Origin of the sequence: Xanthomonas arboricola, assembly GCF_002940665.1 — a bacterium.
Taxonomy (GTDB): domain Bacteria; phylum Pseudomonadota; class Gammaproteobacteria; order Xanthomonadales; family Xanthomonadaceae; genus Xanthomonas; species Xanthomonas arboricola_B.
On record NZ_MIGY01000002.1, the window covers coordinates 113,546 to 228,888 of the forward strand.

At 66.2% G+C, this 115,343-nt stretch carries 86 protein-coding genes, 2 tRNA genes and 1 pseudogene (1 of these 89 cut by a window edge); 67 read left to right on the forward strand and 22 right to left on the reverse strand.

All coding sequences use genetic code 11. The features are described from left to right. Both XarjCFBP7645_RS07405 and XarjCFBP7645_RS07410 read right to left on the reverse strand, forming a co-directional pair. Positions 1 to 1,999, reverse strand: the 5' portion of a protein-coding gene (locus XarjCFBP7645_RS07405; protein ID WP_181126244.1) for a TonB-dependent receptor. It extends 761 nt beyond the left edge of the window; only the first 1,999 of its 2,760 coding nucleotides appear in the window; the start codon lies at positions 1,997 to 1,999; the stop codon falls past the left edge of the window. Positions 2,000 to 2,311: 312 nt separating this feature from the next. After that, positions 2,312 to 4,390, reverse strand: a complete 2,079-nt coding sequence (locus tag XarjCFBP7645_RS07410) for a glycoside hydrolase family 97 protein (protein WP_047124267.1) — start codon at positions 4,388 to 4,390, stop codon at positions 2,312 to 2,314. A 242-nt stretch (positions 4,391 to 4,632) separates the two neighbouring features. Here XarjCFBP7645_RS07410 and XarjCFBP7645_RS07415 point away from each other — a divergent pair. The 3 genes and pseudogenes from XarjCFBP7645_RS07415 (at position 4,633) to XarjCFBP7645_RS07425 (ending at position 9,966) form a co-directional block, all read left to right on the forward strand. Then, positions 4,633 to 6,818, forward strand: a pseudogene (locus XarjCFBP7645_RS07415) (Six-hairpin glycosidase-like protein). Beyond that, positions 6,815 to 8,293 (forward strand): MFS transporter, encoded by a 1,479-nt coding sequence (locus tag XarjCFBP7645_RS07420; RefSeq protein WP_104536906.1) that lies wholly within the window; start codon positions 6,815 to 6,817, stop codon positions 8,291 to 8,293. Before XarjCFBP7645_RS07415 ends, XarjCFBP7645_RS07420 begins: the two are co-directional and overlap by 4 nt. Before the next feature lie 11 nt (positions 8,294 to 8,304). Then, positions 8,305 to 9,966, forward strand: a complete 1,662-nt coding sequence (locus tag XarjCFBP7645_RS07425; protein ID WP_181126325.1) for an alpha-amylase family glycosyl hydrolase — start codon at positions 8,305 to 8,307, stop codon at positions 9,964 to 9,966. Between the two features lie 120 nt (positions 9,967 to 10,086). On the opposite strand, the gene XarjCFBP7645_RS07430 is transcribed toward XarjCFBP7645_RS07425, so the two are convergent. Further along, the gene (locus XarjCFBP7645_RS07430; protein WP_104536908.1) at positions 10,087 to 11,208 is read right to left on the reverse strand and encodes a LacI family DNA-binding transcriptional regulator; all 1,122 of its coding nucleotides are present in this window, start codon (positions 11,206 to 11,208) and stop codon (positions 10,087 to 10,089) included. A 325-nt stretch (positions 11,209 to 11,533) separates the two neighbouring features. Between XarjCFBP7645_RS07430 and thrS the strand changes: the two genes are divergently transcribed. The 29 genes from thrS to XarjCFBP7645_RS07575 all read left to right on the forward strand — a co-directional run bounded on the left by thrS (position 11,534) and on the right by XarjCFBP7645_RS07575 (position 41,500). Further along, on the forward strand, positions 11,534 to 13,438 hold the full coding sequence (gene thrS / locus XarjCFBP7645_RS07435) for a threonine--tRNA ligase (RefSeq protein WP_104536910.1): 1,905 nt from the start codon (positions 11,534 to 11,536) through the stop codon (positions 13,436 to 13,438). A 48-nt stretch (positions 13,439 to 13,486) separates the two neighbouring features. Next, a complete protein-coding gene (infC, locus tag XarjCFBP7645_RS07440) occupies positions 13,487 to 14,029 on the forward strand; it encodes a translation initiation factor IF-3 (protein ID WP_080591364.1) in 543 nt (180 codons plus the stop codon). Between the two features lie 240 nt (positions 14,030 to 14,269). Continuing rightward, complete coding sequence (rpmI, locus tag XarjCFBP7645_RS07445) at positions 14,270 to 14,467, forward strand: 50S ribosomal protein L35 (protein ID WP_002811096.1); 198 nt, start codon at positions 14,270 to 14,272, stop codon at positions 14,465 to 14,467. Positions 14,468 to 14,477: 10 nt separating this feature from the next. Then, the gene (gene rplT, locus XarjCFBP7645_RS07450; RefSeq protein ID WP_003484828.1) at positions 14,478 to 14,837 is read left to right on the forward strand and encodes a 50S ribosomal protein L20; all 360 of its coding nucleotides are present in this window, start codon (positions 14,478 to 14,480) and stop codon (positions 14,835 to 14,837) included. Positions 14,838 to 15,098: 261 nt separating this feature from the next. Next, on the forward strand, positions 15,099 to 16,094 hold the full coding sequence (pheS, locus tag XarjCFBP7645_RS07455) for a phenylalanine--tRNA ligase subunit alpha (RefSeq protein WP_053045192.1): 996 nt from the start codon (positions 15,099 to 15,101) through the stop codon (positions 16,092 to 16,094). A gap of 126 nt (positions 16,095 to 16,220) precedes the next feature. Continuing rightward, positions 16,221 to 18,599, forward strand: a complete 2,379-nt coding sequence (pheT, locus tag XarjCFBP7645_RS07460) for a phenylalanine--tRNA ligase subunit beta (RefSeq protein ID WP_104536912.1) — start codon at positions 16,221 to 16,223, stop codon at positions 18,597 to 18,599. 21 nt (positions 18,600 to 18,620) lie between these two features. Continuing rightward, entirely contained in the window at positions 18,621 to 18,920 is a 300-nt protein-coding gene (locus tag XarjCFBP7645_RS07465; protein ID WP_002811076.1) for an integration host factor subunit alpha, read from the forward strand. Continuing rightward, positions 18,901 to 19,257, forward strand: a complete 357-nt coding sequence (locus tag XarjCFBP7645_RS07470; protein ID WP_005995911.1) for a MerR family transcriptional regulator — start codon at positions 18,901 to 18,903, stop codon at positions 19,255 to 19,257. The genes XarjCFBP7645_RS07465 and XarjCFBP7645_RS07470 overlap by 20 nt, the downstream gene beginning before the upstream one ends. Before the next feature lie 60 nt (positions 19,258 to 19,317). After that, positions 19,318 to 19,394: transfer RNA gene (locus XarjCFBP7645_RS07475), tRNA-Pro, on the forward strand. 473 nt (positions 19,395 to 19,867) lie between these two features. After that, the gene (locus tag XarjCFBP7645_RS07480; RefSeq protein WP_016903310.1) at positions 19,868 to 20,566 is read left to right on the forward strand and encodes a polysaccharide biosynthesis/export family protein; all 699 of its coding nucleotides are present in this window, start codon (positions 19,868 to 19,870) and stop codon (positions 20,564 to 20,566) included. After that, entirely contained in the window at positions 20,548 to 21,987 is a 1,440-nt protein-coding gene (locus tag XarjCFBP7645_RS07485; protein ID WP_181126245.1) for a GumC family protein, read from the forward strand. Before XarjCFBP7645_RS07480 ends, XarjCFBP7645_RS07485 begins: the two co-directional genes overlap by 19 nt. A 243-nt stretch (positions 21,988 to 22,230) precedes the next feature. Next, entirely contained in the window at positions 22,231 to 23,685 is a 1,455-nt protein-coding gene (locus tag XarjCFBP7645_RS07490; protein ID WP_104536916.1) for an undecaprenyl-phosphate glucose phosphotransferase, read from the forward strand. A 94-nt stretch (positions 23,686 to 23,779) separates the two neighbouring features. After that, positions 23,780 to 25,063 carry a polysaccharide biosynthesis protein GumE gene (locus XarjCFBP7645_RS07495; protein WP_181126246.1) on the forward strand — a complete coding sequence of 428 codons (1,284 nt, stop codon included), beginning with the start codon at positions 23,780 to 23,782 and terminating at the stop codon, positions 25,061 to 25,063. Beyond that, positions 25,063 to 26,154, forward strand: a complete 1,092-nt coding sequence (locus XarjCFBP7645_RS07500) for an acyltransferase family protein (protein ID WP_053045189.1) — start codon at positions 25,063 to 25,065, stop codon at positions 26,152 to 26,154. The genes XarjCFBP7645_RS07495 and XarjCFBP7645_RS07500 overlap by 1 nt, the downstream gene beginning before the upstream one ends. Positions 26,155 to 26,167: 13 nt before the next feature. Next, positions 26,168 to 27,256 carry an acyltransferase family protein gene (locus tag XarjCFBP7645_RS07505; RefSeq protein ID WP_104536920.1) on the forward strand — a complete coding sequence of 363 codons (1,089 nt, stop codon included), beginning with the start codon at positions 26,168 to 26,170 and terminating at the stop codon, positions 27,254 to 27,256. A gap of 67 nt (positions 27,257 to 27,323) precedes the next feature. Beyond that, positions 27,324 to 28,466, forward strand: coding sequence for a glycosyltransferase family 4 protein (locus XarjCFBP7645_RS07510; RefSeq protein ID WP_104536922.1), 1,143 nt, complete (start codon positions 27,324 to 27,326; stop codon positions 28,464 to 28,466). Further along, a complete protein-coding gene (locus tag XarjCFBP7645_RS07515; RefSeq protein WP_104536924.1) occupies positions 28,463 to 29,512 on the forward strand; it encodes a glycosyltransferase in 1,050 nt (349 codons plus the stop codon). Before XarjCFBP7645_RS07510 ends, XarjCFBP7645_RS07515 begins: the two co-directional genes overlap by 4 nt. Positions 29,513 to 29,529: 17 nt before the next feature. After that, positions 29,530 to 31,014, forward strand: a complete 1,485-nt coding sequence (locus XarjCFBP7645_RS07520) for a lipopolysaccharide biosynthesis protein (protein ID WP_104536926.1) — start codon at positions 29,530 to 29,532, stop codon at positions 31,012 to 31,014. A 64-nt stretch (positions 31,015 to 31,078) separates the two neighbouring features. Further along, a complete protein-coding gene (locus XarjCFBP7645_RS07525) occupies positions 31,079 to 32,278 on the forward strand; it encodes a glycosyltransferase (protein WP_104536928.1) in 1,200 nt (399 codons plus the stop codon). A 33-nt stretch (positions 32,279 to 32,311) separates the two neighbouring features. Further along, the gene (locus XarjCFBP7645_RS07530; protein ID WP_039522111.1) at positions 32,312 to 33,106 is read left to right on the forward strand and encodes a polysaccharide pyruvyl transferase family protein; all 795 of its coding nucleotides are present in this window, start codon (positions 32,312 to 32,314) and stop codon (positions 33,104 to 33,106) included. 4 nt (positions 33,107 to 33,110) lie between these two features. Then, a complete protein-coding gene (locus XarjCFBP7645_RS07535; RefSeq protein ID WP_104536930.1) occupies positions 33,111 to 33,905 on the forward strand; it encodes a WecB/TagA/CpsF family glycosyltransferase in 795 nt (264 codons plus the stop codon). 35 nt (positions 33,906 to 33,940) lie between these two features. Continuing rightward, on the forward strand, positions 33,941 to 34,402 hold the full coding sequence (locus XarjCFBP7645_RS07540; RefSeq protein WP_053045188.1) for a cupin domain-containing protein: 462 nt from the start codon (positions 33,941 to 33,943) through the stop codon (positions 34,400 to 34,402). 89 nt (positions 34,403 to 34,491) lie between these two features. Continuing rightward, a complete protein-coding gene (locus tag XarjCFBP7645_RS07545) occupies positions 34,492 to 35,511 on the forward strand; it encodes a TraB/GumN family protein (RefSeq protein WP_053045187.1) in 1,020 nt (339 codons plus the stop codon). A 137-nt stretch (positions 35,512 to 35,648) separates the two neighbouring features. Further along, a complete protein-coding gene (locus XarjCFBP7645_RS07550) occupies positions 35,649 to 36,680 on the forward strand; it encodes a 3-oxoacyl-[acyl-carrier-protein] synthase III C-terminal domain-containing protein (protein WP_039815129.1) in 1,032 nt (343 codons plus the stop codon). 35 nt (positions 36,681 to 36,715) lie between these two features. After that, positions 36,716 to 37,564 carry an MBL fold metallo-hydrolase gene (locus tag XarjCFBP7645_RS07555; RefSeq protein ID WP_039815200.1) on the forward strand — a complete coding sequence of 283 codons (849 nt, stop codon included), beginning with the start codon at positions 36,716 to 36,718 and terminating at the stop codon, positions 37,562 to 37,564. Further along, positions 37,561 to 38,520, forward strand: a complete 960-nt coding sequence (locus XarjCFBP7645_RS07560; RefSeq protein WP_039815128.1) for an NAD-dependent epimerase/dehydratase family protein — start codon at positions 37,561 to 37,563, stop codon at positions 38,518 to 38,520. Before XarjCFBP7645_RS07555 ends, XarjCFBP7645_RS07560 begins: the two co-directional genes overlap by 4 nt. Next, positions 38,511 to 39,665: a glycosyltransferase gene (locus tag XarjCFBP7645_RS07565; protein WP_039815199.1), complete on the forward strand. Its 1,155-nt coding sequence runs from the start codon at positions 38,511 to 38,513 to the stop codon at positions 39,663 to 39,665. The genes XarjCFBP7645_RS07560 and XarjCFBP7645_RS07565 overlap by 10 nt, the downstream gene beginning before the upstream one ends. Further along, the gene (locus tag XarjCFBP7645_RS07570) at positions 39,643 to 40,254 is read left to right on the forward strand and encodes a hypothetical protein (RefSeq protein ID WP_039815126.1); all 612 of its coding nucleotides are present in this window, start codon (positions 39,643 to 39,645) and stop codon (positions 40,252 to 40,254) included. The genes XarjCFBP7645_RS07565 and XarjCFBP7645_RS07570 overlap by 23 nt, the downstream gene beginning before the upstream one ends. Further along, entirely contained in the window at positions 40,244 to 41,500 is a 1,257-nt protein-coding gene (locus XarjCFBP7645_RS07575) for a glycosyltransferase (RefSeq protein ID WP_047124272.1), read from the forward strand. Before XarjCFBP7645_RS07570 ends, XarjCFBP7645_RS07575 begins: the two co-directional genes overlap by 11 nt. A 136-nt stretch (positions 41,501 to 41,636) precedes the next feature. Here XarjCFBP7645_RS07575 and dxs read toward each other — a convergent pair whose 3' ends face one another. The 5 genes from dxs to XarjCFBP7645_RS07600 all read right to left on the reverse strand — a co-directional run bounded on the left by dxs (position 41,637) and on the right by XarjCFBP7645_RS07600 (position 48,108). Beyond that, a complete protein-coding gene (dxs, locus tag XarjCFBP7645_RS07580) occupies positions 41,637 to 43,553 on the reverse strand; it encodes a 1-deoxy-D-xylulose-5-phosphate synthase (protein WP_039815198.1) in 1,917 nt (638 codons plus the stop codon). 375 nt (positions 43,554 to 43,928) lie between these two features. Continuing rightward, positions 43,929 to 44,585 (reverse strand): HNH endonuclease, encoded by a 657-nt coding sequence (locus XarjCFBP7645_RS07585; protein WP_053045183.1) that lies wholly within the window; start codon positions 44,583 to 44,585, stop codon positions 43,929 to 43,931. Positions 44,586 to 45,127: 542 nt separating this feature from the next. Continuing rightward, positions 45,128 to 46,921, reverse strand: coding sequence for an acyl-CoA dehydrogenase C-terminal domain-containing protein (locus tag XarjCFBP7645_RS07590; protein WP_104536932.1), 1,794 nt, complete (start codon positions 46,919 to 46,921; stop codon positions 45,128 to 45,130). Between the two features lie 37 nt (positions 46,922 to 46,958). After that, positions 46,959 to 47,435, reverse strand: a complete 477-nt coding sequence (locus XarjCFBP7645_RS07595; protein WP_104536934.1) for an LEA type 2 family protein — start codon at positions 47,433 to 47,435, stop codon at positions 46,959 to 46,961. Between the two features lie 136 nt (positions 47,436 to 47,571). Next, positions 47,572 to 48,108: a lipocalin family protein gene (locus XarjCFBP7645_RS07600; protein WP_104536936.1), complete on the reverse strand. Its 537-nt coding sequence runs from the start codon at positions 48,106 to 48,108 to the stop codon at positions 47,572 to 47,574. Positions 48,109 to 48,287: 179 nt separating this feature from the next. Here XarjCFBP7645_RS07600 and XarjCFBP7645_RS07605 point away from each other — a divergent pair. Together XarjCFBP7645_RS07605 and XarjCFBP7645_RS07610 are read left to right on the forward strand one after the other, a co-directional pair. Then, a tRNA-Phe gene (locus XarjCFBP7645_RS07605) sits at positions 48,288 to 48,363 on the forward strand. Positions 48,364 to 48,767: 404 nt separating this feature from the next. Then, complete coding sequence (locus tag XarjCFBP7645_RS07610; RefSeq protein WP_104536938.1) at positions 48,768 to 49,025, forward strand: hypothetical protein; 258 nt, start codon at positions 48,768 to 48,770, stop codon at positions 49,023 to 49,025. A gap of 132 nt (positions 49,026 to 49,157) precedes the next feature. Here the strand turns inward: XarjCFBP7645_RS07610 and XarjCFBP7645_RS07615 are convergent, their stop codons facing one another. Further along, the gene (locus tag XarjCFBP7645_RS07615) at positions 49,158 to 49,832 is read right to left on the reverse strand and encodes a class I SAM-dependent methyltransferase (RefSeq protein WP_104536940.1); all 675 of its coding nucleotides are present in this window, start codon (positions 49,830 to 49,832) and stop codon (positions 49,158 to 49,160) included. 337 nt (positions 49,833 to 50,169) lie between these two features. On the opposite strand from XarjCFBP7645_RS07615, the gene XarjCFBP7645_RS07620 reads away from it, so the two are divergent. Beyond that, positions 50,170 to 51,792: a hybrid sensor histidine kinase/response regulator gene (locus XarjCFBP7645_RS07620; protein WP_104537854.1), complete on the forward strand. Its 1,623-nt coding sequence runs from the start codon at positions 50,170 to 50,172 to the stop codon at positions 51,790 to 51,792. Between the two features lie 282 nt (positions 51,793 to 52,074). Here XarjCFBP7645_RS07620 and XarjCFBP7645_RS07625 read toward each other — a convergent pair whose 3' ends face one another. The 5 genes from XarjCFBP7645_RS07625 to XarjCFBP7645_RS07645 all read right to left on the reverse strand — a co-directional run bounded on the left by XarjCFBP7645_RS07625 (position 52,075) and on the right by XarjCFBP7645_RS07645 (position 56,353). Next, positions 52,075 to 52,353: an oxidative damage protection protein gene (locus XarjCFBP7645_RS07625; RefSeq protein ID WP_104536941.1), complete on the reverse strand. Its 279-nt coding sequence runs from the start codon at positions 52,351 to 52,353 to the stop codon at positions 52,075 to 52,077. A 22-nt stretch (positions 52,354 to 52,375) separates the two neighbouring features. Further along, the gene (mutY, locus tag XarjCFBP7645_RS07630) at positions 52,376 to 53,449 is read right to left on the reverse strand and encodes an A/G-specific adenine glycosylase (RefSeq protein WP_104536943.1); all 1,074 of its coding nucleotides are present in this window, start codon (positions 53,447 to 53,449) and stop codon (positions 52,376 to 52,378) included. 62 nt (positions 53,450 to 53,511) lie between these two features. Beyond that, a complete protein-coding gene (locus XarjCFBP7645_RS07635; protein WP_104536945.1) occupies positions 53,512 to 53,775 on the reverse strand; it encodes a hypothetical protein in 264 nt (87 codons plus the stop codon). Next, positions 53,776 to 55,431, reverse strand: coding sequence for a signal recognition particle-docking protein FtsY (gene ftsY, locus XarjCFBP7645_RS07640; protein WP_104536947.1), 1,656 nt, complete (start codon positions 55,429 to 55,431; stop codon positions 53,776 to 53,778). Between the two features lie 205 nt (positions 55,432 to 55,636). Then, positions 55,637 to 56,353, reverse strand: coding sequence for an AraC family transcriptional regulator (locus XarjCFBP7645_RS07645; RefSeq protein WP_104536948.1), 717 nt, complete (start codon positions 56,351 to 56,353; stop codon positions 55,637 to 55,639). Positions 56,354 to 56,513: 160 nt separating this feature from the next. Here XarjCFBP7645_RS07645 and XarjCFBP7645_RS07650 point away from each other — a divergent pair, with 160 nt between their 5' ends. The 13 genes from XarjCFBP7645_RS07650 (at position 56,514) to XarjCFBP7645_RS07710 (ending at position 74,043) form a co-directional block, all read left to right on the forward strand. After that, a complete protein-coding gene (locus tag XarjCFBP7645_RS07650) occupies positions 56,514 to 57,452 on the forward strand; it encodes a proline racemase family protein (protein WP_104536950.1) in 939 nt (312 codons plus the stop codon). Beyond that, complete coding sequence (locus XarjCFBP7645_RS07655) at positions 57,452 to 58,642, forward strand: NAD(P)/FAD-dependent oxidoreductase (RefSeq protein WP_104536952.1); 1,191 nt, start codon at positions 57,452 to 57,454, stop codon at positions 58,640 to 58,642. Before XarjCFBP7645_RS07650 ends, XarjCFBP7645_RS07655 begins: the two co-directional genes overlap by 1 nt. Continuing rightward, the gene (locus tag XarjCFBP7645_RS07660) at positions 58,639 to 58,884 is read left to right on the forward strand and encodes a 2Fe-2S iron-sulfur cluster-binding protein (RefSeq protein WP_104536954.1); all 246 of its coding nucleotides are present in this window, start codon (positions 58,639 to 58,641) and stop codon (positions 58,882 to 58,884) included. Before XarjCFBP7645_RS07655 ends, XarjCFBP7645_RS07660 begins: the two co-directional genes overlap by 4 nt. Then, a complete protein-coding gene (locus XarjCFBP7645_RS07665; RefSeq protein WP_104536956.1) occupies positions 58,877 to 60,190 on the forward strand; it encodes an NAD(P)/FAD-dependent oxidoreductase in 1,314 nt (437 codons plus the stop codon). The genes XarjCFBP7645_RS07660 and XarjCFBP7645_RS07665 overlap by 8 nt, the downstream gene beginning before the upstream one ends. Beyond that, positions 60,187 to 61,095, forward strand: a complete 909-nt coding sequence (locus XarjCFBP7645_RS07670; protein ID WP_104536958.1) for a dihydrodipicolinate synthase family protein — start codon at positions 60,187 to 60,189, stop codon at positions 61,093 to 61,095. The genes XarjCFBP7645_RS07665 and XarjCFBP7645_RS07670 overlap by 4 nt, the downstream gene beginning before the upstream one ends. A 186-nt stretch (positions 61,096 to 61,281) precedes the next feature. Then, complete coding sequence (locus XarjCFBP7645_RS07675; RefSeq protein ID WP_104536960.1) at positions 61,282 to 62,898, forward strand: aldehyde dehydrogenase family protein; 1,617 nt, start codon at positions 61,282 to 61,284, stop codon at positions 62,896 to 62,898. Beyond that, on the forward strand, positions 62,895 to 64,094 hold the full coding sequence (locus XarjCFBP7645_RS07680) for a M24 family metallopeptidase (RefSeq protein ID WP_104536962.1): 1,200 nt from the start codon (positions 62,895 to 62,897) through the stop codon (positions 64,092 to 64,094). Before XarjCFBP7645_RS07675 ends, XarjCFBP7645_RS07680 begins: the two co-directional genes overlap by 4 nt. A 115-nt stretch (positions 64,095 to 64,209) precedes the next feature. Beyond that, the gene (locus tag XarjCFBP7645_RS07685; protein WP_104536964.1) at positions 64,210 to 66,027 is read left to right on the forward strand and encodes a DUF885 domain-containing protein; all 1,818 of its coding nucleotides are present in this window, start codon (positions 64,210 to 64,212) and stop codon (positions 66,025 to 66,027) included. Continuing rightward, complete coding sequence (locus XarjCFBP7645_RS07690; RefSeq protein WP_104537855.1) at positions 66,024 to 67,889, forward strand: DUF885 domain-containing protein; 1,866 nt, start codon at positions 66,024 to 66,026, stop codon at positions 67,887 to 67,889. The genes XarjCFBP7645_RS07685 and XarjCFBP7645_RS07690 overlap by 4 nt, the downstream gene beginning before the upstream one ends. Positions 67,890 to 67,954: 65 nt before the next feature. After that, complete coding sequence (locus XarjCFBP7645_RS07695; RefSeq protein ID WP_104536966.1) at positions 67,955 to 69,541, forward strand: APC family permease; 1,587 nt, start codon at positions 67,955 to 67,957, stop codon at positions 69,539 to 69,541. Then, entirely contained in the window at positions 69,531 to 71,879 is a 2,349-nt protein-coding gene (locus XarjCFBP7645_RS07700) for a S9 family peptidase (protein WP_104536968.1), read from the forward strand. The genes XarjCFBP7645_RS07695 and XarjCFBP7645_RS07700 overlap by 11 nt, the downstream gene beginning before the upstream one ends. Beyond that, on the forward strand, positions 71,876 to 73,516 hold the full coding sequence (locus XarjCFBP7645_RS07705; RefSeq protein WP_104536970.1) for a DUF5597 domain-containing protein: 1,641 nt from the start codon (positions 71,876 to 71,878) through the stop codon (positions 73,514 to 73,516). The genes XarjCFBP7645_RS07700 and XarjCFBP7645_RS07705 overlap by 4 nt, the downstream gene beginning before the upstream one ends. Positions 73,517 to 73,746: 230 nt before the next feature. Next, positions 73,747 to 74,043 carry a hypothetical protein gene (locus tag XarjCFBP7645_RS07710; protein ID WP_104536972.1) on the forward strand — a complete coding sequence of 99 codons (297 nt, stop codon included), beginning with the start codon at positions 73,747 to 73,749 and terminating at the stop codon, positions 74,041 to 74,043. A gap of 567 nt (positions 74,044 to 74,610) precedes the next feature. Here XarjCFBP7645_RS07710 and XarjCFBP7645_RS07715 read toward each other — a convergent pair. After that, the gene (locus XarjCFBP7645_RS07715) at positions 74,611 to 75,777 is read right to left on the reverse strand and encodes a DUF5694 domain-containing protein (RefSeq protein ID WP_258079523.1); all 1,167 of its coding nucleotides are present in this window, start codon (positions 75,775 to 75,777) and stop codon (positions 74,611 to 74,613) included. Positions 75,778 to 76,057: 280 nt separating this feature from the next. Between XarjCFBP7645_RS07715 and XarjCFBP7645_RS07720 the strand changes: the two genes are divergently transcribed. The 3 genes from XarjCFBP7645_RS07720 to XarjCFBP7645_RS07735 all read left to right on the forward strand — a co-directional run bounded on the left by XarjCFBP7645_RS07720 (position 76,058) and on the right by XarjCFBP7645_RS07735 (position 84,430). Further along, positions 76,058 to 78,415 (forward strand): Tat pathway signal protein, encoded by a 2,358-nt coding sequence (locus XarjCFBP7645_RS07720; protein WP_104536974.1) that lies wholly within the window; start codon positions 76,058 to 76,060, stop codon positions 78,413 to 78,415. Between the two features lie 593 nt (positions 78,416 to 79,008). After that, complete coding sequence (locus XarjCFBP7645_RS07730) at positions 79,009 to 81,906, forward strand: TonB-dependent receptor plug domain-containing protein (protein ID WP_104536978.1); 2,898 nt, start codon at positions 79,009 to 79,011, stop codon at positions 81,904 to 81,906. A gap of 148 nt (positions 81,907 to 82,054) precedes the next feature. After that, the gene (locus tag XarjCFBP7645_RS07735; RefSeq protein WP_104536980.1) at positions 82,055 to 84,430 is read left to right on the forward strand and encodes a glycoside hydrolase family 127 protein; all 2,376 of its coding nucleotides are present in this window, start codon (positions 82,055 to 82,057) and stop codon (positions 84,428 to 84,430) included. Between the two features lie 151 nt (positions 84,431 to 84,581). On the opposite strand, the gene htpG is transcribed toward XarjCFBP7645_RS07735, so the two are convergent. Beyond that, entirely contained in the window at positions 84,582 to 86,486 is a 1,905-nt protein-coding gene (gene htpG, locus XarjCFBP7645_RS07740) for a molecular chaperone HtpG (RefSeq protein WP_104536982.1), read from the reverse strand. A 173-nt stretch (positions 86,487 to 86,659) separates the two neighbouring features. On the opposite strand from htpG, the gene rsmD reads away from it, so the two are divergent. The 6 genes from rsmD to XarjCFBP7645_RS07780 all read left to right on the forward strand — a co-directional run bounded on the left by rsmD (position 86,660) and on the right by XarjCFBP7645_RS07780 (position 92,684). Continuing rightward, the gene (rsmD, locus tag XarjCFBP7645_RS07750; protein WP_181126247.1) at positions 86,660 to 87,349 is read left to right on the forward strand and encodes a 16S rRNA (guanine(966)-N(2))-methyltransferase RsmD; all 690 of its coding nucleotides are present in this window, start codon (positions 86,660 to 86,662) and stop codon (positions 87,347 to 87,349) included. After that, a complete protein-coding gene (coaD, locus tag XarjCFBP7645_RS07755) occupies positions 87,346 to 87,852 on the forward strand; it encodes a pantetheine-phosphate adenylyltransferase (RefSeq protein WP_006448932.1) in 507 nt (168 codons plus the stop codon). The genes rsmD and coaD overlap by 4 nt, the downstream gene beginning before the upstream one ends. Positions 87,853 to 87,899: 47 nt before the next feature. After that, positions 87,900 to 88,397 carry a hypothetical protein gene (locus XarjCFBP7645_RS07760; protein ID WP_181126248.1) on the forward strand — a complete coding sequence of 166 codons (498 nt, stop codon included), beginning with the start codon at positions 87,900 to 87,902 and terminating at the stop codon, positions 88,395 to 88,397. Between the two features lie 231 nt (positions 88,398 to 88,628). After that, a complete protein-coding gene (locus tag XarjCFBP7645_RS07770; protein ID WP_003489796.1) occupies positions 88,629 to 88,913 on the forward strand; it encodes a YfhL family 4Fe-4S dicluster ferredoxin in 285 nt (94 codons plus the stop codon). Further along, complete coding sequence (gene ggt / locus XarjCFBP7645_RS07775; RefSeq protein WP_104536992.1) at positions 88,910 to 90,688, forward strand: gamma-glutamyltransferase; 1,779 nt, start codon at positions 88,910 to 88,912, stop codon at positions 90,686 to 90,688. The genes XarjCFBP7645_RS07770 and ggt overlap by 4 nt, the downstream gene beginning before the upstream one ends. A 241-nt stretch (positions 90,689 to 90,929) precedes the next feature. Next, on the forward strand, positions 90,930 to 92,684 hold the full coding sequence (locus tag XarjCFBP7645_RS07780; RefSeq protein ID WP_104537857.1) for a glycoside hydrolase family 9 protein: 1,755 nt from the start codon (positions 90,930 to 90,932) through the stop codon (positions 92,682 to 92,684). Positions 92,685 to 92,977: 293 nt separating this feature from the next. Here XarjCFBP7645_RS07780 and upp read toward each other — a convergent pair whose 3' ends face one another. Next, positions 92,978 to 93,610, reverse strand: coding sequence for a uracil phosphoribosyltransferase (upp, locus tag XarjCFBP7645_RS07785; protein ID WP_024940024.1), 633 nt, complete (start codon positions 93,608 to 93,610; stop codon positions 92,978 to 92,980). 151 nt (positions 93,611 to 93,761) lie between these two features. Between upp and XarjCFBP7645_RS07790 the strand changes: the two genes are divergently transcribed. The 4 genes from XarjCFBP7645_RS07790 (at position 93,762) to XarjCFBP7645_RS07805 (ending at position 99,783) form a co-directional block, all read left to right on the forward strand. Further along, the gene (locus XarjCFBP7645_RS07790; protein WP_181126249.1) at positions 93,762 to 96,323 is read left to right on the forward strand and encodes a TonB-dependent receptor; all 2,562 of its coding nucleotides are present in this window, start codon (positions 93,762 to 93,764) and stop codon (positions 96,321 to 96,323) included. Next, complete coding sequence (locus XarjCFBP7645_RS07795) at positions 96,320 to 97,456, forward strand: phytase (protein WP_104536994.1); 1,137 nt, start codon at positions 96,320 to 96,322, stop codon at positions 97,454 to 97,456. The genes XarjCFBP7645_RS07790 and XarjCFBP7645_RS07795 overlap by 4 nt, the downstream gene beginning before the upstream one ends. Beyond that, entirely contained in the window at positions 97,453 to 98,832 is a 1,380-nt protein-coding gene (locus XarjCFBP7645_RS07800) for a purple acid phosphatase family protein (RefSeq protein ID WP_104536996.1), read from the forward strand. Before XarjCFBP7645_RS07795 ends, XarjCFBP7645_RS07800 begins: the two co-directional genes overlap by 4 nt. 243 nt (positions 98,833 to 99,075) lie before the next feature. Beyond that, positions 99,076 to 99,783 (forward strand): glycosyltransferase family 32 protein, encoded by a 708-nt coding sequence (locus XarjCFBP7645_RS07805; RefSeq protein ID WP_104536998.1) that lies wholly within the window; start codon positions 99,076 to 99,078, stop codon positions 99,781 to 99,783. Between the two features lie 252 nt (positions 99,784 to 100,035). On the opposite strand, the gene XarjCFBP7645_RS07815 is transcribed toward XarjCFBP7645_RS07805, so the two are convergent. Then, on the reverse strand, positions 100,036 to 101,532 hold the full coding sequence (locus XarjCFBP7645_RS07815) for an aminotransferase class III-fold pyridoxal phosphate-dependent enzyme (RefSeq protein WP_104537000.1): 1,497 nt from the start codon (positions 101,530 to 101,532) through the stop codon (positions 100,036 to 100,038). A 121-nt stretch (positions 101,533 to 101,653) separates the two neighbouring features. Here XarjCFBP7645_RS07815 and XarjCFBP7645_RS07820 point away from each other — a divergent pair, with 121 nt between their 5' ends. The 6 genes from XarjCFBP7645_RS07820 to secF all read left to right on the forward strand — a co-directional run bounded on the left by XarjCFBP7645_RS07820 (position 101,654) and on the right by secF (position 108,125). Further along, on the forward strand, positions 101,654 to 102,085 hold the full coding sequence (locus XarjCFBP7645_RS07820; RefSeq protein ID WP_016903291.1) for an Lrp/AsnC family transcriptional regulator: 432 nt from the start codon (positions 101,654 to 101,656) through the stop codon (positions 102,083 to 102,085). Between the two features lie 145 nt (positions 102,086 to 102,230). Further along, complete coding sequence (gene queA, locus XarjCFBP7645_RS07825; RefSeq protein WP_104537002.1) at positions 102,231 to 103,301, forward strand: tRNA preQ1(34) S-adenosylmethionine ribosyltransferase-isomerase QueA; 1,071 nt, start codon at positions 102,231 to 102,233, stop codon at positions 103,299 to 103,301. Between the two features lie 81 nt (positions 103,302 to 103,382). Beyond that, the gene (gene tgt, locus XarjCFBP7645_RS07830) at positions 103,383 to 104,528 is read left to right on the forward strand and encodes a tRNA guanosine(34) transglycosylase Tgt (RefSeq protein ID WP_104537004.1); all 1,146 of its coding nucleotides are present in this window, start codon (positions 103,383 to 103,385) and stop codon (positions 104,526 to 104,528) included. A 131-nt stretch (positions 104,529 to 104,659) separates the two neighbouring features. After that, positions 104,660 to 105,013: a preprotein translocase subunit YajC gene (gene yajC / locus XarjCFBP7645_RS07835; protein WP_104537006.1), complete on the forward strand. Its 354-nt coding sequence runs from the start codon at positions 104,660 to 104,662 to the stop codon at positions 105,011 to 105,013. A gap of 186 nt (positions 105,014 to 105,199) precedes the next feature. Beyond that, positions 105,200 to 107,044 carry a protein translocase subunit SecD gene (secD, locus tag XarjCFBP7645_RS07840; RefSeq protein WP_181126250.1) on the forward strand — a complete coding sequence of 615 codons (1,845 nt, stop codon included), beginning with the start codon at positions 105,200 to 105,202 and terminating at the stop codon, positions 107,042 to 107,044. A 112-nt stretch (positions 107,045 to 107,156) separates the two neighbouring features. Then, on the forward strand, positions 107,157 to 108,125 hold the full coding sequence (gene secF / locus XarjCFBP7645_RS07845; RefSeq protein ID WP_104537010.1) for a protein translocase subunit SecF: 969 nt from the start codon (positions 107,157 to 107,159) through the stop codon (positions 108,123 to 108,125). 331 nt (positions 108,126 to 108,456) lie between these two features. Here secF and XarjCFBP7645_RS07850 read toward each other — a convergent pair whose 3' ends face one another. From XarjCFBP7645_RS07850 to ptsP, 4 genes are all read right to left on the reverse strand, one after another. After that, entirely contained in the window at positions 108,457 to 109,734 is a 1,278-nt protein-coding gene (locus XarjCFBP7645_RS07850; protein WP_166774591.1) for a carbohydrate porin, read from the reverse strand. A 185-nt stretch (positions 109,735 to 109,919) separates the two neighbouring features. Beyond that, positions 109,920 to 111,656: a PTS fructose transporter subunit IIC gene (locus XarjCFBP7645_RS07855; RefSeq protein WP_104537012.1), complete on the reverse strand. Its 1,737-nt coding sequence runs from the start codon at positions 111,654 to 111,656 to the stop codon at positions 109,920 to 109,922. Positions 111,657 to 111,769: 113 nt separating this feature from the next. After that, on the reverse strand, positions 111,770 to 112,726 hold the full coding sequence (gene pfkB, locus XarjCFBP7645_RS07860; protein WP_104537014.1) for a 1-phosphofructokinase: 957 nt from the start codon (positions 112,724 to 112,726) through the stop codon (positions 111,770 to 111,772). Then, complete coding sequence (ptsP, locus tag XarjCFBP7645_RS07865) at positions 112,723 to 115,239, reverse strand: phosphoenolpyruvate--protein phosphotransferase (protein ID WP_104537016.1); 2,517 nt, start codon at positions 115,237 to 115,239, stop codon at positions 112,723 to 112,725. Before ptsP ends, pfkB begins: the two co-directional genes overlap by 4 nt. Positions 115,240 to 115,343 lie beyond the last annotated feature (104 nt).

Consider the following 115,343-nt stretch of genomic DNA (forward strand, 5'->3'; position numbering starts at 1 on the left):
GGCCGGTGGAGGTGTCGACACCGAATTCCAGCGAGGCACGCAGCTGATCCACGCGTGGGCGTGCGACCTGCTTTGCCATCGCAAAGCGCAGGGTCTGCTCGTACGGGAACTGGAAGGCCAGATTCAGGCTGGGCAGCCAGTCGCGATAGGTCTTGCCGTCGTCGATCGGGCGCACTTCGCTACCTGCCGGCTGCGACGCGTCCCAATAGTTTGCGCGCGAGGATTGGTCGGCGCTCTGCAGCTGCACGCCGATATTGCCGCGCACGCCGACATCGCCCCATTCGGTATCGAGATTGGCGCGCAGCCAGGCGGTGGTGATCTTCTCTTCGACGGTCCAGGCCTTGGACACCAGGAACGAGGCATCGTCGCTGGGATTGAACAGCATGTAACGCGAGACCACCGCCGGGACGTTCCAGGCGGGCAGGGTGCCGATGCCGGCAAAGCCCAGGTTGACCGGCGCGTATTGCAGGTCCGGTGCGATGGTGGATTCGCCCTGCGCGCCAAGGGTGATGTTGCCTTCCGGCTGGGTTTTCTGTTTTTCGCGATTGGCGTAGTTGACGCCCACATCCAGATCCGAGAACCAGCTCAGCGCTTCGGGCATCGGGAAGCTGGCCTGCAGGCGTGCGCCCTTGAGCACATCTTCCACGCTCGGCACCTTGCCGTAGCCGGAGCCGTAGATGGTGTTGGTGAGAAACAGCTGATCGGGATTGGAGTAATCCATTCCGGGCGCAAGCTGGGAGAAGCCGTTGCCGACAACCGTTACGCCGACGGTATCCAGCTGCGGCATGGGCGCACGTTGAAGATTGTTTTCCAGGTTCAGTTCGTCGCGCGTGGCCTTGGAGTAATTGAGATCGGCAGTGATCTTGACCGCACCGGCAGTGATTTCGTTATTCCAGCCGAACGCATCGATGGTGTCTTCGCGCTTGTTGTACATACCGCGCACCAGCGGGTAGACGCCACTGGCGTCGCCGCCGGTGAAGCTGTTGCTGTCGTTGACGCGCACGTTGCTGATGTTCAGACCCGGCGTGTAGCCACCGTTGTAGTTGCTCAGATTGAGCTCGAACTGGTTGGCGGTGTCGATCTGCTCGGCCTTGGTATGGAAGGCGTCGAACGTGCTGGTCCAGGCGTTGGACGGCCGGTATTGCAAGGTGGCCATGACGCCGTCGCGCTTCTGGTTGCCGGTGCGGCGCAATGCCTTGATGCCGTCGGAAAAATACACGCCGTCGGCCACGCCGGGGCGCGGGCGCTGTGCGTTGACTGGCTGCCATGGTTCGTACAAGCCGACCTGATTTTCCTGGATCGGCATGTCGGTGTGCGCATAGCCGATGGTCAGGCCGATGGTGCGGTCGACGAACTGGTCGATGTAGCTGACATTGAAGCGGTTGCCGTACGGATCGACGTTGGCGGCCTTGCCCAGCGAATTGCGTTGGTAACGACCACCGACGGCGATCACCCGCTCGTTGTAGCTGAGCGGGCGTGCGGTCTGCATGTCGACTGTGCCGGACAGGCCCTGGCCGACCAGGCCGGCGTCGGGCGTCTTGTAGACGGTGACGCCGCTGACCAGTTCGGACGGGTACTGGTCGAATTCCACGCTGCGGTTATCGCCGGTGCTGACCACTTCGCGGCCGTTGAGCAGCGTGGTGGAGAAGTCCGGCGACAGCCCGCGCACGCTGATGACCTGTGCACGACCGGCCACACGTTGCGCCGCCAGGCCAGGCAGGCGCGCGAGCGATTCGGCGATGCTGACGTCCGGCAGCCGGCCGATATCTTCGGCCGAAATGGCTTCCACGATCGAAGTCGAATCCCGCTTGACCGAGATGGCACCTTCGATCGCGCGGCGCAGGCCGGTGACCTGGACCTTGTCCAAGTCGGTCACCGCGCCGGCGGTTTGTTCGGTGTCGGTAGCTTGCGCCGGTGTCGCCGATTGCGCGGCGGCCAACGTCGGTGCCATGGCAACGGCCAGGGCGATACTCAGCGCAGAGCGCTTGTGCTTCAACATTTTCCCCTCCCAGGTACATGTTGTTCTTTGATTTTTCGATCCGGCAAACGCCTGGATGCATTGCATCGCGCGCCACTACGGACGTTACGACTGCGACGTATGGTAGACACGGCACCTGGGTGCAAACGGGCACTGCATACGTATTCAACCCGGCTGATTGCGCTGGAATCGATTCCACGCAGGCTTCGCTGCAGCGCGGAAGACCCCTGGCCTGTCGTAAGGCAACGCTAAGGCGCAATCTGCAGCGGCTGCCGCGCCGCTGCGTGATGCACTCGATCGCGTTGAAGATCTCTTCAGCCCGTTGTGACCAGGTCAGCGCCTGCCATCCATCGGCACGAAGCGAATCGCCTGCCCACCACCTGGCGCAAGACGCAGTTCCAGCGTGTCGGCGCTGCTGACCTGGCGTTGTTCGCTGACAAAGGCGAACGGGTTGCTGACATAGTCCGCACCGTCGCAGTCGCGATAGATCTGCGCGGTGTAGCGCACGCCGGGTTCAAGGAATCCCAGCGGCACCTGCAGCAGCCGGCCATGCTCGTCGGTGATGCTGCCCAGGAACCAGTCGCGGCTATGCCGGTCCTTGCGCGCGATGGTGACGTAGTCGCCGACTTCGCCATTCAAGGCGCGGGTCTGATCCCAATCCACCGCCACGTCTTCGATGAAGCGGAAGGCGTCGCGGTGCTGCAGATAATGCTCGGGCAGATCGGCGACCATCTGGATCGGGCTGTAAAGCGTCACGTACAGCGCCAGCTGGCGCGCAAGCGTGCTGGGAATCGCCTGGCCGTTGCGGCCTTTCAGGCTGAGGATGCCGGGCGTGTAATCCATCGGCCCGGCGAGCAGGCGGGTGAACACAAGGTTGACCTCGTGCTCGGGCGGATTCGGTGGCTGGCCCCAGGCGTTGTATTCCATGCCACGCGCGCCCTCGCGCGAGATCCAGTTGGGATAGGTGCGGCGCAGGCCAGTGTCCTTGATCGGTTCGTGCGCATTGACTGCGAGGTGGCGCGCGGCAGCTTCCTGCACCACGCGCAGATGATGGCGTGCCATCCATTGGCCGTCGTGCCATTCGCGCAGCGGTGTGCCGCCTGCCGGGTTACGACGTTCCACCTGGCCGTCGTCGCAGACATAGCCGGTCTTGACCGAGTCCACGCCGAACCGGGCGTACAGGTCCATCGCTTCGGCAATCTGGTCTTCGTAATGATCCACTGCGCACCCCGTTTCATGATGGCCGATCAGATGCACGCCCTTGCCGGCGGCGTATTTGCTCAGCGCGGGCAGGTCGAAATCCGGTGTCGGCCGGGTGAAATCGAAACTACCGCCGTTGCCGAACCATTCGCCGTCCCAGCCCGGATTCCAGCCTTCCACCAACACGCCACGGAAGCCGTGCGCCGCAGCGAAATCGATATAGCGCTTGGTGTTGGCAGTGGTGGCGCCGTGTGTCGGCCCGGTCGCCCAGGTTTGCTGGTTGAGATGCATGGACCACCACACCCCGACGTATTTGGACGGCTTGACCCAGCTCACATCGCCCAAGGCGTTGGGCGCATTGAGGTTGAGGATCAGGTTGGACTCCACCAGCCCGGTGGCCTGGTCGGCGATCTGCAGCGTGCGCCACGGCGTATCGAACGGCAGCTTGCGCCGCACCTTCCAGCCTTCGGCAGCGGGCGACAGCTGCGCGCGCAGGCGCCGGCCTTCGGTGCGGCGCAGCCACATGCCGGCGTAATCGACCAGCGCCGCTTCATGCAGCGCGACATGCAGCCCGCTCTCGGTACGCAAGGTGAGCGGCGTATGTGCCAGCGCGACCTGGTTCAACGGCGTGCGCTGATACAGGTATTCGTAGTGGATCGGCTCGCCTGCCGGAATCCACCATGCCTCGGACGGTTGCGCGATGGCGAATTCGGTGACTTCCTCGTCGATGATGGCTTCGCGCAATCCCGCTTGCTCGGGAAAGTGATAGCGCAGGCCGATGCCATCGTCGTACACGCGCAAGATCACATCGAAGCGGCGTTGCGCGCCGCTGCGCTCGCCCAGGCTGACGCTTAGTTCGTTGTAGTGGTTGCGCACCAGGCGCGTCTCGCCCCAGGGTTGTTCCCAGGTATCGTCATGGGCTTGGCGTGCTTGCGAGAGGACGACCAGGCCGCGGTCCAGCCGGCCGTCGCGCAACTGGAAACCCAGGCGCGAGCGTTCCAGCACTGGCTGGCCCAGGCGTTGCACGCGGTAGTAGGGCGTGCCGCCGTCCACTTCCAGTGTGACCTGCAGGACGTTGCCGGGCGAATCGGCACTGATGGCGATGCGCTCGGCCTGCGCGATGCCTGCAAGACTGCCAAGCAACAGGACAAGCAGTGGCGCACTGCGTGCGGCGCGCGCTATCGAACGCACGCGATGTGAAACCAGCGGCATATCCCCTCCCAAGGCGGCCGTTGCGTCAGCGGCGACTATGCAGCGCTGTGGCGTGGATGGACCATGCTGCACTGCAGCCATTGCCATGAATACGTATGCATTGATGCGGAACCCCGGAGCGCGCGTCTACCATGGCGTCACGGCACCTGGGAGGGTCCGCGCCCGTGGCACGCCAGTGCCGCGCACTACAACGCGTGCAACGAGGGAGGGAGGCCGACGGTGCAAGCCGTCTGGCCGCTTCGATGCTGAAGATGATCTGCATGGCTGCAACGCTCGGCGTTGCGGCAAGCTCGCCGGTGTTGGCCGATGAGCTGGAATTCCAGGGCCGCCGTGCGCAAGCGCAGGCGCTAGAAGACGGCGGTTTCGTGCTGCGCTGGCCGCAGGGCGAGCGCCGCATCGGGCCGCAGCCGATGCGTACCCATACCGCCAGTCCGTTGTTCGACGCCCTGTTCGCCATGGCGCAGCAGGAAATGGCCGACGACCGTGTCGAGGCGATCCGCGATCCGGCCTTCAACGACGGCAAGCCGGTGCCGTGCGCGTGTTTCGAAACCGGTGAGCGCTGGCCTTACGTATGGACGCGCGATGTCAGCTTCGCCGCCGATCTGGCGTTGGCGCGGCTGGAGCCGGAGCGCACGCGCAATGCGCTGCGCTTCAAGCTGTCGGCGGCGCGCGACGGGCGGACGCCAGGGGTGTTTGTTGCGCAGGACACCGGCTCCGGTGGCAGCTGGCCGATCAGCAGCGACCGCGTGGTGTGGTTTCTTGCCGCGCGCGGCCTGCTGGATGACAAGGCGTTCGCTGAAGACGTTTGGGAGGCGTTGCAGGCCACTCTCGCGCAGGATCGTGACGCGGTCTTCGATGCGCAGATCGGCCTCTACCGCGGCGAAACCTCGTTTCTGGATTGGCGCGAGCAGACCTATCCGGAGTGGACGCGCCAGGATGTGCGCTTCATCGCCGAGTCCTTCGCCCTTTCCACCAACGTGTTGCACTACCATGCCCTGCGCCTGGCCGAGCAACTGGCGCGCCAGCATGGCGATGCGCGCGCGTCCAGGTACGCCCAGTGGGCCGATGCGCTGCGTCAGGCCATCGCCACGCGCTTCTGGGATGCGCGCAGCAATCAGTACGTGAGCTATCTGGGCAATGCGGCGCATCCGGTGCGCTATGCCAAGGTCGATCTGCTCGGCGTGTCGCTCGGCGTGCTGGCCGAGGTGTTTCCGAAGGAGCGTGCGCGTGCCGCGCTGCGCAGGTATCCGCTGGTTGCCGGCGGCAGCCCGGTGGTGTGGCCGCAGGAAGCCGAACAGCCGATTTATCACAATCGCGCCGTCTGGCCTTTCGTCAGTGCGTATGCGCTACGCGCCGCACGCCAGCTGGACGACGCGCCGCGCATTGCGCTGGAGTTGCAGTCGTTGATGCGCGGCAGCGCGCTGGCCGGCTCCAACATGGAAAACTACGAGATGCAGAGCCTGGCGGTGCATGTGGAGGAGGGCACACGTAGCGGCCCGGTAGTGAATTCGCCACGCCAGTTGTGGTCGGTTGCCGGCTATCTCTCCGCGGTGCTGGAAGGCGTGTTCGGCATTGGCGCCGATGGCAGCGTGACGCCGAAATTGCCGCGTACGTTGGTGCCGTTGTTGTTTGGCGATCGCCAGCAGATCGTGCTTGAACAGGGCGCCCGACGCTATGTGCTGCAGCGGCCGACGGCGAGTGCGGGTGAGTTGCTGGTGGCGGGGAAGGTCGAGCAACAAGGCCAGACCACGTTGGTGCATCTGATCGGTCGCAAGGCCGATACCACCGCACCGCCGCAGCCAGGCCAGGTGTTCGCACCCAGCACGCCGGAGGCGCCCGTCGCGCAACGGCAGGGCGATGGCTATCGCGTTGTGATTCCGGCTGGGGCGACGCTGTACATGGATGGGCATGCGTTGGACGCCACGCGGCACTTAGACCTGCGCGAGGACGGCCGGCTGCACGTGCTCAGCCTGACCCGCCGCGCCGATGGCCTGGAGTCGCTGCACAGTCCCGCGTTGACGCTCGGTCCGTTGCAGGAAGTCCCGGGCAGCGAGGCCTGGGTTTGGGCTGCCACGCGCGCGGGCCAGCATCGCGTATCGCTGCGTTATCGCAACCCCAACGGGCCGATCAATACCGGCGTCACTGCGGCGGTCAAGCGGCTGCTGCTGGAATGCCCGGGGCAGGCCACGCAGTCGCAGGTCGTGGTGATGCCGCATAGCGTGGGCGAGCAGCTGTCCACGCAGGTCAGCTTCACTGTGGTGGCCGGGCAGCAGTGCAGGTTCCGGCTGGAAGATGGCTTCAACATGAGCGCGCTCGCCATTTTGCGCAGTACAACGGCGGCCGCGGCGGTCGCGATGGCGTGGTCAACACCGCGCAGGTGAGCGCGCTGCTGGTCGGCCCCGCAGCGAGCACGGAGGCTGCGCAATGACCGCCAAGCCACGCCTGAGTTTCTGGCAGATCTGGAACATGTGCTTCGGCTTTCTCGGTATCCAGTTCGGCTTCGCGTTGCAGAACGCCAACGCCAGCCGCATCTTCCAGACCCTGGGGGCGCAGGTCGACGACGTGCCCGGTCTGTGGATCGCCGCACCGCTCACCGGTCTGATCGTGCAGCCCATCATCGGCTACCTGTCCGACCGCACCTGGACCCGATGGGGGCGCCGGCGCCCGTATTTCATGGTCGGCGCAGTCTTCACCACACTGGCCTTGCTGGCGATGCCCAACGCACCGATGCTGTGGATTGCCGCCGGCACATTGTGGGTGCTGGATGCATCGATCAACATCTCGATGGAGCCATTCCGCGCCCTGGTCGGCGATCAACTGCCACCGGCGCAGCGGCCTGCCGGCTATGCGATGCAGAGCTTCTTCATCGGGGTCGGCGCGATCGTGGCGAGTTTCCTGCCGTGGTTGCTGACGCACTGGGGCGTGGCCAATACCGCGCCGCCAGGGCAGTTGCCCGACAGCGTGCGCTATGCCTTCTACCTCGGTGCCGCGGTGCTGTTGCTGTCGATCAGCTGGACGGTGTTGCGTACGCGCGAATACAGCCCGCAGCAGCTGGCCGGTTTCGACGATGCGCATCCGCCTGTAGCGGCTGCAGCGATCGCCGGCACCTTGCCGCCGCAACGTGCGAGTGTGCTCTGGTGCGGCATCGGTGTGCTGCTCGTCGCTGCGATCGCCTGGCAGCACGGCGACCGCATGCTCTACGTGCTGGCCGGCTTGTGCATCGCCTACGGTGCGCTGCTTGGGTTGGCGCACGTGCTGCCGTCCACCAGCATGGTGGTGGCGATCGTGCAGGACGTGCGCAGCATGCCGCTGACGATGCGGCGTCTGGCCTGGGTGCAGTTCTTCTCTTGGTTTGCGCTGTTTGCGATGTGGATCTACACCACCGCCGCGGTCACCCAGGTGCACTTCGGCGCCGAGGACACCGCATCGGCGGCCTACAACGAGGGCGCGAACTGGGTGGGCGTGTTGTTCGGTGCCTACAACGGCTTTGCGGCGTTGGCGGCATTGGTCATTCCACTGCTGGTGCGTGCGATCGGCCTGCGCTGGAGCCATCTGTGCAATTTGTGGCTGGGTGCGGCCGGGCTGTTGTCGATGCTGGCGATCCGCGACCCGCAATGGCTGCTGCTGTCGATGCTGGGTGTCGGCTTTGCCTGGGCTTCGATCCTGTCGCTGCCTTACGCCTTGCTGTCCGACAGCGTGCCTGCCGCCAAGATGGGCGTGTACATGGGCATCTTCAATTTCTTCATCGTGATTCCGCAGCTGGTCGCGGCCAGCGCACTGGGCTTCGTGCTGCACGTCTGGCTGGGCGGTCAACCGATCTACGCGCTGGCCATCGGCGGCGCCAGTTTGCTCCTTGCCGGTGTGTGCGTGGTGCGGGTTCCAGTGGCTTCGGGAGGGCGGTGATGCGTCATGTGATGATGGCTGGACTGATCGTGTGTGCAGGAGCGGCGAACGCAGCGACTGCACATGGCGATTACTACGGCACGCTGGAACCGTTCGCTGCCGACGCGGTGTATTTCGTGGTGACCGACCGTTTCGTCAATGGCGACCCCGGCAACGATCAGCGCGACCAGGGCGGTGCGCATCGCACGTTCGATGTGCCGACGCCTTGCGCGGATGCGGTCGGCGACAACATCGGTTACCTGGGGGGCGACTTCAAGGGCATCGTCGAGCATGCCGATTACATCCGCGAGCTGGGGTTCGGCGCGTTATGGATCACGCCGATCGTCGACAATCCGGATGAGGCCTTCACCGGCGGCAAGCCGATCAGCTGCGGCAGTACGCTCAGCGACCACGGCAAGACCGGCTATCACGGCTATTGGGGCGTGAACTTCTACAAGCTCGACGAGCATTTGCCCAGCCCAGGGCTGGACTTTGCCGGCTTCACCCGCGCCATGCATGCCAACCACTTGAAGGTCGTGCTGGATATCGTGGGCAATCACGGCTCGCCGGCCTACAGCATGCCGGCGGCGCAGCCGGGCTTCGGCAAGCTGTACGACGCCGATGGCCGCCTGGTCGCCGATCACCAGAATCTGCCGCCTGCCCAGCTGGATCCGCAGCACATTCCGCTGCACGCGTTCTACAACACCGGCGGCGGCCTGGCCGAGTTGTCCGATCTCAACGAAAACAATCCCGCCGTGCTCGATTATCTGGCCGGCGCGTATCTGCACTGGATGGAGCAGGGCGCCGACGCGTTTCGTATCGACACCATCGGCTGGATGCCCGACCGTTTCTGGCATGCCTTCGTTGCGCGCATCCGCGAAAAACGTCCGGGGTTCTTCATGTTCGGCGAAGCCTTCGATTACGACGCCAACAAGATTGCCGGGCATACCTGGGCGCGCAATGCCGGCGTCAGCGTGCTGGATTTCCCGTTGAAGCAGCAGCTGTCCGCTGTCTTCGGGCATAAGCAGGCCGGGTTCGAGAAGCTTGCCGCGCCGCTGTTTCTGCGCCAGGGACCGTATGCCAATCCGTACGAGTTGATGAGTTTCTACGACAACCACGACATGGCGCGCCTGGATGCCAGCGACACCGGCTTCATCGACGCGCACAACTGGCTGTTTACCGCGCGCGGCATCCCGGTGATCTATTACGGCTCGGAGACCGGCTTCATGCGCGGGCGTGCCGAACATGCCGGCAACCGCAATTACTTCGGTGCCGAGCGCATCCGCACTGCACCGCAAAGCCCGATCTTCGGCCCGTTGCAGCAGATCGCGCGGTTGCGTCGGGATACCCCAGCATTGCAGCGCGGCTTGCAGGTGGATGTGCTGCTACGTGGGGATCAAGCGGCGTTCTTCCGTGTCTATCAGCATGCGGGCACCAGCCAGACGGCGCTGGTGCTGATCAACAAGGGCGATGTGGCGGCGAACATCGAGGTGACGCATTTTCTGCAGCCAGGCACCTGGCGCGACGCGCTGAGTGGCGAGCGGGTGCCGGTGCAGCGTCGGCTGCTGACGCCGGTGCCCGCACACGGGGTGCGAGTGCTGCTCTCGGACGCGCCGATCACCGACCCGGCCTTGCGCAGGCAGCTCGACGCGCAGATGGCCGAGCAAGCCGCGCGCGATGCCCGCAACAGGTAGGAGCGCACCCGGGCGCGACGGGCATTACCGGGAACGCCTAATCGCGCCCGGGTGCGCTCCTACGAGGCATCAATGGTCTCGCAGCCTGTCGCGCACGATTCCCAATTCCCAATTCCCGAATCAACGCCTGACAGCTCCATCAGCGGCCCGACCAGCCACCGGGTCGCCGGTCTCCGGGCCGGCCGGCCCCCAGCCCAGCGGTGGTTGCAGGCCGCTGCTACGCGAGGAGTCGCGCACTGCCAGCTTTACCGGAATGGTGCGGCTCTGCGCCGCTTCGCCGCGGATCAGCGCCACCAGGCTCTCCACCAGGAGCGTGCCGGCCTGCTTGGTGTCCTGTTGCACCGTCGACAGTGCAGGTGCCACCGACGCCGCCAATGCGATATCGTCGAAGCCGCTTACTGCCACATCCTGCGGCACCCGCAGGCCACGCTCGCGCAAGGCGCGCATTGCGCCGATCGCAATGAGGTCGCTGGCCGCACACACCGCATCGAACGCCTTGCCGCTGTCGAGCAGCTCCAGGCACGCGGCATGGCCGGACGACTCGGTGGTGATCGCATCGAACTGCAGCGCGCGATCTGCCACCAAGGCCTGCTGTTTCAGCGCGGCGACGTAGCCGCGGTAGCGCTCTTCGAACTCGGGGTAATGATTGGACGCGTGGCCGAGAAAGGCGATGCGTCGGCAGCCCTGCGCGAGCAGATGCTCGGTGATGTCCAGCCCGCCCTGATAATTGTCGCTGCCGATCGAAATGCCCGGCTGCCCCGGCAGCGCCGCGCCCCAGCGTACGAAGTGGGTGCCTTGTTCGACCAGCAACTGCAACCGCTGGCGCGACTGCTGATAATCGCCGTAGCCGAGCAGAATGATGCCGTCGGCCTTGTTGCTGTCTTCGTAATCGGCCTGCCAGTCCTTGGACAGCTGCTGGAAGGATACCAGCAGGTCGTAGCCCTGCAGCGCGCAGGCGCGAGTAATCGAGCCCAGCATCGAATGGAAGAACGGGTTGATCAGCGAATCGTCGGCGGTGGGGTCTTCGAAGAACAGCAGCGCCAGCGTGCCGGCATTGCGCAGCCGCAGCGACGAGGCGTTCTTGTCGACCTTGTAGTTCAATTCGTTGGCGATGCGCAGGATGCGCTTGCGGGTTTCTTCGTTGACCATCGGGCTGCCGCGCAGTGCGCGCGACACGGTCGGTTGCGACACGCCGGCCAGGTAGGCGATATCCAGCGAGGTGGCTTTACCCTTGATGGTCATGGTCGGTACTGGCAGCACAGGTGGCCGGCATCATGCCACGCGCATGCCGGCCCCGTGCCGGCATGCGCAACAGCGGGCTGATTGGTTTACCATTCGCTTCCAAGACCCCTTGCGAGAAGGTGGCCCGCGCCCCGCGCCGGCCCAGCGTGCGACATGAGCACTACCACCGCCCACCGCTGATTCCGGCCGCGCCAGTCCGCAGGGCGCGCGTACGGCGTTCGTTCCGCCCCACTTCTCGCCATACCTCTATCCGAGCCTGCGCCGCAACGGGCAGATCTCCCTTGCAGTCGTCGCGCTGCAGCCAGCACAGACCTCATCCTTGCCCATGATCAACATCACGCTCCCCGACGGCAGCCGCCGCGAATTCGAATCCCCTGTCTCGGTGATGCAGGTCGCCCAGTCGATCGGCGCCGGCCTGGCCAAGGCCACCATCGCCGGCCAGGTCGATGGCCAGCTGGTCGATGCCAGCGACGTCATCGACCACGATGCCAGTTTGCGCATCATCACCGCCAAGGATGCCGAAGGGGTGGAGATCATCCGCCACTCCTGCGCGCATCTGGTCGGGCATGCGGTCAAGCAGCTGTACCCGGAGGTCAAGATGGTGATCGGCCCGGTCATCGCCGAAGGCTTCTACTACGACATCTACAGCGAACGCCCGTTCACGCCGGACGACATGGCCGCGATCGAGCAGCGCATGCAGGAGTTGATCGCGCAGGACTACGAGGTGATCAAGAAGGTCACCCCGCGCGCCGAGGTGATCGAGGTATTCGCCCAGCGCGGCGAGGAGTACAAGCTGCGCCTGATCGAGGACATGCCCGACGACATCACCGCGATGGGCCTGTACTACCACCAGGAATACGTGGACATGTGCCGCGGCCCGCACGTGCCCAACACGCGCTTCCTCAAGGCCTTCAAGCTGACCCGCATTTCCGGCGCCTACTGGCGCGGCGATGCCAAGAACGAGCAGCTGCAGCGCATCTACGGCACCGCCTGGGCCGACAAGAAACAGCTGGACGCCTACATCCTGCGCATGGAAGAAGCCGACAAGCGCGACCATCGCCGCATCGGCAAGCAGCAGGACCTGTTCCACCTGCAGGAAGAGGCGCCCGGCCTGGTGTTCTGGCATCCCAAGGGCTGGTCGCTGTGGCAGGTGGTCGAGCAGTACATGCGCAAGGTCTATCGCGACAGCGGCTACGGCGAAGTGCGTTGCCCGCAGATCCTGGACGTGTCGCTGTGGCAGAAATCCGGCCACTGGGACAACTACCAGGACGCGATGTTCTTCACCGAGTCGGAGAAGCGCACCTACGCGGTCAAGCCGATGAACTGCCCCGGCCACGTGCAGGTGTTCAACCAGGGCCTGCACAGCTACCGCGACCTGCCGATCCGCTATGGCGAGTTCGGCGCCTGCCACCGCAACGAGCCCTCCGGCGCGCTGCACGGCATCCTGCGCGTGCGCGGCTTCACCCAGGACGACGGGCACGTGTTCTGCCTGGAATCGCAGATCGAAGCCGAAGTCACCGCGTTCCATCAGCAGGCACTGGCGGTCTACACCGCGTTCGGCTTTGACGACATCGAGATCAAGATCGCGCTGCGCCCGGAAAAGCGCCTGGGCGACGACGTCACCTGGGACAAGGCCGAAGCCGCGCTGCGCAGCGCGCTGGGCGTGTGCGGGGTGGAATGGCAGGAGCTGCCGGGCGAGGGCGCCTTCTACGGTCCCAAGATCGAGTACCACCTCAAGGACGCCATCGGCCGCACCTGGCAGCTGGGCACCATGCAGGTCGATTTCATGATGCCGGGTCGCCTCGGCGCCGAGTACGTTGACGAGCACAGCCAGAAGAAGCATCCGGTCATGCTGCACCGGGCGATCGTTGGTTCGATGGAACGTTTCATCGGCATCTTGATCGAACACCACGCCGGCGCCTTCCCGGCCTGGCTCGCCCCGGTCCAGGTCGTTGTCGCAAATATCACCGATGCCCAGGCAGACTATGTCGACTCGGTTCGGAAAACCCTTGCAAATCAAGGCTTCCGTGTGAACGCCGATTTGCGTAACGAGAAGATCGGATATAAGATTCGCGAGCATACGCTGCAACGCGTCCCTTATCTCCTCGTCGTCGGTGACCGCGAGAAGGAAAACGGCGCCGTCGCCGTGCGGACACGTTCGGGAGAGGACCTCGGGACCATGACGGTTTCGGCCTTCATCGAACGTCTGCAGGCAGAGCAGGCAGCGTGAGCCAACCCCGGCCGGTCTGGATGATCCGGATGCGCCGGTTCGATTCCCCTGGGAGATTGCAATATCAGTACCCCTGACAACAAACAGAACCGCAAGAACCAAGAAATCCGTGTGCCGCGCGTCCGCGTGATCGGCAGTGACGGTGAGATGGTCGGCGTGTTGTCGCGCGACGAAGCGCTCGCCAAGGCCGAGGAAGAAGGCCTGGACCTGGTCGAAATCCAGCCGCAGGCCGATCCGCCGGTCTGCAAGATCATGGATTTCGGCAAGTTCAAGTTCGAGCAGCAGAAAAAGGCCAACGAGGCCAAGAAGAAGACCAAGCAGGTCGAGATCAAGGAACTCAAGTTCCGTCCGGTCACGGACGAGGGCGACTATCAGATCAAGCTGCGCAACATGCGCCGCTTCCTGGAGGAGGGCGACAAGGTCAAGGTCAATATCCGCTTCCGTGGCCGTGAAATGAGCCACCAGGAACTTGGGCGCGAGATGGCGTCCCGGATCGAGGCCGACTTGGGCGACGACATCGTCATCGAGTCGCGTCCGCGCCTGGAAGGGCGCCAGATGGTCATGATGATCGCGCCGAAGAAGAAGATCTGATTCCCGCGCCAGGACGGGCCCTCATGGGTCCGCCAGGCCGGCGACAGCAGCCATTTGCAAGAATTCCCGTTAACGGGCATACTGCGCGGCCCGGTTTTGCCGGGGCGCCGCGCAAGCGGTACAGGACCTGTCCGGATCGTGTTCGATCAAGGACTTACAAGCAGGCAAGGGCAAGGATGGAAAGCGTGGTCGCAAGACTGCCGCCCGGGTCAGTGACAAAACACCATCAAGGACATTGCAATGCCCAAGATCAAGACCAACCGGGCGGCGGCCAAGCGTTTCCGCAAGACCGCCTCCGGCAAGTACAAGTGCGGCCACGCAAACCGTAGCCATATCCTCACGAAGAAAGCGACCAAGCGGAAGCGCAACCTGCGGCAGACGAACCACGTCCGTGCCGAAGATGCTGGCCGTCTCGATCGTATGCTTCCCTATCTCTGAGGACTGACCCATGGCACGAGTAAAGCGTGGCGTACAGGCGCGTCGCCGCCACAAGAAAATTCTGACCCTGGCGAAGGGCTACTACAACGCTCGCCGCAAGGTCTTCCGCGTTGCCAAGCAGGCAGTCATCAAGGCGCAGCAATACGCCTACATTGGCCGCAAGCAGAAGAAGCGTAATTTCCGTTCGTTGTGGATCACCCGCATCAATGCGGCTGCCCGCATCAACGGCTTGAGCTACAGCCGTTTCATGAATGGCCTGCTCAAGGCTGGCATCACCCTGGACCGTAAGGTGCTGGCTGATATCGCCGTGCACGACGCCGCCGGCTTTGCCGCGCTGGCTGAGAAGGCCAAGGGCGCGCTGGCGGCGTAAATGCAGGTCCCGTGCAAGAGCCCGCACATCATGTGCGGACTTTTCAAGGGGTAGTTTCTCGAGGGGGCTTGCACCGTTGGTGTACAGGCCTTCGGCGAGGGCAAGCAGATATGCGGGGGGAAGGGCGCGAGTCCTTCCCCTTTTGCGTTTTGGATGGCCGGCATCGCTGGTTGGATGCCTGGCAAGATGAAATTTGAGTGGCAATGCGTTCCGGTGCACCCGGAAACACCGTTCGGTTGACGCAGTTGAGGCGCGAGTGCAATGAGTGAGATTCAATCCCTGACCGAGCGTGCGCTGGCCGATGTCGCCGCCGCGCAGACGCCGGACCAACTGGAAGCCTTGCGCGTCGCACTGCTGGGCAAGAGTGGCAGCATCACCGCCCAGCTCAAGCAGCTCGGCACGCTGCCGGCCGATCAGCGAAAGGCCGCTGGCGAAGCGATCAACCTGTCGCGCGATGCGCTGACCGCTGCGTTGTCCGAGCGCAAGCACATGCTGGAAAACGCCGCACTGGATGCACGTCTGGCCGGCGAGCGGATCGATGTCACCTTGCCGGGTCGTCGCGGCGAACGTGGCGGATTGCATCCGGTCACGCGCACGCTCGAGCGCATCGTCGAGATCTTTGCGCGCCTGGGCTATGAGTTGTCCGATGGTCCGGAGATCGAGGACGACTGGCACAACTTCGAAGCCCTGAACTTTCCGCCGCACCATCCGGCGCGCGCGATGCACGATACGTTCTACTTCGGCGATGGCCGCCTGCTGCGCACCCATACTTCCGGCGTGCAGGTCCGCTACATGGATGCGCACAAGCCGCCGCTGCGCATGATCGCGGCCGGTAAGGTGTATCGCTCCGACTCGGATCAGACCCATTCGCCGATGTTCCATCAGGTCGAAGGCCTGCTGGTGGACGAGCATTCCAACTTCGCCGATCTCAAGGGGACCTTGTCCGAGTTCGTGCGGGCGTTCTTCGAGCGTGATTTCGAAATGCGCTTCCGCCCCAGCTATTTCCCGTTCGTGGAACCGGGTGCGGAAGTGGACATCGCCTGGCAGCAGCCCGACGGCAGCACGCGCTGGCTGGAAGTGCTCGGCTGCGGCATGGTGCATCCGAACGTGCTGCGCAGCGTCGGCATCGACCCGGAGCGTTACACCGGCTTCGCGTTCGGCCTGGGCGTGGAGCGCTTCGCGATGCTGCGCTACGGCGTCAACGACCTGCGTGCGTTCTTCGAAAACGATGTGCGTTTCCTCAGGCAGTTCGCCTGACGGCGGGGAATCGGGAATTGGGAATGGGGAATCGTTGGAGCCGCGCGCTCCTTGGATCCCGTCCCCCAGGCCCGACGCCCCCGCTTTTGCGATTCCCCATTCTCCATTTCCGATTCCCGGCCCCTCATGAAATTCTCTGAAAATTGGCTGCGCAGCCACGTTCCCATCCAGGCGAGCCGCGACGAGCTTGCCGCGACGCTGACGGCGATCGGTTTGGAGGTCGAAGAGGTCACGCCGTTGGGCGAGGCGCTGGGGCAGGTGGTGGTGGCGCGTATCGTCGAGGCGGTGCGTCATCCGGAAGCCGATCGTCTGCAGGTCTGCAGCGTCGACGCAGGGCAGGGCGAGTTGCTGCAGATCGTGTGTGGCGCGCCCAACGCGCGTGCCGGTCTGCTGGCGCCGTTGGCGCTGGTCGGTGCGCAGATCGGCGCGCTCACCATCACCGCGGCCAAGCTGCGCGGGGTGGCGTCCAACGGGATGCTGTGCTCGGCCAAGGAGCTGGGGCTGGACAGCGATGCGTCCGGCCTGTTCGAGCTGCCCGACGATGCGCCGGTGGGTCAGGCGCTGGCCGAGTACCTGGGCCTGCCTGATGCCAGCATCGAGATCAAGCTGACGCCCAATCGCGCCGACTGCTTCAGCGTGCGCGGCATCGCTTTCGATGTGGCGGCTGCCTGCGCCAGCGAAGTGGTGGCCTTCGATGCCGGTGCGGTGGCGCCGGTGTCCACGCGCACACTGGCGGTGGAATTGCATGCCGGCAACGCCGCGCCGCGCTATTGCGGACGGGTGATCGAAGGCATCGACCCGGCCGTGAAAACGCCGGTGTGGCTGGCCGAGCGGCTGCGTCGCAGCGGCGTGCGTCCGGTTTCGCTGCTGGTGGACATCACCCAGTACGTGATGCTGGAACTTGGCCAGCCGATGCATGCGTTCGATCTGGATACGCTGCAAGGCCCGATCGGCGTACGCCACTCGCGCGGCGGCGAGCAGCTGGCATTGCTGGATGGCCGGCAGGTCACGCTGGACGACAGCTTCCTGACCATCACCGATGCCGGCCGCCCGATCGCATTGGCCGGTCTGATGGGCGGCCTGGATACCCGCGTCACCGAGACCACGCGCAACGTGTTCCTGGAGTCGGCGTACTTCGATCCGGCCGCGATCATGGGGCGTGGCCGCAAGTTCGGTCTGCATACCGATGCCGGCCATCGCTTCGAGCGTGGTGTGGATCCGGCATTGCCGCCGCAAGCGATCGAAGTGGCGACGCGGCTGGTGCTGGAACTGGCCGGTGGTACGCCCGGCCCGGTCGTGCATGCGCAATTGCCGCAGCATCTGCCGCAGCCGTCGCGCATCCTGTTGCGGCGTGTGCGGATCGCGCGCGTGCTCGGTATCCAGATCGACGATGCTGAGGTCGTGCGCATTCTGGGCGCGCTCGGCATGCAGCTCGAGTCGGTTGCCGAAGGCTGGCAGGTGATGGCGCCGAGCCGTCGCTTCGATATCGCCATCGAAGAGGATCTGATCGAGGAACTGGCGCGTATCCACGGGTACGACCGCGTGCCGACCACGCTGCCGGGCGGCGCAAGCCGGATTGCGATGCCGAGCGAAACCCAGCTCGATGAGCTCAGCGTGCGGCGCCAGCTGGTGGCGCGCGAGCTGCAGGAAACCATCAACTACGCTTTCGTCGACGCTACCTTGCTGCAGCGCTGGCAGCTGAGCGACGGCCTGGTGCCGTTGGCCAATCCGCTCAGCGCCGAGCTTGCGATCATGCGTCCGCGCCTGTTGCCGGGCCTGGTGGCGACGCTAGGCCGCAATGCCGCCCGCCAGGCCGGACGCGTGCGCCTGTTCGAGCTGGGAAAGGTGTTCGCGGCCGCATCCGACGCCGGCGCTGCCCCACAGGAGTCGCAGCATGTCGCCGCGGCCGTGTGTGGCGATGCCCTGGCGCTGCAGTGGGGCGAGCCCGCCCGCAAGGTGGACTTCCACGATCTGAAGGGCGACCTGATGGCGCTGGCCGCGGCCAGTGGCGCGGTGATGGAGTTCCAGCCTTCTGCCCGGCCCTTCGGGCATCCGGGGCGCTCGGCCGACATCCATCGCGACGGCGTCTGCATCGGCTGGATCGGGCAGGTGCATCCGCGCCTGGCCAAGGCGTTGGACATCGACGTGGATGTGATCGCGTTCGAGCTGGAACTGACGGCGTTGGTCAAACGTGCGCTGCCGCGTGCCGGCGAGCTGTCGCGGTTCCCCTCGGTACGTCGCGATCTGGCCTTCCTGGTGCCGGAAGAGGTGAGCTGGGCGGCGCTGTCGAGCAGCGTGCGCACCACCGTCGGGCCGTTGTTGCGCGAGGTGCAGCTGTTCGACCGCTATGTCGGGCAGGGGGTCGAGCCAGGTTTCAAGAGTCTGGCTATGGGCTTGATTTTGCAGGATAACTCGCGCACTCTCACCGACCGGGACGTCGACGCAGTCGTTGCCGATGTGGTGGCCGTGATCGAGCGCGAGCACCGCGCCCGGATCCGGAGTTGAGGCGGTAACCAGGGGATTGGCATGGCATTGACGAAAGCGGAGATGGCCGAACGTCTGTTCGACGAAGTCGGTCTGAACAAGCGCGAGGCAAAGGAATTTGTCGACGCGTTCTTCGATGTGCTGCGCGATGCGCTGGAGCAGGGCCGTCAGGTGAAGCTGTCCGGTTTCGGCAACTTCGATCTGCGGCGCAAGAATCAACGGCCCGGTCGCAATCCCAAGACCGGCGAGGAAATTCCGATCTCGGCGCGCACGGTGGTGACCTTCCGTCCGGGCCAGAAGCTCAAGGAGCGGGTGGAGGCTTATGCTGGATCCGGGCAGTAATCGCGAACTACCGCCAATCCCGGCCAAGCGCTACTTCACCATCGGCGAAGTCAGCGAGCTGTGCGACGTCAAGCCGCATGTGCTGCGCTATTGGGAAACCGAATTTCCGAGCCTGGAACCGGTCAAGCGGCGCGGCAACCGGCGCTACTACCAGCGCCACGACGTGCTGATGGTGCGACAGATTCGTGGCCTGCTGTACGAGCAGGGCTACACCATCGGCGGCGCACGCCTGCGTCTGGAAGGCGATGGCGCCAAGAGCGAGTCGGCACTGAGCAACCAGATCATCAAACAGGTGCGTATGGAACTGGAAGAGGTCCTGCAACTGCTGCGCCGCTAGGAAAACGCTTCACAAAGCCGCTATAATGGCAGGCCGCCATTGCGGCGGATGCAACATCTTCGGGGTATAGCGCAGCCTGGTAGCGCACTAGTCTGGGGGACTAGTGGTCGTCGGTTCGAATCCGGCTACCCCGACCAAATACGGAGCCCATGTCTTCACGGACATGGGCTTTTTTGTTGCGTCGCAACATGCGACTCCGGGCCTGTCAGGTACGTGACACGGTATGTCCATCGGCATACTGCACAGCAGCATGAAAAGACCGGTCGAGCCCGTTTGTGTGCGGTTCTATGCGACATGGACCTGGATCACGGAACGCTGCTAAGTATCCGAAAATGCTCTAAAACATTAGCGTCGGATCAGTACGTGGATCACGTTTTGTTAACGCAGTAACGACGAACTTGAATCAATAGGCCAACGCCGTCAAAAAAATGGCGAGCAGTGTCTTGCGATGCGTTGGTTCTATGCCATAGTGCACTGCAACACGTCACACCCGTCGTGATCCCGAGCATCTTGGGATGAATTTCTCTGTCGTACGTTCTTGCTGGCGCGTTGGCCGGTCGAGTGCTGCGCGAGGTCCTGTCCCACCCAACCGAGGCAGCCAGCCACACGCATGAAAAAACTGATCGGACGATTTTGCCAAGGCCTCAGCCTGGCGTTGATCTGCTCGATGGCACTGGGCGCATGCAGCACTGGTCCGAAGATGGCGGATTCCCTGCCGCTTCCGGATCCGCTGGCGATGTCCGCAGTGCAGCCGGAGTATCGACTCGCCCCAGGCGACTTGCTGTTGTTCAAGGTGTTCCAGGTCGACGATCTGGAGCGGCAGGTCCGCATCGATCAGAACGGCCACATCTCGCTGCCGTTGATCGGCGACGTCAAGGCGGCCGGTCTGGGCGTCGGAGAGCTGGAAAAACTGGTGGCAGAACGCTACGCCGCCGGCTATCTGCAACAGCCGCAGGTGTCTGTGTTCGTGCAGGAATCCAATGGTCGCCGGGTCACGGTGACCGGTGCGGTTGACGAGCCGGGTATCTATCCGGTGATCGGCGCCAACCTGACCCTGCAGCAGGCCATCGCGCAGGCCAAGGGTGTCAGCACGGTGGCCAGCCGCGGCAACGTCATTGTGTTCCGCACCGTCAATGGGCAAAAGATGATCGCCAGATTCGATCTGACCCAGATCGAGAAGGGGGCCAACCCGGACCCTGAGATCTACGGCGGCGACATCGTGGTGGTGTACCGCTCGGACGCACGCGTCTGGCTGCGCACCATGCTGGAACTGACCCCCCTTGTGATGGTGTGGCGCGCTTACCGATGAGCATGAATTCAGACAATCGTTCCTCCCCGTCTCATCGTCATGGGCATCTTGAGGTGGCCGACGTCGGCTTGCTCGACTACTGGCGCGCGCTGGCGTCGCAGCGCTGGCTGATCATTCTGATCACCGCCGCGGCAGTGGCGCTGGCTCTTGGCGTCACCCTGCTGATGCCGGAAAAATACCGCGCCACCAGCACGCTGCAGATCGAGCGCGACTCGCTCAACGTGGTGAATGTCGACAATCTGATGCCGGTGGAATCACCGCAGGATCGCGATTTCTACCAGACCCAGTACCAGCTGCTGCAGAGCCGTTCGTTGGCCCGCGCGGTGATCCGCGAAGCCAAGCTCGATCAGGAGCCGGCGTTCAAGCAGCAGGTCGACGAAGCGCTTGAGAAGGCCGCTGCCAAGAATCCGGAAGCCGGTAAGTCGGTCGACTCGCGTCAGGCGATCGTCGAGCGCAGCCTGACCGATACCCTGCTGGCCGGACTGGTGGTCGAGCCGATCCTCAATTCGCGTCTGGTCTACGTCAATTACGATTCGCCGGATCCGGTGCTGGCTGCCAAGATCGCCAACACCTACACCAAGGTGTTCATTGTCAGTACCCAGGAACGCCGCATCAAGGCATCGTCGTTCGCGACCAAGTTCCTGGCCGAGCGCCTGGAGCAGTTGCGCGACAAGGTGGAGGACTCGGAAAAGGATCTGGTCTCCTATTCCACCGACGAGCAGATCGTGTCGGTAGGCGACGACAAGCCGTCGCTTCCGGCACAGAACCTGAGCGACCTCAATGCGATGTTGGCATCGGCGCAGGACACCCGCATCAAGGCAGAGGCCGCCTGGCGTCAAGTCAGCAGCGGTGACGCGATGTCGCTGCCACAGGTGCTGAGCAACCCGCTGATTCAGAGCCTGCGCGGCGAGCAGATCCGCTTGAACACCGATTATCAGCAGAAGCTGTCGACCTTCAAGCCGGACTATCCGGAAATGCAGCGCCTGAAGGCGCAGATCGAAGAGTCGCGTCGCCAGATCAATGGCGAGGTCATCAATATCCGCCAGTCGCTCAAGGCGACGTACGACGCGTCGGTGCATCAGGAGCAGTTGCTCAACCAGCGCATCGCCGGACTGCGGACCGATGAGCTGGACCTGCAGAGCCGCAGCATCCGCTACAACATGCTCAAGCGCGACGTCGATACCAACCGCCAGCTCTACGATGCGCTCCTGCAGCGCTACAAGGAGATCGGTGTGGCGAGCAACGTCGGATCCAACAACGTGACCATCGTCGATACCGCAGACGTGCCTACGTCGAAGACTTCGCCGAAACTCAAATTGAACCTCGCGTTGGGCTTCATCTTTGGCGTATTCCTGGGCGTGGCTGTGGCTCTTGTGCGCTACTTCCTGCGTGGCACGGCAGCGCAGACGCGGCTGGACTGACATCGTCGTGTTGCACAACGATGGTTAATTGAAGTGACAACTGATTCAGCGTGGAAAAGGGTGGATCCCGTATGTTTCGGGCTCCTTCGTTTGAAAGTTTGTCTCTGTTGAAACAAAGGGCTGTCGTGCGATCTGGGGTCGGTAGGTATTACCGCGGTGATCGTTCGACGGAGATGATTGAAAGCTCGCGTGCGATTCGTATGTTCCCCCGCATGCGCCGTATCGAGTTTGGAGGACATCCCCATGCTTTTGGCAGACTTGAGTAGCGCGACTTACACCACATCCTCGCCGCGATTGTTGTCCAAGTATTCGGCTGCAGCCGACCTGGTCCTGCGCGTCTTCGACCTCACCATGGTCGTGGTCTCCGGGCTGATCGCTTATCGCATCGTCTTCGGCTCCTGGGTGCCTGCGGCACCGTACCGGGTCGCCATCGCCACCACGCTGTTGTATTCGGTGATCTGCTTTGCGCTGTTCCCGCTGTATCGCAGCTGGCGCGGTCGCGGACTGTTGAGCGAGCTGATGGTGCTGGGTGGTGCCTTCGGCGGCGTGTTTGCGCTGTTCGCGGTGCACGCACTGATCGTGCAAGTGGGTGAGCAGGTCTCGCGCGGCTGGATTGGCCTGTGGTTTGTCGGTGGGCTGGCTTCGTTGGTGGCGGCCCGCACGGTGCTGCGCGGCTTCCTGAATCACCTGCGCACCCAGGGGGTGGACGTGCAACGCGTGGTGGTGGTGGGTTTGCGCCATCCGGTGATGAAGATCAATCACTACCTCAGCCGCAATCCCTGGGTCGGCATGAACCTGGTCGGCTACTTCCGCACGCCGTACGACATCGCCGTGACCGAGCAGCGTCAGTCGTTGCCGTGCTTGGGCGATCCGGACGCGCTGATCGAGTATCTGAAAGACAACCAGGTCGAGCAGGTATGGATCTCGCTGCCGCTGGGCGAACGTGACCACATCAAGCAGTTGCTGCAGCGTCTGGATCGCTATCCGATCAACGTGAAGCTGGTTCCGGACCTGTTCGACTTCGGTCTGTTGAACCAGTCCGGCGAGCAGATCGGCAATGTGCCGGTGATCAACCTGCGCCAGGGCGGCGTGGATCGCGACAACTACTTCGTGGTCGCCAAGGCCTTGCAGGACAAGATCCTGGCCGTGATCGCGCTGATGGGGATGTGGCCGCTGATGGCAGCGATCGCCGTCGGTGTGAAGATGAGCTCGCCTGGTCCGGTGTTCTTCCGCCAGCGTCGCCATGGTCTGGGTGGGCGCGAGTTCTACATGTTCAAGTTCCGCTCAATGCGCGTGCATGACGACCATGGCACCACCATTCAGCAGGCGACCAAGAACGATACCCGTATTACCCGTTTCGGTGCGTTCCTGCGCCGCAGCAGCCTGGACGAGTTGCCGCAGATCTTCAACGTGCTCGGTGGCAGCATGTCGATCGTGGGGCCGCGCCCGCATGCCGCGCAGCACAACACCCATTACGAAAAGCTGATCAATCACTACATGCAGCGCCATTATGTCAAGCCGGGCATCACCGGTTGGGCGCAGGTCAATGGATTCCGTGGCGAAACTCCGGAGCTGCGCACGATGAAGAAGCGCATTCAGTACGACCTGGACTACATCCGTCGCTGGTCGTTGTGGCTGGATATCCGCATCATCGTGCTGACCGCAGTACGTGTGCTCGGACAGAAGACCGCGTACTGATGATGGCGGGGAGTGTGCGACCTGGCGCGCTGGGCGCCGCGGGCGGCTGCATCGCAGCCGCCCCCTTCAAGCAGGCGTCTGCATGCTGATCCGAATGAGCGACGAGGCCCGCGTTCGCTGGCACAACCTGCTGATCGAGCTGACGCTGCTGATCGGCGTCGGTTATAACCTGGTGCTGGCGCTGATCAACGCGAATGTGTTCACCGTACGTCCGGTGATCACCTACGCAGTCGAGTTCATCATCTACGCCGCATGTTTCCTGCTCGGGTTGGGTTCGCTGAGCCGCAAGCGCATCGCATTGATCATCAGCGGACTGGGGCTGATCGTTACCTTGATGTTCGTGCGCTTCCTGGTGAACTGGCAGATCGATCCGAAGTTCTTCCGCGACGCGTTGGTGGTGTTTGCGTTCGTGGTGCTTGGTTCGGCTTACACCGGGTCGGTGCCAAAACTGTTCGTGCGGATGACCATCATCGTGTCGCTGGTTGCAGCGTTCGAACTGGCGATGCCGAGCGCCTACGGCGATCTGGTCAATCCGAAGAGCTTCTTCGTCAACGCACGTGGCATGAGCGCGGAAGGGTTCTGGAACGAAGACAGCAACCTGTTCGTCAGCGCCACGCGACCGGGCGAGCGCAACTTCCTGCCGGGCTCCAATCTTCCCCGCGCCTCCTCGATGTTCATCGAGCCGGTGACGATGGGTAACTACATCTGCTTCTTTACCGCGATCGTGTTGGTGTTCTGGCGCTGGATGCGGCCGGCGATGCTGATTCTATCGGTCGGTTTGATCGGTTTCATGATCGTGGCCTCCGATGGCCGACTCGCGGCGGGCACCTGCGTATTGATGGTGCTGTTGTCGCCGCTGTTGAAACGTCTGGATCAACGGCTGGCGTTCCTGGTCTTTCTGATCGTGATCATGACTGCGTGGTTGCTGGTGTGGATCACCGGAATCAGCGCCTATCAGGACACCACGATGGGCCGGGTATTTTTCACAGTCAATTCGATGAATAACCTGTCCTTCAACTCGTGGATGGGTCTGGATTTTGCGCAGGCGTATCGTTACTTCGACAGTGGCATCGCCTACTTCATCGCATCGCAGTCGATCGTCGGCGTGCTCGCATTCCTGCTGTCGTATTCATTCCTGTTGTTGATGCCGAGCAAGGAAGGGCAGCTGTTCAAGAACCTGGCGATCTTTGCGTTCGCACTGAGCCTGCTGGTATCCAACGGCTATTTTTCGATCAAGACGTCGGCATTGTGGTGGTTCGTGTGCGGCTGCCTGTGGCACATGCTGCCGACCTGGTCTGCTGCAACCGCTGCGCGCCTGCCCGGACAGGATCCGGCCGACGACGCGGCGCGATTGCCACTGTCCGCAGGAGGCGCGTGATGAGTGTGGCGGCAACGCAGGCACCGCGGCCGGTCGCACCGGTCGCGGGCGCGTCCGTTGCCACCGGCGGGCGCAGCCGCGACCCACGTATCGACGCCACCAAGGCCCTGGCGATTCTGCTGGTGGTGTTCTGCCACGCCAAGGGCGTGCCGCATGCAATGACGTTGTTTGCCTATAGCTTTCACGTGCCGCTGTTTTTCATGGTGTCCGGTTGGCTGGCGGCGGGCTATGCGTCGCGGACCACCGGCTTGCCGCAGACCGTCGGCAAGCAGGCACGCAGCTTGTTGCTGCCGTATGTGACGTTCTATCTGCTCGGTTACGCGTATTGGTTGCTGACGCGCAATATCGGCGAGAAGGCGGCGCGCTGGGGAAGCCACCCGTGGTGGGAGCCGATCGTGGCGATGTTCACCGGCATCGGCCCCGATCTGTATGTGCAGCCCCCGTTGTGGTTCCTGCCGGTGATGCTGGTGACGGTGCTGAGCTATGTGGTGTTGCGCCGCTGGATGTCGCCGGTGGTGATCGCGGTGGCGTCGTTGATCCTAGCCTGGTGCTGGATGCGCTGGTTTCCGGGCCAGCAAGTGCGACTTTTTTTTGGCCTGGACGTCCTGCCGGTGTCGCTGTGCTTTTATGCGCTGGGCGCCCTGTTGATCCGCGTTTCTGCACGTCTGCCAACCTCCTTGCCGGTGAGCGCGCTGGCGACGGTATTGCTGGCGCTGCCGGTGGCCTGGCTGGCTGATCGTAATGGCCGGATCGACGTCAACATGCTGGAGTTCGGCCGCAACCACGCCGGGTTTGTGGTCAGCGCAGTACTCGGCTCACTGATGGTGATCTGTGCCGCACGGTTGGTGCAGGGCTGGGCCTGGATACAGTGGATCGGCCGCAATACCTTGCTGATCCTGTGCACCCACATGCTGGTGTTCTTCGTGCTCTCCGGTGTCGCGGCGCTGGCCGGCGGATTCGGTGCCTCGCGTCCGGGGCTCGGCTGGGTAGTGTTCGTGACGGTGTTTGCGCTGCTCGCGTGCGTGCCGCTGCGCTGGTTGCTGATGCGTTTTGCGCCGTGGTCCCTGGGTGCCCGCCCGGTGGCGGCATGAGCGGCGCTGCACCATGACCACCGCGCCGTATTCCGACGCGGCCGGGCGCGGCGGCCTGGGTGCCAAGGCCGCACCGGCGCCTGCGTTGACCCGCGATTGGCAGATCGATGCCGCAAAGGCGCTGGCCATCGTCCTGGTGGTGTTGGGGCATGCCAACGGCATGCCGGCCGCCTACAAGTTGTTCGCCTACAGTTTTCATGTGCCGCTGTTTTTCGTGCTGTCTGGCTGGGTGGGCGAGCGCTTCGGCCACCGTGCATTGACGGTGGCGACGATCGCGAAGTTGGCGCGCACGTTGCTGGTTCCCTATGTCGCGTTTTTCCTGGTGGCCTACGCCTGCTGGTTGCTGATGGGAGTGACCAGCCGCGCGCCGCATCCATCGCATGTGCTGCCGTGGTGGGATCCGTTTGTCGGCCTGTTCTGGGCCAAAGGCACACGCCTGTACGTGCTTCCGGCGTTGTGGTTCCTGCCGGCCTTGTTCGTCACCACGCTGGCCTACATCGCCTTGCGCACGCGCCTGACGACGGCGGCCCTGGCTGCAGCCAGTCTGTTGCTCGCCTTGGCATGGGCGGGCTGGTTTCCGTCGGTGCACCTGCGGCTGCCGTTGGCGCTGGATGTATTGCCTGTCGCGCTGTTCTTCATCGCCGTGGGCGGATGGCTGTCGCGCTATGCCGATCCACTGCGGGCGCGTGGTGCCTCTTTCTGGGCGCCTGCACTGCCGGTGCTGGCGGTGGCGTGGTGGTGGCTGGCCGGATGGAACGGGCAGGTGGATGTGAACAATCTGCAGTTCGGGCGTTCCGCTGCGGTGTTCCTGCTGGTCAGCCTGCTGGGTACCGCAATGACATTGTGTGTGGCGTATTTCGTTAGACAGTGGCGTTGGCTGCAGTGGATCGGTGGCAATAGCTTGCTGATCCTGTGCACGCACACATTGGTGTTTCTGGTGCTCACCAGTGTGGTGGCACGAACGGGCGTAACCGCTCGCAGCCTGATCGGCACACCGGCCTGGGCGATGGGCCTGAGCGCGTTTGCTGTCGCTGTCAGTGTGCCGATGCGTGCGGTGCTGGTGCGCGTTGCGCCATGGATGTTGGGATTGAAACGTAAATGACGAGCTTCCAGAATGATAAGCCGAGCATGCAGATGTGTCTGCGTCGCTGGCACAGGAGATTGGCGTAATGAAAGTGGTGCATGTCGTCCGCCAATTCCATCCTTCGATCGGAGGCATGGAGGAAGTCGTTCTCAATGTGGCCCGGCAACACCAGGCCACCAGTGCCGATACGGTGGAGATCGTGACCCTGGATCGGGTGTTTACCGATCCGAGCGCGCAGCTTGCGGAGCAGGAGACACATCAGGGCTTGCCGATCCGACGCATCGGTTATCGCGGCTCGTCGCGTTATCCGTTGGCGCCGTCCGTGCTGAGCGTGATCCGCTCGGCCGATCTGGTGCATCTGCACGGCATCGATTTTTTCTACGACTATCTGGCGCTGACCAAGCCGCTGCATGGCAAGCCGATGGTGGTGTCCACGCACGGCGGCTTCTTCCACACCGCGTACGCCTCGCGGATGAAGCAGCTATGGTTTCAGACGCTCACCCGCACCTCGGCATTGGCGTATGCGCGGGTGATCGCAACCAGCGAGAACGACGGCGAGCTGTTCGCCAAGGTGGTCTCGCCGGCGCGTTTGCGGGTGATCGAAAACGGCGTGGACGTGGAAAAATACGCAGGGCAGGGCGCAGCGAGGCCGGGGCGGACCATGATGTATTTCGGCCGCTGGTCGGTGAACAAGGGCCTGATCGAAACCCTGGAGCTGCTGCAGGCGGTATTGCAACGTGATCCGCAGTGGCGGTTGATCATCGCAGGGCGCGAATACGACTTGAACGAGGCCGACCTGCGCAAGGCGATTGCCGAGCGGGGCTTGCAGGACAAGGTGCAACTCAGCATGTCGCCCTCGCAGGAGCAGCTGCGCAGCCTGATGCAGCAGGCGCAGTTCTTCGTCTGCCTGTCGCGCCATGAAGGCTTCGGCATCGCTGCGGTCGAGGCGATGAGTGCAGGCCTGATTCCGATCCTCAGCGACATCCCGCCATTCGTGCGACTTGCCAGCGAATCGGGCCAGGGCGTGATCGTCAACCGCGACCGGATCGATGCGGCCGCAGACCAGGTGCAGGCGCTTGCGCTGCAGGCGGATGCGGATTTCGATACGCGTCGTGCAGCGTCCATGGCGTACGTGAGCCGCTACGACTGGAAGCATGTGGTCGGACGCTACGTCGACGAGTACCACACTGCGTTGGGCACGCGCGCTACCCGGGAGGCAGTGCGATGAGCGCGCCTGCAGCGGCAACGACTGCGCGGGCGAGCGCGCAGCAACAGGTCACCGTGCTGTTCTCCACCGAGAAGCCCAATGCCAGCACCAATCCATATCTGACCCAGCTTTACGCATCGCTGCCCGCCGCAGTGCAGCCGCGCTTCTTTTCGATGCGCGATGCGCTGCTGTCGCGCTACGACGTGCTGCATCTGCATTGGCCGGAATATCTGTTGCGCCATCCCAGTGCGGTCGGCACCCTGGCAAAACAGGTGTGTGCGACGCTGTTGCTGCTCAAGCTGCAGCTGACCGGCACGCCGGTGGTGCGTACCTTGCACAACCTGGCGCCGCACGAAGATCGTGGCTGGCGCGAACGCGGCCTGTTGCGCTGGATCGATCGGCTGACGCGCCGCTGGATCCGCATCAACGCGACCACGCCGCCGCGGCCGCCCTTCACCGACACCATCCTGCACGGCCATTATCGCGAGTGGTTTGCGAAGATGCCGCAAGGCACGCCGGTTCCTGGGCGGTTGCTGCACTTCGGCCTGATTCGCCCGTACAAGGGTGTGGAAACGCTGCTGGAGGTGATGCGTCAGGTCGACGATCCGCGCCTGAAGCTGCGTATCGTCGGCAACCCGGCCACGCCGCAGATGCGCAGCCTGGTGGAGGAGGCCTGCGCGCAGGATCCGCGGATGAGCGCCTTGCTGGCCTATGTCGAAGAACCGGTGCTGGCACGCGAAGTCAGCGAGGCCGAGTTGGTGGTGCTGCCGTACCGGCAGATGCACAACTCCGGCACCTTGTTGCTGGCGTTGTCGCTGGCGCGCCCGGTGCTGGCACCGTGGAGCGAATCCAACGCGGCGATTGCCAACGAAGTCGGCCCCGGTTGGGTGTTTCTCTACGAGGGCGAATTCGATGCGGCATTGCTGACCGGCATGCTGGACCAAGTGCGCGCCGCGCCGCGCGGCCCGGCGCCGGATCTCTCGCAACGTGACTGGCCACGGATCGGACAGCTGCACTACAGCACCTACCTGGAAGCGCTCGGCAAGGATGGAGACGCCGCGCTGTGACCGCAGAGATCCCGACGATGAATTCCCCCACGCCGCCGCCACAGCGCAGCCTCGGTTCGCGCGCCGCCGGTGGCGCGGCGGTGACCATGATCGGCCAGTCGGCCAAGATGGTCGTGCAATTCGGCGGCATCATCCTGCTGGCGCGCTTGCTGACGCCTTACGACTACGGCCTGATGGCGATGGTCACCGCCATTGTCGGTGCGGCCGAGATCCTGCGCGACTTCGGCCTGTCCGCCGCTGCCGTACAGGCCAAGCATGTCAGCCGCGAGCAGCGCGACAACCTGTTCTGGATCAACAGCGGCATCGGCTTGTCGCTGTCGGTGGCGGTGTACGCCTCTGCCCACGTGATCGCCAATTTCTACAAAGAACCGGCGCTGGTGACGATCTCCCAGGCGTTGGCGGTGACGTTCCTGATCAATGGCATGACCACGCAATACCGCGCGCATCTGAGCCGCGGGCTACGGTTTGGCCAGGTCGCGCTCAGCGATGTGGGATCGCAGGTGCTGGGCCTGGGCGCGGCCGTCGCTGCCGCCTTGCTGGGTTGGGGCTATTGGGCGCTGGTGGTGCAGCAGGTGGTGCAGGCGGTGGTCAATTTCATCATCGCTGCAAGCTGCGCGCGCTGGTTGCCGGGCGGGTATCAACGTTCGGCGCCGATGCGCGACTTCATGAGCTTCGGCTGGAACCTGATGGCCGCGCAGTTGCTGGGCTATGCCAGCCGCAACGTCGGGCAGGTCATCATCGGTTGGCGCACCGGCCCGGACGCACTGGGTCTGTACAACCGTGCGTTTCAGCTACTGATGATGCCGTTGAATCAGATCAACGCGCCCGCCACCAGTGTGGCGTTGCCGGTGTTGTCGCAGTTGCAGGACGACCGCGAACGCTTCAGCGCCTTCCTGCTGCGCGGGCAGACGGTGATGGTGCATCTGATCGTTGCGCTGTTCGCCTTCGCCTGCGCGCTGGCCATGCCGCTGATCGTGCTGGTGCTGGGCGAGCAGTGGCGCGAGGCGGTGCCCCTGTTCCAGGTGCTGACGCTGGGCGGTATTTTCCAGACTGCGTCGTATGCAACCTACTGGGTATTCCTTGCCAGGGGCCTGATGCGTGCGCAGTTGCTGTTCTCGCTGGTCAGCCGCATCGTGCTGATCGGCTGCATCTTCGTCGGCTCGCGCTGGGGCGCGATGGGCGTGGCGATCGGTTATTCGTTCGGCCTGCTGGTGACCTGGCCGTTGTCGCTGGTCTGGGTCGGCAAGATTTCCGACGCACCGGTAGGCGCACTGTTCACCAATGCGGTGCGCGCGATGACGGCGTATGGCGTGGCGGGGGCGTGCGCGTATTACGCATCCATCACCGTCGGTGGCCCGCTGTGGCAGCAGCTGGCCGTTGGTGCGGCCACGATGGCGGCGGTCTGTCTGCTGGCGTTGGCGATCTGGCCCGCGTTCCGCCGCGACGTCATTGCCATCCTCAATATCCGCAAGTTGCTCAAGCAGGCCAAGGCACGCCAATGAGATCGACCTCGTCTTCGCCTGCGTTCTTGCATGCTTTCTCCCACTCATTCATAGGACACGGCCCATGAGCGATACACCCGCCGCCGCTTCCGGCATTCGCCGGCCTTGCTACCTGGTCCTGTCCGCCCACGATTACCGCACGCCACGGCGCGCCAATATCCACTTCATCACCGATCAACTCGCGCTACGCGGCACCACCCGGTTTTTCTCGCTGCGCTACAGCCGGCTGTCGCGCATGAAAGGCGACATGCGGCTGCCGCTGGACGACACCGCAAACACCGTGGTGTCGCACAAGGGCGTGGACTGCTACCTGTGGCGCACGACGGTGCATCCGTTCAACACGCGCCGCGCCTGGCTGCGTTCTGTCGAAGATGCGATGTTCCGCTGGTATGCCGCGCACCCGCCACGCCAGTTGCTGGACTGGATGCGCGAGGCCGACGTGATCGTGTTCGAAAGCGGGATCGCGGTGGCTTTTATCGAGCTGGCCAAGCGCGTCAACCCGGCAGCGAAGCTGGTCTACCGCGCCTCCGATGGCCTGAGCACGATCAATGTCGCGTCCTATATCGAACGCGAGTTCGATCGGGTTGCACCGACGCTGGATGTAATCGCACTGGTGTCGCCGGCAATGGCAGAGGAAGTGGCAAGCCGCGACAACGTGTATCACGTCGGTCACGGGGTGGACCACAACCTGGATCAGCTGGGCGACCCGTCGCCGTATGGCGAAGGCATCCATGCGGTTGCGGTGGGCTCGATGTTGTTCGACCCGGACTTCTTCGTGGTTGCCAGCAAGGCGTTCCCGCAGGTCACGTTCCACGTGATCGGGTCGGGCATGGGCCGGCATCCCGGCTATGGCGACAACGTGATCGTCTATGGCGAGATGAAGCACGCCGAGACCATCGGCTATATCAAGCACGCCCGTTTCGGGATCGCGCCTTACGCATCCGAGCAGGTGCCGGTGTATCTGGCCGATAGCTCGATGAAGTTGTTGCAATACGATTTCTTCGGCCTGCCTGCGGTGTGTCCGAATGCCGTCGTGGGGCCGTATCAATCGCGTTTCGGCTACACTCCCGGCAACGGTGAATCGGTCATTGCGGCCATCAGTCGCGCGCTGGACGCACCGCGCGTGCGTTACCGCCAATGCCTGAATTGGTCCGACACCACCGACCGCGTACTGAATCCCGGTGCGTATCCGGAAACCCGTTTGTACCCGCAGCAGAATGGCGCAGCTGCGCGCGCTTCTTCGGAGGCCGTGCTCTCGCACTGATGCCGCGCACCCAACTTTAGGAGACTGCTCGTTATGGCCAATGCTTTGCTGCAGAAATGGATCGAACATGCGGAGCGCCGTGCCTTGTTCTGGTGGCAGCCGAAGAACGCCGGCGTCAACATGGGCGATCATCTGTCCAAGGTGATTGTGTCCTGCGTGCTCTCCTTGCAGGACAAGACGCTGATCGAGAAGCGCGATCTCAGCAAGAAGCTGATTGCCATCGGGTCGGTGCTGCATTTCGCCAAGGACGGCGACACCGTCTGGGGCAGCGGCATCAACGGCAAGATTCCCGCCGAGCGAAATACCTTCAGCACCCTCGATGTGCGTGCGGTGCGTGGCCCGAAGACGCGTCAATTCCTGCTCGATCGCGGGATCGCGGTGCCGGAGGTCTACGGCGACCCCGGTCTGCTGACCCCGATGTTTTTCCCCGCCGATGCGCTGGGAACGGCGAACAAGCGCCCCTTCGCCATCGTTCCGCATTTCAACGAACCGGTCGAGAAGTACAGCGCCTACGCGGATCATCTGGTGTTTCCCAACGTCAAGCCTGCGACGTTCATGAGCGCGTTGCTGGGCGCCGAGTTGGTGATCAGCAGCTCGCTGCATGGGCTGATTCTTGCCGAGGCGTACGGGATTCCGGCCGTTTACCTGGATTGGGGTAACGGCGAGGATCGCTTCAAGTACGACGACTACTACAACGGCACCGGACGCATGCAGTGGCACTCCGGCAACAGCGTGGAAGAGTGTCTGAAGCTTGGCGGCAACGGTGATTTCGACCTGGAGAAACTGCAGGCCGGGCTGCTGGCCGCGTTCCCTTACGATCTTTGGTGATTCGATGATGCAGGGCCGGCACGTGGATACGGAGACGACAGCAACCGCCAACTTGGCGATACCGCAGGGCGTGGTGATTCCGCTCGGCGGATTTCCGGTGCTCTCCACCACGCAGGAAGCGTTTGCACTGGAGTTGTTTCACGCATTGGCCGCCCGGCAACCACGCCGGGTGTTTTTTGCCAACACCAATTTCATCGTGCAATGCCAGGCACTGCGGCTGCGGATGCGTGAGCCCAGCGTGCGCATCGTCAATGACGGCATCGGCATGGATCTGGCAGCACGCCTGATCCATGGTCGGCGCTTTGCCGGCAACCTCAATGGCACCGACCTGATTCCGTATCTGTGTCGTGAGGCCGCGCAGCCACTCAAGTTCTTCCTGCTCGGCGGTCGTCCGGGCGTGGGCAAGACCGCTGCCGCGACCTTGACCGGAACCCTCGGCCAGCAGGTGGTGGGCATGTGCGACGGCTACGGCGAATTTGCAGCCGCCGGCGAGGGCCTGGCCGAGCGCATCAATCGCTCGGGCGCCGATGTGCTGCTGGTGGCCTTCGGCAATCCGCTGCAGGAGCGCTGGATCCTGGATCACAGCCATGCCCTGAACGTGCCGTTGGTGTTCGGGGTCGGCGCGTTGCTGGATTTCCTGTCCGGCACCGCCAAGCGCGCGCCGGATTGGGTACGGCGCCTGCATATGGAATGGATGTACCGGCTGCTCAACGAGCCGCGTCGCCTGCTCAAGCGCTATAGCTGGGATCTGCTGGTGTTCTTCCGCACCTGCCTGCGTGCGGGCAAGCACCTGCCGTGATGCATGCGCGGCGTTGGCTGGCTTAGCATGTAGGCATGCATCCAACCGCCGCCAGCCTGATCCGTTCGCTCGAACTCGCCCCGCATCCGGAAGGCGGGCATTTCCGTCGCGTGTATGCGTCGGCTCGCCAGGTGACAGACGGCAGTCAGCCGCGCCCGGCGCTGACCGCCATCCGCTTCCTGCTCGCTGCCGGCGAATCCAGCGCCTGGCATCGCGTCGATGCGGAAGAGAGCTGGCATTGGCAGCAGGGCGATGCGCTGGAGCTGTCGATCTACGACGAGGCCAGCGGGCAGCTGCAACGCCTGATCCTGGATGCTGCCGAGCGCGGTGAGCCGATGCACGTGGTGCCGGCAGGGTGCTGGCAGGCGGCGCGGTCGCTTGGCGATTTCACCCTGGTGGGCTGCACGGTCTCGCCGGGATTCGTCTGGGAAGGATTCGCGCTGCTCGACGGCGCCTCGCCGCTGGCCGCACACCTGGCCAGCCTGGATCCACGCTGAGCAATCGGCGGCTGCGGCGAACATTTCCCTAACGCGGCCATGGCCGGCTTGGCGTAGTGTCCGCGTTCTCACACAGGGGGCGAGACGTGATGCGAGGCCAGCGGGCGGGGTGGGGCGTGGGAATGATGCTGGTGTCGTTGCTGGCGTCGGCCAGCGATGGCACGACGCCGCAGCCGGCCGCGCCCTCGCCGCCGGCCGTGGTCGATCTGGAAGCGATGGTGGTGCGCGGCGTGCAACCCGGCCCGGGCCTGTGGAAGGTCAGCAAGGGCGATCATGTGCTGTGGATCCTGGGTACCGTGTCGCCGCTGCCGAAGCGGCTGCAGTGGCAGTCGGCCGAGGTGGAAACGATCATCGGCCAGTCGCAGCAGGTGCTGATGGCCCCGACCGTCCAGATCGATGCGGACATGGGGTTCTTCGGCAAACTGACCCTGCTGCCGGCGGCGATGAAGGCGATGAAGAACGAGGACGGCCGCGAACTGCGCGAGCTGCTGCCGGCCGAGCTGTATGCGCGCTGGTCGGTTGCCAAGGCACGCTATCTCGGCAGCGACCGTGGGGTGGAGCGCAAGCGCCCGATGCTTGCCGCCGGCGAGTTGTATCAGGCGGCGATCAAACGCTCCGGCCTGGCGCGCTCGCCGGTGATCTGGTCGGTGGTGGAACGTGCCGCCAAGCGCGCCGGGATCAAGCCGACGCCCACCGCGCTGGATTACAAGATCGCCGACCCGCGCCAGGCCATCAAGGAGTTCCGCGCCGGTGGCATGGACGACACCGCGTGCTTTCGCAGCATCCTGGTCACCGTCGAGCGCGACCTGCCCACGATGGTCGAGCGCGCCAACGCCTGGTCGGTGGGCGACATCGAGGCACTGCGCCAGTTGCCACGCGAGGATCCGCAGGCTGCCTGCATGAGCGCCATGGCCAGTTCCGGCGCCGCCAGGAAGCGCGGCATCGACGATATGGAACGGCGCATGCGCGAGCACTGGCTGAGCATCGCCACCACCGCGCTGCAACGCAATCGCAGCACCTTCGCGGTGCTGCCGATCAGCCGGCTGACCGCAGCCGATGGCTATCTGGCGCGCTTGCAGGCACTGGGATATGCGGTGGAAGCGCCTTGACACGTCGGCACGACTTTCCGGCGGTTGTGGTCTGGAAAGAGGTGGCGATCGACTGACCGATCGCCGTCCTCGCAGGCAGGCGATGCGCATATTGCGCGCGCCGGCGATCGATCGGCTCGGCCCACGCCAGCCACGGTATGCTGCGCGCCTTGTCCAACGAGACCTCCGTGTTGAACGCATTGCCGCTGCGCATCCTGGGCACCGGGCGCCACGTCCCCGCCACGGAGGTGACCTCGCAACAGCTGGATCAACGCTGGCAGCTGCCGGCAGGCACCACCTTCGCGCGCTCGGGAGTGGCCACGCGCCATTACGTGGGCGAGGGCGAGACGGCTTCGTCGATGGGTGCGGCGGCGGCGACCCAGGCGCTGGCAAGCGCGGGCATCGACCCCGGTCAGATCGATTGCCTGATCTCGGCCTGCAGCGTCATGGAGCAGCCGATTCCCTGCCAGGCGGTGCTGATCCAGCGCGCGCTCGGGCTGGGCGATTCGGGCATTCCGGCCTTCGACGTCAATGCGACCTGCCTGAGCTTTCTGGTGGCGCTGGACCTGGCCGCGAATGCGTTGGCGCTCGGGCGCTACCGGTGCGTGTTGATCGTTTCCAGCGAGGTGGCATCGGGCGGGCTGGATGCATCGACGCCGGCCACCGCCGGCTTGTTTGGCGATGGCGCGGCCGCGGTGGTCGTGGGGCGCAGCGCCGCCGATGACGGCTCGGCACTGCTGTCCAGCCGCCTGTCCAGTTACGGCGACGGCGCGGAGCTGTGCCGCATTCGCGGCGGCGGCACCCGCTATCCACGCGGCGAAGAACAGTCGCCTGATGCCTTGCGCAGCTTCAGCATGGATGGGCGCGGTGCCTACCGGTTCGCGGCGCGCCATCTGCCTGCATTCTGGGAACGGCTGCTGGGCGAGGCCGGCACCACCACGGCAGCGTTGCGCTGCCTGGTCCCGCACCAGGCCTCCGGGGGCGGTCTGGATCATGTGGTGCAGGCGCTGGGGCTGCGCCCCGATCAGGTGATTCGCATCCTGCGGGCCACCGGCAACCAGGTCGCCGCCTCGCTGCCGCATGCCTTGCATCACGCCCGGATCGAACAACGCGTGCAGCGTGGCGATCTGGTTGCGCTGCTCGGCACCGGTGCCGGGCTCGCGATCGGCGGCATGGTGTTGCGGTACTAGGGCGTGTGCGCATGTTCCCACAAGGTCGCGCCCTGATGCCGCCGCGCGTGTCGCTCGAGTTGCTGCGCATCGGCCATTGCCGCCACTGCGAGCGCATGGTGCGTGCGGACGGCCACTGGCATGCGGTGGAATTTCCCGCGTTGAGCGTGCTGATCCGGCATCCGCAGCGCGGCGCGCTGTTGTACGACACCGGGTATGCGGAGCATTTTTTCCGCGCGACTGATCCCTGGCCCGAGCGCCTGTATCGCTGGACCACGCCGGTGCACCTGCCCGCGCACGAAACGCTGGGCGCACAGCTGGCACGCCGTGGCGTGCAGCTGGAGGAGATCGCCTGGTGCCTGATTTCGCACTTCCATGCCGACCATGTCGGTGGCCTGCGCGATCTGCCTAACGCGCGCTTCCTGTGCCTGCGCGCCGACTATCAACAGTTGCGCAGCTGTTCGCGCCTCGGCGGCCTGCGGCGTGCCTTGTTGCCGCAGCTGCTCCCCGAGGATTTCGATCGACGCCTGCAGTTTGCCGAGCAGGCGCCGTTGCGTGCGCTGACCGGCGCCTGGCAAGGCCTGGGCGCGGCCTACGATCTGTTCGAAGACGGCAGCGTGCTGGCCGTGCCGTTGCCCGGGCACGTGCCCGGGCAGATGGGCCTGTGGTTGCGCGATCAACACGACCGCGAGGTGTTGCTGTGCGCCGACGCGGTGTGGTCGTCGGCGACCTGGTCTGCGCTGCAGTGGCCTGCCTGGCCCACACGTTTGTTGATGCACGATTGGCGCGCGTTCCGGCGCACCGTGCAGCAGCTGCACGCGCTGTCGCATGCGTACCCGGAGTTGGCCATCCTGCCGTCGCACTGCCAACCCAGTCTTGACCGTTATCAACCGGAGTGGCGATGAGCCTGCGTATTCTCGTGACCGGTGCATCCGGCTTTGTCGGTGGGTCCTTCCTGCGACGTTTCCAGGGGCAGCCGGGTGTGGAGATCCACGGCATCGGTCGCCGCGCCAGCGAGCTGCCCAACTACCATCGCATCGATCTGAGCCAGCCGTTCTCGTTGCAGTGGCAGCCGGATGTGGTGATCCACGCTGCGGCATTGGCCTCGCCGTGGGGCACGCGCGCGCAGTTCCAGTTGCACAACGTCCAGGCCACCGCCAACGTCATCGACTTCTGCAAGCGCCATGGCTGCCCGCGTCTGCTGTATGTGTCGTCCAGTTCGGTGTTCTATCGCGAGGAGCATCAATACGAGCTCAGCGAGGACAGCCCGATCGGGCCGGCGTTCGTCAACACCTACGCGCAGACCAAATACCTTGGCGAAACGCTGCTGCAGCAGTATCCGGGCGACAAAGCCGTGCTTCGCCCGCGTGCGGTGTTCGGGCCGGGAGACACGGTGCTGTTCCCGCGGGTGATCGCCGCTGCGCGCAAGGGGGCGCTGCCGCACTTCGTCGGCCAGACGCAGCCGGTGATCGGCGACCTGATCTACATCGATACGCTGTGCGATTACCTCTATCGCGCGGCGACCGCGCCGCAGTTGCAGCCGGCCTACAACCTCACCAATGCGCAGCCGGTGGATCTGCAGCAGTTGCTGTTGGACTTGCTCACGCGCCTGCAGCTACCGCTGCCGCAACGGGAAGTGCGCATCGCCACCGCACTGCGTATGGCCAGCGTGGTGGAAGCGGCTTATCGCGTGCTGCGCCTACGCGGCGAGCCGCCGATCACGCGCTTCGGCGTGGGTGCGTTCGCCTATTCCAAGACCTTCGACCCACGACGCACGCTCGCCGATCTCGGGCCGCCCAGCGTCAGTCTGGAGCAAGGCATCGAGGCATTCGTGCGTTGGCAGGCGGCGCAGTGGGCGTAGTCGTTCCGATAGTGGCAGCTGCCTACCTGGCGGTGCTGATGGTCAAGACGGCTGCAGTGCTGTGGGTGCTGCGTGGTGCACGCGCACTGCCATCGGGTGGCGCCACCGCAACCCAGGCCGAGGTGGCGATTCTGCAGCCGGTGCTGGGGGGCGATGCGCATTTGCAGCAGGTGCTTGCGGCCAACCTGCAAGCGCTGCCGGACGCGCAGTTTGTCTGGTTGCTGGATGCAGACGACATCCCGGGAAATAGCGTTGCCGATGCCTTGGTCGCGCTGCATCCGCATGCACGCATCCAGCGCATGCGGGTGCCGGCCGCGCCAGCCGGCATCAACCCCAAGGCCTGGAAGCTCGAGCACGCGCTGGCGCATGTGCGCGCGCCGATCAGCCTGATCCTCGACGACGATGCACAGCTGAGCGCCAGCGCGCTCGCACGCCTGCTGCAGGATCTGACCGACGCCGACATGGTCACCGCGCTGCCGTACTACCAGGACAGCGCCACGCTGCCAGGCCGGCTGTTGTCGCAGTTCGTCAATAACAATGCGGCACTGACCTATCTGGGCTGGTTGCCGTTCGCCGCGCCGCTGACCATCAACGGCATGTGCTATGCCGCGCGTACCGAGCAACTGCGTGCCTGGGGCGGGTTTGCCGCGTTACTGCAGCAGCTCACCGACGATCTGGCCATTGCCACCTTGGTGCGTGAGCGCGGCGGGCGACTCCGCCAATCCGTCGCACCGGTGGCGATGCGCACCGCGATGCCGGATCTGGCCAGCTACGCACGCCAGATGCATCGATGGATGCTGTTCGCGTCGATCCTGCTGCGTCGGCAGACCGTCGGCGTGCGTTCGGCGATCGGCGTGCTGCAGGGGCTGCCGCCGTTGCTGCTGCTGGCCTTGCTGGTCTGTGCCTGCGCGCAGGCGAGCTGGCCGGCGCTGGCCTGGGTGCTGGGCACCGTGCTGCTGCGTGCGCTGCTGCTGTGCCTGGTGCAATGGCGGGTGAGCGGCGCGGTTCGCCACCGTCCATTGCTGTCGGTTGTTGCGGAGTGCCTGCAGCCGCTGCATCTGCTGCATGCCGCGCTGGTGCGCACGATCCGCTGGCGCACCCGGCGTTATCGCGTGTTGCCGGATGGGCGTTTCCGTGCGGACTGACGGCGCCAGCCTGCAGATCGCCTTCCTCACCGGGCAAAGCGATCCGGAGAGTTGCGCATTGAGCATGCAACAGCAGCATTTTCTGCAGCAGCTGCAAGGCCCGGGGCGGCGGCTGATCGACTGCAATTATCCGTATCGCTCCGCTAGTCCAACTTACCGGCACATGCCGCTGTGGCGTGCCAGCGTGTCCAACGCGCGCCAGTATCTGGCCGCGCGCGCCGCACGCGTTGCCGATGCGGATCGCACGCGCGTGGTGGCGCTGCTGGAGCAGGCGCCGACAACGGTGCTGCTGGCCGGCAGCTGTGGCCTGCAGTTGCTGACAGCGTTGCAGCTGCCGCAGGCGCTGCGCACGCGTCTTGCGGTGTTCGCCTATGGCCCGGTATGCAATGCGCCTGCCACGTTCGGGCACTTGCGCGTCGTCCAGGGCAGCGGCGACTGGATCTCGCGTGCGCTGTGCGCCGGTGCGCCAGATCTGATGCCTGCCTGCGGGCATCTGCACTATCTGCGCGATGCGGCAGTGCTGGCCGAGTGCCAGGCCTTTATCGCGCAGGTCGAGCAGCCAGTGCAGGGGAGGGAACATGCGCATTGATCTGATCGCGCCGCCGTATAGCGGGCATCTGCATCCGATCCTGGCGATCGCCCGGCAGCTGGCGCCACATCATGATGTCCAGGTCATCAGCACGCCGGCGGCACTGGCGCGCATCCGTGCATGCGGACTGAGCGCGGTCGGCGTGCTGGATGCGCAAGCCGACCGGCAGTTGCTCGATATCGCCAATCCACCGCATGCGGTAGGCCACAATCCCTTGCGGCTGCGCCGACAGTTGCACAGCGCGCTTGGCCTGATGGCGCGGGTAGGCGATGCGGTACGGCAGCGCGGGCGCGAGCGGAGGCCGGACCTGGTGATCGCCGATTTCACCCTGCCCAGCGCGGGTCTGGCAGCGCAGGCGATGGGGATCGCCTGGTGGACCAGCATGCCGTCGCCATGCGTGATCGAAACCGGCGACGGGCCTCCGGCGTATTTCGGCGGTCTGCTTCCGCCATCCACGGCAGCGCAGCGGATCTGGCAGGCGATGGCGCGGCGGCTGACGCGTGGCTTCAAACGGAGCCTGCACCTGTGTTACCGCCGTCAGATGCGCGCATCCGGATTGCCGGCGATCTATCGCAGCGATCGCAGCGAGGCGGTGTATTCGCCGCACTGCATCCTGGCCCTGGGGCTGCCGTCGTTCGAGTTGGCGCGGCGCTGGCCGGCGGCGGTGCGCTTCGTCGGGCCGCAGCTGTGCACGCCGCCCGCGGCGGTTGCGCCGCCGCAGTTCGTTCCCGGTCGTCGGCATGTGCTGGTGACGCTGGGCACGCATCTGCAATGGGTCAAGCAGCGGATGGACCAGGTGCTGCGCGCCGTCGCAGTGCAGCTTCCGCAGGTGATCTTCCACTTCAGCGATGGCGATACCGCTGCGCCGCCAGCGCAGACGCACGGCAACTACCAGCGCCTGCCGTACGTGGACTACGCGCAGCAGCTGCATCGCTACGACCTGGTGGTCCACCATGGCGGTGCCGGCATCCTGTATGCCTGCCTGGCCGCGGGCTTGCCGTCGATCGTCTACCCGCTGGATTACGATCAGTTCGACCATGCCGCGCGTCTGCACAGCGCAGGTGCGTCGTGGTGGCTGCGCGAGCTGGACGGCCTGCCTGCGCTGTTGCGCGAGGCACTTGCCGCCACCGAGCTGCCGGCGGGCGTGCGCAGATTGCAGGCAGAGCTGCATGACATCGATGCGCAGGCGCGCATCCTGCGGCTGGTGGAGGCGTTTGCACGCACCGGGGCGGTGCCGCAGGTCTGATGCGTTATCGCGCGGGATCGGTCGTGTTGCGGGTCAACGCATCAGCGTCAGCACGCGGCATACGGCATTACCGGCACAGGCAGGCGATTCTGCAACCGCCTGCCGCAACTGCCACCGTGGGTGACCCGCGCAGGCCTCAGCCTGCAGCGGCATTCAACGCGGGCGGCTTGCCTGCCATCAGCTGCGGCCAGCGCTTGAGCACGGCGGCGCGGATGCCGGCCTGGTCGATGCCGGCCTCGGCCAGCAGGTCTTCGCGGCTGGCGTGATGCTGGAAGCTGTCCGGCAGGCCCAGGTGCAGCATCGGCATGGTGACCGCTTCGGCGTTGAGCAGTTCGGCCACGCCGGAGCCGGCGCCGCCGGCAACGACGTTGTCCTCGATGGTGACCAAGCCCTCGTGGCTCTTGGCCAGCTCCAGCAGCATGGCTTTATCGAGCGGTTTGACAAAGCGCATGTTGACCACGGTCAGGCCGAGTTCGCGGCCGACCGCTTCTGCGGCGTCCACGCTGGCGCCGAAACCCAGCAGGGCGATGCGTGTGCCGCTGTGACGCAGCTGCGCCTTGCCGATCGGCAGGCTGGTGAGCGATGCATCGAGTGCGCTGCCCGGGCCGGTGCCGCGCGGGTAACGCACTGCCGCCGGGCCTTCGTAACGCACGCCGGTGGTGAGCATCTGACGGCATTCGGCCTCGTCGGCCGGCGCCATCACCACCATGTGCGGGACGCAGCGCAGGAAGCTCAGGTCCAGGTTGCCGGCATGGGTGGCGCCATCCGGGCCGACCACGCCGCCGCGGTCGATCGCGAACAGCACGTCGAGCTTCTGCACCGCTACATCGTGCACCAGTTGGTCGTAGCCGCGCTGCAGGAAGGTGGAGTAGATCGCCACCACCGGTTTGGCGCCCTGGGTCGCCATGCCGGCGGCCAGCGTCACCGCGTGTTGCTCGGCGATCGCCACGTCGAAATAGCGCTGCGGATATTCCTTGCTGAAACGCACCAGGCCCGAGCCCTCGCGCATCGCCGGGGTGATCACCAGCAGCTTGGGCTCGGCCGCGGCCATGTCGCAGACCCAGTCGCTGAAGACATCGGTATAGGTCGGCTTCTTGACGCCGGCCTTGGCGACCAGGCCCTTGCTCGGATCGAATGGGCCCACGGCGTGGTAACCGATCTGGTCGCCTTCGGCCAGTTCGTAGCCCTTGCCCTTGGTGGTGATCACGTGCAGCAGCTGCGGGCCCTTGAGCGTCTTCAAGGTCTTCAGGGCGCCGACCAGGCCGGGCAGGTCGTGGCCGTCGATCGGGCCGGTGTAGTGGAAGCCCATTTCCTCGAACAGCGTGGACGGCACGAACATGCCCTTCCAGTGTTCTTCCCAACGCCGCACGAAGCGCGCGGTGGGGTTGTTCTTCTTGTCGCCGAGGATCTTCTTGCCGCCCTCGCGGATGGCGTTGAGGGTGCGGCTGCCGCTGGCACGCCCCAGCATCTTGGTCAGCCCGCCGACCGCTTCGGAGATCGACATGCGGTTGTCGTTGAGGATCACCAGCAGGTTCGGCTCCGGGTCCATGCCGCCGGCATGGTTGAGCGCCTCGTAGACCATGCCGGCGGTCATTGCGCCGTCGCCGATTACCGCCACCACCTTGCGCTCGTCGCCACTGCGCTGCGCGGCGATCGCCATGCCCAGCGCGGCCGAGATCGAAGTCGAGGAATGCCCGACGCCGAAGGTGTCGTAGACGCTCTCTTCGCGCTTGGGGAACGGCGCCACGCCGTCCTTTTGCTTGACCGTGTGGATCTGGTCGCGGCGGCCGGTAAGGATCTTGTGCGGATAGGTCTGATGGCCCACATCCCACACCAGCTGATCGACCGGGGTCTGATACAGGTAGTGCAGGGCGACGGTGAGTTCGATCACGCCCAGGCCGGCCGCGAAATGCCCGCCGCTCTTGCCCACCGATTCGATGAGGTAGGCGCGCAGCTCTTCGGCGATCGCGGTCAGATCGGCCTCGTCGAAAGTGCGCAGATCGTCGGGGGTCTGGATGCGGGACAGGCGCGGATAGCGGATGGAGTCGATCATCATCGTGTCAATGTTCTGAAGCCGTATTGTCCTCCCCATGCGAAGGCCCGGCAAGCAAACCGGTTCAGCTGTCAGCGGGAAGTGATGGCCGAGCGCGCTGGCAGCGCAGGTACGCGCCGGGTTCCCGGGGCTGCGGCAATCTGCCGCACCCGGGTCAGGGGCCTGCGGCACGTGCCAGGGATGTTGCCTGGCCTTCGTATTGCTCGCGGGTTGAGCCGGCGCATGGGGGAGAACAGGTGCGAGGCCATGCAAGGCTATGCGTCGTTGTGAAACGACGCGTTCGACACCGTCGACGATGTCTTCTCTCTGTCAGCCGTTGCCAACGCTGGTACTTGGCGCTCAAGCCGGAACATCGCGCCGAGCCGGCATGGCGGACTACAACGACAGTTTCGAGCGCTTGGGTAACTGCGCGCGCAGGAACGCCATCTGGTCGGAGAGGATGTTGCGGTTGGACAGGATCAGATGTTCGATCCAGCTCGGCCGGTACGGCACGGCCAGCAGCGGCATATGCGCCTGCTGTGGCGTCCGGTTGGCCTTGCGCGAGTTGCACTGGAAGCAGGCGGTGACCACGTTCTCCCAGCTGTCGCGGCCACCCTTGGAGACCGGCATGACGTGATCGCGGGTCAGCTGCGGGCGACTGAAGTGCTGGCCGCAATACATGCACAACTGCGAGTCGCGCGCGAACAGGGCGGTGTTGCTGAGGGTCGGCGTCGGGTCCAGCGCGCGCGAACGGGCATGCCCGCGTGCGGCGATGATGGGATGCAATGCCAGCGTGCTGCGCTCGCCGGTGAGCCGCGACATGCCGCCGTGGATCTCCATGCAGGGCTCGCCCAGGGTCCAGGACACCGCACCGCGTGCGTACAGGCAGGCGGCGTCCTGCCAGTTGATCCAGTCCAGTACGCGACCATGCGCATCGAGCGAAAGCAGGCGCAAGGTGGGAAGTTGCTGGATTGCAGCGACAGCGCTGCCCGCGACCGGGGCTGAGGAGCCTCCGGGGACGATCACATCACCTGCGTGCGTGTCTGTCTCCATCGGGAAAACAGCTTATACCCGATCGTTGACAGTTTGTGTATCGCAGCGAACGGCTTTGGCGCGCGTCTTGCAATCAGGGGTCGGCACGTCCCCGCCCAGCCGCCCCGGCAGCGCTGCGTCACCCATCTTCGGACGCGTTGCAGGCCTTGTCCGTAGGAGCGCACCCGGGCGCGACGTCTCGCCGAGCGGTACCGCCTCGTCGCGGCCAGGTCCGCTCCTACGACAGCGGCAGAATCCTGGGGTGTTGCCATAGGAGCACACCCGGGCGCGACGTCTCGCCGATCGGTACTGCCTCGTCGCGGCCAGGTCCGCTCCTACGACAGCGGCGGAATCCTGGGGTGTTGCTATAGGAGCGCACCCGGGCGCGACGTCTCGCCGATCGGTACTGCCTCGTCGCGGCCAGGTCCGCTCCTACGACGGTGGCGGAATCCTGCGGTGTTGCCGTAGGAGCGCACCCGGGCGCGACGTCTCGCCGATCGGTACCGCCTCGTCGCGGCCAGGGCCGCTACGACAGCGGCCCTGGCCGCGATGATGGCGCTTGCTCAGGCTTCGCCGAACAACTCCGCGTCCAGCGTCATCAACGGCGCTGCGCCGCTGCGGATGGTGGCGGCATGGGTCAGCGTGCGCGGCAGCACGCGTGCGAAGTAGAAGCGGGCGGTTTCGCGCTTGGCGCGCTTGAACTCCTCGCTGTGCGCGGAAGCATCGGCAGCGGCCACGCTGCGCGCCCACCAGTACGCAAGCACCACATAGCCGGAATAGAACAGGTAGTCGTAGCTGGCGGCACCGAGTTCGTCCGGGTTGCGGGCGGCGCGATCGAGCACATCGCGGGTCAGCATCGCCCACTCGCTGCACTTGTCGCGCAGCGGCTTGATGAACTCGGCCAGCGCCGCCGCGTCCTGCTGCGCATTGGCGAAGCGTTCGACATCGGCCAGGAACAGCTTCAGTCCTGCCGCCTGGCTGGCAGCGGTCTTGCGGCCGATCAGGTCCAGCGCCTGGATGCCGGTGGTGCCTTCGTAGATGGTGGTGATGCGCGCGTCGCGGGCCAGCTGCTCCATGCCGTATTCGCGGATGTAGCCGTGGCCGCCGAAGCACTGCAGCGCGTGGTAGGTGTTCTCGATCGACCATTCGGTCTGGCAGGCCTTGGAGATCGGAGTGAGGAAGCTCACCAGGGTCTCGGCGTCGGCGCGTTCCTGCTCGGTGGTGCCGCGGTGGGCCACATCGACCAGGCTGGCCGCGTGCAGCGCCAGCAGGCGGCTGCCTTCGGTCAGCGACTTGATGGTCAGCAGCATGCGGCGCACGTCCGGGTGCACGATGATCGGGTCGGCCGGCTTGTCGGGAAACCTGGCGCCGCTGAGCGCGCGCGATTGCAGGCGCTCGCGGGTGTAGCGCAGCGCGTTCTGGTACGCCCGTTCGGACAGGCCGATGCCCTGCAGGCCCACGCTCAGGCGTGCGGTATTCATCATCGTAAACATGGCCTGCAGGCCCTTGTGCGGCTGGCCGACCAGGTAGCCCTGCGCGCCTTCGAAGTTCATCACGCAGGTCACCGAACCCTTGATGCCCATCTTGTGCTCGATCGAGCCACAGTGCAGTGCGTTGCGTTCGCCCACGTTGCCGTCGCGGTCCACCTTGAACTTGGGGGTGACGAACAGCGAGATGCCCTTGGCACCGGGCGGTGCGTCCGGCAACTTGGCCAGCACCAGATGCACGATGTTGTCGGTGAGATCGTGCTCGCCGGCAGTGATGAAGATCTTGGTGCCGGTGATGGCATAGCTGCCGTCGGCGTTGGGCTCGGCGCGGGTCTTGAGCAGGCCCAGGTCGGTGCCGCAATGCGGCTCGGTCAGGCACATGGTGCCGGTCCAGCGGCCGTCGATCAGCGGCTTGAGGAAGACATCCTGCTGCCAGGTTTCGCCGTGCTGGCGCAGCGCTTCCATCGCGCCGTGCGACAGCAGCGGGAAGTTGCCCCAGGCCAGGTTGGCCGCGTTGATCATTTCGCTCAATGGCACACCCAGCGTGTGCGGCATGCCCTGGCCGCCGAACTGCGTCTCGGCGGTGAGGCCGTTCCAGCCGCCTTCCACGAACTGGTCGTAGGCCGCACGGAAGCCGGGCGGGGTGGTCACCGCGTGGGTGCTCTTGTCGAAGGCACAGCCGATTTCGTCGCCGATGCTGTTGAGCGGCGCCAGCACCTGCGCGGTGAAGCGGCCGGCTTCTTCGAGTACGGCGTCGATGATGTCGGTGCTGGCGTCGGCATAACCGAGCCGGGCGAACAAAGCCTCGGCGCCAAGCACGTCGTGCAGGGCGAAGCGGAAATCGGTCAGCGGGGCGGTGTAGCTGCTCATGCGGAATCCTTCAAACAAGTGCGGGAGGGCGTGCGCGTCAGCGCAGCACGCCGTTGAGGCCGGGGGCCGGGCTGAGCGTGTTGCGCGATTCGACGCTGAAATCGCGCTGCTTCTTGTCCTGCGGCGTCGCCCACACCGTGCCCTTGAGCGAGTAAGGCAGCGAGCGGCCGCCGGCGAGCACATCGGCCACGGTGAGACGGCCCAGCGAGGTCGGCTGCACGCTGACGGTCACCACGTCGGCGGTTTCCGGGCCGATCGAGATGCCGACGCTCCGGTCGAGCTTGCCGGCCAGCTGATCGCCGGCGGAAATCTCCAGCGCCACGCGCTCGAACTGCATCGGGATGCTGCTGTAGTTCTGCAGGCGCAGGTCCACCGACCAGGAGCCGTCGGCACGCACGGTCAATTGCTGGATGCTGGCGGCCGGCTCGGACACGCGGCGTACCGCACCGCCGCAAGCGCTCAGCAGCAGGCCACAGGCCAGCGAGACGATCAGGAAACGGTAGGCACGACGCATGTACTGAAGTCCTTGGCGGGATGAGGCGGCGCCAAGAATACTACGCAGTACGGTTGCTGCCTTGCTGCCTTACGGCGTGTCCGGGTGCAGGCGTTGCGGAGTATGCCCGGCGCGGCCCGCGTTCAGGCCGTTGGCGTCAACGCAATGGCGCAGCCACGACCAGCGGCGACAGGTCGTAGCCCATCTGCGTGGCCTGACGCTTGAGTTGCTCGAACTGCGCGCGCTGCATCTGTGGCGAGCGCGACAGGATCCACAGATAGGTGCGGTCCGGTTCGCCGACCACCGCCCATTGGTAGTCCGGGTCGAGTGCGATCACCCAGTAGTCGGCCCACACCAGCGGCAACCAGCTCAGCCACTCCGGCGCAAAGCGCACCTGCAGCTGCCCGGGCCGGCCCTCGACCGGCCGTGCCACTCCCTCGGCCTGGGTCAGCTCGCCATCGGCGGCGCGGCAGCCGTTGCGCACGCCGATCAAGCCATCGTCGCGCAAGGTGTAGCTGGCGGTGATGTCGCTGCGGCACTTCTTCTGGAACGACACCGGAAGATGCGCGATCTCATGCCACTGGCCGGCGTAGCGGGATATGTCCAATTGCGGCACTGCGCGTACCGGCTGTTGGGCCGCGGCCATCAACGGCAGCAGCAAGGCGAACGACAACAGCAGGCGGGGCAGGCGCATGACAATCTCCTCGGGACCCGCGCAGGCTAGGCCATGCCGCCTTCGGTGCGGTGTGAACCGATGCAAGAAAGCACCGTCGCCGCGCCGGCCCGCAACAAAGTTCATCGCAAGGCTTGCTCAAACTGCGCCTGCTCGCTATGATGCGCGTCCTCGCAACGCAGGCAGCATGTTGCGATAGTGGCCGAGTAGCTCAGTTGGTAGAGCAGGGGATTGAAAATCCCCGTGTCGGCGGTTCGATTCCGTCCTCGGCCACCATTTCCAAGCCTTCGTTCGCAAGGCTTCCCGGCAGTCGCCGGATGTGCAAACTCTCTTTCTTCTTTTGTTGACGCTCCTTTGCAGCGATTGCTGCGGATGGAATTCTTGCGTTTGCCGGCAGACCTGTCGCCTGCGGCTAAACGAACTGCTGTGTTGCTCCGCGCTGTAACGCCGACTTCTGGGCGGCGCGTGCGTTGATCAAACTCCAGCTGCTGCGCAGCGCCTGATTGTTCCTTCTCCCCTCGGGAGAATGTGCCCGAAGGGCGGATGCGGGTAAGGCCCGCCCTTGAATGGGCTTGGCAGATTGCGTCCGGTGACCCAAGGGGTTGGAGTCGGCTCGCGCGCTGCCGGATCGCGGTGGTTTTCCACGTGGTCTTCAACTGCGCGTGGCGATACTTCCGCGTATGACGCACAAAACACTTCGACGCACGTTGATTCACGGCTACTGCGGTGAGTTCCGCGTGGAAACGATGGAAAGTCAGGCCCCTGGACAGACCCAGTGGTCGTCGACGGCGTTCGTGTATCACCGCGACCACCCCTTGCCGATCGCCACGATCGAGGGCGCGGGGCAGGGTGAGTACCGCGGCGATGCGCGCGAGCAGGCGCTGCGCGTGGGTTCGTGTCTGGCCGAGTTTCTGGACCCGAAGGAATACCGGCTCTGAGGCTAGGCGCCGGCACCGCGGCGCCAGGCTGCGCTGATACGCATGAGCGGGCACAAGGTGCTCAAAGTCGATCCGCGCAAGCCGATCGCATTGTCTGCCTATACCCTGCACCCGATTGACGCGGCAGAGCGATTAGCGGCCTGCTGGCCACCAGTTGTCCATGTTGCGCCGGTAGACGAACAGGCGCGGTGCCTTGGCCACCTGCGCGGCTGCCTGGCGTTCGCCGGCGATCAGCGAAAACCCGATGTCGGCCAGCATGCGCGAGAGCGCGTTGGCGTTGCCGCGGCCCGGGTCGCTGATGACGATCTCGCACGAAGGCCTGGCCAGCGCGGGAATGAGGCTGGCCAACATGGTGGCGTGGCGGGTCTCGTACAGCACGTCGCTGGCGATGATCATGTCGAACTGGCCCATGTTCAGTGCGCCGGCGTCCCAGTCGAGCCGGCGATACGGCACCGAGTCCAGGGAGTTGAGCGCGGCGTTGTACGCCAGGAACACTTCGGCCAGCGGGTGATGATCGCTGGCGACCACGTCGGCGCCGCGCCGGCGTAAGACCAGGCTGGCCAGCCCCAGGCCGCAGCCGAGTTCGAGAATGCGCCGGCCTTCGATCGGGCGCGTGGCCATTGCCTCGGCCAGTAGCCGACCGGCGGGCCAGACCTGCCCGAACAGGCTCCATTGCGCCGAGGAAATGCCTGCATCGGCCGCACTCTCGTCCGGATCGGCGTATTGCTGTTTGTCGGCAAGTGCGCGGATGACGTAGGTCAGTTGCCCAAAGGTCAACTCGTGAATCTGGGTCTGGTAGCCCGGCATGGTGGCATCGCATGATCGCCAGAGCCTGCGCTGGCTGGAAAGACGCGCGCCACGGCGCCAGAACGGCCGAACGAAGCGCAAGAGCTGCTTGCTGCCCGCGCATGCTACGGCAAAACGACCGATGCACCTGCTTGCCAATGCTGGCCCGCCGTGCGGCCATTAACCTGCTTTCAGCAAGCGCCGGCGCAGGCCATCGCTCACCGGTGCACGCTTGCATGCGCTGCTCATGGCCATCGCTGCTTACCGTGAGCTAGGCATTTCGTTTGGATGTGAGGGATCAGCTCACCGGCCCGGACTAGACTATTGCCACGGGAATGGCCCCGCGGAGAACATGCACTTGAACGATCCCGGCGACGCAGAGCTAAGGGCGCCTCACATCGGCGAATCGCGCAGTCTTCCTGTCGATAAGCACCGCTCGGATATCTTCTTTGCGGCGGTGGAAACCACGCGGATGCCGATGACCGTGACCGATCCGCATCTGCCGGACAATCCGATCGTGTTCGCCAACCGCGCATTCCTGGAAATGACCGGGTATTCGGCGGAGGAGATCATCGGCAACAACTGCCGCTTCCTGCAGGGGCCGGAAACCGACCGCTCCAGCATCGACGATGTCCGCGAATCGATCGACAACCGGCGCGAATTCGCTACCGAAGTGCTGAATTACCGCAAGGACGGTTCGTCGTTCTGGAATGCGTTGTTCGTTTCGCCGGTGTTCGACGACAGCGGCCGCCTGGTGTATTTCTTCGGCTCGCAACTGGATGTGAGCCGTCGTCGCGATGCCGAAGACGCCCTGTGCCAGGCGCAGAAGATGGAAGCCCTGGGTCAGCTGACCGGCGGCATTGCGCACGATTTCAACAATCTGCTGCAGGTGATGTCCGGCCATCTGGAGGTGATCCAGATGATGGCCAACAAGGGCGGCGATAACGCGCAACGCATCGCTTTCAGTGCCGAGCACGCGGCCGCCGCCGCCGCCAAGGCCGCCACGCTGACGCAGCAATTGCTGGCGTTTTCGCGCAATCAGAAGTTGCGCGGACGGGTGGTGAATCTCAATGGTCTGGTGGCGGGCATGAACAACATGGCCGAGCGCGTGCTGGGCGGCGGCATCACCATGCAGCAGTCGCTGGACGAGCGCTTGTGGAATTGCCAGATCGATACCACGCAGGCCGAAGTGGCGCTGCTGAACGTGCTGATCAACGCGCGCGATGCGATGGCGCAGGCCGAGCGCAAGCAGGTCACCGTACAGACGCAGAATGTGGAAATCACCAGCCACGATCTGGCGATGTATCACCAGCTGGCACCGGGCCGTTATGTGAGCCTTGCGGTGAGCGACACCGGCTCGGGGATGCCACCGGACGTCGCCAGCCGGGTCATGGAGCCGTTCTTCACCACCAAGGACGAAGGGCAGGGGACGGGCCTGGGCCTGTCGATGGTGTACGGCTTCGTCAAGCAGTCCGGCGGCACCGTGCGCATCTACAGCGAAGTGGGCGAGGGCACCACGGTGCGTCTGTACTTTCCCGCCTCCAGCGAGTTCGAGAACGAGTTGCAGGCCGTCAAGGGCCGTGCGATCGACAAGGGCGGCAGCGAGACCGTCCTGATCGTGGAAGACAAGCCGGATGTGGCGGTGGTGGCGCAGATGTTCCTGGAAGGTGCCGGTTATCGCATCCTGACCGCATCCAGCGGACGCGAAGCGATCGAGGTGCTGGAGCGGCATCCGGAGGTGGACGCGGTGTTTACCGATCTGATCATGCCCGGCGGTATGAATGGCGTGGTGCTGGCGCGCGAGGCGCGCCGCATGCTGCCGAAGATCAAGATCCTGCTGACCACCGGCTATGCCGATGCCAGCATTCAGCGCACTGACGTGGGTGGTGCGGAATTTGGCGTGGTCAACAAGCCGTATACGCAGAAGGAGTTGCTCAAACGGATCCGCATGCTGCTGGACGGGCCCACCGGTGTCGGCTGAGGCGGACCCATCGGGCAGTGCGATGCCAGGATGTAGCCTGCAGATGGTCGCTGCGATCGTGCAGCGGCGGCCGCGCTGCAGGTCTATCCTGCGCTGCGCTCGTTCTGTCCTGTCTTGTCTGAGAACGGCTAAAGCCGCGACCAGCAGTGCTCGGCCCGAAGGAGATGTTGCCCAGGATCTGGAGAGCATGCGTGATGCACGCCGATCTCGATCACCGACCGCGCCTGTTGGCGGTGAGCGCAGTGGTTTGCGGGCCGCGGGCCGCGCTGAATCCTGACATGCTTACTCTTCGCTCATCGGCGCGACATAGCCATCCGGCTTGTCGGCATTGCGTTCGAACAGGAACTTCTGCAGTTCGGCTTCGAGAAAGACGCGGTGTTTGGGGTCGCGCGGCGACAGCCGGTTTTCGTTGATCAGCATGGTCTGGTGTGCCAACCACGCTTGCCAGGCGGTCTTGCCGATCTGCGCGAAGATGCGCTGGCCGAGCTCGCCGGGATACGGTACGAAATCCAGGCCTTCGGCGTCGCTTTGCTGGTACTGGCAGAACACGGTGCGGGACATGCGGATTCCTTGAAGTGCGTGCTTACAGTGCGTCGAGCAGCTTGCGGATCGGCGCCGGCAGACCCAGCGATGCGAGATCGGCGCGGGCGACCCAGCGCAGGTCGTCATTGTCGCGTACCGCAGGGCGCAGTGCGACCTTGCGTACGCGCAACGGCTGCAGATGCAGGCGGTAGTGGCTGAAGGTGTGCACGATCAACGGCATCTCGTCGGCGCGTTCGTAGTCGCCCTCGATGTGGTTGTCGAACCATGTGCGCATGCCGCTGTCGGTCTCGGCCTGCGGCAGCGTCCACAGCGAGGCCCAGATGCCGGTCGGCGGGCGGCGCTGCAGCAGGATCTGCCTGTCCGCGTTTTCCAGCAGCAGCGCGGTGGCTTCGCGCTCGGGCAACGCCTTGCCGGGCTTGGGCGTGGGCAGTGCTTCCACCAGGCCGTCGCGGCGCGCCACGCAGTCGTCCTGCAGCGGGCACAGCACGCAGGCCGGTTTGGCGCGTGTGCACAGTGTGGCGCCGAAATCCATTTGCGCCTGGGTGTAGTCGGCCAGGCGGCCGGCCGGCACCTGCGCCACATGTGTCGTCGCCATTTGCCACAACTGCTTTTCGATCGCCGGCAAGCCGGGGTAGCCGGCAATGCCGTGGAAGCGCGTCAGCACGCGTTTGACGTTGCCGTCCATGATCGCGAAGCGGTCGTTCCAGGCCTGGCTGAGGATGGCGCCGGCGGTGCTGCGGCCGATGCCGGGCAACGCCAGCAACGCATCGAAATCGCGCGGCAACTCGCCACCGTGCAGGGCGACGCATTGTTTGGCCGCAGCATGCAGATTGCGTGCACGTGCGTAATAGCCCAGCCCGGCCCAGTGCGCCATCACCGTGTCGTTGTCGGCTGCGGCCAGGTCGGCCAGGGTCGGAAAGCGGGCGACGAACTTGTGGAAGTACGGAATGACCACCGCGACCTGGGTCTGCTGCAGCATGATTTCCGACAACCACACCCGGTACGGCGCGCGCGGATGCTGCCAGGGCAGATCGTGGCGGCCATGGCCGTCGAACCAGTGCAGCAACAGGGCGACGAAGGCGTCAGCGGATGAAGCGGCGAGATCTGCGGGCATGAGGTCTGCTGGCGGCGAAGGAGGGCGGTGCTGAGCACAAGCGCGGTGTTGCGGTGGCGATCTCAGCGCAGTGGAAACGCAATGCAGACCAGGCACTGCTGGCAGAAGAAGCCTTCATCGCCAGGCCAATGCGGCGCCTGAGGTGCGTGGTAGTAAGACACTGCAGCATCGCTGCACTGCGTTGCACGCAGCGCGGCGGGCATGGGGCGCGCGAACTCCAGCACGCGTTTGGCACGCGACCAGCCGTGCGACACCTGCTGCACCGCGCAGCCGGCCTGCAACGCGCTTGCGTACAGGGGCTGCAGATGCGGGCAGGCGTCTTCCACTCAGCTGCCCAATGCTTCCGGCAACAACGCATCGACGAAGGCGACCGGGTCGAATATGCGCAGGTCTTCCGGGCGCTCGCCGATGCCGGCGAAGCGGATCGGAATATTGAACTCGCGCGCCAGTGCGAACACCACGCCGCCCTTGGCGGTGCCATCGAGCTTGGTCACGACCAGGCCGGTGACGCCGACCGCAGCATGGAACTGACGCAGCTGCGAGATGGCGTTCTGGCCGGTGGTGCCGTCGATGACCATCAGCACCTCGTGCGGTGCGGCGGCATCGATCTTGCCGAGCACGCGGCGGATCTTGCCCAGCTCGTTCATCAGCCCGGTCTGGGTATGCAGGCGGCCGGCGGTGTCGGCGATCAACACCTCGGTGCCGCGCGCCTTGGCGGCCTGCAGCGCGTCGAACGCCACCGAGGCCGCGTCGGCATTCTGCCCCTGCGCGATCACCGCCACGCCGTTGCGATCGCCCCAGGCCTGCAGCTGCGCCACCGCCGCGGCGCGGAAGGTGTCGCCGGCGGCCAGCATCAGGCTGTTGCCGTCGTCCTTGAAGCGCTTGGCCAGCTTGCCGATGGTGGTGGTCTTGCCGACCCCGTTGACGCCGACGGTGAGCACCACGAAGGGCTTGGCCGAACGGTCGATGACCAGCGGTTTGGAGACCGGTTGCAACAGCGCGATGAGGTCGGCGCGCAAGGCCTTGAACATCGCCTGCGCATCGACGAACTCGCGCGACTTCATGCGCTTGCGCAGCCCTTCTACCAGGGCGGTGGTCGCGCCGATCCCGACGTCGGCGGTGATCAGCGCGGTTTCGATCTCGTCGAGCAGATCGTCGTCGAGCTTGGGGTTGCGCGAGAACAGACCGCCGAAGCTGCGCGCGAAGCTGCTGTTGCGCAGACGATCGCGCCAGCCCGGCTTGCCGGCCGGGGCGGCCGGTAGCGCATCGCGCTGGCCGACGATGCTGTCGTTGTCGGAGCTTGCCGGCGCTGGAGCGCCGATCACGGCCGGGGCGACGACACTGGGCGCGGTGGCGGGCGACGGGGCGAGGGCCGGTTGCACTGCGGGCGCAGCTGTTGTGGCGGCAGGCGTCACGACAGCGGGTGCAACGACAGCAGGCGTTGTGGTCGACGGTACGACTGCGGGCATGGCGCCTTGCGCAGGCGTCGGTGCCGGCGTGCCTGCCGGCTGCATGGGCGCGCTATGAGGCTGCGCGACTACTGGTGGCACCACTACTGTCGGCACCACCACTGCAATGGGAGCCTGTGACGCGGCAGACGGAACCGGATCGGGCAGCGCCTGCAAGGCCGCAGGCGCGGGCGTCGCCGGCGGCGCGGGTGCGCTGGGAACCGCGGCAATGCTCTGCGCCTGGCCAGTGCGCGTGGCGATGTCCTGCGCAAGCTGTTCGGCCGGCGCCGCAACAGGCGGCGTTGCGGCTGGCGTTGGCGTTACTGCATCGCTGCGCGCGGGTGTGGTGGGGGCGGGCGACGCTGTCGTTGCCGATGTGCCGGGTTCGGCAGTCGGCATTGTCTCGACCGGCGATGCTGGGGTGGCGGCAGACGGCGCGGTGGGGAATGCGGCTGCCAGTTCTTCCAGGCTATAGCGCGAGGTACGCGCGCTGTCGGGCGTGGTTGGTTTGTTGCGGCGGAAAAAGCTGGCCATTGGCAACGCAGTAGGGGAAACCCGAAATTCTACCATCCGGGCCCAGGGTCGCCTTGACGCGACCTTCAGTGCGACCCTGTCCGGGCCACATCCTAAGCACCGCAACAGCAGTGCAACAACCGGGGCAAACCGCGTCGCCGCAGCATCACAAATGCTGCCGAATTCGGCATTTGTGCCAGCGCTGTGTCAGGGTATGTTTACGTGCCTACAACTGCCCCTTGAGCGCACGGTAATCGCGCGGGGTCATGCCGACGGTTGCCTTGAACTGACGCGCGAATGCGCTCTGGTCGGCGAAGCCGCAGCGCTGCCCGATGCTGGCGATGCTGTCATCGCCGTACAGCAGCCGCATCGCCGATTCGATGCGCAGCTTGGTCAGCAGTTGCTGCGGGGTCACCTGGAACACGCGACGGAAGTGCCGTTCTAGCTGCGCCACCGACAGACCGGCCAGGTCGGCCAGGCTCTGCACGCGCAGGTTGTCGCCGAAATGGGCCTGCATGTGATCCATCACCTGGCTCAGACGCTCGTACGCCGAGTGCCGGCTGTCGGGCTGGCCCAGATCGCGCGAAATGCCGACCACGCCAATCACTTCGTTGGCCTCGCAGAGCGGGCGCTTGAAGGTCAGGCACCAGCCGGGCAGGCGGTTGGGATACAGATGCACCTCCAGCTGGTTGTCGATGAGCTCGCCACACAGCACGCGGCGGTCCTGCATCATGTAGCTTCCGCCCAGCGGCAGCGGGAACACTTCCAGTGGCGAGCGGCCGATGATTTCGCTACGCAGCTTGCGTCCGAGCCGGCGTACCAGCGTCAGGTTGCAGTGGGTGTAGCGGCCCTCGCTGTCCTTGATGAAGAACACCACGTTCGGCAGCGCATCGAACAGCGTCTGCATCTCCAGCGCGGGAAGGTTGAGGTCCATCGGCGTCATGGTGGCGGTCACGATTGACGGCTGCACGAAAGGCGCGGCCCTGTATTGATCCTAGCGCAAACGCGGGGCTGTGGACCGGCTTGTCGATTGTGCAGAGTTCCGCATTTGCAACTCGCATTGGACGCTAGTCGCCTGCCAGCCGGCAGTGGGAGCATGAGCCATGCACAGCATCGACGTCATCGATTCCCATACGGCCGGCGAACCTACCCGCGTGGTCCTCTCCGGCTTCCCCGATCTGGGCGATGGCGATCTGGCGCAATGCCGCGAGCGGTTTCGCCGCGAATTCGACCAGTGGCGCAGCGCGATCGCCTGCGAACCGCGCGGCTCGGACACCATGGTCGGCGCCTTGCTGCTGCCGGCCCGCGACCCTAGCGCCTGCACCGGAGTGATCTTCTTCAACAACGTCGGCTACCTGGGTATGTGCGGGCACGGCACTATCGGGGTGGTGCGCACGCTGGCCGAGCTGGGGCGCATTGCGCCGGGCCAGCACCGCATCGAGACGCCGGTCGGCACGGTGGGCGTGGAACTGGCCGAAGACGGCACGGTGTCGGTCGACAATGTCGAGAGCTATCGCATAGCGACCGAGGTGGACGTGGACGTACCGGGTTACGGAACGGTGCGCGGCGATGTGGCCTGGGGCGGCAACTGGTTCTTCATCACCGGGCAGGCGCCGTGTGCGCTGGACCTGGCGCATCAGCGCGAGCTGACCGCCTATACCGAAGCGATCCGGCTGGCGCTGGACGCGGCCGGCATCAGCGGCGAGGCCGGCGGCGAGATCGACCATATCGAAATCAACGGCGCCGCGCCCGACGGCAGCGGCGCGGCGCGCAACTTCGTGCTGTGCCCGGGGCTGGCCTACGACCGCTCGCCGTGCGGCACCGGCACCAGCGCCAAGCTGGCCTGCCTGGCCGCCGACGGCAAGCTGGCCGAAGGCGAGCGCTGGGTGCAGCAGGGCATTCTGGGCAGCGCCTTCGAAGGCAGCTATCGCCTCAGCGGGCGTGGCATTGCGCCACGCATCAGCGGGCACGCCTACATCATCGCACACGCGCAGCTGCTGATCGACCCAGCCGACCCGTTCGCCTGGGGAATCGTGGCCTGATGGACGCCGTGCGGCCAGCATCGGAGGGAGTTGGCAGCGCGCCGGCCGCCGATGCGGCGCCGTCGGCAGCGTCCACGCGACGCAGCTACGACCTGGTCGTGGTGGGCGCGGGCATCGTCGGCGCGGCCTGCGCCGAGGCGGCCGCGTGCGAAGGGCTACGCGTGGCGATCGTCGAGCCCGGCCCGATCGGCGGCGGTTCCACCGCGGCGGCGATGGGGCACCTGGTGGCGATGGACGACGACCCCGCCGAGCTGGCGCTGTCGGCGTATTCGCTGCGGCTGTGGGAGCGTTTTGTACAACTGAGCGAGGCCGAGTTCAGCCGCTGCGGCACGCTGTGGGTGGCCCGCGATGCGCGCGAACTGGCGGCGGTGCCGGCCAAGATCGCGCGGCTGGCGGCGGCCGGCCTGCATGCCGACGCCATCGATGCCGGCCAGTTGTATGCACTGGAGCCGCAACTGGTGCCGGGCCTGGCCGGCGGCATGCGCGTGCCCGGTGAAGCCGTGGTGTATCCGCCGCGGGTGGCGCGGCATCTGGTGAGCCTGGCCTGCAAGGCAGGTGCGCACCTGTTTGCGGGCCGCAAGGTGGAGCAGCTGCAGGCGCATGGGGTGCGTCTGGACGATGGCCAGCTGTTGGCCGGCCCGGTGCTGGTGGCCAGCGGCGTGGCCTTGCCGCAGCTGTTGCCCGAGCTGGCACTGCGCCCGCGCAAGGGCCATCTGGTCATCACCGACCGGCATCCGGGCTTGATCCGGCATCAGCTACTGGAACTGGGCTACGCCGATTCGGCGCATGGCGCCGACGCCACCAGCGTGGCGTTCAATGTGCAGCCGCGGCCGACCGGGCAGATCCTGATCGGCTCCTCGCGCCAGTTCGGCGAGCACGACCGCGCGCTGTCGCTGCCGGTGCTGCAGCAGATGTTGCAGCGCGCATTCGCGTATCTGCCGGTGCTGCGCGAGTTGCAGGCGATCCGGGTGTGGACCGGGCTGCGCCCGGCCACGCCGGACGGGCGCCCGTATCTCGGGGCGGTGCCCGGCCGGCGCGACGTGTGGGTGGCCGCCGGTCACGAGGGGTTGGGGGTCACCACGGCGCTGGGGAGCGCGCGGGTGATCGTGGACAGCCTGCTCGGGCGTACCCCGGCCATCGACCCCAGCCCGTACGCTCCGGCGCGCGCCGTGCACGGTGCGGCCGCATGAGCGCGATGGTGCGTCTGCACGTGGATGCGCAAGCGGTCGAGGTGCCGGCCGGCGCCAGCGTGGCCGCTGCGGTGGCGCTGGCGACGCTGCATTTCCGGCAATCATGCAGCGGCCAGCCGCGCGCGCCGTTGTGCGGCATGGGCGTGTGTTTCGAATGCCGGGTGCGCATCGACGGCGTCGGCCAGCAACGCGCCTGCCTGGTGGATGCGCGTAACGGCATGCAGGTACGCACCGATGGCTGAGCGCGTGCAGCATTTCGACGTGCTGGTGATCGGCGCCGGCCCGGCCGGCCTGGCGGCGGCGCAGGCGGCAGCCGGTCATGGCGTGCGGGTCGGCGTGGTCGACATGCAGCCGCGTGCCGGCGGGCAGGTGTGGCGCAACGATGTGCGGCACGGCGCACCGGCCGATGCGCGCGCGCTGTTGCGGCAGGTACAGGCCGCGTCATCGATCACGCTGCTGACGCAGACGCAGATCCTGCTGGCGCAGCCGGGCTGGCTGTTGGCCGATGGCCCGGACGGTTCCGTGCAACTGCATTACGCCGCCCTGGTGCTGGCCACCGGCGCACGCGAATTGCTGCTGCCGTTTCCGGGCTGGACCTTGCCCGGCGTCACCGGCGCCGGCGCGGCGCAGGCGCTGGCCAAGCAGGGCTGGCCGCTGGCCGGCAAGCGCGTGGTGGTCGCCGGCAGCGGCCCGCTGCTGCTGGCCAGTGCGGCCACGCTGCAACGGCATGGCGCGCGGGTGCTCGGCATCCACGAACAGACCTCTAAAGCTGCGTTGCGGCAGTTTGCATTGCAGTTGTGGCGCTGGCCGGGCAAGGCGGCGCAGGCGGTGGCGCTACGCCTGCAATTGCGCGCGGTGGCCTATCGCGCCGGCAGCTTTGTCGTCTCCGCAGATGGCGACACACAACTGCGCGAAATCGAGATCGAAGGGCCTGCCGGTCGCACGCGGCTTGCCTGCGACCAGCTAGCCGTTGGCTATGGCCTGGTGCCCAACACCGAGCTTGCACAGCTGCTCGGTTGCCGGCTGGACGCGTACGGCGCGCATCAACAGGTGCATGTGGATGCGTTGCTGCGCACCAGCGTCAGGCAGGTCTTTGCAGCCGGCGAAGCCTGCGGCATCGGCGGACGCGATTGCGCGCTGATCGAGGGCGCCATGGCCGGGCACATGGCTGCCGACGCACCGGACGCTGCGCTGCGCCTGCAGCCGCGGCGGCGTGCCGCGCGTGCGTTCGCCGAGGTGCTGCAACGGCAGTTCGCGCTGAATCCACGCATCCGCGCGCTGGCGCAGCCCGACACGCTGGTGTGCCGCTGCGAGGACGTGCCGCTGGCCGCGCTGGACAACTTCAACGATGCACGCGATGCCAAGCTCGCTTCGCGCTGCGGCATGGGCGCCTGCCAGGGCCGCATCTGCGGCACCGCGCTCACCGAACTGGGGCGTTGCCCGCCCGCGCTTTCCACCGACGCCGGCCGCCGGCCGCCGTTGTTCCCGGTCCGCCTCGCGGCGCTGGCCGACCCGTTCACTTCCGACTCGCAAGGGAATCATCCATGAGTATTGCTGCGTTCTGGCACGGCGTGCTGCCGGCCATCACCACCCCGTTCACCGCCTCCGGCGAGATCGATCACGACTTCCTCGCCAAGCACGCCAATCAACTGGTGGATGCCGGCTGCACCGCGATCGTGCCGCTGGGTTCGCTGGGCGAAGCGGCCACCTTGAGCGTGGACGACAAGCTGGCCGTGCTCAAGACGCTGGTCGGCGCATTGAACGGCCGCGTGCCGGTGGTGCCGGGCATCGCCAGCCTGGCGACCGGCGAGGCGGTGGCGCTGGCCAGGGCGGCCAAGGACCTCGGTTGCGGCGGGCTGATGGTGTTGCCGCCCTACGTCTACTCCACCGACTGGCGCGAGATGGGCGCGCATGTGCGCGCGGTGATCGCCGCCACCGACCTGCCGGTGATCCTGTACAACAACCCGGTGGCCTACAAGACCGATTTCGGCCCGGCGCAGATCGCCGAGCTGGCCGCCGAATTCCCCAACCTGCAGGCAGTGAAGGAATCCTCGGGCGACGTGCGCCGCTTTGCCGCGCTGCAGGAGCTGCTGGGCGAGCGTCTGGCGCTGCTGGTGGGCATGGACGATGCCATCGTCGAAGGCCTGAGCATGGGTGCCAAGGGCTGGATCGCCGGCCTGGTCAACGCGTACCCGAAGGAGTCGGTGCGCCTGTTCGAACTCGCGCGCGACGGTGGCTACCCGGCGGCCAAGCAACTCTACGACTGGTTCCTCCCGCTGCTGCGCCTGGATACCGTGCCCAAGTTCGTGCAGTTGATCAAACTGGTGCAGGAAAAGGTCGGCGTGGGCAGCGAGCGCGTGCGCGCCCCGCGCCTGGTGGTCGACGGCGCCGAGCGCGAGGCGGCGCTCAAGGTCATCGATCACGCCATCGCCACTGCGCCCAAACTGTCCTGACGATGAGCTCGCGCTGCACGCCACCGGATGGAGGCCGCGCGCGGATTCACGCGCGGACGCGGTGGCCGGCGTAGCGCGAGGTGGGTCGATGAGGATGTCGCATCAGCGCGACATCCGCGTCGTTTTTTGGTCGGCCCCTGCTGCACAGTGCGCAGGGTCTGTCCTCATGCAACCGAAGGTGCCGCAATGAACGAGACGCTCCACTCCCCGCCAACACAGCAGGCCGAGGTATTGCTGGCCGGCCGGTGGCAACCCAGTCGCGCGGCGAGCGCCAGCTTCCGTGCCGCCGACCCGAGCACGGGCAAGGCGATCGGGCCGCAGTTTCCGGTCAGCGGTGCGGAGGATGTCGAAATTGCGGTTGCGGCAGCGCAGGCGGTTGCAGCGGAACTTGCGGCAGCACCGGTCGAAAGGATTGCCGCATTCCTGGACGCCTACGCCGACGCGCTGGATGCCGATGCCGACACCCTGGTGGCGCTTGCCCATGCAGAAACCGCATTGCCGGCGCCCACGCGCCTGCGTGGCAACGAGCTGCCGCGCACCAGCGGGCAGTTGCGTCAGGCCGCCCAGGCAGTGCGCAGCTATGGCTGGACCCAGCCCATCATCGACACCGCTGCCGATCTGCGTTCGCATCTGGCGCCACTCGGCAAGCCGGTGGTGGTGTTTGGCCCGAACAATTTCCCGTTCGCCTTCAATGCGATCGCCGGCAGCGATTTCGCCTCGGCCATTGCCGCGCGCAACCCGGTAATCGCCAAGGCGCATCCGCTGCATCCGGCCACCAGCCGGCGCATGGCCCAGCTTGCGCACACAGCCTTGCTTGCGGCGGGCCTGCCGGCTGCGGCGGTGCAGTTGCTGTATCACGTCGACAACGCCGCCGGCTTGCGGCTGGCCGGCGATGCGCGGCTGGGAGCGATCGGCTTCACCGGCAGCCGTGCGGGCGGGCTGGCGCTGAAGGCGGCCGCCGATGCGGCCGGCGTGCCGTTCTATGCCGAGCTGTCCAGCGTCAACCCGGTGTTCCTGCTGCCGGGCGCACTGGCCGAACGCGGCGCCGCGCTGGCGCAGGAATTCTTCTCCTCGTGCACCCTGGGCAGCGGCCAGTTCTGCACCAATCCCGGGGTGGTGGTGGTGCCGCAGGGCGAGGCCGGCGATGCGTTCGTGGCCGCGACCACGGCGCATTTCGAGGCCGCCATGCCGATGGTGCTGTTTTCCGGTGCCGGCGTGGAAGGCGTGCAACACGGTGTGGCAGCGCTGCGCGCTGCCGGCGCCGCGCTGCTTGCCGGCGGGCATACCGGCGAAGACGGCTATCGCTATGCGCCGACGTTGTTGAGCGTGGATGGGCAGGCGTTCCTCGCCAGCCCGCATGCGCTGCAGACCGAGGCCTTCGGGCCAGTGAGCCTGCTGGTACGTGCGCGCGACCTCGCGCAGATGACGCAGGTCGCCGCTGCGTTCGAAGGCAATCTCACCGGCACCTTGTATCGCGCAACCGATGGCAGCGACGATGCGGCCTGGCAGGCCATCGCACCGGTGCTGCGGGCGCGGGTGGGGCGGTTGATCAACAGCAAGATGCCGACCGGCGTGGCGGTGAGCGCGGCGCAGAATCATGGCGGGCCGTTCCCCAGCACCGGGCACCCGGGGTTCACCGCGGTGGGCATGCCCGGTTCGATCCGCCGCTTCGCCGCCTTGCACAGCTACGACGCGGTGCCGGACGCCTTGTTGCCGGCCGAATTGCGCCAGCGCAATCCGGGCGGTGTGGCGCGTCTGGTCGATGGGCAATGGAGCACCGCCGACCTCGGAGCGGGCGCATGAGCAGCCAGATCGGCGGGCTGTCGCTGGAGCAGGCGCGCGCGCAGTTGACGCCGTGGACGCAGCGCGCCGCACCGATCGCCGCGCAGGAGTACGCACAGCGCATCGAACGCGCACGCCGCCTGATGCGCGCGCACGGCGTGGATGCGTTGTTGATCGGCGCCGGCACGTCGCTGCGCTATTTCACCGGCGTGCCCTGGGGCGCGAGCGAGCGCCTGGTTGCGCTGCTGCTCACGCTGGACGGCGACCCGGTGCTGATCTGCCCCGCGTTCGAAGAAGGCTCACTGGATGCGGTGCTGAAGATCGCGGTCGCCAAACATCTGTGGGAAGAACACGAGGACCCATACGCGCGGGTGGTGCAGGTGATGGACGACCGCCACGCGCATGCGCTGGCGCTGGATCCGGGCATCGCCTTTGCCGTGCACACCGGCCTGCGCGCGCACCTGGGCACGGCGATCCGCGATGCCGCGGCCATCATCGACGGCTGCCGCATGTGCAAGTCGCCGGCCGAACTGGCGCTGATGCAGCAGGCCTGCGACATGACCCTGCTGGTGCAGCGGCTGGCCGCCGGCATCGCGCAGGAGGGCATCGGCACCGACCAGCTGGTGCGCTTCATCGACGAGGCGCATCGCGCGCTGGGTGCCGACAACGGCTCGACCTTCTGCATCGTGCAGTTCGGCCATGCCACCGCGTTTCCGCACGGCATTCCCGGCGTGCAGCACCTGCGCGCAGGCGAGCTGGTGCTGATCGACACCGGCTGCACCGTGCAGGGCTACCACTCCGATATCACCCGCACCTGGATCTACGGCACGCCCGACGACGCGCAACGGCGCATCTGGGACCTGGAACAGGCGGCTCAGGCAGCGGCGTTTGCGGCGATCCGCCCCGGGCTCGCCTGCGAAGCGGTGGACCAGGCCGCGCGCAGCGTGCTGGAGGCGGCAGGGTTGGGGCCGGACTACCGCTTGCCGGGATTGCCGCACCGCACCGGCCATGGCTGCGGTCTGGCGATCCATGAAGCGCCGTATCTGGTGCGCGGCAATGCGCAGCCGCTGCAGCCGGGCATGTGCGCCAGCAACGAGCCGATGATCGTGGTGCCCGGTGCGTTCGGGGTGCGCCTGGAAGACCATTTTTATGTCACCGATACCGGCGCGCAGTGGTTTACCCCGCCGTCGCCGGCGATCGACCAACCGTTTGCATGAGCCGTTACAGGCTCACGCACGCGTAGGAGCGCACCCGGGCGCGATGGGCAGTCCCGATAAAGCCGTCGCGCGCAAGCGCGCTCCTACAGCCGCCATTGCATCTTGGAGTAACTGCATGAACCACCTGCGTCCCGTCGCCATCGGCCTGCTGGCCGCCGCCTTGTTCACTGCCTGCAAGCCGGCGCCGCCGGCAGCGGAGACGGCAGCTGCGGCCACGCCTGCGCCAACCAGCGAACAGGCCGCCAATGCCTTCGATGCGCTGCTGGACAAGCAATGGCAGTACCAGTTGCAGCACAACCCGGAGTTCGCCAGCATCATCGGCGACAAGCGGTACAACGATCGGTGGAGCGACTATTCGCTCGAGGCCGTGCAGGCCGAGCGCACTGCCACTGCCGAGCTGCTCACGCAATTCGAAGCGATCGACAGCAAGACGCTGGACGAACAACGCCAGCTCAGCCTGCAGATGATGCTCGGCCAGTTGCGCGACAAGCTGGAAGGCATCGACCTGAAGACCTATGCGATGCCGCTGGAGCCGATCGGCGGTATCCAGCTGGGGCTGGCCGGCTATGGGGATGCGTTTCCGTTCGAGGACGCCAAGGATTATCAGGACTACATCAAGCGCCTGCAGACCATCCCGACGGTGATCGATCAGGTGATCGCGGTGTCGCGGCAGGGCGCCAAGGAGGGGCTGGTGCAGCCGCGTTATCTGCTGGAGCGCCTGCCCGAGCAGATCGACAAGATCGCCGCGCTGACCGGCGAGCAGAGCCCGTTCGCCTCGCCGCTGAAAAAGCTCGATGCCGCGGTGCCGGCCGACCAGCGCGCTGCGCTGCGCACGCAGTTGCTGGCCGCGATCGAGCAGCAGGTGCGCCCGGCCTATGCCAAGCTGGCCGCGTTCGTGCGCGACGAATACGCCGCGCAAGGGCGCGCGCAGGAAGGCCTGTGGTCGCTGCCCGATGGCGAACGCCGCTATCGCTACGCCATCCATACCCAGACCACCACCGACATGGCGCCGGAGGAAATCCATCAGATCGGCCTGAAGGAAGTGGCACGCATCGAAGGCGAGATGACGGTGATCGCCAAGGCCCAAGGCTTCGCCGACCTGGCCAGCTTCCGCAAGGCGGTACAAACCGACAAGCGCCATTTCGCCAGCTCCGGCGAGCAGATTCTGCAGCAGTACCGCCAGTACATCGCCGCGATGGAACCTGAGCTCCCCAAGCTGTTCGGCCACCTGCCGACCACGCCGCTGGAAGTACAGGCCATGCCCGCATTCCGGCGCAGCGCGCCCGGCGCCGAATACTGGCAGAGCAATCCGGAAGGCACCAAGCCGGCCATCGTGAAGGTCAACACCAGCGACTTCGCCAGCCGCACGCTGATCAACATCGAGAGCACCGCCTATCACGAGGGCGTGCCGGGCCATCACCTGCAGATCTCGCTGGCGCAGACATCGCCGCTGCCGCCGTTCCGCCAACAGGCCGGCTACAACGCCTATATCGAGGGCTGGGCGCTGTATGCCGAGCGCCTGGGCAAGGAAATCGGTTTCTTCAAGGACCCGTACAACGACTACGGCCGGCTGTTCGGCGAGCTGTTGCGCGCCAATCGGCTGGTGCTCGACACCGGCGTGCATTACAAGCGCTGGAACCGCCAGCAGATGGTGGATTTCTTCCATGCGCATCCGTCCGATGACGAGCCCAGCATCCAGTCCGAAACCGATCGCTACATCGTCTGGCCGGGCCAGGCGTTGGGCTACAAGTTGGGGCAGCTGCAGATTCTTGCGCTGCGTGCGGAGGCGGAAAAAGAACTCGGCGATCGCTTCGATGTGCGCGCCTTCCACGATGCGGTGCTCGGCGGCGGCGCGATGCCGCTGGCGATGTTGCAGCAGCGCGTGCGCCAGTGGATCGCGCAGGCCAAGGCGGCGCCGGAGGCACGCGGATGAAGACCAGCAGCGTCTGGCGCGCGAGCGCATTGAGTGTGCTGATTGCAGCCGGTCTGTGCGGTACCGCAGTGCAGGCGCAGGCCGCAGCGCCCGCGGCCACCACGCAAGACAGTGCAGCGGCACGCTTTAAGGCGTTGTACACGCGCGAATGGCGCTGGCGCCAGGCGCAACTGTCCGGCGCGGTGGATGAAGACAACCAGGCCACCCAGGACAGGCAGTCCGACCATCTGCCCAAGGTCGATGTGGCCACGCAAGACCTGCGCACCGCGTACTGGCAACAGGCGTTGAAGGAACTGGATGCGATTCCGGCAGCGCAGTTGCCGGCCGAAGATCAGGTGAGCTACCAGGTCTACCGGCAGCAGCTGCTGGTGCTGCTGGACCAGCAGCATTTTCGCGCCTGGGAAATGCCGTTCAACAGCGACTCGGCGTTCTGGAGCGACCTGGGCTTCAGCGCCGAGGCCAAGCTGCGTACGCGCGAGGACTACCAGCGCTATCTGAAGATGCTGGCCGATATCCCGCGCTATTTCGCCGAGCACACCGACAATATGCGCGCCGGCCTGGCGCGGGGTTTCAGCCAGCCCCGGGTGACCCTGACCGGGCGCGACCAGTCCATCGCCGACGTGGTGCAGGCCAAGGGCGAGGCCAATCCGTTCTATGCACCGTTCAAGCAGATGCCGGCCACGCTGCCTGCCGATGTGCAGGCGCAATTGCGCCAGCAGGCAGTCAACACCATCGATACGCAGGTGCTGCCGGCCTACGCGAACTTGTTGGACTTCATCCGCAACGAGTACCAGCCGCGCGCGCGCGCCACGCTGGCCGGCGAAGCCTTGCCGGACGGGCAGGCGTATTACCGCGCGCAGATCCGCGAGTTCACCACGTTGGAGTTGAGCCCGGAGCAGATCCACCGGATCGGTCTGCAGGAAGTGGCCAAGCTACGCACGCAGATGGATCAGACCATCGCCGCCAGCGGCTTCAAGGCGCCGGCGGGGCAGGCGATGTTTCCGGCCTTCCTGCAGTTCCTGCGCAGCGACCCGCAGTTCTATGCCAAGACGCCGGAGCAGTTGCTCAAGCAGGCCGCCTGGATCGCCAAGCGCGTGGACGCCAAAGTGGGCGATTACATCGGCCGGCTGCCGCGCCGGCGCTTCGCGATCGAGCCGGTACCGCCGGAGCTGGCGCCGTTCTACACCGGCGGGCGCGGTGGCCCGGGCATCTATCTGGTCAACACCTACAACCTGCCGTCGCGGCCGCTGTACAACCTGACCGCGTTGACGCTGCACGAGTCCTCCCCTGGCCACGCGCTGCAGATGCCGCTGGCGGCAGAGGCGCAGGGGCTGCCGGAGTTTCGCCGCTACGCCTACATCTCTGCCTATGGCGAAGGCTGGGCCCTGTATTCGGAGTACCTGGGCCAGGAAATGGGCATGTACGACACGCCCTATGACCGCTTCGGCTATCTCACCTACCAGATGTGGCGCGCCTGCCGCCTGGTGATCGACACCGGCATCCACCACAAGGGCTGGACGCGCGCGCAGGCGCAGGCCTATCTGCGCGACAACACCGCCTTGAGCGAGCACGAGGTCACCACCGAGGTGGACCGCTACATTGCCTGGCCGGGGCAGGCGTTGTCGTATTACCTGGGCGAGCTGAAGATCCTGCAGCTGCGGCGCAAGGCCGAAACCGTCCTGGGCGAAAAATTCGACCTGCGCCATTTCCACGATGCGGTGCTGCAGACCGGCTCGGTGCCACTGCCGGTGCTGGAGGCGCGCATCGACCGGTTCATCGCCGACGGTGGGGTCTCGCCGTATGCCGCCGAAGATGCTGCCGCATCGGCGGCAGCAGCGGCCAAGGCCTCTGCCAGCGACTGATCCAGGACGCAACCCGCCGACGTTCTTCGCAACACCAACCCGCTATCCACGCTTCGGGGCGACCAATGACCACACACGGTGCGACCACGCAAGGCAAGTTCCACAAGCGGCTCAGCCTGACCGACCTGACCTTTATCGGGCTGGGTTCGATCTTCGGGTCTGGCTGGTTGTTCTCGGCCAGCCACGTCTCTTCCATCGCCGGACCGGCCGGCATCCTGTCGTGGATCCTCGGCGGCATCGCGGTGCTGCTGCTCGGCCTGGTGTACTGCGAACTCGGCGCCGCGCTGCCACGCGCCGGTGGTGTGGTGCGCTACCCGGAGTATTCGCATGGCGCCTTGCTGGGGGCGTTGACCGGCTTCATCACCCTGATCGCGTTTTCCAGCCTGATCGCGATCGAGGTGGAAGCGGCGCGCCAGTATGCGGCGGCATGGTTTCCGGTGCTCAATCAGCCAAACGGCGGCCATCCCAGTGTGTGGGGCTGGTTGGTGCAACTGGCCTTGCTGGTGCTGTTCTTCCTGCTCAACTATTTCAGCGTCAAGACCTTCGCGCTGGCCAACAACATCGTCAGCATCTTCAAGTTTCTGGTGCCGATCCTGGTGATCGTGCTGCTGATGAAGCACTTCAATCCGGGCAACCTGAGCGTGCACGGGTTCGCGCCCGCGGGCATGGCCGGGGTGGAGGCGGCGATCTCCGCCGGCGGCATCATCTTTGCCTACCTGGGCCTGACCCCGATCGTGTCGGTGGCCAGCGAGGTGCGCGACCCGCAACGCAATATCCCGATCGCCCTGATCCTGTCGGTGGCCTTGTCCACGGTGATCTACGTGCTGCTGCAGCTGGCGTTCCTGGGCAGCATTCCGGCTGCGCAACTGGCACCGGGCTGGAGCGGTATCGACAAGGTGTTTGCACTGCCGTATCACGACATCGCGCTGGCGTTGGGAATGGCGTGGCTGGCAGCGCTGGTGATCTGCGATGCGATGGTCTCGCCCAGCGGCACCGGCAACATCTACATGAATGCCACCCCGCGCGTGGTGTACGGCTGGGCGCGCAGCGGCGGGTTTTTGCCGGTGCTGACGCGGGTGGATCCGCAATCGGGCATTCCGCGCCCGGCATTGTGGTTGAGCCTGGGCTTGTCGATCTTCTGGACGCTGCCATTTCCTTCGTGGGAGACCCTGATCGGCGTGGTGTCGGCCGCCCTGGTGCTGAGCTACGCGGTGGCGCCGGTGACGGTGGCGGCGTTGCGCCGCAGTGCGCCGGACTTGCCGCGGCCGTTTCGCGTCCGGGGCCTTGCCGTGCTGGGGCCGCTGTCGTTCATGGTCGCCGCCTTGATCGTCTATTGGTCGACCTGGCCCACCTTGTCGTGGTTGCTCGGCCTGCAGGTGGTCGCGTTCGCGCTGTATGTGCTGTATCGCCTGCCATCGCGCCAGGGCAGGGCACGCCTGTTGCGCCAGGTGCGCGCATCGCTGTGGTTGATCGTGTTCTTCGTGCTGGTGATGGCGGTGTCCTGTGCCGGCACATTCGGCGGTCACGGTTGGATCGCGCATCCGTTCGACACCTTGAGCGTGGCGGTGATTGCATTCTTCATCTATCACTGGGGCGCGCGTAGCGGCTTGCGCAGCGACGAACTGGCGTTGGAGGAGGACGATGGCGAGTGAGCTGCGCCGCGGCGCGGGTGCCTCGCGCTGGTTGCGTGGCTGCTTGAATGGATTGGCTGCGTGCAGCGTATTGCTGTCGACTGCGGCACAGGCCGCGCCAGGCGTGGCCGATTACCAACGCGCGCTGGGCTTGCGCGCGCAATGGAGCACGCTGACCGAGAACGTGGCCTGGCCGGCGCAATGGCAGGACAACGGCACGTTCTACTACCGCAAGACGGTGCCGGGCGGATTCGCCTTTGTCCGTAGGGATGTCGCCACGCTGCAGAGAACGCCCGCGTTCGACCAGCAGCGCGTGGCGCAGGCGTTGAGTGCAGCGACCAGCACGCCCTATACCGCGTTGCAATTGCCATTCGAGCGCTTTGCCTATGCGCCGGACGGCGAGCGCAGCGACGGAGCGATTCGCTTCGCGCTTGGCGAAGCGCCCTGGCGTTGCAGCCTGACGGACTACCGCTGCGCCCGCGATGACGCCGCTGCACAGCAGCGTCCACGCGGCTTCGGTGTGGTGCGCGACCCTGCGGTGCCAGCCGACAATACGCCACGCCGTTCGCCCGATGGCCGCTGGGAGGCGCTCGCCGATGGCTGGAACCTGCTGCTGCGTCGCGTTGCCGATGGACAACTGACCCGGCTCAGCGACGATGGACGTGCAGACGATTACTTCGACCCGGAGAGCATCGCCTGGTCGCCGGACTCGCAGCGGCTGGCGGTGTATCGCGTGCGTCCCGGGTTTGCCCGCCGCGTCACCCGCGTGGAAGCGGCGCCTGCAGACGGCGGCCAGCCACGCGTGCATACCCAGCTGTACCCCAAGCCCGGCGATGCGGTGGATGTGGAGCGGCCGGTGCTGTTCGCCGTGGACGGCACACGCCGCGAGGTGGACACCGCCTTGTTCGCCAATCCGTACGCGTTGTCGCCGCTGCAGTGGCGCAGCGATGGCCGCAGTGTGCGCTTCGACTACGTGCAACGTGGCTTTCAGCGCATGCGGGTGATCGCGGTGGATGCGCAGAGCGGTCGCGCGCACGTGGCGGTCGGCGAAGATACGCGCACCTTCGTCTACGCCGACCGCAGTTTTGGGCATGACGTGGATGGGCGCGGCGATGAGTTGCTGTGGATCTCCGAACGCGACGGCTGGCGGCACCTGTACCTGGTCGATGGCCGCAGCGGCAGGTTCAAGCGGCAGCTCACGCGCGGGCCGTGGATCGTGCGCGATGTGCTGCGCGTGGACGACGCGCAGCGGCGCATCTGGTTCACCGCCAGCGGCATGGATGCGGGCAAGGACCCGTACTACCGGCAGCTGTACAGCGTGGATTTCGACGGCCGCGGGTTGACCCGGCTGACCCACAGCGATGCCGATCACGATGTGGCGATCGCAGACGATGGCCGGCATTACGTCGATGTCTACTCGCGCCCGGACCTGGCCCCGGTGATGGAGCTGCACAGCATCGATGGCCGGCTGCTGCAGCAGGTGGAGCAGGGCAACATCGACAGGTTGCTGACCGCCGGCTGGCGCGCGCCGGAGACCTTCGTGGCCAAGGGCCGCGACGGGCGCACCGATATCTGGGGCATGGTGGTGCGCCCACGCGATTACGACCCGCACAAGAAGTATCCGGTGATCGAGAACATCTACGCCGGCCCGCACGATTCCTTTGTGCCCAAGACGTTCTGGCCGTTCGGCTATCACTCCGCTGGCGACAAGCAGATCGGCATGCAGGCGCAGGCGGATCTGGGCTTTATTGTGGTGATGATCGACGGCATGGGCACCGCCAACCGCTCCAAGGCCTTCCATGATGTGGCGTGGAAGAACCTGGGTGATTCCGGGTTTGCCGATCGCATCGCCTGGCACCGTGCGTTGGCGGCCAGGGACCCTTCCTACGACATCGGCCGGGTCGGCATCTATGGCGCCTCGGCCGGCGGGCAGAGCACGCTGGGCGCGCTCGAACGCCATCCGGACTTCTACAAGGTGGGTGTGGCGTTTGCCGGTTGCTACGACAACCGCATGGACAAGATCAGCTGGAACGAGCAGTGGATGGGCTGGCCGGTGGATGCCGGCTATGCGCAGGCCTCGGGCGTGGTCAATGCGTCCAAGTTGCAGGGCGACCTGCTGCTGATCGTCGGCGAGCAGGACAGCAATGTGGACCCGGCCTCCACCGCGCAGGTGGTCGATGCGCTGATCAAGGCCGGCAAGGACTTCGAGCTGCTCAACGTGCCTGGTGGCGAGCATTCGGTAGGCCGTTCCAGCGGCCCGATCGACTATGTGCAGCGTCGCCAGTACGACTTCTTCGTGCGCCATCTGCGCGACGAACCCACGCCGCATTGGAATTCATTACCGTCGGAGGCGCGATGATGCGTTTGCTTGCCCTGAAGATGCCGCGGCCGCGCGGCCGCATCGCAACCCTGCTGTGGTCGCTGGCGGTGCTGGCCGGCTGTGTGCCGCTGCTGGCCAGCGCGGAAGAGTTGCCGCGCTTGGTCACCCAGAATGGCCGCCATGCGCTGTTCGTCGATGGCGCGCCGTACACCGTGCTGGCCGCGCAGCTGCACAATTCCAGCGCCTGGCCGGCGGTGCTGCCGAAGGCGCTGGACGAGGTAGTCGCCCTGCATGCCAACACAGTGGAAGCGCCGGTGTACTGGGAGCAGTTCGAGCCGGCGCCCGGGCACTTTGATACCACCAACGTGGATGCCCTGATTGCCGGCGCGCGCAAGCGCGGCCTGCGCGTGGCCCTGCTGTGGTTCGGCAGCTGGAAGAACGGCCAGATGCATTACGTGCCGGAGTGGATCAAGCGCGACGACGCCACGTACCCGCGCATGCGCGATGCCAATGGCGAGCCGGTGGATGTGCTGTCGCCGCATGTGGCCGCCAACGTGCAGGCCGATGCGCGTGCCTTCACCGCATTGATGCAGCACCTGCGCAAGGTCGATGGCGACCGCCACACGGTGATCCTGGTACAGGTGGAAAACGAGCCCGGCGCGATCGGCACGGTGCGCGACCATGGCCCGGCCGGCGAGGCCGCGTTCGCGCAACCGGTGCCCGCTACGATCGCGCAGGCGCTGGGCAAACCGCAGGGCAGCTGGCAGCAACTGTTCGGTGCAGAAGCTGCCGAAGCCTTCAACGCGCATGCGACGGCGGCGTATATCGAACAGGTGGCCGCGGCCGGCAAGCGCGCATATCCGCTGCCGCTCTACGTCAACACCTGGCTGCGCTACAAGGGTAAGCGCTATCCGGGCCTGGATTATCCGTCCGGCGGTGCGACGGTGAATGTGTTCGCGCTCTGGCGCGCGGCCACGCCGTCGATCGACTTCATCGGTACCGATATCTATACCAACGACTACAACGAATACACCAAGGTCATCGGCCAGTATGCGCGGCCGGACAACCCGGCCTGGGTCTCGGAGACCGGCTTCGAGGCGGCCACCGCGCCGTATCTGTTCCATGTACTGGGGCAGGGCGGGATCGGCTTTTCGGTGTTCGGCATGGATGGCAACCAGGACAGCCAGGCCAACCGCGACGCGATCGCCGCGCACGCCGCCAACTTCAAACTGCTGGCGCCGCTGCAGCGCGTGATCGCCCAGGCCGCCTTCGACGGCCGGCTGCAGGCGGTGGCCGAACAGCCCGGCGCGCCGCAACGCACGCTGCGCTTCGGCGATTGGCAGGCCAAGGTGTCGTTCGGTGCGCCGATGTGGGGCGATGCGCCGGCGATCCTGCCCGGCAACGAGGACCACGCCGGCCGGCTGCTGGTGGCGCAGTTGGGGCCGGAGGAGTTCCTGGTCACCGGCATGGCCGCGCGGATTGAATTTTTCCGCGAGGCGGCCGATACCCGTCATGGACAACTGTTGCGGGTGGAACAGGGGCGGTACGTGGACGGGCGTTGGCAAGTCGAAAGACAGCTCAACGGCGACCAGACCGACTACGGGCTCAACGTCGGGCGGGTGGATGCGGCGGGCGAGGTGCCGGTGGTGTTGCGCGTGCGGGTAGGCACCTATTGAGCCTGCGTCAGACCGCTGCGCGGCCTGGAGGCGGGCGTAATCGGAATCGGCGGGTGGGACACGTCATTGCGGTTCCTGTCAGCTGGTTCCAACTCGTGAGAAACGCTCGCCACGCGCCTCGGTAGGCGTAAGAACGACAGCAGTGCGGCGCGATTGCCGGCAACGATTGTGTTGATTGGTTGGTAAACAAACGTCATTGGTTATTTCTCAGTTTCTGCGCCGGAGCCACCATGAGTGTCAGCAGTATCGCCAGTTCCGGAATGCAGGTCGCCGCGCTGCGTCAGCAGGTGGCCGCCAGCAATGTGGCACGCCAGCCGGTGGACGGCAGTCCACGTCAGGCCGTTGCAGCCAGTACGCAGGCCAATGCCGGCGTGGCGGCCAGCGTGGTCGATGCCGCCTCCGATCCATCGGCACCTGCCACCGATCTGGTCGAAGGCCTCTCGGCACGCAACGACTTCCAGGCCAACGCCACTGCACTACGGCGCTCCGACGAGATGCTGGGCAGCTTGCTGGATGTGCTGACCTGAGAGTCTGGATTGGACGAAGGCCGGTTGTCGATCTGTTGCATTAGGTGCACGGCCTTCGCCTTGATGCCGCACCTGGCTGCACCTGAAACCGGACTCACGTTCTGCATTTCGTGGAGTCAGCGAATTGATGGCTGCTGCTTATGCCGGTGTCGATAGACGACTCGATAGTGCGCTTGTCTTGGCTGCGGGTTTTTAGGGCAGTGCGGATAGAGCGCAAGCGTGGAACGGCTGGCTTCTTGGCTGGCTGCAGGGCCCTTGCCCACCCACCACCGCAGGACACGCCGCAAGTACGTCCATGTAGGCTCTTACGCGGCATCCATGCCGCGTAAGGTCCCGCGACGGTGGGCAGCCAAGGACCCGTCGAGATGGTCGGTGTGCATGGCTCAGTAAAACAATCAGCACACTGTCTGGTGCTGTGTCCTCGCCGATTGCGGGACCGTGTGGCGGCATGGATGCCGCCACACGGTCCCCACGGATGGGTTCACGGCGTGTCCCGCGAGCGGCGAGGGCACCGCGCCCTCGACTGACTCGCGTTTGACCTGGAGCGTCATGCGGAAGTCGTTGTACTCACTGTCCGTCACTACCTAACACCTGCGCCGCATCGACGATATCCACGCCCTGCAGCTGTCCCAGCCAGTTGTCGAACCAGGGCTTGTGCATGGCACCGACCACTGCCAGCACTTTTGCGCCGGGTTGTTCGGCAAAGCTGGCGCGCACGTTGGACACCATGCGCAGGTTGCGGATTTCCCAGCCGGACATGTAGCGGTAGCCGTAGTGCTGCGGCGAGCCCTCGCTCAATGCGGCGCGAAAATCCACCGCGATGGCCAGTTGCTGGCTGGCCGGCAGGTTGATCGCGCGATAGAGCTCCAGCAACTTGCCTCGACTTGCCAGCTGGTCCTCGTGCTCACGCATGGCGCGCGCCCGCGGCGCGGCCTTGTCCCAGGCGGCCTGGATCGCCTTGCCGTACGCCGCCGGGTCGCCCAGGTCCACGTTGTCGCCGGTGTGATCGTCGGCCGGGTGGACGCGCTGCAGGCCAAGACGCGCCGCCAATCGCGCGGCGATCTGGTAACTCTCGTTGGGGCGCTGTTCCATGCTGCGCAGTCGCGCCACCAGCGCCGCATCCAGGCCATCGCCGCTGCGCTGTTCTGCCGGCGCAAGCTGCAGCCATTGCACCAGCGCAGAAGGCGGCTCGCCCGAGGCCAGAAACAGCGCAGCCAGGTGCCGACGCTGTGCCGGTGTGGGCGCACTGGGCAAGCTGCGGAGCGCTACACGGACCTGGCCGAGAGCGGCGGGAACGTCCAGCCCGGTGGCACGTGCTGCCTCGCCGGTGTCGGGGCAATAGGTCGTGATGTCCTCGGGCAGATAGACGGCAGGATGGCGCCGCATCAGGTCGCAGGTTTCGCCCGACAGGTCTTCGGTGGTGATGATGGTCGGCGCGTACGCGGCCAGCCGGTCCATCAGCGGTTGCAGGCGCGCTGCACGGATGTCGCTGCCCTTGGGCAACTGCGACAGGTGCACGCTGCCGAGCACCAGCACCTGGGTGCGCGGCGCGGCCATCTCGGCATCCAGCTGCGACAGATCCACCTGCGCCTGCGCGATGCAGGGCACGATCAGGGCCAGCCACAGCCAGCAATGTGCCGGACGTTGCAACTGCCTGGCGGACGCGCTGCCGGCATCGAAAAACCGCGCTGCGGCGCGGGCACTGTGTGCGATGCGCGATGGGGATGGCTGCATGACGTTCCTTGTAGGTGGGCGTGGATTACGCGGCGGTCTGGCGACAGTGCCGCCTGCGTCTGTGCAGCCAGTGTGGCTGCCACCGCAGATACCGGCGTGGCCAGAAAGTCACGTGGCTAAATGGCAGGGGTGGCGACCGGCAGGCGCTGTGCGTCGCCGCGATGGCTGCGCAGCAACAGCTGCTTGTGTGCGGATTTCCGCATACGTGCCAGACAGCTGCCACAAGACGCAAGCCGCGCCGTCGCGCACGATGTGGATGAGATCAACCGAGGGCGCGACGATGGACCGCAGAAGCTTTTTGCGTCAGGGCATGGCGGCAACCGCGGCGGTGGGCGCGGGTGCCGCGCTCGCGCTGCCGGGCACGCCGCACACCCCGGCTACGTTGCCGCCACCGGCACTGCCGCGTCTTGAGGCGCTGCCGTCGGCCGCGCATGTGGGCAGCACGCTTTGCCGCTTTCGGCATCTGCAGCAGGACTGGACCGTCTACGAGCACCTCGACGATCCGCAGGGCCAGCTGACGCTATGGACCGACAGCGGCATGCTGCGCCTGGACAAACGCACCGAGCCGGCCTATCCGGCCGAGGCCAAGCCGTACTTCGGGATGTCGCTGGCCGAGGTGGCGATGGCGCAAGCCGATCTGCTCGCCGACCGCCTGCTGCGCGATGGCGATCCGGACGAGGCGCAGGTGCGCGATGTCGCGCCGCCGCCGGCCTCGCGACTCGACCCCAAAGACAATGGCGGGCGCTGGCCGTGGACCACCTTCGTCGGCACGCGCGAAAGCCTGGACACCATGCCGATCCTGCCCAACGGCCGCAGCCGCACCTCGCGGCCGGAACATGCCTTCGCCGAGCTGGGCGAAGAGGCGTTGATCAAACGGCGCGAGGAGGGCTTGCTGGGTGGCTGGATGCCGGCAGTGCGCAAGGTCATGCGGCGCGAAGGCGAGGATGATGGCTGGTACGACGTGCTGGTGTTTGCCGATGTGCGTGCCAGCGATCGCTTCGTGGTGCAGACCTGGCATCGCACGATGCACGTACGCGGCGGCGAGATCGTCGGCGTGCATTACACCCACAGCTATCCGGCGTTTGCGCCGTCGCGCAAGCCGGCCACCGCCGAGCAGTTCTATGCGGGGTTGATCGATTTCGCCGCGTACTGGCAACAGGCCCTGGACGGCACGGTGCAGGCACAGCTGCCCGATGCCAGCTGGAACGACATGGCGCAATTCGCGTTCGCGCGCGAGCTGGTGGTGCGCCCCGGTGGCGATTATCCGAAGTACGGCGCGGTGGAACGCGACTACTACGGCAACGAGTACGACGGCTTCCAGGACACCTTCACCAGCTCGTTCTACGCCAATCTGGAATGGGGCCGCTTCGCGCAGGCCGCCGCAGTACTGGACAACTACTTCGACGACTTCGTGCAGGACGATGGCCTGCCGAACATGCGCGGGCCGGAGGTCGGGCAGTTCGGGCTGACCCTGTCGCTGCTGGCGCGCTATCTGCGCTACACCGGCGATGCGGCGCGGCTGCGCCGCCTGCTGCCCAAGATCGCCGCCACCGCACAGCTGCTATGCGAGCTGCATGACCAGGCGCTCGCATTACCGCGCAGCGCCCATGGCCATGGCCTGCTGCATGGCTGGAACGAATCCGATGCCTGCCTGTTTCCTGACCCGTCGCTGTGGTGGAAACCGTATTACGCCAATAGCGCGCTGACGATTCGCGGCTGGGAAGACATCGCCCAGGTCTGGAGCACGCTCGGTGGCGATGCCGGCCTGGCCACGCAATGGCAGCGTCGCGCCAGGCAGTTGCGTGCACGGCTGGAAACCAGCCTGCGTGCCAACGTGCGCCGCGAGCTATCGCCGCCGTATGTCGGCCCGCTGCCGGGCACCACACTGACGTTTCGCCAATCGTTGCTGCAGGAAAAGCCCAGCGAGCAGCAATGGCCGCACCGCGCGTATGCGGAATTGCTGCAGGCCGATGTGCTGCCCGACGACCTGGCCAACCTGGTGATCGATTGCCTGCGCGGCCATGGCGGCACCAGCATCGGCGTGGTGGCCAACATCGCACCGCCGGAGCCGGGCAGCCGCGATCTGCTCGGCTTCATTTCCTACGGCTATGCGCAACAGCTGCTGCGGCTGGACCGCATCGAAGAGTATCTGTTGTTCGTCTATGCGCATCGCTACCAGGTGCATACCCGCGGCAGCTGGACCGCCGGCGAGGTCAGCGGCATCACCGGTGGCATGCCGTTGTTCTGCATCCCTGCGCAGATGACCATCCCATTGCTGCTGCGCTGGATGCTGGTCAGCGACGACAGCGCAGGGGAGCAGTTGTTCCTTGCGCGTGCGCTGCCGCGCGTGTGGCTGGGCAGTGGCGCTACGATCGGCATCACCGCGGCGCCAACACGCTGGGGCAAGCTCACGCTGACACTGCGCACCGACGTGGCGGCACACCGCATCGATGCCGAGGTGCAACTGCCGGAGCGGTCCCCCAGGCACACCTGGCTGAGCCTGCGTGTGCCCGAGGGCAGCACGCTCACGCGCGTGCTCGTGGACGGCAAGCCGGCGCGTGCGCAGGGCCCGCGTGCCGATCGCGTGGCGTTGCCCGGCAGCGCAGCGGCAGTGAAGGTGCAGGCCTGGTACGGGTGATGGACCATCGCCGCGACGACCGTGCCGGCCTCGTCGCCTCATCGTGGGCGTCATCAACCACGGCGGCCTCGACCGGCGATCGTTGAAGCGGTGTTGCCGTCTGCCGTGTCCTGGGCTGCCGCATGCATAGGCTTGCTCGACGCCTGGATCGACCGTCATCGCACATGGTTGCAAGCGATGCATCGCCTCGGGTGTATCGCCATCGTTTTGCGCATGATGTCCACCGGCGGGTACCGCTGCAGGGTGCAACGCCACCGCATGCCCGTTCATTTGCGAACCATGCTGTTTTCCGCATGCGCTGTCGCCAAATGCGACAAGACGTGGCGCGTGCGCACAGGCACATTGTGACCAGCTGATGAAACTGGAGCGCATGGGCGCCTCCGGTGCGGAACCAACCCCTTTCCGACAACACGCGCTGCTGCATGACCCTGCGTGGTCGTGCGCGTCGCAGGTTGTCTGCATGTCTGCAGCACGGCGCTGGCGAGAAGTTTCGCTGCGTGCGCGTCTGCCATCCATCTTGCCCTGCGCTGGTGTCCGCCGGCACGGGCGTGTGTTGCCCATCGTTTGTCCGCCATACGAATCAGGAGCCTTGCATGCCGATGTCGCTGTTGCCTTTTTCCCGGACTACCGGCACGCCCACGCGCCCGGTGCCGAGCATGCTCAGCGCCGCACTGCTGCTGGCGCTGTCCGCAGGTGTCAGCGCACCGGTGTCTGCGCAGCAGGCCGGCAGCGGCGGCGATGCGCCACAAACGCTGGACAGCGTGGTGGTCACCGGCTCGCGTCTGCGCCGCGTGGATACCGAAACCGCCAACCCGGTGGTCACGGTCAGCCAGGAGCAGATCGCCGCGACCGGCAAGGCCACGGTCGGCGATCTGCTGCAGGAGCTGCCGTCGATCGCCGGCAACGCCACCAATCCATACACCAACAACGGCGGTGGCACCGGTGCGTCGGCCATTTCGCTGCGCGGCCTGGGCGACAAACGCACGCTGGTGCTGGTCAACGGTATTCGTCTGGCTTACAACGACGTCAACGCGATTCCGTCCAGCATGATCGAGCGCATCGAAGTGCTCAGCGACGGCGCCTCAGCGGTGTACGGCTCCGACGCCATCGGCGGCGTGGTCAACTTCATCCTGCGCAGCCAGTTCGATGGCGTGCAGTTCAGCAGCGACTTCGGCACCAGCAGCGAAGGCGACGGCAACCGGCGCAACTTCACCCTGACCACCGGCAAGACCTGGGAGCGCGGCAGCCTGATCGGCGGCCTGTCGTACCACAACATCGATCCGGTCTCGGCAGCGGCGCGCGACTATTCCAAGGACGCGCTTGCGTTGACCAACGGGCAACCGGTGAAGCAGGGCTCGTCCGCAACGCCGACCGGCACCGTGAATTTCAACGATGGCTCGGATCAGTCCACGCAGCTTGCGCAGGCCAACGGCTGCGGGCGCGTCACCCTCAACAGCGGCGTCAGCGGTCGCGCCGGTCCGGGCGATTTCCACTGTTACAACGCCAGCGCCGACTCCTACAACTACCAGCCGTTCAACCTGTTGCAGACCCCGCAGAAGCGCACCAATGCGTTTTTGCTGGGCACCTATCGCTTCACCGACAACGTCGAGGGCTACGTCAACACCTGGTTCAGTAAAACCGAATCGGCCTCGATCATTGCGCCGATTCCGATCTTCGCCAACGGCGACAACATCCTGGTGTTGTCGCAGAGTTACTACAACCCGTTCGGCGTGAACTTCGGCACCGATCGCAGCACCGGCACCTCCTACAACGACCTCAACACGCGCGCCACCGTGCTGGGCAATCGCAGCTATCAATACAACACCTACAACTTCCAGATCAGCCCCGGTTTGCGCGGCCGCTTCGGCGACAGTTCCTGGCAGTGGGATGCCACCTTCAACTACGGCAAGGTCAAACAGAAGTCGATCAACAACGGCTTTCTCGACTATGCCGCGTTCAACCAGGCCATCGGCCCGTCGTTCCTGGACAGCGACGGCGTGGTCAAGTGCGGCAGCGCGGGCGCGGCGATCGCCGGCTGCACGCCGCTGAACTTCTTCAACCTCAACGACAGCGCCAACCTGTCCACCCTGCAGGGCATGGTGGTCAACCCCATCGTGACCAGCGTCTACACGGTCAAGCAATTCGAGGCCAATGCCAACGGCTCGCTGTTCGAGCTGCCGGCCGGCAGGGTCAGCTTGGCGACCGGCGTCTCCTATCGCAAGGAACGCTCGACCACCGCCTCCGACCCGTTATGGACCGGCGATGAGGACGGCCTGTGCGGGGTGATCGAATTCTGTTCGTCCACCCTGGCCGGCAGTTTCGACGTCAAGGAGGCCTATGCCGAAGCGCTGTTTCCGCTGCTGAAGGACCTGCCCGGCATCAACGCCTTGAACATCACGCTGGGCACGCGCTTTTCCGATTTCAGCTCGGTCGGCAGCAAGACCAACAGCAAGATCTCGCTGGAGTATCGCCCGGTCGAGAACCTGCTGATCCGCGGCACGGTGTCGGAGGTGTTCCGCGCGCCCAACATCAACGAGCTGTATGCCGGCGTGGCCGGCGATGCGGCCACCGTCAACGACCCGTGCAATGGCTATACCGGCGGCAATAGCGTGGCCTGCGCCAATGTGCCCACCGACGGCAGCTACCAGCAATCCGATGGCCAGGTGTCGGGCAAGGTGTCCGGCGCGGCGGTGGCCGGGTACCAGCTCAAGCCGGAAACCGGCAAGTCCTACGACGTAGGGCTGGTGTACGACCCGCAGTGGATCGACGGCCTGTCGCTGAGCGCGGACTGGTGGCGCATCGATCTGGAAGACACCATCACCACGGTGTCGGCGCAGACCGTGCTCAATCAATGTTTCGCCAACCCGGCCAGCTCCTTTTGCGCATTGATCCATCGCAACGGCAACGGCACCATCAATTACATCGCCGAGCCCACCGTCAACCTGGGCAAGCTGTGGGCCAAGGGCATGGACTTCAACCTGACCTATCGCGCGCCACCCACCGCGTGGGGCAATCTCAGCGCCGGCCTCAACGGCACCTATCTCACCCGTTACGACGTGCTGCCCGATACCACCGACCCCAGCTCGGTCACCATCCACAACGTCGGCCGCTACACCCAGGCCTACGGCAATTTCCCGCGCTGGCGTGCGCTGGGTACGGTGAACTGGGCGTTGGACGACTGGAGCGCCACCTGGCGCATCCGTTATGTAGGCCACACCGCCATCGGCAATTCGGATCCGGACCAGAGCCTGTCGGCCGATTCCAGCGAGCCGATGGTGGTGCGCAAGATCGGCGCCTACGTCTACAACAACCTGCAGCTCGGCTACAACGTCGAACCGTGGCACACGCGCTTCGAAGTGGGCGTGGACAATATCGCCAACAAGCAGCCGCCGCTGTATTACTCCAACAACGTCGGCAATGCCAATACCGATGTGGCCACCTACGATCTGCTCGGTCGGTTCTACTGGGCGCGTGCCACGGTGAAGTTCTGATCGTGCCGGTGTACCGCGGTGGCGTGCGGCCAGATGCCATCGGTTGCGGGCGTCATGCATGTGCATGCGTGCGTTGTCGCGACTGCACAGGCGGTTGTTGCAATGGCGCGCGCGGTCTGCGCGCGCCGACAGGAGCTAAGCTGAGCCCATGACCGAGACGCATCCGAGCCAATCGCCCAACGACCACGCGCCGGGCCTGTCGCGGCGGCGCTTTCTGGCCTGGAGCAGCCTGGCGGTTGCGGCGGGTTTCCTGCGGTTTCCGGCCCAGGCCAGCGCAGCACAACCCGGCAGCGTCCGCGCAGTGCCGCTGGCGCAGGTGCGGCTCACGCCGTCGTTGTTCCTGGATGCGCTGCACACCAATCGTCGCTATCTGATGCGGCTGCAGCCGGACCGGTTGTTGCACAACTTCGTGCTGTACGCCGGCCTCGATCCCAAGGCGCCTGCGTACGGCGGCTGGGAGGCGGACACCATCGCCGGGCATACGCTCGGTCACTATCTCAGCGCACTGGCGCTGATGCATGCGCAGAGCGGCGATGCGCAATGCCGCACGCGCGCCGGGTATCTGGTCGCAGAGCTGGCACGCTGCCAGGCGCATGCAGGCGATGGCTATGTGGCTGGCTTCACCCGAAAGAATGCAGCAGGGAAGATCGAAAGCGGGCGTGCGGTGTTCGATGAACTCAGGCGCGGCAAGATCGACCCGGCGCCGTTCTATCTCAACGGCAGCTGGGCGCCGCTGTACACCTGGCACAAGCTGTTTGCCGGCCTGCTCGACGTGCATGCCCATTGCGACAATGCGCAGGCGCTGCAGGTCGCGGCGGGCCTGGCCGGCTATCTGCAAGGCATCTTCGCCGCGCTCGACGACGCGCAGCTGCAGAAGGTACTGTCGTGCGAATTCGGTGGCCTCAACGAATCCTTCGTCGAGCTGCATGTGCGGACCGGCAATGCGCAATGGCTGGCACTGGCGCAGCGCCTGCACCATCACGCCGTGCTCGATCCATTGGTCGCCCAGCGCGACGAGCTGGTGCATCAGCATTCCAATACCAACATTCCCAAGCTGATCGGCCTGGCACGCGAGTACGAAGTCACCGGCGATGCCGCCTCGGGCGCGGCGGCGCGCTTCTTCTGGCATACCGTCACCGGCCACCATACCTACGTGATCGGCGGCAACGGCGACCGCGAGTATTTCCAGCAGCCGGACAGCATCTCGAAGTTTCTCACCGAGCAGACCTGCGAGCACTGCGCCAGCTACAACATGCTCAAGCTCACCCGCCATCTATATCAGTGGGGCCCGCAGACCGCGTTCTTCGATTACTACGAGCGCACGCTGCTCAACCACGTGATGGCGCAGCAGCATCCGCGCACCGGCATGTTCACCTACATGACACCGATGCTGGCCGGCGAAGCGCGCGGCTGGTCGTCGCCGTTCGACGATTTCTGGTGCTGCGTCGGCAGCGGCATGGAGGCGCATGCCCAGTTCGGCGATTCCATCTACTGGCAGGACGGGCAGGGCGTTTACGTCAACCTCTATGTACCTTCCAGCGTGCGCGATGCTGCCGGGCTGGACATGACCCTGCACAGCACGATGCCGGAGCAGGGCAGCGCCTCGCTACGCATCGACGCCGCGCCGGCTGAGCAACGCACGCTCGCACTGCGCGTGCCCGGCTGGGCGCAGTCGCCGCAGCTGCAGCTCAACGGCCGGCCGGTCGATGCCACCGTCAACGAGGGCTACCTGCGCATCGCCCGCGTCTGGCGCGCCGGCGACACGCTCACCCTGTCGCTCGAGATGCCGCTGCGTCTGGAAGCCACACCGGACGACCCGGCTTGGGTCTCGGTGCTGCGCGGGCCGCTGGTGCTGGCGGCCGACCTGGGCGATGCGGCAAAACCCTGGTCGGGCAAGACCCCGGCGTTGATCGGCGGCGCTGAGGTCTTGCAGCGCCTGCAGCCGGTGGCGGGCCAAGCCGCGTTCGACTACAGCGACGGCAGCCAGCAGTGGCGCTTCTCGCCGTTCTACGCGCAGTTCGATCGCCGTAGCGCGCCCTACCTGGAGCATCGCGACGCCGCCGCATGGCAGCAGCATCAAGCCGAGCAGGCCGCAGCAGAAGCGAAACAACACGCGCTCGACGCGCGCGCACTGGACCGCGTCGCCCTGGGCGATGAAGCCTCCGAAAAAGCCCATGACCTGCACAGCGAAAGTTCCTACGCACTGAGCTACCGCCGCCGCGCCGGCCGCGACGCCCGCACCGGCGGCTTCATCGCCTTCATCCTGCGCAACACCGCCCAGGCCCGCATCCTGCGCCTGCGCTACTGGGGCGACGAAACCCGCCGCCGCTTCCGCATCCTGGCCGACGGCGAACTCATCGCCAACGAACGCCTGGACGGCAACCGCGGCCTGGATTTCGTCGATGTGGACTACGCCTTGCCGGCAGCAGTGGCGGGCCGCGCCGCCCTGCAGATCCGCATAGAGCCGGAAACCGGCTATTCGGCCGGGCCGGCGTTCGGGTGTTGGGTGCTGGAGTCGGCGTGAATGCTCTCGCAGGAGATCGTCGATGACGTTACCTGCGCCTTGATCGTAGCGCACGATGCGCGCAGGCACCGGGCGTGCCCGACAGGAGAGAGATGCAAAAAAAGACCGGCGCATGCGCCGGTCCTGGTGTATCACGAGCGAGGCTTAAGCTTCACGCAGACAACTCCAACAACAACTTGTTCAACCGCTTCACATACCCGGCCGGGTCCTTGAGACTATCGCCCGCCGCCAGCGCCGCCTGGTCGAACAGCACCCGGCTCAAGTCGCCGAAGCGGTCCATATCCTGTTCTGCATCCAGCTTTTCGATCAGCGGGTGAGCCGGGTTGAACTCGAACACCGGCTTGGTTTCCGGTACGGCCTGGCCGCTGGCTTCCAGCAGCTGACGCATCTGCAGGCCCAGGTCGCCCTGGCCGATGGCCAGGATCGCCGGGGAGTCGGTCAGGCGGTGCGAGACGCGCACTTCGGCCACGTCGTCGCCCAGGGCGGCCTTGATGCGCGAGGCCAGGCCTTCCTTGGATTTGGCGACTTCTTCCTGCGCCTTCTTGTCTTCTTCCGAATCCAGCTTGCCCAGGTCCAGGTCGCCGCGCGCCACGTCCACGAACGACTTGCCGTCGAACTCGGTGAGGTAGCTCATCAACCATTCGTCGATACGGTCGGTGAGCAGCAGCACTTCGATGCCCTTCTTGCGGAACACTTCCAGATGCGGGCTGTCCTTGATCTGCGCGTAGCTCTCGCCGGTGAGGTAGTACAGCTTGTCCTGGCCCTCGGCCAGACGACCCACGTAATCGGCCAGGCCCACGCTCTGCGCGCCGGTGGTGTCGTGCGTGGAGGAGAAGCGCAGCAGACCGGCGATCTTTTCGCGGTTGGCGTAATCCTCGGCCGGGCCTTCCTTCAGCGCCTGGCCGAAGTTGCGCCAGAACGTCGCATAGTCGTCCGGCTTGTCCTTGGCCAGCTTCTCCAGCATGTCCAGCGAGCGCTTGGTCAGCGCCGACTTCATCGAGTCCACAACCGGGCCGGACTGCAGGATCTCGCGCGACACATTGAGCGACAGGTCGGACGAATCCACCACGCCCTTGATGAAACGCAGGTACAGCGGCAGGAACTGCTCGGCCTGGTCCATGATGAAAACGCGCTGCACGTACAGCTTCAGGCCCTTGGCCGAATCGCGGTGATACAGGTCGAACGGGGCGCGGCCGGGCACGAATAGCAGCGAGGTGTACTCCAGCTTGCCTTCGACCTTGTTGTGGCTCCACGCCAGCGGGTTGCCTGCGTCGTGGGCAACGTGCTTGTAGAACTCCTGATATTCCTGCTCGGTAATCTCGCTCTTGGGCCGCGTCCACAGCGCGCTGGCGCGGTTGACCGCTTCCCACTCCGGCTCGGCGGGCGCGTCGGCCTGTTCGCCGTGATGCTCCTTGCGCATCTCGATCGGCAGGCCGATGTGGTCGGAATACTTCTTGAGGATGCCGCGCAGGGTCCAGCCGTCGGCAAAGCCGTCTTCGCCGTCCTTCAGGTGCAGCACGATGCGGGTGCCGCGTTCGGGCTTGTCGACGCTGGCGACCTCGAACTCGCCTTCGCCACGCGAAGACCAGTGCACACCCTCATTGGCGGGCAGGCCGGCGCGACGCGAGTACACGTCCACCTGGTCGGCGACGATGAAGGCGCTATAGAAGCCCACGCCGAACTGGCCGATCAGGTTGGCGTCCTTCTTCTGGTCGCCGCTCAGGTGCTTGAGGAAGTCGGCAGTGCCGGACTTGGCGATCGTGCCCAGATGCGAGACCGCATCCTCGCGGCTCATGCCGATGCCGTTGTCGTCGATGGTGACGGTGCGCGCGTCCTTGTCGTAGTCCACGCGGATGCGCAGCTCGGCGCCGCCTTCCAGCAGCTCCGGCTTCACCAATGCCTCGAAACGCAGCTTGTCGGCTGCGTCGGCGGCATTGGAGACCAGCTCGCGCAGGAAGATTTCCTTGTTCGAGTACAACGAGTGGATCATCAGCTGCAGCAGCTGCTTGACCTCGGTCTGGAAGCCAAGCGTCTGCTTGTCGGTATCAACGGTCATTGGGGTCGTGCTCCATGGTGGCCCAGGCCGCAACGCGGCCGATGGCCTGGGGGATGAGGCCGTAAGGGGATTTTTTCAAGGCGGGCGTGCGCCTGATGGCCTGCGTCCAGGCCGGCGGGGGGAGGGCGGCTGCGGCAATCGCGGCGGTATCATGGCCGTCCGTCCCGCCTGCCTTGAACCATGTCGCCATTTGCGCTGCCGCCGTCCTGCCTCCGTTCGCCCGCACCCGGCGCGTGGCGATGAGCCGCCCAGCACGGCCGGCGCCACGCGGCGCGGAAGGGCAGGTGCGCATCGTCGGCGGGCGCTGGCGCAATACCAAGCTGGCGGTGCCCGACCTGCCAGGCCTGCGCCCGAGCAGCGACCGCGTCCGCGAGACGGTGTTCAACTGGCTGATGCCGCACCTGCCCGGCGCGCGGGTGCTGGACCTGTTTGCCGGGTCGGGTGCGCTGGGCCTGGAGGCGGTGTCGCGCGGCGCTGCGCACGCGACCCTGATCGAACGCGACCCTGGCCTGGTGCAGCGCCTGCGCCAGCACGTGACCAGGCTGGATGCGGCCGATCAGGTGCAGGTGCTGCAGGAGGATGCGCTGCGCTGGCTGGAGCGTGCGCCGGTGGCGCAGGCCAGCATCGCGTTCGTCGACCCGCCGTTTGCCGCCGGGCTGTGGCCCAGCGTGCTGGAACGCCTGCCCGCGCACCTGAGCACCGACGCCTGGCTGTACCTGGAAGGCCCGGCCGAGGTCCCGCCGCAGGTACCGGCCGGCTGGCATCTGCACCGCGAAGGCGCCACCCAGCAGGTGCGCTATGCGCTGTACCGCCGGGCCGCTGCTACACTGAACGGCGATCCGACCCCGGTAGTTTCCGTATGAGCGTGGCCAATAGCCGCACCGCCGTCTATCCCGGTACCTTCGACCCGATCACCAACGGGCATATCGATCTGGTGAACCGCGCCGCGCCGTTGTTCGAGCGCGTGGTGGTCGGCGTTGCCTACAGCCCCTCCAAGGGTCCGGCCCTGCCGCTGGAACGCCGCGTGGAGCTGGCCCAGGAAGCACTGGCCGCGCATGCCAATGTGGAAGTGCGCGGCTTCGACACGCTGCTGGCCCACTTCGTGCGCGACATGGGCGCCGGTGTGCTGTTGCGCGGCCTACGCGCGGTGTCCGACTTCGAATACGAATTCCAGATGGCCAGCATGAACCGCCATCTGATTCCGGAGGTGGAGACGCTGTTTCTCACCCCGGCCGAACAGTACAGCTTCATCTCGTCCTCGCTGGTGCGCGAAATCGCGCGGCTGGGCGGGGACGTGTCCGGTTTCGTTCCGGCTTCGGTCGTCGAAGCCTTGCGGCAGGTGCGGCAATCCCGCGCGCAGGCCTGATTCTCTAGCAGTCACATCACCACATGCTTTTCAAAGGGAGGAGTTTCATGAAACACACAATGCGCGCGCTGGTGCTCGCTTCGGTCGCCGCTCTGGCCGTCACCGCCTGCAAGAAGGAAGAGCCGGCACCGACCGCCGCCGCCGCTCCGGCTGCGCTGACCGCGCCGGCCAAGGACGACAACGCCGGCTGGAAGAAGTACCTGCAGGAAGTGGTCGGCCAGAACCTGGGCACCACCACCAACAGCCCGTTCCTGTATTACTTGCCGCCGGAGTCCGATGCCGAGTTCGCCGGCAGCTACGAGCGTCAGCTGGAAAGCGTCAAGACCGCACTGGCGCGTGGCGTGCAGCCGGGCAACATGCTGGCCTTCGGTTCGTCCGCCTCGACCAAGATGGCCGACCTGATCGACGCCGCGTTCAAGGACGTGCCGGCCGATTCGATGAAGGGCGTGCGCGTGCTGTTCATCGGCAATGCGGCCGAGAATGCGCGCGTGCAGACCATCGTCCAGCCCAAGGGCGTGGAATACACCTTCGTTGAAGCCAAGTAATGCCGTCCCAGGCCGGAGGCGCGGGAGGGCGCGTCCGGCCGCCGTGCGGGGTCGCAGCATGCTGCTGATCCCGCACGCCGTCGGCGCCGGTCCGCTTGGGCCGGTTGCCGATCACGCGCGTGGCGTTGTCCATGCATTGCGCTACGCCGCGTGCGTCCGCTTGCAGCGGTACGTTGCGTTCCAGCACCTGGCATTGCATCGCGCTGCGTCGCATCGCATGGTGGTGCCGCTATGTCGCTGAAGATCAACGAGCTCTGCGTCAACTGCGATGTCTGCGAGCCGGCGTGCCCGAACCAGGCCATCTCGATGGGCGAAACCATCTACGTGATCGACCCGGCACGTTGCACCGAGTGCGTGGGCCATTTCGACGAAGCGCAATGCGTGGTGGTGTGCCCGGTCGAATGCATCGACCCGGACCCGGCGATACCGGAAACCCACGATCAACTGCTCGCCAAGCTCATGCAGCTGCAGCGCGACCACCCCGAACTGTACGAACAGGAGCCTCCCGCCCCGTGAGCATCTTTTCCCGACGTGTTTCTTCGCGCGGCCTGTTGCTGCTGGCTCTGGTGCTGGCACCGCCGGCCTGGGCTGCCGATGGCGCCAAGCCTGCAGCATCGACGACCTCGCCGATGGCGGAGCATCCGCCCGGTGCGGCGATTGCCAGCGGTCATGCACTGGCCACCGACGCCGGCCTGCAGATCCTGCGCGAGGGCGGCAATGCGTTCGATGCGGCGATCGCGGTGTCGTCCACGCTGGCGGTGGTCGAGCCGATCAGCTCGGGGCTGGGTGGTGGCGGCTTCTTCCTGCTGCACGATGCCAAGACCGGCAAGGACGTGATGCTGGACGCGCGCGAGACCGCGCCCGAGTCGGCCAGCGAGGCGCAATTTCTCGACAAGCAGGGCGCACTGGACCGCGACCGCTCGGTCAACGGCCCCTGGTCGGCCGGTATTCCCGGGCTGCCTGCAGCGCTGGTGGAACTTGCCACCAGGCACGGCCGGCTGCCGCTGAAGCAGTCGCTGGCGCCGTCGATCCGCATCGCCACCGAAGGCTTCCCGGTGTACGCGCGCATGGCCAAGGGCTACGCCTCGCGGCGCGAGGTGATGGAGCGTTACCCCGGCACGCGCCAGGTGTATCTGCGCGGCGGCAAGCCGATTGCCGAAGGCGATATCTTCAAGCAGCCAGAGCTGGCGCATACCCTGCAGCTGCTCGGCGACAAGGGCTTCGATGGCTTCTACAAGGGCGAAACCGCCAAGAAGCTGCTGGCCGGCGTCAAGCAGGCCGGCGGGCAGTGGAAGGCCGCCGAGCTGTCCGGGTACCGGGTCAAGCAGCGCACGCCGATCCAGTTCGACTACCGCGGCTGGAAGATCACCACCGCGCCGCCGCCATCCTCCGGCGGGATCGCACTTGCCGCCATGCTGCAGATCCTGGAAGGCTGGGAGCTGGACACGCTCGACGATGCGCACCGCACCCATCTGGTGGTGGAAGCGATGCGCCGCGCCTACCGCGACCGCACCTTCTTCCTGGGCGACCCGGACTTTGTCGCCGTGCCGCAGCGCGTGTTGACCAGCAAGGATTACGCGCAAGGCCTGCGCGCCACGATCAACCCGGACAAGGCCACCCCCAGCGACCTGCTGTCGGGCAATCCGACGCCGCTGGAAGACGACGAAACCACGCACTTTTCCATCATCGATGGCGAAGGCAATCGCGTCGGCGCCACCCAGACCGTCAACCTGCTGTACGGCTCGGGCCTGATCCCCAAGGGCACCGGCGTGCTGCTCAACGACGAGATGGACGACTTCGCGCTCAAGCCCGGCACGCCCAATGCCTTCGGCGTGATGGGCTACGCGGCCAACGCACCCAAGCCGGGCAAGCGCATGCTCAGCTCGATGACGCCGACCTTCATGGAATCGGCCGACAAGGTCGCGGTGATCGGCACCCCGGGCGGCAGCCGCATCATCACCATGGTGCTGCTCGGCATCCTGGGCTACGACGCCGGCCTGGACGCGCAGCAGGTCAGCGCCTTGCCGCGCTATCACCACCAGTGGCTGCCGGACGTGATCGAGGCCGAGAGCAACGCGTTCTCGCCGCAGACCGCCACGGCGCTGCAGGCGATGGGCCATGCGCTCAAGCTGCCGGGCGACACCGCCGAGGGCGGCCGCGGTTCCAGTCACGTCTGGGGCAACCTGCAGACGGTGGAATGGGACAAGCGCAGCAACGTGCTCACCGGCGGCAGCGACCCACGCAACCCGGTGGGCAAGGCGCAGGTGCAGCTGGAGGCTGCGGCGCGCTGACGGCTGATTGATCGAGATGTACCTGTCCTCGTAGGCGAGGGCAGGCATCGCCGGATGGCAGCGGGTGTTGCCCGTTGCATCTGCCGCGCCGTGCCAGGGCAGGGCCTGTGCGATGACGCGGTTGGCCGCAGGTGCTCGCCACCATCGATGCAGGCATGCGACCGCAGCGATGCATTTCCACGCGGTTGCCTATGCCCGGATTGGGCTTGTCGCCCTGCGCCAATGCAGCGACCATCGCGGCATGAACATTTTCCAGACTCTGCTCACCGGCATGGTGATCGCATCGCCCATCGCCGCCTGCGCCGCCGACACCACCGGCGACCAGACCGTAGCGGCAACGGGCGCTGCCATCCACGTCAATCAGCTCGGTTATCTGCCCGGCTCTGCCAAGCTTGCGGTGCTCGGATTGCCGCAAGATGCGGCGCCGGCTGCGGACCGTTTCACGGTCGAGGATGCGCAGGGCCGCCAAGTGCTGGAGGGCCGGCTGCGGGCTGCTGCGCTGTGGACGCCGGCCGGCCAGCAGGCGCGGGTGGCGGATTTTTCCAGCCTGCGCGCGGGTACCTACCGGTTGAAGATCGACGGGCAGCCGGCGTCCGATCCGTTCCCAATCGCGGCCAGCGCGTATCGGCCCTTGCTGGACGCATCGCTCAAGGCGTTCTATTTCAATCGCGCCAGCACTGCGCTGCCGGCGCAGTTCGCCGGGCCGTATGCGCGCGCGGCCGGGCATCCGGATACGCAGGTGCGTATCCATCCGTCGGCGGCATCGGCCACGCGCCCGGCCGACAGCGTGATCAGTGCGCCCAAGGGCTGGTACGACGCCGGCGACTACAACAAGTACGTCGTCAATTCCGGCATCAGCACCTACACCTTGCTGGCCGCCTACGCGCAGTACCCGGCGCTGTTCAAGGCGCAGGCCCTGACCATCCCCGACGACGCGCCCGGCGTGCCCGGCATCCTGCAGGAGACCTGGTGGAATCTGGAATGGATGCTGGCCATGCAGGACCCGGCCGATGGCGGCGTGTACCACAAGCTCACCGACAAGCAGTTCGATGGACTGGTGATGCCCGCGCAGGCCACGCAACAACGCTATGTGGTGATGAAGGCCACCGCCGCCACGCTGGATTTCGCTGCGGTGATGGCGGCAGCCAGCCGTGCCTACGCGCCGTTCGACAAGCAGTATCCGGGCGCATCGGCGCGCATGTTGAACGCCGCGCGCAATGCCTGGGCGTGGGCGCAGCAACACCCGGATGTGATCTATCGCCAGCCCGACGACGTGCGTACCGGCGGCTACGACGACGCGCAGGTGGACGATGAATTTGCCTGGGCTGCGGCCGAGCTGTATGTGAGCACGCGCGAGGACGGCTTCTATGACGCAATGATCGCGCGCAACGTACCGGCCAGCGTGCCGGGCTGGAGCAACGTCGGCGGCCTGGCCTGGATGTCGTTGGCCGAACATCGCGACCGGCTCACCCCGCATGCCGATCGCGCACGCATTGCCCGTGAGATCACCGGCCTGGCGCAGCGTCTTGCCGATGAGTGGCAGTCCTCGCCATGGCGTCTGGCGATGAGCGACACCGACTTCGTGTGGGGAAGCAACGCGGTGGTACTCAACCGCGCGATGATGCTGATGCAGGGTTATCGGCTGACCCGGCAGCGGCCGTATCTGGATGCCGCGCAGTCGCAGCTGGACTACATCCTGGGGCGCAATCCGTTGGGCTTGTCGTTCGTCACCGGCGTCGGGCTGCGCAGCCCGATGCAGATCCACCATCGCCCCTCCGAGGCCGACGGCATCGACGCCCCGGTGCCGGGCTGGCTGGCCGGTGGTCCGCAACCGGGCCAGCAGGACGCCAGGGACTGCAAGGTGGCATATCCCTCCAAGCTTCCGGCGCTGTCGTATCTGGACAACACCTGCAGCTACGCCAGCAACGAGGTGGCCATCAACTGGAACGCGCCGCTGGTGTATGTGAGTGCGGCGATCCAGGCGTCGACGCGCTGAGGCGAGCTTCAGTGCGATGACGCGAGTTCCTTCTCCCACCGGGAGAAGGTGGCTCGTAGCGCCGGATGAGGGTGCGCCTCCGGGGAGCTACCAATGCCGGCAATGACAAACGCGTCGCCACGCGCCGTCAGAAGTGACTCACCGACTGCTTCGCTCGACGGACCTTCACCCCAATCCCCACTGCGCGCCCCCGGCCCGCGCTTGCGGCGCGGGCGCTTCAAGGCACGCGCGCCAATGGCGCGCAAGCGGAGTCTTCTCGCCCTGCAGGCAGAGGGGCTTCAAGCCTCCGCAGCTCACTCCACCCGCGTTCCGAAGATCCGGTCGCCTGCATCGCCCAGGCCGGGCAGGATGTAGCCCTTGTCGTTGAGGTGGTCGTCGATCGCGGCGGTGTAGACCTCCACGTCCGGATGCACGGCTTCCAATGCCTTGAGCCCCTCCGGTGCAGCGACCAGGAAGATGCCCTTGATCCGCCGCGCGCCGGCGCGCTTGAGCATGTCGATGGTGGCGATCAGCGTGCCGCCGGTGGCCAGCATCGGGTCCAGGATCAGTGCATCGCGCTCTTCCAGGCGGCCGGTGAGGCGTTCGAAGTAGGGCACCGGCTGCAGGGTTTCTTCGTCGCGCTGCAGCCCGACCACGCTCACGCGCGCGGCCGGGATCAGCGCCAGCACGCCGGGCAACATGCCCAACCCTGCGCGCAGGATCGGTACCAGTGTGATTTTCGCGCCGGCAATCCGCTGCACGGTCACCGGGCCGGCCCAGCCAGGTTGCACGTGCGATTCGGTGTCCAAATTGGCGGTGGCCTCGTAGGCCAGCAGCGTGCCCAGCTCGGTGACCAGTTCGCGGAAGCCCTTGGTGCTCAAGGCGGCATCGCGCAGCAGACCGATCTTGTGCTGGACGAGGGGGTGACGCACTTCGACGATTTTCATGGGCAGCGACAGGCGGGAGAGACCCACAGTGTGCCGCAGCCCGCGGCAGCGTCGCCACACATTGCGCGTGATCGCGCTTGCATATGTCATGTCAGTGAAACGTCGTAGACATAGTGTGCCCACCCATTCTTAACCGATTGGGGAAGCACCCGTGTTGAACAAGACTCCGCTGTGCCTGGCGATCACGCTAACGTTGGCGGCGGCTACGTGGAGCCCGCTTGCGCAGGCGGCCGAGGGTGCGGCGGCTGCAACCGGTGCGTCCGGCGCGGCAGCCGTCGATCTGGAGCGCCTGGAAGTGCGCCCGCAGGTGGAATCGCAGGTGCGCGCAGTCGATCTCAAGCGTGGCTCCGATGCGATCCAGGATGCGGTGGCCTCCGACGCGCTGGGCCGCTACCCCGACAAGAATGTTGCAGAATCCTTGCAGCGCCTGCCCGGCGTCAGCGTCACCCGCGATCAGGGCGAAGGCCGCTTCGTGGTGATCCGCGGCCTGGACTCGGCGCTCAACAGCGTCACCATCGACGGCATGACCATGGGCACGCCGGAAGACGGCACGCGCTCTGCGCCGCTGGACGTGATTCCGTCCGACTCCACCGAGCGCCTGAAAGTGGTCAAGTCGCCGACCCCGGACATGCCGGGCGATTCCATCGGCGGTGCGATCCAGGTCGAGTCCACCTCCGCGTTCGATCGCGACGGCCGCACGCTGCGCGGCTCGATCGAAGGCAGCCACCAGGCGTTGTCGGGCAAGACCAGCCCGAAGGGCGCGTTCAATTACAGCGATATCTTCGGCGGCACGGTTGGTGTGGCGGTGGGGGTGAACTACCAGGACCGCGAATTCGAGTCCGACAATACCGAAGTGGCCTACGACAGCTTCGACGGCGGCGCGGCCGACGATCTGTTCGCCGGCGAGGTGCAGCGCCGCAAGTACTTCATCGAGCGCACCCGCATGGGCGCCAACCTCAATCTGGACTGGCGCCCGGACGCGGACAACCGCTATTACCTGCGCACGCTGTACAGCCGCTTCGACGATGCCGAAACGCGCCAGCGCACCATCTTCGGCCTGGCCGATGGGCAGGTCAGCGCCAATGGCGACGGCACCTACGATGTGGCCGATCTGCCGGCCGATTCGATCTCCAAGCGCGTGCGCTATCGCACCAAGAAGGAGGACACCATGGCCTTGAGCGTGGGCGGTGAAAACCGTCTGAGCGCGGCCACGGTGGACTACAAGCTGGGCTACACCAAAACCACCGAGCGCGTGAACGATGAAATGGAAGCGCGCTTCAACTATGACGGCGACGATCTGTCGGCCACGGTCGATCAGAACAGCGGCATCCCGCGCCTGGGGTTCTCCGACAACGGCTGGCAGCGCAACGACGACTTCGTGTTCGACCGCTTCGTGCTTGCGCCCAAGCGGGTCGACGACAGCGAGCGCAGCGCGCAGATCAACGTGCGCTTCGATGGCGAGCATTCCAGCCTGAAGATGGGTGTGCTCGGCCGCTGGCGCGAGCGCGATGTCAATGTGGACGAAAGCGAGCTGCGTCGCGGCCCGGCGATCGATCTGAGCGACTGGACCACCGCCGCACCGGAACACCGCGGCGGCACCCTGGGCGAAAGCATCGGCTCGGACGGCATGCGCCGTTACTGGAACACCTCCGGCACGCTGTACAGCGCACGTCCGCAGGATGTCGGCGGCAACCTGCAGACCTCGCTGCAGGACGACTACAGGGCCACCGAAGACGTGTTCGCCACCTATGCGATGGGCACCTGGGACATCGGCGCACTGCGCGCCATTGCCGGTGTGCGCGTGGAAAACACCCAGTTCGACGCCACCGGCAACCAGGTCGACGTGGCCGAAAACGGCCGCACCGCCACGGTGACGCCGCGCGAAGCCTCCAGCAGCTATACCAATGTGCTGCCTGGCCTGCATCTGCGCTACGACACCGGCAACGACTGGGTACTGCGGTTTGCCGCCAACAAGACCTTGTCGCGTCCTGCGTTCGGCGATGTCTCCCCGCGCGTGAGCATCAATCGTGGCGACAACGAGGTGAACGTCGGCAACCCCGATCTCGATCCGTATCGCTCCACCAACCTGGACCTGTCGTTCGAAAAATACATCGGCAATACCGGCCTGATCTCGCTGGGCGTGTTCGACAAGTCGATCGACGACTACATCGTGCAGACCATCAGCACCAACGATGCCGAGTTCCCCGACCTGCAGGTCACGCGCTCGATCAACGGCGACACCGCCAAGGTGCGTGGCGCCGAATTCAACTGGCAGCAGGCGTTGGACTTCCTGCCCGACGGCTGGAACGGCCTGCTGGTCGGCGCCAGCGCCACCGTGCTGGACAGCGACTTCGATCCCGGCCTGAGCGATCGCGCCGGCGAGGACTTCACCTTGCCGCGCTCGTCCAAGCGCATCTACAGCGGCCACCTGGGCTACGAAAAATACGGCTTCAGTGCACGGGTTGCGGCGGTGTACCGCAGCCAATACCTGGACACCATCGGCGAAAGCCGCGCGTACGATATCTATGTCGCCCCGCACACCCAGCTGGATTTCAGCATGAACTACCAATTCAACAGCCACGTCAGCCTGTATCTGGAAGCGCAGAACCTGCTGGACGAACCGCTGGAGCTGTACCAGGGCGTGCCCTCGCGCACACTGCAGAACGAGGAATACGGCCGCACCTATGCGCTCGGCCTGAAGGTGGCGCTGTGATCGCATCGCGCACGCGGCTCCACACAACGTTACTCCACACCACGCTGCTTGCCACCGCGCTGGCGCTGACTGCCTGCGCCAGCGCACCGGTCGATCGCGAAGCCGACGAAGCATTGCTGAAAGACCCCTTGCTCAGCGAGGCCGAGGTGGCGCACGAAGTGGTGCCGGAAGCCTTCATCACCGCGCTGACCCCGGCCGACAATCTGGATTCGCCGGCCAGCTGGAGTGCGCACGATGGCGGCCGCTGGTTGATCGCCACCGCCAAGGCCACGCATGCGCTGGTGGTGTTCGATGGCGATAGCGGCAAGCGCCTGCGCGTGGTCGGCGGCAAGGGCAAGGCGCTGGGCAAGCTGGATCGCCCGAACGGGATTTCGGTGGTCGATGATCTGGCGTTCGTGGTCGAGCGCGACAATCGTCGCGTGCAGGTGTTCTCGCTGCCCGACTTCAAGCCGCTGACCAGCTTCGGCCAGGACGAACTGCGCGAGCCCTACGGCCTGTGGGTGCGCAAGCACGACGGCGGCTACGAGGTGGTGGTCAGCGACAACTACATGTCGCCGGCCAACAAGGATGTGCCGCCGCCGCTGGCCGAACTCGGTCAACGCTTTCGTCGCTATCAGTTGAGCGCTGCGGGGCAGGGCTGGCAGGCGCGGCTGACGCAGAGCTTCGGCGATACCAGCGACGCGGGCGCGGTGCGGATCGCCGAGTCGGTGTTCGGCGATGAAGCCCATGCGCGCCTGATGATTGCCGAAGAAGATGTCGCCGTGGGCACGCAGTTGCGCGAGTACGGCATGGACGGACGCTATCGCGGCCGCAATGTCGGCAGCGGTTTGTTCAAGGCGCAGGCCGAAGGCATGACGCTGTTTGCGTGCAAGGACGGTAGCGGTTACTGGATCGCCACCGATCAGTTCAAGGACCGTAGCGTGTTCCAGGTGTTCGATCGCCAGAGCCTGGCGCATGTCGGCGCCTTCGCTGGCCGGATGACCGCCAATACCGACGGCGTGTGGCTGGATCAACGCGGCGACGCGCGCTTCCCGGGCGGGGTGTTCTACGCATTGCACGACGACCAGGCGGTGGCGGCATTCGACTGGCGCGATATCGCGCGCACGCTGCGCCTGAAAGAGTGCGCGCCATGAGCGCGGCACGTGCGGCGCTGTCTGCAGCGCTGTTGCTGGTGGCGGTGGCGGGCACCCAATCGTTTGCCGCCGAGCGGGCCGCCGAACCGAATACGCAGGTGCCGGCGGGCTCCAGCCACTATGTTGCCGATGGCTTTCCGGACCGCATCGTCGCCACGCCCGCGCAGGCGGCGGCGACCGGTTTCGCGGTGGCCTGGCGTACCGATGCCAGCGTCGACCAGCCGTGGCTGGAACTGGTGGTCGCCGGCGACTCGCCCGACGTGGGTACGCCACGGCGTATCCGCGCCAGCACCGCCACGCTGGCCAGCGAAAACGGCAGCTCGCATTACCACCGCGCCGATATCGACGAGCTGAGGCCGGACACGCTGTACGCCTACCGCGTGCAGGGCAACCGCACCTGGGGTGCGTGGAATCATTTCCGCACCGCCGCCAGCCCCGACACGCCGCTGACGCTGCTGTACTTCGGCGACACCCAGAACAAGAACCTCAGCCTGGTTTCGCGGGTGATCCGCCAGGCCTGGCGCTCGGCACCGGATGCGCGACTGGCCCTGTTCGCCGGCGACCTGGTCAGCGGCAAGGACGGCCAGGACGACAACGAATGGGCCGAGTGGTTCGAAGCCGGGCGCTGGTTGCTGGAAGGCACCGCAGTGGCGCCGGCGCCGGGCAATCACGAGTACCACGAAGAAGGCGAGGACAGCCCGCAGGCCACGCGCACGCTCGGCAACCATTGGCCAGTGACCTTCGCCCTGCCGCACAACGGGCCGTCGGCTGCGGCGCGCACCAGCTACTGGTTCGACTATCAGGGCGTGCGCATCGCCGTGCTGGACGGCACCTCGGTGCTGGATCTGGGTACCGGCCCGGCACAGGCGCAGTGGCTGGACAAGGTGCTGGCCGACAACCCGCATCCGTGGTCGATCGTGCTGATCCACCAGCCGTTCTTTTCCCCGCGCGCCGATCGCGAGAACCAGAAGCTGGTCGAGCAGGTGCTGCCGGTGATCCGCCGCCACAAGGTCGATCTGGTGCTGCAGGGCCACGACCACACCTACGGCCGGCGCGGCGATGCGGCAGGGCAGGCGACGCCGGTGTTCGTGGTTTCGGTGGCCGGGCCCAAGCAGTACCGGCTCTCGGACATGGCGCGCAAGAGCATGCGTCCGGTTGGCGAAGACACCCAGCTCTACCAGGTGCTTCGCATCGACAACCGGAAGTTGCGTTACGAGTCGCGCACCGCCACCGGACGTCTCTACGATGCGTTCGAGCTGGAGCGCGGAAGCGATGGCGGCAAGCGGCTGGTGGAGCAGCAAGCCGGACGCATCGCACCGCGCGATTGCCCGCGCAGCGCAACCCTGAAGGGACGCGCAGACCGGTGTTGGGAATGAGGGGAGGTGACAGAAGCGACGTCGTTGGCGGGGCCAACCGTGCCGGATGACGCCACTGTGAGCGAGCTTCGGTTCTGCAGTGATTCTGCAAATCGACGGCAGGCGTAACCATTTAAAGTTGTGAATTACGTCACACTAATAATGGGACTACTGTTGTGGCTGACCGGAGCTCCATCCGGGTAGCCGGCTTCGCTGCGGTGCTTCGGTGGAGGTCTGGTTTCCCCCCAGCCCTGAGAAGCCCCCATGATTCCCCACGTGTTCCATCTCACTGCGCCGACCAAGCACCTGCTTTGGGAAGAGCGCAAGATCCAGGCCCGTCTGCAGCGGCTATTGCAGGGCTGGACCTGCCATGTCTGGGACGACGCCGACAACTCCGCACTGATGCGTCGCGCGTTCCCGGAATTCGCCGACCGCTACGAGGCGATACGCTTCGGTGTGATGAAGGCCGACATCGCCCGCTGCGCCTACATGCACAGCTACGGCGGTTTCTACTTCGACACCGACTACAAGCTGCTGCGTCCGCTTGGCGCGGACGTACTGGCACAGCAATGCGTACTGCCGATCGAAGAAGGCGCGCCCGGCAACGAGCAGTTCAAGATCGGCAACGCCGTGTTCGGCTCGGAGGCGGGACATCCGTTCTGGCGCGCGTTCATCGAGCACATCTTCACCGCGCATGCGCCTGAGAGGCTGGAAGACCATCGGCAGATTCCGATGATCTCCGGCCCGCGCGGCTTGACGCGCTTCTACAACGCGCACGCCGGCGAGTTTGCCGGCATCGTGTTCCCGGCGCGCGATGCGTTCCATCCGGATCGCACCTGGTTTGGCCTCGGCCACCGTGGCGGTACCGTCGCGGTGGGCTCGCATCTGTGCTGGGCGTCCTGGCGCGGCAAGTCGCCACGCCGGGCCGTGACCAATTACCTGCGGCGCAAGCTGAGCGCCGTGCCGATCTGACCGGGCCCGGGCACCGCGCCGCCGCGCGTGACGCCAAGGGCGCGCGGTGAGCTTCTGGGGCGTTCGCGCGCCTGTCCTAGGCGCGCAAGTAGTGCCTGCGCCGCCTTGACGTCAAGCGGCTCACAAAACCACGGCGCTCACCGACCGGTGGGCGCGGCCGGCGCTCGGAATCGGCGTGTACCGCTCGAACACCGAAGTTGCCGCGTGCCGTCCGCGCCCACCTGAGGGCTCGCCACGTCCTGTTGGTGGCTCTCAGGCTGCCTCGGCCTGGGCCTGGCGCGGACCTTCCTTCAGCGCACGCGCAATCAACCCGACCAGCAGATCCAGCTCGTCTTCGTCCATCGCAAAGTGCGGGGTGAAGCGCAGCGAATTCTCGCCGCCATGGATTACGTTGACGCCGCGATGGCGCAGCCACTCTTCGGTGGAACCGGCGCCATAGCACTTGAACTGCGGCGCCAGCTCGCAGGAGAACAGCAAGCCGGTGCCCTGCACCTTGGTGATCAAGCCACCCAGCTCGGACTGCAGTGCCTGCAGCTTGGCGATCGCCTGCGCGCCGCGGGCGCGGATGTTCTCGCGCACCTGCAGGGTGAACAACGCCAGCGTGGCGCAGGCGACATCCAGCGCACGCGGATTGGTGGTCATGGTGTTGCCATAGGTGCCCTTGCGGTATACCTGCGCGGCGTGTTCGGTCACCGCCAGCACCGACAGCGGGTACTGCGCGGCGTTGAGCGCCTTGGAATAGGTCTCCAGGTCGGGTGGGTCGAGCTGCTCGAAGCCGGGGTAGTCCACCACCGACAGCACGCCGTGCGCGCGCAGGCCGGCCTGGATCGAATCCACCAGCAGCAGGCTGCCGTGCAGGCGGGTCAGTTCGCGCGCCGCGGCGTAGAACGCGGCCGGCAATGCGCGGCCCGGGTCGCCTTCGCCCATCACCGGCTCCAGAAACACCGCCTCGATGAACCAGTGATTGCGCGCGGCCTCGTCGAAGGCGCGCTGCAGCGCCGCCACGTCGTACGGCGCGATCGCGATCACCGAGTCTTCGTCGCGGTAGCTGGCCAGGTACTTGGTGTAGGTCTTGCGGCTGGAATCGGAATACAGGCCGGGTCGGTCGGTACGGCCATGGAAGCTGCCCTTGACCACCACGCGCTTGATGCCGGCACCGGCATGGCGCGCGCCCGGGTCGGTGTGCAGCTTGGCATTGGTGTCGACGATGCGCGCGGCCAGGCCGACCGCCTCGGAACCGGAGTTGAGACACATGAAACGTGCGAACGGACAGCCGCCGCGGGTCTGGCCGATCTCCGCACGCAGGGCGCGGTCGAGCCGGCGTTGCGCCAGGCTGGGCGTCATCACGTTGGCCATCACCTGCGGACGCGCCATCGCCTGCAGCACCGGCGCAGGCGTGTGGCCGAAGCCGAGCATGCCGTAGCCGCCAGCGTCGTACAGCACCGCGCCCTTGAGCGTGATCACCCAGGGGCCGCGCGCAGCCAGCGCCACGTACGGGGTCACCGCATCGTCGGCGTAGAAGTTGATGAAGCCGTCTTGCACCGCGCCGATCTGTGCGTCTTCGTCCAGGTCCAGCAGGTCGGCGGCCTCCGCGCGCACCAGCGCGTACTCGGCGGCCGCCGCGTCGATGGCGTGTGCGAGATCCGGGTGGTTGGCGGCCAGACGCGCGATGCTGGCATCGTCCAGGCCATCGGTCAGGCGGCGGCCGGCATGGGCACGCAGCGGGGCGAGCGGGGCGAGGACGGACATGGCGCATCTCCTGCAAGGTGGCGTTCCCTTCCTATTATCGGCATGAGATCGGCGTTTGGCAGCGTGAATCCGGGCAGGAAGTCGGGTATTTTCGTCGAATCGACGAACCAATTGGGCAAAAGTGAAAATCACCCCCTCAGACGAACGCCTGCTGTCGCTGCTGCGCGAGGACGCGCGCGCCTCCACCGCGCAGATCGCGCGCCGGCTCGGGCTGTCGCGTACCACCGTGCAGAGCCGGATCGAAAAGCTCGAACGCGACGGCGTGATCAGCGGCTACACCGTGCGCACCCACGACGCCTACGAACAGGGCCGCATCCGCGCGCACATCCTGATCACCGTGCTGCCCAAGAAGATGCCGGCCGTGGTCAAGGCGCTGCGCGACATCCCGCAGGTGCGCCTGCTGCATTCGGTCAGCGGCGCCTACGACCTGATCGCCCTGGGCGTGGTCGGCGGCGTCAACGAGATGGACGTACTCACCGACGCCATCGGCGCGATCGACGGCGTGGAGCGCACGACGACGTCGATCATTTTGTCAACGAAGTTTGAGCGGTGAAGGAATCGGGAATCGGGAATCGGGAGAGCTTGATTCGATGACCGCAGCCCTTACTGCGCAAAGCGGCCCGCTTTTACGATTCCCGATTCTCCAATCCCCGCCGCAGTTACAATGCCCGGCTCCTCAGCCAACATATCCTGCGGCCTTGAAGAAGTCCGATTTCCACTATTCGCTGCCCGACGAGCTGATCGCCCAGGCGCCGTTGGCCGAGCGCGCTGCCAGCCGCTTGCTGGTGGTGCCGCCGTCGCCGCAGGCGCTGGTCGACCGGCAGGTGCGGGATCTGCCCGAGCTGCTGCAGCCGGGCGATCTGCTGATCTTCAACAATACCCGGGTGATCCCGGCGCGGCTGTTCGGGCAGAAGGCCAGTGGCGGGCGGGTGGAAATCCTGATCGAGCGCCTGCTCGGCGAGCGCCAGGCGCGGGTGCAGATCGGCGCCAGCAAGTCGCCCAAGGCCGGCAGCCTGATCGCGCTGGATGCCGGCGGCCAGGCCGAGGTGCTGGGCCGCGACGGCGAGTTCTATCTGCTGCGCTTCGACATTCCCACGCCGCTGGAGCACTGGCTGCTGGAAGCCGGGCGCCTGCCGCTGCCGCCGTACATCCGCCGTGAGCCGGGAGTGGAAGACCGCGAGCGCTACCAGACCGTGTTCGCGCGTGAAGTCGGCGCGGTGGCCGCCCCCACCGCCGGGTTGCATTTTGACGAGGCGCTGCTGGCACGGTTGCGCGCGCGCGGGGTGGAGTTCGGCCATGTCACCCTGCATGTGGGCGCCGGCACCTTCCAGCCGGTACGCGTGGATGCGCTCGATCAGCATGTGATGCATACCGAATGGCTCAATGTCGGCGCCGCGCTGGTCGAGCAGGTGCGCCGCACCCGCGCGCGCGGCGGCCGGGTGATTGCGGTGGGAACCACGGTGGTGCGCTCGCTGGAAAGTGCCTGGCGCACCACCGATGCCGCGCCCGAGGGCGAACTGCTGCCGTTTGCCGGCGAAACCCAGATCTTCATCCTGCCCGGCTACCGCATCCGCAGCGTCGATGCGATGGTCACCAACTTCCACCTGCCCGAAAGCACGCTGCTGATGATGGTCTCCGCCTTCGCCGGCCGCGAGCGCATCTTCGCCGCCTATCAGCACGCCATCGAACAGCGCTATCGCTTCTTTTCGTACGGCGATGCGATGCTGCTGTGGGGCAGGGAATCGGGAATCGGGAATGGGGAATCGTAGGGCGGCATCCGCCGAACGATCAGCCACCTGCCAACCGCTCGTCCGATTCCCAAATCCCGAATCCCCAATCCCGGCCCTTCAATGTCCCGACTCCAGTTCCAGCTCCAAGCCACCGACGGCCATGCCCGCCGTGGGCGTCTGACCTTTCCGCGTGGCACCGTCGAGACGCCGGCGTTCATGCCGGTGGGCACCTATGGCTCGGTCAAGGGCATCCTGCCCGAGCAGATCCGCGCGCTGGGTGCGGAGATCATCCTGGGCAATACCTTCCACCTGTATCTGCGCCCGGGCCTGGATGTGATTGGCGATCACGGCGGGTTGCACGGGTTTGCGCGCTGGGACGGGCCGATCCTCACCGATTCGGGCGGGTTCCAGGTGTTTTCGCTGGCGCATCGCCGCAAGATCACCGAGCAGGGCGTGACCTTCGCCTCGCCCACCGATGGTGCGCGGGTGTTCCTGGGCCCGGAAGAGAGCATGCAGATCCAGAAGGTGCTCGATTCGGACATCGTAATGATCTTCGACGAATGCACGCCGTACCCGGCCACCGAAGAGGTGGCGCGGCGCTCGATGGAGCTGAGCCTGCGCTGGGCGCAACGCTCGCGGCAGGCGCATGACGGGCTGGGCAACGACGCGGCGCTGTTCGGCATCGTGCAGGGCGGGGTGCATCCGGACCTGCGCAGCCGCTCGCTGGACGGGCTGCAGGGCATCGGGTTCGACGGCTACGCCATCGGCGGGCTGGCGGTAGGCGAGCCGGAGCATGAGCGCAACGCGATGCTGGAACACCTGCATCCGCGCCTGCCGGCCGAGCGCCCGCGCTACCTGATGGGCGTGGGCCGGCCGGAGGATCTGGTCGAAGGCGTGGCACGTGGCGTGGACATGTTCGACTGCGTGATGCCGACCCGCAACGCGCGCAACGGGCATTACTTCACCTCCTTCGGCACCGTGCGCATCCGCAACGCCAAGTACGAGCGCGACCTGGACACCATCGAGCCGGGCTGCGGCTGCCATGCCTGCAGCAGCGGCTACACGCGCTCCTACCTGCGCCACCTGGACCGCTGCAACGAGATGCTGGCGCCGATGCTGGGCACCCTGCACAACCTCTGGTACTACGAGAAATTGATGGCCGACCTGCGTGCGGCGATCGCCTCGGGAACCTTTGCGCAGTTCCGGCGGTCCTTCTATGCGGCACGTGGCGCCAGCACGCCGCCGTTGCCAGGGGAAACCAGCTGAGACCGGCCGTCCGCGCCCTTGCGCGGACGGTTTGGAACCTGCATGGCATAATTCCCGGCTGTTCCGCTCCGGCGGTACCTGAATAGCGAGCGGCCGGTTGGCGCGCTGGCACCCAAACTAGGATGCACTGAATGAATCTGCTCGATTTCCTGATCCCCGTCGCCCAGGCGCAGGCCACTGGCGGCGCGCCGGCGCCCGGCCCGATGGGAGGCCTGTCCACCTTCGCGCTGCCGATCATCCTGATCGCGGTCATGTACTTCCTGATGATCCGCCCGCAGATGAAGCGCCAGAAGGAGCACAAGTCGCTGCTGGACAAGCTGGCGCGCGGCGACGAAGTCATCACCTCCGGCGGCGTGGCGGGCGTGATCACCGAGATCGGCGACAACTTCATCACCGTGGAAGTGGCCGACAACGTGCGTATCCGCGTGCAGAAGAGCGCCGTGGGCCACGTGCTGCCCAAGGGCACGCTGAAGTCTGCCAACTAAGTGGCAACCAACCGCTGCGCTCACTGTCAGGTGGGCGCAGTCGGTGCCGCGAACCGGCGCTGACCGCGCCGCTCCGCGCGCACCGCCGCATCCACCTGACGACCGCTGGCGACATTGTGTTGGCCGCTTGAAGTCGTTCTCACTGCTAGGCGCGTCGCCGGGATGGCGTCGCGCGGGACTGTCGCAATGCTCGAATTTCCTCGCTGGAAGTATTTCCTGATCCTGCTGGTGCTGGCGGTCAGCGCGTTGTACGCGCTGCCCAACATCTACCAGAAGGACCCGTCCGTGCAAATCACCGCCAGCCGCGGTGCCAAGCTCGACGACGCCTTGCGCAGCCGTATCGACGCCGACCTCAAGGCCGCCGGCATCACGCCGAAGGCCGTCACCCCGGAAGGCGACAGCCTGATGGTGCGCCTGCCCAACCTGCAGGCACAGACCCGCGCCAACGACGTGCTGCGCCAGCAACTGGGCGAGAACTACACGGTGGCGCTGAATCTGGCCTCGACCGTGCCGGACTGGCTTGCCAAGCTGGGCGGCCGGCCGATGGTGCTGGGCCTGGACCTGGTCGGCGGCGTGCACTTCGCCATGCAGGTGGATCAGAAGGCTGCGCTGGAAAAGCGCCTGGACGGCTTTGCCGAAGACATCCGCACCACCTTGCGCGACGGCCGTATCGCCTATCGCTCGGTCGAGCGCCGCGGCGACAACAGCATCCAGGTCAGCCTGAGCGAAGGCGCCAGCGTCGACGCCGCGCGTACCGCGCTGGCCAAGTCGCAGCCGACCCTGACCTACGAGGTCAGCGGCCAGAACATCGCGGTCAAGGTGCCGGAGGCCGAACTCAAGCAGATCGCCAGCGGCGCGATCGAGCAGAACCTCACCACCTTGCGCAACCGCGTCAACGCGCTGGGCGTGTCCGAACCGACCATCCAGCGCCAGGGCGAGGACCGCATCGTGGTCGAACTGCCCGGCCTGCAGGACACCGCCGAGGCCAAGCGCCTGATCGGCGCCACCGCCTCGCTGGAATTCCGCGCCGTGGTCGAAGGCAATGCCGAAGACGCGGTGCGCAGCGGCAGCATCCCGCCCGAAGCCAAGGTCTACCGCGTGCGCGACACCGGCGCGCCGGTGCTGCTCAACAAGCGCGCGCTGGTGACCGGCGACCAGATGGTCAGCGCCAGCGTCAGCACCGACCAGAACGGCATGCCGGCGGTGGCGGTGACGCTCAACAACGTCGCCGGCCAGCGCATGCTCGACTACACCAGCGCCAACGTCGGCAAGCTGATGTCGGTGGTCTACATCGAGCGCATTCCCACCGTCAGCATGGTCGACGGCAAGGAAGTGCGCAGCGTGCGGGTCAAGGAAGAGGCGCTGTCGCCGACCCGCATCGCCGGCGTGTTCGGCAAGAACTTCCAGACCACCGGCCTGGAGAAGGTGGAGGCCGAGAACCTGGCCAAGCTGCTGAAATCCGGTTCGCTGGCCGCACCGATGGATTTCGTCGAGGAGTACGTGATCGGCCCGAGCCTGGGCGCGGAGAACGTGGAGCGGGGCGTCACCGCGGTGATCTACTCGTTCCTGTTCACGCTGGTGTTCTTCACCGTCTACTACCGCGTGTTCGGCGCGATCACCTCGGTGGCGCTGCTGTTCAACCTGCTGATCGTGGTGGCGGTGATGTCGTTGTTCGGCGCCACCATGACGCTGCCGGGCTTTGCCGGTCTGGCGTTGTCGGTGGGCCTGTCGGTGGACGCCAACGTGCTGATCAACGAGCGTATCCGCGAAGAGCTGCGACTGGGCGTGCCGGCCAAATCGGCGATTGCCGCCGGTTATGAGAAGGCCGGCGGCACCATCCTGGACGCCAACCTCACCGGTCTGATCGTGGCGGTGGCCTTGTACGCGTTCGGTACCGGCCCGTTGAAGGGCTTCGCGCTGACCATGATGATCGGCATTTTCGCCTCGATGTTCACCGCGATCACCGTGTCGCGTGCGCTGGCAGTGCTGATCTACGGCCGCCGCAAGAAGCTCAAGACCGTCGCCATCTGAGATGCGAGTCCGGCCTTGCCCCTTGCAGCGCGCTGCCAGGGGCGGGGGATGAAACCCTTCGCAAGCGTTGCGCATCCTGACGGTGCGCAACGTCTAAACGGAAGATCTTTCCATGAAATTGTTCCCGCTCCATCTCATTCCCAACGACACCAAGATCGACTTCATGCGCCTGCGCAAGCCGGTGCTGATCCTGATGCTGGTGATCGCGGTGGCCTCGGTCGGCGTCATCGTCGGCAAGGGCTTCAACTACGCACTGGAATTCACCGGCGGCACGCTGGTGCAGACCTCGTTCCAGAAGACCGTGGACGTGGATCAGGTGCGCGAGCAACTGGCCAAGGCCGGCTTCGAGAACGCCCAGGTGCAGAACGCGCGCGGCGGCAACGAAGTGATGATCCGCCTGCAGGCGCGCGAGCAGCACAACAACCGCGACGATGCCGCAAGCAGCGTCGCCGAAGAAGTGCGCAAGGCGGTCAGCACCGCGCAGAACCCCGCCACCGTGCAGCCGGGCGAGTTCGTCGGCCCGCAGGTCGGCAAGGACCTGGCCTTGAACGGCGTGTACGCCACCGTGTTCATGCTGGTGGGCTTTCTGATCTACATCGCCTTCCGCTTCGAGTGGAAGTTCGCGGTGGTCGCCAGCCTGACCGCCCTGTTCGACCTGCTGGTCACCGTGGCCTTCGTGTCGCTGACCGGCCGCGAGTTCGACCTGACCGTGCTGGCCGGCCTGTTGTCGGTGATGGGCTTTGCGATCAACGACATCATCGTGGTGTTCGACCGCGTACGCGAAAATTTCCGCGCGTTGCGGGTGGAGCCGCTGGAAGTGCTGAACCGCTCGATCAACCAGACGCTGTCGCGCACGGTGATCACCGCGGTGATGTTCTTCCTGTCGGCGCTGGCCCTGTACATCTACGGCGGCGAGTCGATGGAAGGCCTGGCCGAGACGCACATGATCGGCGCGGTGATCGTGGTGATCTCATCAGTGATCGTGGCAGTGCCGATGCTGAGCATCGGGCCGTTTGCCGTCACCAAGCAGGATCTGCTGCCCAAGGCCAAGGACGTGGAGGCGCTGGCGCGTCGTCCCTGATCGCCCTCGATCTTCGATCACGACAAAACCGCGCAGTGCGCGGTTTTGTCGTTTTGGCGCATCGCGCAGGGCAGCGCAATAGCGTCGTAGGAGCGCGCCAGAGCGCGACCGGGCTTTATCGATAACGCCTCATCGCGCCCGGGTGCGCTCCTACCGGGTTGGGCGTAAATCCGCCGGACGCAGTCAGCCGATGCAATGCAATGCGTCGTAGGAGCGCGCCAGAGCGCGACCGGGCTTTATCGGGAATGCCTCATCGCGTTCGGGCGCGCTCCTACCGGGCCAGGTGAGTGCGCTGCACCGTCCTGCAACGCGCGCCCGGATCCTCGCGGACTCACAGATTCCAGTCGATCCGCATGCCTGCGATCAGCGCGTTCTTCAGATCGCTGGTGCGGGTGGGTTCGTTGAACTGGTCGGGGTTGATCACGTAATGCAGGTTCGGGGCGATGCGCAGGCGCTTGGTGACCTGGATGCCGTAGCTCAGCTCCATCATGATCTGGTTGTCGGCCGGGGTGCCGGTGCCGCCGGCCGAGGCGCGCGCCAGGCGCAGGTTTTCGATCGCCTCGTCGCTGTACTTCTGCTGGGTGATCACAAACGCAATGTTGTCCTGCGGGCGGCTGGCGAAGGTGCCTTTCTGCACCAGGCCCAGTTGCACGAAGTGGTCCTCGATCGCCTGGCCGCCGGTGCTCTTGAGGATGGCGCCGAACACGGTCAGGCCGCGGGCGCCGGACGGATCCGGGTTGGTGACCTGTTGTTCGAAACGCGCGAAGATGCCCGAGCGGCCCTGCTTGTTCTCGTAGCCCAAGCCGCTGAGCACTGCCGGGTTGCCGTTGCGGTCGCGCAGCGGGTCGGTGTAGTCGGAGTTGTCCTGCCAGCCGCCCAGTTCGTATATCGCAGCCATGCTGCCGTCGCCGCCCTTGTTCTTGTAGCCGACCGCGTAAGGCACCACCACGCCGGTGGTGTCGTCGGTGCTCCACTTCAGGCCGTGCTGGCCGTCCTGGGCCTGCACCGGGTTCACCTCGTAGGCGCCCACATGCACGTAGACCTTGGGCGTGACCCAGGCGGTGGCATGCGCGGCCCAACTGGACACCGGCCAGTAGGTGAAGTTGCTGGTGCGGAACACGAAGGTGGGATTGCCGCAGGCCGAGTTGCCCTGGAAGTACTGGCACAGGTCCGAGCCGAGGAAGTGGATGTTGGCCACGCTGCGGCCGGCTTCCAGTTCCAGGCGGTCGTCGAACAGTTTCTGCAGCAGGGTGAAGTTGGCCAGCCGGGTGCCCTGGCCGCCGTAGATTTCCTGCACCGAGGTGCTGTTGCCGATGCTGCTGTTGGCCAGGTTGGTGCCGTGGCGGTTGGTGACGTACAGCTTGACGGTGGCGCCGCCCCAGCCGAACAGGCGGTCCATGTCGACATCGGTGCCGACCATCAGCTGGCCGGCGTAGGCGTCGCCGTTCTTGCGGCCGCCATCGATCATCGAGGCGGCTTCGCCGGTGTAACCCAGCTTGAGCTTGAAGGCATCGGCGGCATCCTGCGCGTGGGCGAGCGGGGTCAGCGCCAGTGCCAGCGACAGGCACAGCAGGCGGGGACGGGCATGGCGGGGGGCGAGGACGGTCATGGCAGGACTCCGAACGAAGGAAGGCGTGGCCGGGTGGCGAACGCGACAGCTAGGGGATGGGCAAGCCGCCGGCGGCGCACGAAGGTGCGCAGCGCAGCGGTGAAACCAGTCAGGGGTGGAGAGGGGCGGCGATCAGGCGTGGCGCATGCGCGGGCGGCAAGCGCCAGTGGCGGGGTGGCCGAAGGTCAGGCGACCACGTCGGCCACCGGCTTCTTGAGCAGGCGCAGTGCCACCGCGGTGACCAGCACGCCGACCACCAGGGCCAGCACGTAATTCAGCAGGTGGGTCACCGCGTTGGGGATCAGCAGCACGAAGATGCCGCCGTGCGGTGCCTTCAACTCGGCACCGGCGGTCATCGAGATCGCACCGGCCACGGCCGAGCCGATCACCAGCGCCGGGATGGTGCGCAGCGGGTCGCGCGCGGCATACGGGATGGCGCCTTCGGTGACGAAGGCCAGCCCGAGCACGCCGGCGGCCGTGGCCGAGCCGCGCTCTTCCACGGTGAAACGGTTGCGGAACACCCAGGTGGCCAGCGCAATGCCCAGCGGCGGGGTCATGCCGGCGACCATGGCGGCCGCCATCGGGGTGTAGACCTGGCTGGCGATCAGGCCGGTGGAGAACGCGTAGGCGGCCTTGTTGACCGGCCCGCCCATGTCGAAGGCCATCATGCCGCCGAGCAACAGGCCCAGCAGCAGCGCGCTGCTGCCCTGCATGCCGCGCAGCCAGGCGGTGAGCCAGGCCAGCAGGTCGGCCACCGGCTGACCGAACACGTACATCATCGCCAGGCCGACCAGCAGCGTGCCCAGCACCGGCAGGATCAGCACCGGCTTGAGCCCTTCCAGGTTGCGCGGCAGGCGGATGTAGCGGTTGAGTGCGGCCACGCCGTAGCCGGCGATGAAGCCGGCGATGATCCCGCCGAGGAAGCCGGCATTGAGGTTGGCCGCGACCAGGCCGCCGATCATGCCGGGCGCGATACCGGGGCGGTCGGCGATGGAGTAGGCGATATAGCCGGCCAGCGCGGGCACCATCAGGGTGAAGCCGGCCTTGGCGCCGATCTGGAACAGCGACCAGGCCAGCGTGCCCTGGTGCGCATCGTCGCCGGCATAGATGCCGCCGAGTGCAAATGCCAGCGCGATCAACAAGCCGCCGGCGGTGACGAAGGGCAGCATGAACGACACGCCGGTCATCAGGTGCTTGTAGGCGCCGGTGCGACCGTTGCCGGTGTTTTCGGCCTTGGCGGCGCCTGCGACCGGCGCCGCGCCGCCGTGCACGCCGGCTTCGGCCAGCGCTTTCTGGATCAAGGCCGGGCCGTCGTTGATGGCCGGCTTGGTGCCGCTCTTGAACAGGCGCTTGCCGCCGAAGCGGGCCAGGTCGACTTCGCGATCGGCGGCGATCAACACCAGGTCGGCGTCGCGGATTTCCGCATCGGTCAGGGCGTCCTGCGCGCCGACCGAGCCCTGGGTTTCCACGCGGATCTGGTAGCCGAGTTTCTTCGCGGCCTGCTGCAGGCCTTCGGCGGCCATGAAGGTGTGCGCGATGCCGGTGGGGCAAGAGGTGATCGCAACGATGCGCTTGCTGCCGGCGCTGGCGCTGCCTGCGGCAGCCGATGCATTTGCGGCGGCCGGTGCGGCGAGCTGGCTCACCGCGGCGGCCGGGTCGTCCAGCACCGCACCCAAGCTCAGGCGCAGCAGCTGCGCGTCGCCGAAACGGGCGGTGTCGGCATCGGCGTCGCCGATCACCAGCACCTGGCCGGCGCCGCTGGCCAGTTCGCCCGGCAATGCGCCGAGCACGCCCTGGTCGCTGCGGATCTCGATCGTCACGCTGCGCCCGGCGGCGGTGGCCGCGCGGCGCAGCGCTTCGGCCGCCAGGACGGCTTCGGTGCTGCGGTCGCCAGCGGCGATGACCACGATGGAAGAGGACATGCAAATCTCCTGCGTTGTTCGGTCGCCGGCAAGTGCCGGCGGGATACGTGGTGTCTTGCGCAAAACACCGGCGCGCTGCGCTGGCGCTGCCAGCGTTCGCGCCGGCGGTGGTGCTACGAGAGCGGGTCGATGACGATCTCGCCGGCGAGCTTGCGTACCTGCTGCGGGTTCAGCCGGCGCGCATCGCCGCTTTCCAGCCGGCTGACCGAGAACGCGGTCGCCAGCCGTGCGCAACTTTCCAGATCGGGGGAGTCGCCAAGCAGCGCGGCGGCCAGACCGGCCACCATCGCGTCACCGGCGCCCACGCTGCTGCCCTGCGCCAGGCGCGGCGGACGCGCGATCAGGCGCTGGTCGCGCTGCACGAACAGCGCGCCTTCGGTGCCCATCGAAATGACCACCAGCTGGATGCCGCGTGCGATCAGTTCGTGCGCGGCGGCGCTGAGGGCGGCGCGGTCGCTCAGCGGGCGGCCGGTCCAGGCCTCCAGCTCGTGCCGGTTCGGCTTGACCGCGTACGGCAGCGCCTGGCGTGCGGCACCGAGCGCGGCCACCAGCGGCGCGCCACTGGTGTCCAACAGCACGCGCGCACCGGCGGCGCTGGCCTGGGCCTGCAACTGCGCCCAGCTGTCGTCCGGCAGGCCGGCCGGCAGGCTGCCCGACAGCACCACCGGCAGGCCGGGGCGCAGCAGCGGGGCGAGGTGATCGGCCACGCCCTGCAGATGCGGCGGGCCCAGGCGCAGGCCGGGCAGGTTGATGTCGGTGGTGTCGTTGCTGCGCGCTTCGACCAGCTTGAGATTGGTGCGGGTCTCGCCGGCCACGCGTTGGCAATGATCGGCAATGCCGCGCTCGCGGAACAGCGCCTCGAACACGCCGGCATTGCCGACCCCGAGCACGCCGAGCGCGGCGACCTGGCTGCCCCAGTCGGCCAGACAGGCGGCCACGTTGATGCCCTTGCCGCCGGCATCGTTGCGCACGCTGCTGGCGCGATGCACCGCGCCAGGCTGCAGGCTGTCGAGCTGGATGGTCTGGTCGATCGCCGGGTTCAGCGTCACCGTGATGGCGTGCAGGTTCATGCCTGGCCCTCGCGCTGCGCTTCCAGTGCACGTACCTGCTCTGCGGTTTCGCAGTTCAGCGCCTGCTCGGCCAACTGCTGCAGCTGGCTCAGTGCGGCGCCGCGCAGGCGTGCCTTGACCGCCGGGATGTCGTTGGGCGTCATCGACAGTTCCTGCACGCCCAGGCCGGCCAGCAGGCTGGCGCCGAACGGATCGCCGGCCAAGCCGCCGCACACGCCCACCCAGCGCTGGTGTTTGCGCGCGCCTTCGATCGTGCTGCGGATCATGCGCAGCACCGCCGGATGCAGGCTGTCGGCTTCGGCGGCCAGCTCCGGGTTCTGGCGGTCGATCGCCAGCACGTACTGGGTGAGGTCGTTGGTGCCGATCGAGAAGAAATCCGCATGGCGCGCCAGCACGTCGGCCTGCGCGGCGGCGGCGGGCACCTCGATCATGATGCCGATCGGCACCTCGGGCGCGTCGAGTTCGGTGCGGATGCGCGCGCAGATGGCGCGCAGGGTGATCAGCTCCGGCACCGAGGTGATCATCGGGAACATGATCGACAGCCGCGCCCCGTCCTTGGCGGCGCGGTATAGCGCACGCAGCTGCGGCTCGAGCAGGTCCGGGCGACGCAGCAGCAGGCGCGCGCCGCGCACGCCCAGGAACGGGTTTTCCTCATGCGGCAGCTCCAGATGCGCCACCTGCTTGTCGCCGCCGATGTCCAGTGCGCGCACGATCAGCGGGCGGCCATCCAGCGCCTGCGCCATTGCCAGATACGTTGCGTGCTGCTCGTCCTCGCTGGGTGTGCTGCCGCTTTCCAAGAACAGGAACTCGGTTCGCATCAGGCCGACGCCTTCGGCGCCCTGGGTCAGCGCCATCGCGACCTGGTCGGGCAGGTTGACGTTGGCGCCGATGTCGATGTGGTGGCCGTCGCTGGTGTCGGCGGGCAATGCGCGTTGCGCGGCTTCGCGCTCGCGGATCGCCTGCTGCTCGGCGATGTGCGTACGGGCTGCGTCCAGGTCCAGCGCGGACGGGTCGATGTACAGCCGCCCGCTGCTGCCGTCGATGATGGCGGTGACGCCGTCTTCGATATCCAGCAACTGGCCGCCGGCCGCGACCAACGCCGGCAGGCCGAGCGTGCGCGACAGGATCGCGGTGTGCGAGGTCGGCCCGCCTTGCGCGGTGGCCAGGCCGAGTACGCGCGCGGTGTCCAGGTTGGCGGTGTCCGACGGCGACAGGTCGCCGGCCAGCAGGATGCAGGGCTGCTCCGGCAGGTCGGCCAGGCCGGCGCCGGCGGCGGCCGGGTCGAGCTGGGCCAGCACGCGGCGGCCGACATCGCGCAGGTCGGCCGCGCGCCCGGCCAGCACCGGATTGCCGAGTGCGGCCAGGCCCGAGGCGATCTGTTCCACCGCCTGATGCCACGACCACGCCACGCCGTGGCCTTCGACCATCAGCTGGCAGGTGCGGGTGATCAGGTCGGTGTCGTTGAGCAGCTCGGCCTGGGCCTTGAAGATCGCCGCGTCCGAGGCACCGAGCCGGCGCTGGGTATCGTCCTGGATCGCCGCCAGCTGCTGGCGGGTGCGGGTCAGCGCGTCGTGCAGCAGCGCGCCGCCATCGCCCAGCCCGACCGGTTGATCGGCGACCTCGGTCTGCGCCGCACGCAGCCGGTGCACGATGCCGATCGCCACGCCCGGGCTTGCGCCGATGCCGACGATGGCCGGCTGCGCCTGCGGCGGCGTCCAGCCGACCACCGGCGCAGCGCGGCGTTGCGCGGCGCGCTCGGCATCGGCCTTTTCCTGCGCGGTCAGGCTGTCCATCACTGCGCGCAGGCGCTTGAGCAGCGCACCCGCATCGCTGCCTTCGGCCGAAACGGTGATGCTGTCGCCGGCACGCAGGCCCAACTGCAGCAGGCCCACCAGGCTCTTGGCATCGGCGGCCTGGTCGCCGGCGCGCACCTGGGCGCGCGCCGAGAAACCGCGCGCCGTCTCGGCCCAACGGGTGGCCGGGCGGGCGTGCAGGCCGCTGGGGTAGGCGATGGTCCATTCGAAGGATTCGGCCAGGTCGGTGGCCGGTGCGGCGCTGGTGTCGGGTGCGCGGTCGCCGGTCAAGGCCGCCACGATCACGCCCGGGTCGTCGGTGGTGAACAGCGTTTCCAGCTGGGCCGGGTCCTGGATCAGGCGGGTCAGCCGGCGCAGCAGGGTGATGTGGGTGTCGGACTGGGCGGCGATGCCGACCACCAGCCGGGTGGTCTGGCCCGGGTTCCACTCCACGCCCTCGGGCAACTGCAGCACCGCGATGCCGTCGCGGCGCACCAGATGGCGGTCTTCGCCGACGCCGTGCGGGATCGCCAGGCCGTGGCCGAGGAAGGTATTCGCCAGCCCTTCGCGGCGCCGCATGCTGGCGTCGTAGCCCGGCGCCACGCAGCCGGCGGCGACCAGCAACTGGGCGGCCTGCGCGATGGCGTCGTCCTTGTCGCGGGCATGCGCACGCAGGCGCACGAGTTCGGGAGTGACGGGGGCTGGCGACGGAGAGGACAAGACGGACTCCGGGTAGGAACGGGCTGGGCAGTATAGTGGGAACGTTCCCACGTTCCAGGTCAATGTGCGCTGCACAAAAACGTTGTAATGCTTTCGGGTTAGCA

Excerpts from the sequence above, each read along its gene's own strand:
- XarjCFBP7645_RS07410 (WP_047124267.1), bottom strand. The coding sequence starts at position 4,390 with ATGCCGCTGGTTTCACATCGCGTGCGTTCGATAGCGCGCGCCGCACGC.
- XarjCFBP7645_RS07420 (WP_104536906.1), top strand. The coding sequence starts at position 6,815 with ATGACCGCCAAGCCACGCCTGAGTTTCTGGCAGATCTGGAACATGTGC.
- XarjCFBP7645_RS07425 (WP_181126325.1), top strand. The coding sequence starts at position 8,305 with ATGATGGCTGGACTGATCGTGTGTGCAGGAGCGGCGAACGCAGCGACT.
- XarjCFBP7645_RS07430 (WP_104536908.1), bottom strand. The coding sequence starts at position 11,208 with ATGACCATCAAGGGTAAAGCCACCTCGCTGGATATCGCCTACCTGGCC.
- thrS (WP_104536910.1), top strand. The coding sequence starts at position 11,534 with ATGATCAACATCACGCTCCCCGACGGCAGCCGCCGCGAATTCGAATCC.
- rpmI (WP_002811096.1), top strand. The coding sequence starts at position 14,270 with ATGCCCAAGATCAAGACCAACCGGGCGGCGGCCAAGCGTTTCCGCAAG.
- rplT (WP_003484828.1), top strand. The coding sequence starts at position 14,478 with ATGGCACGAGTAAAGCGTGGCGTACAGGCGCGTCGCCGCCACAAGAAA.
- pheS (WP_053045192.1), top strand. The coding sequence starts at position 15,099 with ATGAGTGAGATTCAATCCCTGACCGAGCGTGCGCTGGCCGATGTCGCC.
- pheT (WP_104536912.1), top strand. The coding sequence starts at position 16,221 with ATGAAATTCTCTGAAAATTGGCTGCGCAGCCACGTTCCCATCCAGGCG.
- XarjCFBP7645_RS07465 (WP_002811076.1), top strand. The coding sequence starts at position 18,621 with ATGGCATTGACGAAAGCGGAGATGGCCGAACGTCTGTTCGACGAAGTC.
- XarjCFBP7645_RS07470 (WP_005995911.1), top strand. The coding sequence starts at position 18,901 with ATGCTGGATCCGGGCAGTAATCGCGAACTACCGCCAATCCCGGCCAAG.
- XarjCFBP7645_RS07480 (WP_016903310.1), top strand. The coding sequence starts at position 19,868 with ATGAAAAAACTGATCGGACGATTTTGCCAAGGCCTCAGCCTGGCGTTG.
- XarjCFBP7645_RS07490 (WP_104536916.1), top strand. The coding sequence starts at position 22,231 with ATGCTTTTGGCAGACTTGAGTAGCGCGACTTACACCACATCCTCGCCG.
- XarjCFBP7645_RS07495 (WP_181126246.1), top strand. The coding sequence starts at position 23,780 with ATGAGCGACGAGGCCCGCGTTCGCTGGCACAACCTGCTGATCGAGCTG.
- XarjCFBP7645_RS07500 (WP_053045189.1), top strand. The coding sequence starts at position 25,063 with ATGAGTGTGGCGGCAACGCAGGCACCGCGGCCGGTCGCACCGGTCGCG.
- XarjCFBP7645_RS07505 (WP_104536920.1), top strand. The coding sequence starts at position 26,168 with ATGACCACCGCGCCGTATTCCGACGCGGCCGGGCGCGGCGGCCTGGGT.
- XarjCFBP7645_RS07510 (WP_104536922.1), top strand. The coding sequence starts at position 27,324 with ATGAAAGTGGTGCATGTCGTCCGCCAATTCCATCCTTCGATCGGAGGC.
- XarjCFBP7645_RS07515 (WP_104536924.1), top strand. The coding sequence starts at position 28,463 with ATGAGCGCGCCTGCAGCGGCAACGACTGCGCGGGCGAGCGCGCAGCAA.
- XarjCFBP7645_RS07520 (WP_104536926.1), top strand. The coding sequence starts at position 29,530 with ATGAATTCCCCCACGCCGCCGCCACAGCGCAGCCTCGGTTCGCGCGCC.
- XarjCFBP7645_RS07525 (WP_104536928.1), top strand. The coding sequence starts at position 31,079 with ATGAGCGATACACCCGCCGCCGCTTCCGGCATTCGCCGGCCTTGCTAC.
- XarjCFBP7645_RS07530 (WP_039522111.1), top strand. The coding sequence starts at position 32,312 with ATGGCCAATGCTTTGCTGCAGAAATGGATCGAACATGCGGAGCGCCGT.
- XarjCFBP7645_RS07535 (WP_104536930.1), top strand. The coding sequence starts at position 33,111 with ATGATGCAGGGCCGGCACGTGGATACGGAGACGACAGCAACCGCCAAC.
- XarjCFBP7645_RS07540 (WP_053045188.1), top strand. The coding sequence starts at position 33,941 with ATGCATCCAACCGCCGCCAGCCTGATCCGTTCGCTCGAACTCGCCCCG.
- XarjCFBP7645_RS07545 (WP_053045187.1), top strand. The coding sequence starts at position 34,492 with ATGCGAGGCCAGCGGGCGGGGTGGGGCGTGGGAATGATGCTGGTGTCG.
- XarjCFBP7645_RS07550 (WP_039815129.1), top strand. The coding sequence starts at position 35,649 with ATGCTGCGCGCCTTGTCCAACGAGACCTCCGTGTTGAACGCATTGCCG.
- XarjCFBP7645_RS07555 (WP_039815200.1), top strand. The coding sequence starts at position 36,716 with ATGCCGCCGCGCGTGTCGCTCGAGTTGCTGCGCATCGGCCATTGCCGC.
- XarjCFBP7645_RS07560 (WP_039815128.1), top strand. The coding sequence starts at position 37,561 with ATGAGCCTGCGTATTCTCGTGACCGGTGCATCCGGCTTTGTCGGTGGG.
- XarjCFBP7645_RS07570 (WP_039815126.1), top strand. The coding sequence starts at position 39,643 with ATGGGCGTTTCCGTGCGGACTGACGGCGCCAGCCTGCAGATCGCCTTC.
- XarjCFBP7645_RS07575 (WP_047124272.1), top strand. The coding sequence starts at position 40,244 with ATGCGCATTGATCTGATCGCGCCGCCGTATAGCGGGCATCTGCATCCG.
- dxs (WP_039815198.1), bottom strand. The coding sequence starts at position 43,553 with ATGATCGACTCCATCCGCTATCCGCGCCTGTCCCGCATCCAGACCCCC.
- XarjCFBP7645_RS07585 (WP_053045183.1), bottom strand. The coding sequence starts at position 44,585 with ATGGAGACAGACACGCACGCAGGTGATGTGATCGTCCCCGGAGGCTCC.
- XarjCFBP7645_RS07590 (WP_104536932.1), bottom strand. The coding sequence starts at position 46,921 with ATGAGCAGCTACACCGCCCCGCTGACCGATTTCCGCTTCGCCCTGCAC.
- XarjCFBP7645_RS07595 (WP_104536934.1), bottom strand. The coding sequence starts at position 47,435 with ATGCGTCGTGCCTACCGTTTCCTGATCGTCTCGCTGGCCTGTGGCCTG.
- XarjCFBP7645_RS07600 (WP_104536936.1), bottom strand. The coding sequence starts at position 48,108 with ATGCGCCTGCCCCGCCTGCTGTTGTCGTTCGCCTTGCTGCTGCCGTTG.
- XarjCFBP7645_RS07610 (WP_104536938.1), top strand. The coding sequence starts at position 48,768 with ATGACGCACAAAACACTTCGACGCACGTTGATTCACGGCTACTGCGGT.
- XarjCFBP7645_RS07615 (WP_104536940.1), bottom strand. The coding sequence starts at position 49,832 with ATGCCGGGCTACCAGACCCAGATTCACGAGTTGACCTTTGGGCAACTG.
- XarjCFBP7645_RS07625 (WP_104536941.1), bottom strand. The coding sequence starts at position 52,353 with ATGTCCCGCACCGTGTTCTGCCAGTACCAGCAAAGCGACGCCGAAGGC.
- mutY (WP_104536943.1), bottom strand. The coding sequence starts at position 53,449 with ATGCCCGCAGATCTCGCCGCTTCATCCGCTGACGCCTTCGTCGCCCTG.
- ftsY (WP_104536947.1), bottom strand. The coding sequence starts at position 55,431 with ATGGCCAGCTTTTTCCGCCGCAACAAACCAACCACGCCCGACAGCGCG.
- XarjCFBP7645_RS07645 (WP_104536948.1), bottom strand. The coding sequence starts at position 56,353 with ATGACGCCGATGGACCTCAACCTTCCCGCGCTGGAGATGCAGACGCTG.
- XarjCFBP7645_RS07650 (WP_104536950.1), top strand. The coding sequence starts at position 56,514 with ATGCACAGCATCGACGTCATCGATTCCCATACGGCCGGCGAACCTACC.
- XarjCFBP7645_RS07655 (WP_104536952.1), top strand. The coding sequence starts at position 57,452 with ATGGACGCCGTGCGGCCAGCATCGGAGGGAGTTGGCAGCGCGCCGGCC.
- XarjCFBP7645_RS07660 (WP_104536954.1), top strand. The coding sequence starts at position 58,639 with ATGAGCGCGATGGTGCGTCTGCACGTGGATGCGCAAGCGGTCGAGGTG.
- XarjCFBP7645_RS07665 (WP_104536956.1), top strand. The coding sequence starts at position 58,877 with ATGGCTGAGCGCGTGCAGCATTTCGACGTGCTGGTGATCGGCGCCGGC.
- XarjCFBP7645_RS07670 (WP_104536958.1), top strand. The coding sequence starts at position 60,187 with ATGAGTATTGCTGCGTTCTGGCACGGCGTGCTGCCGGCCATCACCACC.
- XarjCFBP7645_RS07675 (WP_104536960.1), top strand. The coding sequence starts at position 61,282 with ATGAACGAGACGCTCCACTCCCCGCCAACACAGCAGGCCGAGGTATTG.
- XarjCFBP7645_RS07680 (WP_104536962.1), top strand. The coding sequence starts at position 62,895 with ATGAGCAGCCAGATCGGCGGGCTGTCGCTGGAGCAGGCGCGCGCGCAG.
- XarjCFBP7645_RS07685 (WP_104536964.1), top strand. The coding sequence starts at position 64,210 with ATGAACCACCTGCGTCCCGTCGCCATCGGCCTGCTGGCCGCCGCCTTG.
- XarjCFBP7645_RS07690 (WP_104537855.1), top strand. The coding sequence starts at position 66,024 with ATGAAGACCAGCAGCGTCTGGCGCGCGAGCGCATTGAGTGTGCTGATT.
- XarjCFBP7645_RS07695 (WP_104536966.1), top strand. The coding sequence starts at position 67,955 with ATGACCACACACGGTGCGACCACGCAAGGCAAGTTCCACAAGCGGCTC.
- XarjCFBP7645_RS07700 (WP_104536968.1), top strand. The coding sequence starts at position 69,531 with ATGGCGAGTGAGCTGCGCCGCGGCGCGGGTGCCTCGCGCTGGTTGCGT.
- XarjCFBP7645_RS07705 (WP_104536970.1), top strand. The coding sequence starts at position 71,876 with ATGATGCGTTTGCTTGCCCTGAAGATGCCGCGGCCGCGCGGCCGCATC.
- XarjCFBP7645_RS07710 (WP_104536972.1), top strand. The coding sequence starts at position 73,747 with ATGAGTGTCAGCAGTATCGCCAGTTCCGGAATGCAGGTCGCCGCGCTG.
- XarjCFBP7645_RS07715 (WP_258079523.1), bottom strand. The coding sequence starts at position 75,777 with ATGCAGCCATCCCCATCGCGCATCGCACACAGTGCCCGCGCCGCAGCG.
- XarjCFBP7645_RS07720 (WP_104536974.1), top strand. The coding sequence starts at position 76,058 with ATGGACCGCAGAAGCTTTTTGCGTCAGGGCATGGCGGCAACCGCGGCG.
- XarjCFBP7645_RS07730 (WP_104536978.1), top strand. The coding sequence starts at position 79,009 with ATGCCGATGTCGCTGTTGCCTTTTTCCCGGACTACCGGCACGCCCACG.
- XarjCFBP7645_RS07735 (WP_104536980.1), top strand. The coding sequence starts at position 82,055 with ATGACCGAGACGCATCCGAGCCAATCGCCCAACGACCACGCGCCGGGC.
- htpG (WP_104536982.1), bottom strand. The coding sequence starts at position 86,486 with ATGACCGTTGATACCGACAAGCAGACGCTTGGCTTCCAGACCGAGGTC.
- coaD (WP_006448932.1), top strand. The coding sequence starts at position 87,346 with ATGAGCGTGGCCAATAGCCGCACCGCCGTCTATCCCGGTACCTTCGAC.
- XarjCFBP7645_RS07760 (WP_181126248.1), top strand. The coding sequence starts at position 87,900 with ATGAAACACACAATGCGCGCGCTGGTGCTCGCTTCGGTCGCCGCTCTG.
- XarjCFBP7645_RS07770 (WP_003489796.1), top strand. The coding sequence starts at position 88,629 with ATGTCGCTGAAGATCAACGAGCTCTGCGTCAACTGCGATGTCTGCGAG.
- XarjCFBP7645_RS07780 (WP_104537857.1), top strand. The coding sequence starts at position 90,930 with ATGAACATTTTCCAGACTCTGCTCACCGGCATGGTGATCGCATCGCCC.
- upp (WP_024940024.1), bottom strand. The coding sequence starts at position 93,610 with ATGAAAATCGTCGAAGTGCGTCACCCCCTCGTCCAGCACAAGATCGGT.
- XarjCFBP7645_RS07800 (WP_104536996.1), top strand. The coding sequence starts at position 97,453 with ATGAGCGCGGCACGTGCGGCGCTGTCTGCAGCGCTGTTGCTGGTGGCG.
- XarjCFBP7645_RS07805 (WP_104536998.1), top strand. The coding sequence starts at position 99,076 with ATGATTCCCCACGTGTTCCATCTCACTGCGCCGACCAAGCACCTGCTT.
- XarjCFBP7645_RS07815 (WP_104537000.1), bottom strand. The coding sequence starts at position 101,532 with ATGTCCGTCCTCGCCCCGCTCGCCCCGCTGCGTGCCCATGCCGGCCGC.
- tgt (WP_104537004.1), top strand. The coding sequence starts at position 103,383 with ATGTCCCGACTCCAGTTCCAGCTCCAAGCCACCGACGGCCATGCCCGC.
- yajC (WP_104537006.1), top strand. The coding sequence starts at position 104,660 with ATGAATCTGCTCGATTTCCTGATCCCCGTCGCCCAGGCGCAGGCCACT.
- secD (WP_181126250.1), top strand. The coding sequence starts at position 105,200 with ATGCTCGAATTTCCTCGCTGGAAGTATTTCCTGATCCTGCTGGTGCTG.
- secF (WP_104537010.1), top strand. The coding sequence starts at position 107,157 with ATGAAATTGTTCCCGCTCCATCTCATTCCCAACGACACCAAGATCGAC.
- XarjCFBP7645_RS07850 (WP_166774591.1), bottom strand. The coding sequence starts at position 109,734 with ATGACCGTCCTCGCCCCCCGCCATGCCCGTCCCCGCCTGCTGTGCCTG.
- XarjCFBP7645_RS07855 (WP_104537012.1), bottom strand. The coding sequence starts at position 111,656 with ATGTCCTCTTCCATCGTGGTCATCGCCGCTGGCGACCGCAGCACCGAA.
- pfkB (WP_104537014.1), bottom strand. The coding sequence starts at position 112,726 with ATGAACCTGCACGCCATCACGGTGACGCTGAACCCGGCGATCGACCAG.